96 protein-coding genes, 1 tRNA gene and 2 pseudogenes (2 of these 99 running past the window's edge) are annotated in these 115,343 nt (G+C 70.3%); 48 read left to right on the top strand and 51 right to left on the bottom strand.

What is annotated here, in order from left to right:
* From GA0115234_RS22845 to eccD, 11 genes are all read right to left on the bottom strand, one after another.
* A protein-coding gene (locus GA0115234_RS22845; protein ID WP_093544650.1) for a DoxX family protein crosses the window boundary here: on the bottom strand, window positions 1-279 show its 5' portion. The gene continues 282 nt to the left of window position 1, outside the view; 279 of the gene's 561 nt are visible here — the first part of the coding sequence; its start codon is at window positions 277-279; its stop codon lies beyond the left edge, outside the window.
* 425 nt (window positions 280-704) lie between these two features.
* A complete protein-coding gene (locus GA0115234_RS22840; RefSeq protein WP_093544647.1) occupies window positions 705-2,282 on the bottom strand; it encodes a hypothetical protein in 1,578 nt (525 codons plus the stop codon).
* 49 nt (window positions 2,283-2,331) lie between these two features.
* Window positions 2,332-16,848 carry a WXG100-like domain-containing protein gene (locus GA0115234_RS22835; protein ID WP_141718453.1) on the bottom strand — a complete coding sequence of 4,839 codons (14,517 nt, stop codon included), beginning with the start codon at window positions 16,846-16,848 and terminating at the stop codon, window positions 2,332-2,334.
* 25 nt (window positions 16,849-16,873) lie between these two features.
* Window positions 16,874-17,215, bottom strand: a complete 342-nt coding sequence (locus tag GA0115234_RS22830) for a hypothetical protein (protein WP_093544641.1) — start codon at window positions 17,213-17,215, stop codon at window positions 16,874-16,876.
* On the bottom strand, window positions 17,208-17,720 hold the full coding sequence (locus tag GA0115234_RS22825) for a YbaB/EbfC family nucleoid-associated protein (protein ID WP_161275641.1): 513 nt from the start codon (window positions 17,718-17,720) through the stop codon (window positions 17,208-17,210). The genes GA0115234_RS22830 and GA0115234_RS22825 overlap by 8 nt, the downstream gene beginning before the upstream one ends.
* The gene (locus GA0115234_RS22820; protein WP_093544635.1) at window positions 17,720-19,702 is read right to left on the bottom strand and encodes a hypothetical protein; all 1,983 of its coding nucleotides are present in this window, start codon (window positions 19,700-19,702) and stop codon (window positions 17,720-17,722) included. Before GA0115234_RS22820 ends, GA0115234_RS22825 begins: the two co-directional genes overlap by 1 nt.
* Window positions 19,703-19,740: 38 nt before the next feature.
* A complete protein-coding gene (locus GA0115234_RS22815) occupies window positions 19,741-20,193 on the bottom strand; it encodes a hypothetical protein (RefSeq protein WP_093544632.1) in 453 nt (150 codons plus the stop codon).
* Window positions 20,193-20,477 (bottom strand): WXG100 family type VII secretion target, encoded by a 285-nt coding sequence (locus GA0115234_RS22810; RefSeq protein WP_093544629.1) that lies wholly within the window; start codon window positions 20,475-20,477, stop codon window positions 20,193-20,195. The genes GA0115234_RS22815 and GA0115234_RS22810 overlap by 1 nt, the downstream gene beginning before the upstream one ends.
* Before the next feature lie 39 nt (window positions 20,478-20,516).
* Window positions 20,517-20,885: a hypothetical protein gene (locus tag GA0115234_RS22805; RefSeq protein WP_093544626.1), complete on the bottom strand. Its 369-nt coding sequence runs from the start codon at window positions 20,883-20,885 to the stop codon at window positions 20,517-20,519.
* Between the two features lie 127 nt (window positions 20,886-21,012).
* Window positions 21,013-22,509, bottom strand: coding sequence for a type VII secretion protein EccB (gene eccB / locus GA0115234_RS22800; RefSeq protein WP_093544623.1), 1,497 nt, complete (start codon window positions 22,507-22,509; stop codon window positions 21,013-21,015).
* Between the two features lie 7 nt (window positions 22,510-22,516).
* Complete coding sequence (gene eccD, locus GA0115234_RS22795) at window positions 22,517-23,899, bottom strand: type VII secretion integral membrane protein EccD (RefSeq protein WP_256088774.1); 1,383 nt, start codon at window positions 23,897-23,899, stop codon at window positions 22,517-22,519.
* A 211-nt stretch (window positions 23,900-24,110) separates the two neighbouring features.
* Here eccD and eccCa point away from each other — a divergent pair, with 211 nt between their 5' ends.
* The 4 genes from eccCa (at window position 24,111) to GA0115234_RS22775 (ending at window position 34,086) form a co-directional block, all read left to right on the top strand.
* A complete protein-coding gene (gene eccCa, locus GA0115234_RS22790) occupies window positions 24,111-28,004 on the top strand; it encodes a type VII secretion protein EccCa (protein WP_093544616.1) in 3,894 nt (1,297 codons plus the stop codon).
* Between the two features lie 156 nt (window positions 28,005-28,160).
* The gene (locus GA0115234_RS22785) at window positions 28,161-31,451 is read left to right on the top strand and encodes a right-handed parallel beta-helix repeat-containing protein (protein WP_093544613.1); all 3,291 of its coding nucleotides are present in this window, start codon (window positions 28,161-28,163) and stop codon (window positions 31,449-31,451) included.
* Window positions 31,452-31,779: 328 nt separating this feature from the next.
* Complete coding sequence (locus GA0115234_RS22780) at window positions 31,780-33,243, top strand: S8 family serine peptidase (RefSeq protein ID WP_141718452.1); 1,464 nt, start codon at window positions 31,780-31,782, stop codon at window positions 33,241-33,243.
* A 39-nt stretch (window positions 33,244-33,282) separates the two neighbouring features.
* Window positions 33,283-34,086, top strand: a complete 804-nt coding sequence (locus GA0115234_RS22775) for a methyltransferase domain-containing protein (RefSeq protein WP_093544607.1) — start codon at window positions 33,283-33,285, stop codon at window positions 34,084-34,086.
* 127 nt (window positions 34,087-34,213) lie between these two features.
* Here the strand turns inward: GA0115234_RS22775 and GA0115234_RS22770 are convergent, their stop codons facing one another.
* Window positions 34,214-34,948 carry a TioE family transcriptional regulator gene (locus GA0115234_RS22770; RefSeq protein WP_093544604.1) on the bottom strand — a complete coding sequence of 245 codons (735 nt, stop codon included), beginning with the start codon at window positions 34,946-34,948 and terminating at the stop codon, window positions 34,214-34,216.
* Between the two features lie 58 nt (window positions 34,949-35,006).
* Here GA0115234_RS22770 and GA0115234_RS22765 point away from each other — a divergent pair, with 58 nt between their 5' ends.
* Complete coding sequence (locus GA0115234_RS22765; protein ID WP_093544602.1) at window positions 35,007-36,209, top strand: erythromycin esterase family protein; 1,203 nt, start codon at window positions 35,007-35,009, stop codon at window positions 36,207-36,209.
* Between the two features lie 214 nt (window positions 36,210-36,423).
* Here GA0115234_RS22765 and GA0115234_RS22760 read toward each other — a convergent pair.
* Together GA0115234_RS22760 and GA0115234_RS22755 are read right to left on the bottom strand one after the other, a co-directional pair.
* Window positions 36,424-36,906: pseudogene (locus GA0115234_RS22760) on the bottom strand (isocitrate lyase/phosphoenolpyruvate mutase family protein); the annotation flags it as partial.
* A 151-nt stretch (window positions 36,907-37,057) separates the two neighbouring features.
* Window positions 37,058-38,254, bottom strand: a complete 1,197-nt coding sequence (locus GA0115234_RS22755) for an MFS transporter (RefSeq protein ID WP_370804546.1) — start codon at window positions 38,252-38,254, stop codon at window positions 37,058-37,060.
* A 62-nt stretch (window positions 38,255-38,316) separates the two neighbouring features.
* On the opposite strand from GA0115234_RS22755, the gene GA0115234_RS22750 reads away from it, so the two are divergent.
* Window positions 38,317-38,895, top strand: coding sequence for a CGNR zinc finger domain-containing protein (locus GA0115234_RS22750; protein ID WP_202554041.1), 579 nt, complete (start codon window positions 38,317-38,319; stop codon window positions 38,893-38,895).
* A 108-nt stretch (window positions 38,896-39,003) separates the two neighbouring features.
* Here GA0115234_RS22750 and GA0115234_RS22745 read toward each other — a convergent pair whose 3' ends face one another.
* Together GA0115234_RS22745 and GA0115234_RS22740 are read right to left on the bottom strand one after the other, a co-directional pair.
* Window positions 39,004-39,966 (bottom strand): NAD(P)H-dependent flavin oxidoreductase, encoded by a 963-nt coding sequence (locus tag GA0115234_RS22745; RefSeq protein WP_093544590.1) that lies wholly within the window; start codon window positions 39,964-39,966, stop codon window positions 39,004-39,006.
* A gap of 140 nt (window positions 39,967-40,106) precedes the next feature.
* On the bottom strand, window positions 40,107-40,748 hold the full coding sequence (locus GA0115234_RS22740; RefSeq protein ID WP_093544587.1) for a DUF5701 family protein: 642 nt from the start codon (window positions 40,746-40,748) through the stop codon (window positions 40,107-40,109).
* 330 nt (window positions 40,749-41,078) lie between these two features.
* Between GA0115234_RS22740 and GA0115234_RS22735 the strand changes: the two genes are divergently transcribed.
* Window positions 41,079-41,405 (top strand): pyridoxamine 5'-phosphate oxidase family protein, encoded by a 327-nt coding sequence (locus GA0115234_RS22735; protein ID WP_256088773.1) that lies wholly within the window; start codon window positions 41,079-41,081, stop codon window positions 41,403-41,405.
* Window positions 41,406-41,463: 58 nt separating this feature from the next.
* Here the strand turns inward: GA0115234_RS22735 and GA0115234_RS22730 are convergent, their stop codons facing one another.
* Window positions 41,464-42,030 carry an O-methyltransferase gene (locus tag GA0115234_RS22730; protein ID WP_093544584.1) on the bottom strand — a complete coding sequence of 189 codons (567 nt, stop codon included), beginning with the start codon at window positions 42,028-42,030 and terminating at the stop codon, window positions 41,464-41,466.
* 114 nt (window positions 42,031-42,144) lie between these two features.
* On the bottom strand, window positions 42,145-42,810 hold the full coding sequence (locus GA0115234_RS22725; RefSeq protein ID WP_161275640.1) for a DNA-binding response regulator: 666 nt from the start codon (window positions 42,808-42,810) through the stop codon (window positions 42,145-42,147).
* A gap of 67 nt (window positions 42,811-42,877) precedes the next feature.
* Here GA0115234_RS22725 and GA0115234_RS22720 point away from each other — a divergent pair, with 67 nt between their 5' ends.
* The 4 genes from GA0115234_RS22720 to GA0115234_RS22705 all read left to right on the top strand — a co-directional run bounded on the left by GA0115234_RS22720 (window position 42,878) and on the right by GA0115234_RS22705 (window position 47,518).
* Window positions 42,878-43,720, top strand: a complete 843-nt coding sequence (locus GA0115234_RS22720) for an oxidoreductase (RefSeq protein ID WP_093544793.1) — start codon at window positions 42,878-42,880, stop codon at window positions 43,718-43,720.
* A gap of 170 nt (window positions 43,721-43,890) precedes the next feature.
* Complete coding sequence (locus GA0115234_RS22715) at window positions 43,891-45,054, top strand: hypothetical protein (protein WP_093544581.1); 1,164 nt, start codon at window positions 43,891-43,893, stop codon at window positions 45,052-45,054.
* A gap of 91 nt (window positions 45,055-45,145) precedes the next feature.
* Window positions 45,146-45,217: transfer RNA gene (locus GA0115234_RS22710), tRNA-Arg, on the top strand.
* A gap of 3 nt (window positions 45,218-45,220) precedes the next feature.
* The gene (locus GA0115234_RS22705) at window positions 45,221-47,518 is read left to right on the top strand and encodes a hypothetical protein (RefSeq protein WP_093544578.1); all 2,298 of its coding nucleotides are present in this window, start codon (window positions 45,221-45,223) and stop codon (window positions 47,516-47,518) included.
* Window positions 47,519-47,571: 53 nt separating this feature from the next.
* Here the strand turns inward: GA0115234_RS22705 and GA0115234_RS22700 are convergent, their stop codons facing one another.
* Both GA0115234_RS22700 and GA0115234_RS22695 read right to left on the bottom strand, forming a co-directional pair.
* Entirely contained in the window at window positions 47,572-47,784 is a 213-nt protein-coding gene (locus GA0115234_RS22700; protein WP_093544575.1) for a DUF4287 domain-containing protein, read from the bottom strand.
* A gap of 97 nt (window positions 47,785-47,881) precedes the next feature.
* Window positions 47,882-48,571, bottom strand: a complete 690-nt coding sequence (locus GA0115234_RS22695; protein ID WP_093544572.1) for a DUF998 domain-containing protein — start codon at window positions 48,569-48,571, stop codon at window positions 47,882-47,884.
* Window positions 48,572-48,693: 122 nt separating this feature from the next.
* Here GA0115234_RS22695 and GA0115234_RS22690 point away from each other — a divergent pair, with 122 nt between their 5' ends.
* Window positions 48,694-49,314, top strand: a complete 621-nt coding sequence (locus GA0115234_RS22690; protein ID WP_093544569.1) for a TetR/AcrR family transcriptional regulator — start codon at window positions 48,694-48,696, stop codon at window positions 49,312-49,314.
* A gap of 139 nt (window positions 49,315-49,453) precedes the next feature.
* Window positions 49,454-49,897: an HIT family protein gene (locus GA0115234_RS22685; RefSeq protein ID WP_093544566.1), complete on the top strand. Its 444-nt coding sequence runs from the start codon at window positions 49,454-49,456 to the stop codon at window positions 49,895-49,897.
* A 171-nt stretch (window positions 49,898-50,068) separates the two neighbouring features.
* Here the strand turns inward: GA0115234_RS22685 and GA0115234_RS22680 are convergent, their stop codons facing one another.
* From GA0115234_RS22680 to GA0115234_RS22665, 4 genes are all read right to left on the bottom strand, one after another.
* Entirely contained in the window at window positions 50,069-50,410 is a 342-nt protein-coding gene (locus tag GA0115234_RS22680; RefSeq protein ID WP_093544563.1) for a DUF5713 family protein, read from the bottom strand.
* A 309-nt stretch (window positions 50,411-50,719) separates the two neighbouring features.
* Entirely contained in the window at window positions 50,720-51,124 is a 405-nt protein-coding gene (locus GA0115234_RS22675) for a hypothetical protein (protein ID WP_237541610.1), read from the bottom strand.
* Window positions 51,125-51,247: 123 nt separating this feature from the next.
* On the bottom strand, window positions 51,248-52,180 hold the full coding sequence (locus GA0115234_RS22670; RefSeq protein WP_093544560.1) for an aminoglycoside phosphotransferase family protein: 933 nt from the start codon (window positions 52,178-52,180) through the stop codon (window positions 51,248-51,250).
* Between the two features lie 100 nt (window positions 52,181-52,280).
* The gene (locus GA0115234_RS22665) at window positions 52,281-52,862 is read right to left on the bottom strand and encodes a TetR/AcrR family transcriptional regulator (RefSeq protein WP_093544558.1); all 582 of its coding nucleotides are present in this window, start codon (window positions 52,860-52,862) and stop codon (window positions 52,281-52,283) included.
* 240 nt (window positions 52,863-53,102) lie between these two features.
* On the opposite strand from GA0115234_RS22665, the gene GA0115234_RS22660 reads away from it, so the two are divergent.
* The 4 genes from GA0115234_RS22660 to GA0115234_RS22645 are packed head-to-tail and all read left to right on the top strand — an operon-like array spanning window position 53,103 to window position 57,949.
* Window positions 53,103-53,660, top strand: a complete 558-nt coding sequence (locus GA0115234_RS22660; RefSeq protein ID WP_093544555.1) for a 2Fe-2S iron-sulfur cluster-binding protein — start codon at window positions 53,103-53,105, stop codon at window positions 53,658-53,660.
* Window positions 53,657-54,649 (top strand): FAD binding domain-containing protein, encoded by a 993-nt coding sequence (locus GA0115234_RS22655; protein WP_093544552.1) that lies wholly within the window; start codon window positions 53,657-53,659, stop codon window positions 54,647-54,649. Before GA0115234_RS22660 ends, GA0115234_RS22655 begins: the two co-directional genes overlap by 4 nt.
* Complete coding sequence (locus GA0115234_RS22650) at window positions 54,646-56,808, top strand: xanthine dehydrogenase family protein molybdopterin-binding subunit (protein WP_093544549.1); 2,163 nt, start codon at window positions 54,646-54,648, stop codon at window positions 56,806-56,808. Before GA0115234_RS22655 ends, GA0115234_RS22650 begins: the two co-directional genes overlap by 4 nt.
* Entirely contained in the window at window positions 56,801-57,949 is a 1,149-nt protein-coding gene (locus GA0115234_RS22645) for an XdhC family protein (RefSeq protein WP_093544790.1), read from the top strand. Before GA0115234_RS22650 ends, GA0115234_RS22645 begins: the two co-directional genes overlap by 8 nt.
* Window positions 57,950-58,029: 80 nt before the next feature.
* Here the strand turns inward: GA0115234_RS22645 and GA0115234_RS22640 are convergent, their stop codons facing one another.
* Window positions 58,030-58,659, bottom strand: a complete 630-nt coding sequence (locus GA0115234_RS22640) for a MarC family protein (RefSeq protein WP_093544546.1) — start codon at window positions 58,657-58,659, stop codon at window positions 58,030-58,032.
* Window positions 58,660-58,905: 246 nt separating this feature from the next.
* Here GA0115234_RS22640 and GA0115234_RS22635 point away from each other — a divergent pair, with 246 nt between their 5' ends.
* Complete coding sequence (locus GA0115234_RS22635; protein WP_093544543.1) at window positions 58,906-59,346, top strand: GNAT family N-acetyltransferase; 441 nt, start codon at window positions 58,906-58,908, stop codon at window positions 59,344-59,346.
* 522 nt (window positions 59,347-59,868) lie between these two features.
* Here GA0115234_RS22635 and GA0115234_RS44385 read toward each other — a convergent pair.
* Window positions 59,869-60,708: a DUF2199 domain-containing protein gene (locus GA0115234_RS44385; protein WP_093544540.1), complete on the bottom strand. Its 840-nt coding sequence runs from the start codon at window positions 60,706-60,708 to the stop codon at window positions 59,869-59,871.
* 41 nt (window positions 60,709-60,749) lie between these two features.
* On the opposite strand from GA0115234_RS44385, the gene GA0115234_RS43535 reads away from it, so the two are divergent.
* Entirely contained in the window at window positions 60,750-61,034 is a 285-nt protein-coding gene (locus tag GA0115234_RS43535) for a MerR family DNA-binding transcriptional regulator (RefSeq protein ID WP_343335950.1), read from the top strand.
* Window positions 61,031-61,558, top strand: coding sequence for a hypothetical protein (locus tag GA0115234_RS43530; RefSeq protein WP_237541608.1), 528 nt, complete (start codon window positions 61,031-61,033; stop codon window positions 61,556-61,558). Before GA0115234_RS43535 ends, GA0115234_RS43530 begins: the two co-directional genes overlap by 4 nt.
* Before the next feature lie 132 nt (window positions 61,559-61,690).
* Here GA0115234_RS43530 and GA0115234_RS22615 read toward each other — a convergent pair whose 3' ends face one another.
* The 4 genes from GA0115234_RS22615 to arr all read right to left on the bottom strand — a co-directional run bounded on the left by GA0115234_RS22615 (window position 61,691) and on the right by arr (window position 63,891).
* Window positions 61,691-62,149: a hypothetical protein gene (locus GA0115234_RS22615; protein ID WP_093544537.1), complete on the bottom strand. Its 459-nt coding sequence runs from the start codon at window positions 62,147-62,149 to the stop codon at window positions 61,691-61,693.
* Window positions 62,150-62,702: 553 nt separating this feature from the next.
* Entirely contained in the window at window positions 62,703-63,125 is a 423-nt protein-coding gene (locus tag GA0115234_RS22610; protein WP_093544534.1) for a serine hydrolase, read from the bottom strand.
* Window positions 63,112-63,252, bottom strand: coding sequence for a serine hydrolase (locus GA0115234_RS22605; RefSeq protein WP_161275638.1), 141 nt, complete (start codon window positions 63,250-63,252; stop codon window positions 63,112-63,114). Before GA0115234_RS22605 ends, GA0115234_RS22610 begins: the two co-directional genes overlap by 14 nt.
* A gap of 228 nt (window positions 63,253-63,480) precedes the next feature.
* On the bottom strand, window positions 63,481-63,891 hold the full coding sequence (gene arr, locus GA0115234_RS22600) for an NAD(+)--rifampin ADP-ribosyltransferase (protein WP_093544787.1): 411 nt from the start codon (window positions 63,889-63,891) through the stop codon (window positions 63,481-63,483).
* A gap of 714 nt (window positions 63,892-64,605) precedes the next feature.
* Between arr and GA0115234_RS43525 the strand changes: the two genes are divergently transcribed.
* Window positions 64,606-64,752 (top strand): hypothetical protein, encoded by a 147-nt coding sequence (locus tag GA0115234_RS43525; protein WP_237541607.1) that lies wholly within the window; start codon window positions 64,606-64,608, stop codon window positions 64,750-64,752.
* Between the two features lie 1,128 nt (window positions 64,753-65,880).
* Here the strand turns inward: GA0115234_RS43525 and GA0115234_RS22580 are convergent.
* From GA0115234_RS22580 to GA0115234_RS22570, 3 genes are all read right to left on the bottom strand, one after another.
* Window positions 65,881-66,192 (bottom strand): hypothetical protein, encoded by a 312-nt coding sequence (locus GA0115234_RS22580; protein ID WP_237541606.1) that lies wholly within the window; start codon window positions 66,190-66,192, stop codon window positions 65,881-65,883.
* A gap of 372 nt (window positions 66,193-66,564) precedes the next feature.
* A complete protein-coding gene (locus GA0115234_RS22575) occupies window positions 66,565-67,239 on the bottom strand; it encodes a formylglycine-generating enzyme family protein (protein ID WP_370804545.1) in 675 nt (224 codons plus the stop codon).
* Between the two features lie 194 nt (window positions 67,240-67,433).
* The gene (locus GA0115234_RS22570) at window positions 67,434-67,889 is read right to left on the bottom strand and encodes an NUDIX hydrolase (protein ID WP_093544525.1); all 456 of its coding nucleotides are present in this window, start codon (window positions 67,887-67,889) and stop codon (window positions 67,434-67,436) included.
* 109 nt (window positions 67,890-67,998) lie between these two features.
* Here GA0115234_RS22570 and GA0115234_RS22565 point away from each other — a divergent pair, with 109 nt between their 5' ends.
* On the top strand, window positions 67,999-68,619 hold the full coding sequence (locus GA0115234_RS22565) for a hypothetical protein (RefSeq protein WP_093544522.1): 621 nt from the start codon (window positions 67,999-68,001) through the stop codon (window positions 68,617-68,619).
* Window positions 68,616-69,323 carry an NUDIX domain-containing protein gene (locus GA0115234_RS22560; RefSeq protein ID WP_093544519.1) on the top strand — a complete coding sequence of 236 codons (708 nt, stop codon included), beginning with the start codon at window positions 68,616-68,618 and terminating at the stop codon, window positions 69,321-69,323. The genes GA0115234_RS22565 and GA0115234_RS22560 overlap by 4 nt, the downstream gene beginning before the upstream one ends.
* 198 nt (window positions 69,324-69,521) lie before the next feature.
* Here the strand turns inward: GA0115234_RS22560 and GA0115234_RS22555 are convergent, their stop codons facing one another.
* Window positions 69,522-70,691 carry a S1 family peptidase gene (locus GA0115234_RS22555; RefSeq protein ID WP_093544516.1) on the bottom strand — a complete coding sequence of 390 codons (1,170 nt, stop codon included), beginning with the start codon at window positions 70,689-70,691 and terminating at the stop codon, window positions 69,522-69,524.
* A 488-nt stretch (window positions 70,692-71,179) separates the two neighbouring features.
* On the opposite strand from GA0115234_RS22555, the gene GA0115234_RS43520 reads away from it, so the two are divergent.
* Window positions 71,180-71,752, top strand: coding sequence for a nucleotidyl transferase AbiEii/AbiGii toxin family protein (locus GA0115234_RS43520; protein WP_237541605.1), 573 nt, complete (start codon window positions 71,180-71,182; stop codon window positions 71,750-71,752).
* Between the two features lie 22 nt (window positions 71,753-71,774).
* Window positions 71,775-72,290 (top strand): hypothetical protein, encoded by a 516-nt coding sequence (locus GA0115234_RS43515; protein WP_237541604.1) that lies wholly within the window; start codon window positions 71,775-71,777, stop codon window positions 72,288-72,290.
* 26 nt (window positions 72,291-72,316) lie between these two features.
* Here the strand turns inward: GA0115234_RS43515 and GA0115234_RS22545 are convergent, their stop codons facing one another.
* The 3 genes from GA0115234_RS22545 to GA0115234_RS22535 all read right to left on the bottom strand — a co-directional run bounded on the left by GA0115234_RS22545 (window position 72,317) and on the right by GA0115234_RS22535 (window position 73,906).
* Window positions 72,317-72,586, bottom strand: coding sequence for a hypothetical protein (locus GA0115234_RS22545; RefSeq protein ID WP_093544513.1), 270 nt, complete (start codon window positions 72,584-72,586; stop codon window positions 72,317-72,319).
* A 35-nt stretch (window positions 72,587-72,621) separates the two neighbouring features.
* A complete protein-coding gene (locus GA0115234_RS22540) occupies window positions 72,622-73,086 on the bottom strand; it encodes a MarR family winged helix-turn-helix transcriptional regulator (protein WP_093544784.1) in 465 nt (154 codons plus the stop codon).
* Between the two features lie 268 nt (window positions 73,087-73,354).
* Window positions 73,355-73,906 (bottom strand): GH25 family lysozyme, encoded by a 552-nt coding sequence (locus GA0115234_RS22535; RefSeq protein ID WP_093544510.1) that lies wholly within the window; start codon window positions 73,904-73,906, stop codon window positions 73,355-73,357.
* A gap of 135 nt (window positions 73,907-74,041) precedes the next feature.
* Between GA0115234_RS22535 and GA0115234_RS22530 the strand changes: the two genes are divergently transcribed.
* Window positions 74,042-74,755, top strand: coding sequence for an NADPH-dependent F420 reductase (locus GA0115234_RS22530; protein WP_093544506.1), 714 nt, complete (start codon window positions 74,042-74,044; stop codon window positions 74,753-74,755).
* 80 nt (window positions 74,756-74,835) lie between these two features.
* Here GA0115234_RS22530 and GA0115234_RS22525 read toward each other — a convergent pair whose 3' ends face one another.
* Both GA0115234_RS22525 and GA0115234_RS22520 read right to left on the bottom strand, forming a co-directional pair.
* A complete protein-coding gene (locus tag GA0115234_RS22525) occupies window positions 74,836-76,215 on the bottom strand; it encodes a radical SAM protein (protein WP_093544503.1) in 1,380 nt (459 codons plus the stop codon).
* Window positions 76,216-76,396: 181 nt separating this feature from the next.
* Window positions 76,397-77,236: a pentapeptide repeat-containing protein gene (locus GA0115234_RS22520; RefSeq protein ID WP_093544500.1), complete on the bottom strand. Its 840-nt coding sequence runs from the start codon at window positions 77,234-77,236 to the stop codon at window positions 76,397-76,399.
* A 168-nt stretch (window positions 77,237-77,404) separates the two neighbouring features.
* Between GA0115234_RS22520 and GA0115234_RS22515 the strand changes: the two genes are divergently transcribed.
* The 7 genes from GA0115234_RS22515 to GA0115234_RS22485 all read left to right on the top strand — a co-directional run bounded on the left by GA0115234_RS22515 (window position 77,405) and on the right by GA0115234_RS22485 (window position 86,394).
* A complete protein-coding gene (locus GA0115234_RS22515) occupies window positions 77,405-78,814 on the top strand; it encodes an FAD-binding oxidoreductase (protein ID WP_093544781.1) in 1,410 nt (469 codons plus the stop codon).
* Between the two features lie 120 nt (window positions 78,815-78,934).
* Window positions 78,935-79,426, top strand: a complete 492-nt coding sequence (locus GA0115234_RS22510; protein WP_093544497.1) for a hypothetical protein — start codon at window positions 78,935-78,937, stop codon at window positions 79,424-79,426.
* Window positions 79,427-79,514: 88 nt separating this feature from the next.
* Entirely contained in the window at window positions 79,515-79,742 is a 228-nt protein-coding gene (locus GA0115234_RS22505) for a hypothetical protein (protein ID WP_093544494.1), read from the top strand.
* Between the two features lie 258 nt (window positions 79,743-80,000).
* Window positions 80,001-81,167, top strand: a complete 1,167-nt coding sequence (gene rhaI / locus GA0115234_RS22500; RefSeq protein ID WP_093544490.1) for an L-rhamnose isomerase — start codon at window positions 80,001-80,003, stop codon at window positions 81,165-81,167.
* Window positions 81,168-81,232: 65 nt separating this feature from the next.
* The gene (locus tag GA0115234_RS22495) at window positions 81,233-83,278 is read left to right on the top strand and encodes a bifunctional aldolase/short-chain dehydrogenase (protein ID WP_093544487.1); all 2,046 of its coding nucleotides are present in this window, start codon (window positions 81,233-81,235) and stop codon (window positions 83,276-83,278) included.
* Between the two features lie 88 nt (window positions 83,279-83,366).
* Entirely contained in the window at window positions 83,367-84,845 is a 1,479-nt protein-coding gene (locus GA0115234_RS22490; protein ID WP_093544778.1) for a rhamnulokinase, read from the top strand.
* 85 nt (window positions 84,846-84,930) lie between these two features.
* Window positions 84,931-86,394 (top strand): L-fucose/L-arabinose isomerase family protein, encoded by a 1,464-nt coding sequence (locus GA0115234_RS22485; protein WP_093544484.1) that lies wholly within the window; start codon window positions 84,931-84,933, stop codon window positions 86,392-86,394.
* Between the two features lie 57 nt (window positions 86,395-86,451).
* Here GA0115234_RS22485 and GA0115234_RS22480 read toward each other — a convergent pair whose 3' ends face one another.
* Window positions 86,452-87,525: an enoyl-CoA hydratase/isomerase family protein gene (locus tag GA0115234_RS22480; protein ID WP_093544481.1), complete on the bottom strand. Its 1,074-nt coding sequence runs from the start codon at window positions 87,523-87,525 to the stop codon at window positions 86,452-86,454.
* 241 nt (window positions 87,526-87,766) lie between these two features.
* Between GA0115234_RS22480 and GA0115234_RS22475 the strand changes: the two genes are divergently transcribed.
* Window positions 87,767-89,896, top strand: a complete 2,130-nt coding sequence (locus GA0115234_RS22475) for a SpoIIE family protein phosphatase (RefSeq protein WP_093544478.1) — start codon at window positions 87,767-87,769, stop codon at window positions 89,894-89,896.
* A 139-nt stretch (window positions 89,897-90,035) separates the two neighbouring features.
* Here GA0115234_RS22475 and GA0115234_RS22470 read toward each other — a convergent pair whose 3' ends face one another.
* From GA0115234_RS22470 to GA0115234_RS22440, 7 genes are all read right to left on the bottom strand, one after another.
* A complete protein-coding gene (locus tag GA0115234_RS22470) occupies window positions 90,036-90,656 on the bottom strand; it encodes an LAETG motif-containing sortase-dependent surface protein (RefSeq protein WP_093544475.1) in 621 nt (206 codons plus the stop codon).
* Window positions 90,657-90,957: 301 nt separating this feature from the next.
* Complete coding sequence (locus tag GA0115234_RS22465; protein ID WP_093544472.1) at window positions 90,958-91,446, bottom strand: GNAT family N-acetyltransferase; 489 nt, start codon at window positions 91,444-91,446, stop codon at window positions 90,958-90,960.
* Window positions 91,447-91,588: 142 nt separating this feature from the next.
* A complete protein-coding gene (locus tag GA0115234_RS22460; RefSeq protein WP_093544469.1) occupies window positions 91,589-92,713 on the bottom strand; it encodes a DUF6397 family protein in 1,125 nt (374 codons plus the stop codon).
* A 154-nt stretch (window positions 92,714-92,867) separates the two neighbouring features.
* Window positions 92,868-93,281: a roadblock/LC7 domain-containing protein gene (locus GA0115234_RS22455; RefSeq protein ID WP_093544466.1), complete on the bottom strand. Its 414-nt coding sequence runs from the start codon at window positions 93,279-93,281 to the stop codon at window positions 92,868-92,870.
* Window positions 93,282-93,448: 167 nt separating this feature from the next.
* A complete protein-coding gene (locus GA0115234_RS22450) occupies window positions 93,449-93,880 on the bottom strand; it encodes an SHOCT-like domain-containing protein (RefSeq protein WP_093544463.1) in 432 nt (143 codons plus the stop codon).
* 20 nt (window positions 93,881-93,900) lie between these two features.
* Window positions 93,901-94,161, bottom strand: a complete 261-nt coding sequence (locus tag GA0115234_RS22445) for a hypothetical protein (protein WP_093544460.1) — start codon at window positions 94,159-94,161, stop codon at window positions 93,901-93,903.
* Window positions 94,158-94,547, bottom strand: coding sequence for a DUF2089 domain-containing protein (locus GA0115234_RS22440; protein ID WP_256088771.1), 390 nt, complete (start codon window positions 94,545-94,547; stop codon window positions 94,158-94,160). Before GA0115234_RS22440 ends, GA0115234_RS22445 begins: the two co-directional genes overlap by 4 nt.
* 199 nt (window positions 94,548-94,746) lie before the next feature.
* Here GA0115234_RS22440 and GA0115234_RS22435 point away from each other — a divergent pair, with 199 nt between their 5' ends.
* Both GA0115234_RS22435 and mgtA read left to right on the top strand, forming a co-directional pair.
* Window positions 94,747-95,112 (top strand): ArsR/SmtB family transcription factor, encoded by a 366-nt coding sequence (locus GA0115234_RS22435; protein ID WP_093544455.1) that lies wholly within the window; start codon window positions 94,747-94,749, stop codon window positions 95,110-95,112.
* Window positions 95,096-97,816, top strand: coding sequence for a magnesium-translocating P-type ATPase (gene mgtA, locus GA0115234_RS22430; protein WP_256088770.1), 2,721 nt, complete (start codon window positions 95,096-95,098; stop codon window positions 97,814-97,816). Before GA0115234_RS22435 ends, mgtA begins: the two co-directional genes overlap by 17 nt.
* Before the next feature lie 76 nt (window positions 97,817-97,892).
* Here mgtA and GA0115234_RS22425 read toward each other — a convergent pair whose 3' ends face one another.
* The gene (locus GA0115234_RS22425; protein ID WP_093544452.1) at window positions 97,893-99,320 is read right to left on the bottom strand and encodes an LCP family protein; all 1,428 of its coding nucleotides are present in this window, start codon (window positions 99,318-99,320) and stop codon (window positions 97,893-97,895) included.
* A gap of 255 nt (window positions 99,321-99,575) precedes the next feature.
* Here GA0115234_RS22425 and tatA point away from each other — a divergent pair, with 255 nt between their 5' ends.
* From tatA to GA0115234_RS22410, 3 genes are all read left to right on the top strand, one after another.
* Window positions 99,576-99,764 carry a Sec-independent protein translocase subunit TatA gene (tatA, locus tag GA0115234_RS22420; protein ID WP_093544449.1) on the top strand — a complete coding sequence of 63 codons (189 nt, stop codon included), beginning with the start codon at window positions 99,576-99,578 and terminating at the stop codon, window positions 99,762-99,764.
* 158 nt (window positions 99,765-99,922) lie between these two features.
* On the top strand, window positions 99,923-100,498 hold the full coding sequence (locus GA0115234_RS22415; RefSeq protein WP_093544446.1) for a TerD family protein: 576 nt from the start codon (window positions 99,923-99,925) through the stop codon (window positions 100,496-100,498).
* Window positions 100,499-100,765: 267 nt separating this feature from the next.
* Complete coding sequence (locus GA0115234_RS22410) at window positions 100,766-101,365, top strand: class I SAM-dependent methyltransferase (RefSeq protein WP_093544443.1); 600 nt, start codon at window positions 100,766-100,768, stop codon at window positions 101,363-101,365.
* Window positions 101,366-101,390: 25 nt separating this feature from the next.
* On the opposite strand, the gene GA0115234_RS22405 is transcribed toward GA0115234_RS22410, so the two are convergent.
* Window positions 101,391-102,293 (bottom strand): oxygenase MpaB family protein, encoded by a 903-nt coding sequence (locus GA0115234_RS22405; RefSeq protein WP_093544440.1) that lies wholly within the window; start codon window positions 102,291-102,293, stop codon window positions 101,391-101,393.
* A gap of 118 nt (window positions 102,294-102,411) precedes the next feature.
* On the opposite strand from GA0115234_RS22405, the gene GA0115234_RS22400 reads away from it, so the two are divergent.
* Both GA0115234_RS22400 and GA0115234_RS22395 read left to right on the top strand, forming a co-directional pair.
* Window positions 102,412-102,717, top strand: coding sequence for a hypothetical protein (locus GA0115234_RS22400; protein WP_370804544.1), 306 nt, complete (start codon window positions 102,412-102,414; stop codon window positions 102,715-102,717).
* A gap of 110 nt (window positions 102,718-102,827) precedes the next feature.
* Window positions 102,828-103,832 carry a hypothetical protein gene (locus tag GA0115234_RS22395; RefSeq protein ID WP_093544434.1) on the top strand — a complete coding sequence of 335 codons (1,005 nt, stop codon included), beginning with the start codon at window positions 102,828-102,830 and terminating at the stop codon, window positions 103,830-103,832.
* A gap of 21 nt (window positions 103,833-103,853) precedes the next feature.
* On the opposite strand, the gene GA0115234_RS22390 is transcribed toward GA0115234_RS22395, so the two are convergent.
* Both GA0115234_RS22390 and GA0115234_RS22385 read right to left on the bottom strand, forming a co-directional pair.
* Window positions 103,854-104,036 (bottom strand): hypothetical protein, encoded by a 183-nt coding sequence (locus GA0115234_RS22390; protein WP_093544432.1) that lies wholly within the window; start codon window positions 104,034-104,036, stop codon window positions 103,854-103,856.
* An 86-nt stretch (window positions 104,037-104,122) separates the two neighbouring features.
* On the bottom strand, window positions 104,123-105,217 hold the full coding sequence (locus tag GA0115234_RS22385; protein ID WP_093544429.1) for a fatty acid desaturase family protein: 1,095 nt from the start codon (window positions 105,215-105,217) through the stop codon (window positions 104,123-104,125).
* Window positions 105,218-105,510: 293 nt separating this feature from the next.
* On the opposite strand from GA0115234_RS22385, the gene GA0115234_RS22380 reads away from it, so the two are divergent.
* The 7 genes and pseudogenes from GA0115234_RS22380 to GA0115234_RS22350 form a co-directional block, all read left to right on the top strand.
* A complete protein-coding gene (locus tag GA0115234_RS22380) occupies window positions 105,511-108,405 on the top strand; it encodes a DEAD/DEAH box helicase (RefSeq protein ID WP_093544426.1) in 2,895 nt (964 codons plus the stop codon).
* Window positions 108,402-109,748, top strand: a complete 1,347-nt coding sequence (locus tag GA0115234_RS22375) for an SWIM zinc finger family protein (protein WP_093544423.1) — start codon at window positions 108,402-108,404, stop codon at window positions 109,746-109,748. Before GA0115234_RS22380 ends, GA0115234_RS22375 begins: the two co-directional genes overlap by 4 nt.
* A 279-nt stretch (window positions 109,749-110,027) precedes the next feature.
* Entirely contained in the window at window positions 110,028-111,377 is a 1,350-nt protein-coding gene (locus tag GA0115234_RS22370) for an esterase-like activity of phytase family protein (protein WP_093544420.1), read from the top strand.
* Between the two features lie 325 nt (window positions 111,378-111,702).
* On the top strand, window positions 111,703-113,190 hold the full coding sequence (locus GA0115234_RS22365; protein ID WP_093544417.1) for an APC family permease: 1,488 nt from the start codon (window positions 111,703-111,705) through the stop codon (window positions 113,188-113,190).
* Window positions 113,187-114,203 carry an acetamidase/formamidase family protein gene (locus tag GA0115234_RS22360; protein ID WP_093544414.1) on the top strand — a complete coding sequence of 339 codons (1,017 nt, stop codon included), beginning with the start codon at window positions 113,187-113,189 and terminating at the stop codon, window positions 114,201-114,203. Before GA0115234_RS22365 ends, GA0115234_RS22360 begins: the two co-directional genes overlap by 4 nt.
* A gap of 41 nt (window positions 114,204-114,244) precedes the next feature.
* Window positions 114,245-114,838: pseudogene (locus tag GA0115234_RS22355) on the top strand (N-acetylmuramoyl-L-alanine amidase).
* 66 nt (window positions 114,839-114,904) lie between these two features.
* On the top strand, window positions 114,905-115,343 hold the 5' portion of the coding sequence (locus GA0115234_RS22350) for a GAF domain-containing protein (protein ID WP_093544411.1). Its footprint extends 848 nt past the window's final position; only the first 439 of its 1,287 coding nucleotides appear in the window; it begins with the start codon at window positions 114,905-114,907; its stop codon lies beyond the right edge, outside the window.

Here is a 115,343-nt window from a genome sequence, read left to right as displayed (position 1 = left end):
GATGCCTCCGAGGAATTCGGACCCGCCACCGATCACGGCATAGAGCACTCCGGGGCGGAAGCCCAGGCTTGCGAGGTACCTGCCCGTTGCGGCAAGGCCGTCGCCACCGAATATGCCGAAGAGCTTCTGGCACCCGTGCCCGGCCAGGAGGAGGCCGAAGGTGATTCTCAGAAGGAGCAGACCGCAGTCGCCTGCGGAGACCGCGGGCGCTCCCGCTACGCGGGCACCCGGCTCCGGCTGGGGCGGGGCACGCAACTTCTCGTTGATGGTGAACTTCATGGGAGGCTCCCACTCTGCGCTGTCTGCTCCGGCGCTCCGGTGTCCCGGCACTGTGTGCCCGGGGTAGCGCGGCGCCGCCGGGAGGGTTCCGGGCCACGGAGAAGCAACTGGGCCGTCGACCTCTCGGTCGGGCCGCCGGTCGTTTACGCAAGGAATTGCGTGACGTCGGCTTGTCTTCCCATCGTTCCCCCGCTCCCGGCAGGTATCGACCCCGGGGCGGCGGAGTACGCGCGCTATCTGCGGGCACCCAGGGGCGTGGCCGCCTCTGGTACGGGGCCTCGGGTGTCGGATCTCTCGTCGGTCCAGGGCCAGGTCCAGGGCCCGGAGGCTTCGGCCTGCTGTCCTCCTGAGACAAACAGCAGGCCGAAGCCCATCCGCGCTGATCGGCCGAGGCCCGGTGATGTCCCGGCCCGAGGTGCCGGGCGTCAGCTGCAGCTCACGTAGACCGCGTCCGCCGCGTGGTGCGCGTCCGTCGAGCCGTGGGAGTTCCAGTCCTTGCCGCGGTCGTGCAGCACGACCGCCACCCGCCCCCCGTTGATCTTCACGTTCGGGGCCGCCACCCACTGTCCCTGGTGGTTGACCTGGTCGATCGTGAAGCTTGCGAGCCGCGACCCGGAGGAACTGCTCCCGGCGTGGACGGTGTAGTACGACGGGGAGCCGCCGACGTGCCGGATGTCGCTGGAGGCGGGGATGTGCACGCTGATGCGGCAGGTGCCCGAGGTGACGGAGCCGGTGCTGAAGGACCACGTCGCGTAGTTGCCCGCGTCGCTGCCGTCCCCGGACATCGGGACGGAACGGAAACGGCCGTTGCAGCCGTTGGACGAGTAGCCGCCGGTCGCGGTCGTCCACTGGTCGTCGTCGTTGGCGACCTTCGACGCGCCGTGCTCGCTGTAGGAGACGCCGGAGCCCGAGCAGTGCGGGCCCGCGTAGGCGGAGAACTGCTGGACGGCGGCGGATTTGACGCTGGTGTCCGCCGCGGCTCCCCCGCCGGCGGCCTTGGGGCCGGATCCCGACTTGGCGGGTGCCCTGTGACTCCCGGCGGGTGACGGTTTGTCGGCCGCCTTGTCCTTCCCTGCGGAGTCGGCGACGGCGTTGTTCTCCGGCGCCGGGGGCACCTTCGCGGTGGAGCCGCCCTTCGTGGCGGGTGCCTTGCCGCCAGGAGCCTTGCCACCGGCAGCCTTGCCTCCGTCCTGCTCGGCGCTGGGCACGTACCCGGACGGGGAGGTGCTCGGACCGTCGTATCCGGCGGCGGCGTTGTGGCCCTTGTTGTCCTTCGGATCGTCGCCCGAGTTGGCGCTGATGATGAAGGGAGCGGCGAGGAGGACCACTCCGCCGATCGCAGCGGCGGCGACCATGGGACGGGATATCCGGTTCGGGTTCCCCGATGCCCCGGCGGCCTCGGCGTCCGGGGCCCCGTCGCCCGAGCCGCCGGACGCGGCGGTGGCTGCGGGCCGGCCGGCCCGCAGCCAGGAGAACCGGGCGGTGGTGGCCACGGCCGGAGCGACGGTTGTGCCGACGGCAGCAGCGGCGGCGGCCATAGGCGCGGGGTCGGGCGTGGGCGTTTCCTCGGACACAGGCGCCTCGGACGCCTCCGTCTTCGCCTCGGCCTCGGCCTCCGGTGGCCTGGGCGCGCTGCTCCCCCGTAGCGCGGAGGCGACGCCCGCCGCCGTCTCGGGCTCGGCTGCGGCCTTGCCCTCCGAGGCGGCCGCGGGCTCGGACTCGGGACCGGCCCCCTCCCCCGTCACCGCCGTAACTGCGGTCTCCGCCTCCGCCTCCGCTTCTGCCCCAGCCCCAGCCCCTGCCCCTGCCTCGGGATCAGGCTTCGGCTTCTTTCCGGGCTTCTTCTCCGGCGCGGCATGCGACTCGTCCGGGTCCGCTCCGATCACGCCGTTGCTGACGGACGCCGTGGCGCGCGCCTGGCTCATCGCCGGCGCCCCGACCTCCTCCGGCCCGGTCCCGCCGACGCCGTCGGGGGTACCGCTCTGCGTCTCCGTGACTGCCACTGGTGCCACTCCTCTTCTTCGTCATCCGTAGTGCTGATGGTTGTGCCGGTCATTCGTCCAGCCCGAGCGCTTCCATGAGGCGCTCGATCTCCTCGACGAGGGTCTCGTCCTCGTTCTCCGGTGCGCGCCGCTGCGCCACCGTGTCCAGGAAGGCTCCCCTTGCCCCGGGACGGATGAGTCTGATCGCCCGTTCGATCTCCTGGCGTTCCGACCACAGGTCGTAGTCGGCCTCCGAGTCTTCGAGCAGCTCGCCCAGGAAGTTCTCGTGGCGGTCCTCCTCCGACTCCGTCGGATGGTCGCGGACGTAGGTGCGCCAGTACCCCCCGATCCGCTGGAGTGCCGCCTCCGCCGCTGCCAACTGCCCCGCCATGGTGTTGATCTGTTCGAGATCCGCCACGGACGGGACCACCGCGGGCCCGTCCTCGTCGTTGCGGCGCTCACGGAGCCAGTTGGTGAGGTCGAAGGCCGCGTTCACCTCGGCCTCACCGATCGCGGCGAACACCTCCAGCGGTGTGGCATCGAGGCCGATCCCGGCCGCGGCGTAGGTCGCGAAGACGGCCGAGGTCGCCGTCCGGGTGTTGCCGTCGGTGAAGTACTGGCTCGCCTTGATGTCCGAGGCGATACGGGCGGCCCGCTCATCGACGTCGGTGGTGGCGGCGGCTCTGACCACCGCTGTGCGGAAGGAGTCCAGCCGGGCATTGCGGGCGGCCGGGCTGTTGCCCTGGAACAGGTCGGCGTCGGCCAGTCCGGTCCGGTCCTCCCCGTCGACGGGCCGCAGCTGCTTGGCCAGTTCCAGCAAGGCGCCGGGCAGCGAGTCGTTCTGTCCGGGAAGCGGTGTGGACGCGGCCTGGCCGCTCGTGGTGGACGAGAAATGGTGTGCCCGGTCCTGTTCCTGCCCGATCGGGGCCGTGGACGAGGATCCGAGGGGCGCGGGCACGGGTGTCGTCCCCGCTTCGTGCGCGGCCCACTTCGCCACCGCGGCCGGGCCCGCTCGCCGGTCGCCGGTGAGCAGCGCGTCCAGTTCCCCGTGGGTCGCGCGGTGGTCCTCCACGTACCGCCAGAACCGCTCGATGTGCTCGGCCGTCACCGAAAGGTTCTGGAACCACGCCAGTTCACGGGGTTCGAGGCCGAGTTCCCTGAGGCGGTCGTGGACCGAGCCCGCGAGGACGGCCGGGTCTCCGCCCTGGAGGAGCAGGGCGGAGACGGTTTCTCCGCTGTCCATGCGGAGGTTCGGGATGGTGCCGAGCAGCGTGGGGTCGATCACGAGGTGGTCGGCGAGTTCGAGCACCGCGAGGGGGGCGGGTGCCATCTGGGAAACGGGGTCGGTGAACAGTGAGGACGTGTGGAACGCGTCCAGGTACCGCTGTTCCAGATGGGTCGTCAGCGAGAGGGCACCGGATTCCCTGCCCGGACCGTCGAGATAGACCCGGGCGTGGTCGGCCCGTATGCCGATGCGTTGGGCCAGGAGCGCGAGCGGTCGGGGATCCGAGCCGTCGTGGAGTGTGACGGTCGGGTCGCTCTGGCCGAGCCGCCACAGCGCCACGGCGTGCGTGATGTCCGCCAGTGTGAGCTGGTTCAGCGGCAGCCCCTGGGAGGCGGACTCCTCGGGAACCCCCGACCACCGGGCGAAGGCGGCCGACGCTCCGTCCGCCTGCGGCACGACGCCGAACTGCCGGGCCATCTCGCCGAAGTTGCCGCGCCACTGATGCCCGACCAGTTGCTCGGCCAGTTGCTCGGGAGTGAGCCCGGACGACCAGAGCGGCCGGGTGTGCTCGCCGAACACCGTCGGATCATGGATCAGTGCCGCTTCCATCACCAGCTCGAGTCGGCGCGGGTGGACGCCGAGGGTGAGGGCCTGGAGTGCGATGTCCTCGGAGATGCCCTTCGGTGTCCTGTGCTCCCAGGACGCGGCCAGGTCACCGCCGGGTCCCTCGACGAGCAGTTCTGCCACCGTGTGTCCGGTGCTCCGCAGATGTGCGGCGAGGTCCCACCAGTGCTCGACGCCGATGTTCAGCTCGCTGGTCCGCGCGGTGAGCAGTCCCGGGTCGACGCCGCCCAGCCGGGCGGCGAGCTGCCGCAGTTCGGCCGCGACGGCGCGCGGATCACCGAGTCCGCGCAGGAGCGCCGCCGCGCTGGTCACCTGGTGGTGGGGCAGGCCGAGTTCCTCTCCGAGGGCGAACAGATGCGCGGGGTGGACACCGAGCCCGGTCGCTGCCACCGCCATGTGGCCCTCCGGCCGCCACAGCGGCGGCTGCGCACCGGGGCCGTCGTCGGTGTGGATCTCGTAGTCGGCGATCTTCCACGTCCCGTCGTCGCTCTGCTCGTGGTGGATCTCCAGGCGGACGTCCGGTTCGGGGAACGCCTCCAGGACCAGTCGGCGGGAGTCCGACCGTCCGGGGACGAGGCGGCCGTGGGAGGAGTGCTGCAGCGCGGCCAGCCGCACCCGGTCGGCCGTCCAGCGCCCCCGCAGGTTCTCGGGGATCGTCAGCCGGTTTCCGGCGTTCTCGTGGAAGAGGTGGTCGGTGGCGCCGACCAGGTCCTGCTCGCTGCGCTCGCGGTCGGCGTGGGGCGCGAGTTCCTGCGCGGTGTGCAGCTGTACGAGGGCGTCGACACCGGATTCATATGTCAGTGCGCCGGGTCCGTGGAGTTCGAGTGCCGCGGAGGTCATGGCACGCCAGGCGGGTGTGTCGTTCGTACCCTCGGGCGGCTGCCACGTCCCCGGGTCGAGTATCCGCGGGGCGGAGAGGCGCAGTGCGCCGATTCCGGGGGTGAGCAGCGTGGGCAGGTCGTCCGCGCCGCCGCCGGACGCCGCCTGGTCGATCAGCGCGGCGTCGGGCCCGTTGTCCGGGCCGTCGTACTCGACCGCGAAGCGCAGGTACGTCTGGCCGAGGCCCTCGGAGTCGCCGACGAACAGCGTGGTGTTCTGCACTGTTTCGAGCAGGGGTGCCGGGCTCCGGTGGTTCGGCAGGTGCAGCACGCGGACGAGTACGGTGGTCTGTTCGCCGCCGCGGAAGAGCATCCGGTGCATCCGGTAGTGGGCGCCGTCGGCGGTGTGGAAATCGATGTCGCGTGCCTCGGCCAGCAGCTCGTGGGCTCCCGGTGCTCCGTGTCCGGGCTGGTGCCAGGACGGCCGCACCCACTGGTGCTCGCCGTCGAGTACCTGGCCGTGCATCGGGACGCCCTGGATCACGGCGTGCCACAGGTGTCCGCCCGAGGGCAGCAGCGTGAAGGCCCCGGAATCGAGGGCGTTCTGGTGACCGGAGCGGATGACGTCGTCCATGGCCCAGTTGCCCCAGTGGTCGGGGAAGAGGGTGTTGAGGTTCGTGACACCGTCGGAGACGGCGACGGCCGGACCCGGGGAGGTCAGGACGGCGCACATGCGCTGGTTCAGCCAGGACTGCAGTTCGAGGGCGTAGGCGCCGGCGCGCATGGTGTGGTTGGCGGCTGTTGTCCCGCCGAACGGTCGGTACTTCACGGCTGACGGGTTCGTGGCGTTCTCGTCGTTCTGCCCACCGATGCGCAGGTGCCCGCCGATGCCGCGGGACCGGTCGCCGAGTGTGAGGAAGTCCCACAGCCGGTGCGTGGCCAGTGGGGCTCCGCCCTTGGTGAAGGGCGTCGGGTGCGGCTCGTCGACCGGGTCGGCGAACAGGGCCGGAGCGAGGTCGTCCTGCCGGGACGACGGCTCGAAGTCGGTGATGGTGCCGTCGGCCAGGGCGTGGCCACGGATCCGCACCCCGTGGTGAACCCCCTCGAACTCACCGTCCGGACCGATGCGTTGGCGCCGCATCTGCTCGCGGTGTACGTGTTCGACCGCGGCGGCCGCCTCCTCCAGCGACCAGTGCTCGGGGAACATCATGACGGGCCGGTTCTCCCGGCCGCCCCCGGACGCGAGGTAGGTGCCGTTGGGGTTGATGTCGCCGTGCGGCGTGGGGCGGAGGCGTCCGCTGGTGCCGATGGGGGCCAGGCGGCCGGCCGCTCCGGTGGCCGGGTTGCCGCGCAGCACGCGTTCGGCGACGTCGAGCGGAAGGAGGGACGGCATGTCGTTGCGCGGGCCGGGGTTGAGCCCGGCCGTCTTCCACGCGGTCTCGATCGCCGAGCCGATCAGGCTCAGGTCGCGGGGCATCAGCCGCTGGTTGTGCAGTCGGCCGATGTTCATGCTCAGCGGGCTGATGGCGGGCTGCCCGTAGTGGTCACCGATGACCGGGCCGCCCATGAGGGCCCGGTCGATGTAGACGGGGCGCAGGGTGTTCGAGTGCTCGCGGTAGTAGTCCCACGGTCCGAGCAGATGGGTCAGCTCATGGGCGAAGACCGCGGGGCTGTCGCCGGGCAGCTTCCACTGGCGCGCTTCCATGCGGCCACCGGGTTCGAGGCTGACATCGACGAGGTGCACGCCGTTGCTGGGGCTCTTGAAGTAGCCGTCCGGGTAGCGCTCGACGGGGACGTCGGCATCGGTGAACTCCACCGTGACATGCAGCAGATCGCCGTTGGGGAGCCGGTAGCGGGGGGCGTTGAGGTAGGTGTCGACGGAACTCCGGGCGACCCGCCGGGCGGCTTCGGCGACGTGTTCCTCGCCGGGCCGGTGAATCAGCTTGATGGGGAGGGTGATCTCGGCACGGACGGAGCCGTCGGGGAGCAGCACGCGGCGCGCCCGGAAGGCACGGCTCGCGATCGGTCCGAGGTGGAAGAGGCGGCCGTACTGGTCCCAGGTCGGGGGCGTGATGTCGACGGTGCCGAGGACGAGGTTCTCGTCATGGGCGTCGGCGGTGTCGTTGGCGCGCCAGGTCTCGACGTGGGCGGCGGCCGCCGCGGCAGGCAGGTTCCGCCATGCGCGGACCGCCGAGTGCGGTGTGCTGCCGAGCGTCTGCTGGTTGACGAGATAGTGGGCGAAGGCGTCCAGCTGTTCGGTGCCGATGGGGTCGACGGTCCGGTCCGTGGCCCCCTGCGCGGCCAGCGACGGAAGGTCGGCCGTGCTGAAGCCGTGGTGCGCCAGGTCGACGCGGAAGGAGGCCACGGCCGCGTCGATCGCGTCGGGGGCTGCGGCGTGCCGGGCGAGGTGGTGTCCGAGGAGCCCGCCGAAGGGGCGCAGGACGGCGGCGTCGACTCCCAGGCCCCGGGTCAGGGCGCGGACGTCGCCGAGACCTGCGCCGTGCCCCAGGGCGGTCGCGAGATCGACGGCCTGCGGGAGGCTGTCGGCGGCGAGGAGTTCGGTGACGGCGTCGTGGAACTCGGCGGGGGCGGTCCCGCCCGCCGAGTCGGCGGTACGGGCGAGCCGGGCGAGCGCGCGGACATCGATGCCCGCGGGGAGTATGCCGAGTTGGCGGTGGGATTCGAGGTACCAGCGGGCGACCGCCTCGCGCAGCTGCTCGTCGGTGGTGTGGCCGAGGTGTCCGGGGCCGGTGTGCCAGGTCCGGAAGTCGGTGAGGTGCACGCCGGTGGCCGGTCCGGGGACGGTCCCGTGCTCGTTTCCGACGGCAAGGCCGAGGTCGTGCACGGCGGCTGCGAATCGCGCGGCGTCCTGTCGGTCCCGGAGCCGGGCGACGGCCTCGGGGTGGGTGTCGAACCAGTCGGCGAGGGACGTCTGCGGCAGGTTGTCGCCGATCTCGTCCACGAGCCCTTCGGCGTCGTGCAGGCCGTGTCGGCGCAGGAGCCGTTCCACGTGATCCGGTGACGTCCCGTAGCGGGCCGCGGCATCGCGGACCGCGCCCGAGGGTTCGTGGACGGGTTCGGCGAGCCAGTCCACGACGGCCGCGCGGATGCGGTCGGGGTCGCCGCCGCCGGCCAGTTCGGCGAGGGTGGAGCCGTGGCGGCCGAGATGGCCGTCCAGGGCGTCCCAGTGGCTGCGGTCGACGTGCAGATCCGCCAGGTGCTGATCGAACGCGACGAGCCCCATCACGGGCACGTTGAACTGCTTGCCCAGCTCGGCGAGCGGCTCGTCGACCTGGAAGGTCGCGTTGAGCACCTCGAAGATGTCCTGGGAGACGGTGCGGTCACCGGTCGGGTTGCCGGGTCCTTCTTCGTCCATCACCGCGGAAGTCTGGGACATGGACGGGGACGGTGGGGTGTCCGTCGGGACGGGGCCCGGCGTCTCTGTCACGGTCTCCGGATCCGGTGTCTCCACCACCGTCTCCACCGAAGTCGGCTCGGGCGTCTGTGTCACGGGCTCCGGCTGTGTCGGTGTCTCCGGCTCCGTCGCCGGCACCGTTCTGCGGTCGACGTACCGGTACGTCCCGTCCTTCAGGTGCAGCAGGACTCCCTGCTTCCAGGCTCCCGGCTCCGCCTTGCCGCCCTCAGGCAGGAAGGTGTGCAGCTTCCCGTTGTGCGCCACCGTCACCGGCACCCCCCACAACGCCGCCGCCAGCGCCGGATAGAGGTCGGCCGTGCCGTGGTCGGTCAGGGTCTCGCGCCCGCCGTCCCGGCCGGCGGAGATCGAGGCGAGTGCGAGTCGCTGCTGCTCCGTCAGCGCCTCCTTCATCGGCGGAATGGCGCCGCGGTCGTGGAATTCCTTCCCTGCCTCGGACTCCGGGTTGTCGACGAGGTCGGCCAGTCCCGCCTCGCGGACGTCGTCCGCGGTGAACGCGTCCGTCAGGTCGGGCGGCACCAACGTGGCCAGCTCCGTGAAGTACGGCGGAGGCGTAGACGTGCTGGGCGTCTCGGAGATGTGGGACGTCGCAGCCACGTGCGGGCGCAGCCGGTCGGCCAGCTCGCGGTGGAGTGCCGGGCCGTTCGCCTGCGGCCCGGCGTGGTGGTCGTTCTGCTTGAGCCCCTCCGCCAGGGCGTTGAAGAAGCCGTGGCCGACGTTCTCGACGTCCATCAGTGGATGGGTCGTGCCGTCGATCGTGATCGCGGTCGGGTTGTCGTCGTCGCCCACGGTCTCCGTGAACTCGTCCTCCGGCTTCGCCTTGCCGTGGTCGTGGCGGACCTCCTCGTTGAACGTGGGGGCCGTGGTCGGTGCGTTCGGGTCGCCGCGGAACATCGGGTCGGTGGATAGACGGATCCGGGCGTACTCCTCGCCTGCGGCGTTCACCTTCTTCGCCAGGTCCTCCAACTTCTGTTGGCGCTCCCGGAACTCCTTCGCGCTGTCGTCCCAGGCCTTCTTGGCCTTGGTCACGTCTTCGTCGGCGTTGCCCTCCTCATGGGATTCGGAGGTCGCGTCCGGTGCGTTCGGGTCGTACAGCGGGTCGGCCTGCCGGCGGATCCGGACGTACTCGTCCTGGGCGGCGTCGGCCCTCGTCCCCAGCGCCTTCACCTGTCGGCGCTGCTCCCAGTACTCCTTGTAGTTGTCCTCCCATGCCTTCTCGGCCTTGGTCACCGCCTTGGCCGCCTCGGCCTGCTCGGTGCTGAGCAGTTCCAGCTCCAGTTCCCGCACCCGCTCGTCGCTCAGCCAGACGAGGACCGTGGCCTCGGTCTTCCCGGACTGCAGGGCGGTCCGGGACGTGAACAGGCGGCCCACGGTGCTGTCCTTGATGTGGCGCTGCGAACCTGCCGCCAGGTGGAAGGTGGCGGGGACGGCGTACAGGTGGCCGTGTCCGGCGGGTGGCTTGAGATTGAGCCGGGTCTGTTCGGCCTGCCCGATCCGATGGGTATCACCGGCGACGGTGCCGATGCCGGCGACGGGGACACCGGGTGCGGCGGTCAGCTTGCCCGCGCCGGCCACGACTCCGGAGACGCCGGGTCCTCCGACCGAGCTGATGCCGGTCCCGTCGGACATCTCGGTTCCGGCTCCGGTCCCGGTCAGGTCGTCGAACTTCACCTGGCTGCTGACGGCGATGCGCCGGGCCTTCGAGAAGTCGAGGTGTGTGGCCAGGACGAGTGTGGTGTCGACCCCGCCGATCACGCTGTTGTCGGTGAGGGTGACGGCGTGCCGGCCGGACTGGGCGTGGCCCGAGGAGAGGGCGGAGGTGAGGGCGATGTCGTTGAGGGCGGTTTCGAGGGCGTCGGCCCCGGCGCCGCCGGACTTCACCAGGTCGCTCTCGCGCGTGGCGTGGTTCACCGCCTCCGCGATCCGGCCGTCCTCGTACGTGTGCTGCAAGGTGCGGCTGCGATCGTTGCGGTGGGCCCGGGACACGAGCAGCTTGCCGAGGTCCTGCACCTGGTCCGCGCCGATGACCTCGTGGATGTGCAGGCCACCGTCGCCCTTGCGGGCCGCCGCCTTGTTCAGGTTCGCGGTCTCCGTCAGCAGGTCGGCGGGGCTCTGGCCGCTCTTCGGGGCTTCGATCGTCATCGCGGCCTTCGGCCGCAGGCTCGTGGGTGTCGTCTGCGGTACGTCGCCGTCCCCCTCCGGCTCCAGCATCAGGTACGACTCCGACGTGGTGACGGTGGCGTTCCAGGTCGCCGGTTCGATGGCGTTGCTGCCGTCGGAGTAGGTGACGGTGACCGTGGTCTTCCACTCGGTCTCCACCACCGCCTTCGGTCCGGGGAGGGTGGTGACCTGGGTGACCACTCCCGAGACGGAATCGGCCGCGGTGACGGAGTCGTTGAAGCCGCCTCCGGCGGAGGCGGTGAGACCGCCGGAGCCGCCCGGACCGCGCACCGTCTCGCCGCCGTTGACGCCGTGCGCGTGGGAGTTCGACGAGGCGAAGGACGTCTCCTGGGAGATGCCGCGGCTCGCCCCCAGCTCGTGGTCGCCGAAGAGGGTGTCGACGACCTTGGGCGTGCCGACGCGCTCGTGGCGGACGGTGATCGCCACGTCCTTGCCCAGGATGTTCAGCTTCCGGACGTGTGCGAGCGCGGAGGTGCGGCCTCGGGACGTGAGGGTTCCCCCGGTCTGGATGGCGGACCGGGCCGAGCGGGCGGACACCATGGCGTTGATGGTGTGCCGGGTCTGTTCGGCGATACCCGCCTTCTCCAGGGACTCCCCGAGCTTCTTCAGCCCGGCGGCGTCCTGCGGGGCGTTGTGGGCGAAGGCGCCGCGGCTCGCCACGTCGAGGTCTCCCCGGCTGTGCCACTTCACATCGGGCAGGGCGCCCTCCGGTACCGGGCCCAGGCCGTCGTCGATCAGCCCGGCCTTCATCGCGTCCCGTTCCCGGAGCAGCCCGACCCAGCCGCCCGGCTTGCGGATCACCTGTGTCGAGTCGGAACGGGAGCTCCCGAAGGGGCGGCCGAAGAAGCCCAGCGGCTTGTGCCGGGCGCCGATCCGGAAGTCGGTGTCGGCGACGGCCAGGACCCAGCGGTCGTTGCCCAGCACCTGGTTGAGGTCGCGCGTCGATGTGGTGGAGGACGCGTTGCTCCGGGACCAGAACTTCTGCAGCCAGGTGTGGGACGTTCCGCCCTGACCGGTGAAATGTGCGCCGCCGACCGCCTCCAGCCCGGCGAACATGCCGGTGGTGCCGAGGGTGCCGCCCCACGAGCGGCCGCGCGTGTAGCCGAACGCCTGCTCCAGTGCGGTGTTCATCTCGGGCGACGCCGTGAACGGCGTGCCCACCGCCTTCAGGTTGTGGCGGGTCCCGGTGAGCGAGAGGGACTCGTCCCCGCCGAACAGGGTTCCCTTGTCATGCAGATTTCCGATTATATGGCCGCCCGGCGAGAACACCTGGTCGGAGAGTGCGGTGAGGGAGTGCTGCCCGAAGATCCGCCGGATCCGCTCGGACATCAGGGCCCCGGCGTCGGTCAGCCGCCACGCGCCCCCGGAGGTCTTCCCGGCGAGGTCGAGCGCCGAGTCGAGCAGTGTCCGGTCGGGGCGGGTCGAAAGGGTGACGGCTGCCAGCCCCTTGGAGGTGATCGCGTCCTGCTCCGGGCTCTCGCCGTCCGGAAGTGCGCTGGATTCCAGGCTTCCGGTGAACCTGCCCCGGTCGGCGTCCGACATCCCGCTCGCCTTCGACAGGCCGTCGGGCACGCCGAAGGTGAACGCGAGCGGATGCGAGGTGAGCTGTACGGACGTCTTCCCGTCCACGGTCTCGCCGATCCCGCCCAGCCCCGCGTGCTCGTACAGCCATTTCACCGCGCGGACGTGCGAGTCCCTGCCGTACCGGGCCAGGGCGCGCATCCCGCCCAGGGTGAGCGCCTGCATGAGGGGCTGCGGGAACGCCGAGCGCTGGATCTCGAAGGTCAGCCGGCCCGCGAAGTCGTAGTAGTCGGTGCCCGGTGTGGGTGCGAACAGGTCCTCGCGGGTGGCGGTCCCCCCGGACTTGACCTGTCGGGTGGTTCGCAGCATGCCGCGCACACCGACACCACCGGTGCCGGTGTTGATCGGTGTGCCGAGCTCGTCCTTCGCGTTCTGCCGGGCGGCGAAGGTAGCCTCCAGACCCACGCCGAAGGTGTGCGTGATCTGCTGGCCGGTGTCGAACCGCTCCCCGCCGCCGGTCGCCTCGGTCGAGGTGCGGCGCGCGCTGCCCACGTATGAAGGATCGTGGAGGTCGGCCCGTACGGTCAGGGTGTAGCCACGGTCCCTGGTGAACGTCGAGCCGAGGAGGTTGACCCGGATGCCCTCCGCGGTGGCCGCCTGGTGCATGCCTTCCCGCAGTCCCTGCTTGGAGAGCGCGGCCATCAGGGTGCGGGTGTTGTTCACGGCGTTGACGAAGGCCCTGCCGCGACGGAAGAGTCTTTTGAACCAGCTGCGGTGCTGTTCGGCGGCGGCCACCTGGGCCCGGGTCGCGAGGGGCAGGCCGGGATCGGCCTTCTTCAGGTCGTCGAGGAGTGAGTCGACGAGCTTCTGCTCAGGGGTGCGGACGTCGTTGGCCGCCGCTTCCGGGATACGGGAGTGCGTGTCGATGTGGATCTCGCCCGGCCGCCCGGGGCCGAGCATGGTCACCTTCCCGTCGTCACCGTTCCAGTAGGCGGGCTTCTCGGGGGCGTTGACTCCGACACGCAGTCCGTCCTGGTTGTCCCAGCCGGCCAGCCGCTGGGCCTCGCCGACCGGCATCCGGACCAGGCTGCCGACGGTGAACGTCTGATGCGTGCCGTCCGGCATCCGGACCGTGACCAATGATTCGCGCAGCACGAGCACCGTCCGGACGTCCTTCGGGGAACGCTCGCCGTGCTTGGCGCCGGCGGCGCCGCCGAGGTTGGCCGTGTTGCGGGAGGAATGACCGTAGCCGAATGTCAGGCCCGCCTGGATGCGCGGCGCGGCGAATGCCTCCGAGAAGCCGGTGGGGTCCGCCTGGCCGCCCACGAACAGGGAGACGTCGAGGTTGTGGTCGCGGTGGACACTGCTCTCGTTCTTCTGGGTGAACTGTCCGGTGTCACGCAGCTCGAAGTCGGTTCCGGTGTCGATCACCCAGTGGCGCTTGGGCACCGGTCGGCCGATGGTGACGGTCCCGGACACCGACCCGTCTGTCTTGTGCAGACGCAGCGGCGGCACGGGGTCGCGGCCGTCGATCTGGGTGAAGTGCTCGGCCGAGAAGTGGTCGACGACGGCCTGGTAGTTGCTGCTGCCGATCGGGGAGTCGGTGTGCTGGAGCACCCAGTCCGTCATCGCGTCGAGGTTGAAGTACGACTCGGTGTGCTCGATGCTTGCCCGTTCGCCGGACACCGCGGTGAACTTCAGCGGCACCCGGTCCTTGCGCGGGTCTGGCCGGGCGCTGGTGGTGTGCGCCTCGGGGATCCGGACGACCATGCCGTTCGGCACGGTGTGCGTGATGACGTGTGCGCCGGTGTCGGTGCCCGGCGGATCAGCGGACTCGGTGACGGGGATGTCGTGGAGGGTCAGCTCGTACCTGACCTGGGTGCCCAGCTTGACGGACGGGCCGTGGCTGCGGGTCTCGCGCTGGGACAGCAGCTGGGTGTTGAGGTTGGAATCCCGGCTGGTGGTCATTCCGGGTGTGACGGTGATCCGGCCCACCACGTTCGCCCCGATCGCGACGGAGACCGGGGCCTGGACGGTGCTCGAATCGGAGTAGGACGGGCCTTCGGTCTGCTGGGACCGTTGGACGGTGTCGAACTTGACGGGGTCGGTGGGGGCGTTCTCGTCCTCCGGAATGACCTTCCACTCGTTCTGGTCGGGAATCGCCTTGACGCGCAGTTCGCGCTTCCGGCCGTCGGCGGTGGTGACGGTGAAACGGCGGCCGTCGCCGAGGAAGGTGTGCGGCTGGTCCGCGAGGGCGAGTGCCAGTGCGTCCGGGGCGTTCAGGGTGACGCCGGCCTTGTTCGCCAGTTCTCCGGCGAGCTGTGCGGGGTCCTTGCTGCTGTGGTCCAGTTGGACGGCGAGGTGCCCGCCCACCGCGCCGTGGAAGGGGACCTGTTCGTCCGCGTCCAGGTATGTGGAGACGTCGTTGAGGAAGCCGGGGATGTGGATGGGCTTCGTCGTGCCGTCGGAGTTGGTGAGGGCGAGAGCGGGGGGTGTGGTCGGCGTGGGGTCGGTGGGAGAGCTGAGGTCGCTACTGGCGTTGTGGTTGTCGTCGTTACTGACGTTGTGGTCGTCGTCGCGAGTGACAGCCTGGTTGTCGTCGTGGTTGTGGTCGTCGTCGCGAGTGACAGCCTGGTTGTCGTCGTGGTTGTGGTCGTCGTTGTGGAGGACCTGGTCGTCGTCGGTGACCTGGATCGATTCGCTACTGAGATCGGTCTGCCCGACGGAGTCGGGGATCACCTCCGGCACGGACTCCGACGTGGACGTCGGCATCGGAGTCGGTGTCAGCGGGGCTGCCGTCTCGACCGTCTCGACGACGACGAGCCCGTCCACGGGTGTACCGAGGCTCTGAGAAGCCGTCGGTGTGGGCTTCGGGGCGCTGTAGTTGGGTGTCTCGTTACTGAAGGCGGAAGAGGAGACGTTCGATTGCGTGGGCCTTGGGACGAGAGGCGTCGGCACGGGCGCCTTCGACCCGTTCCCGGACACGGACACGGAAGGTGTGGGATTCGACACCGTCTGCGTCTGTGTCTGCGGCGTCGCCTGCTTGACCGTCTGCGCCGGTGTCTGGGCCGGGGACAGCGTCTGCGTGACCGCCAGAGTCACTTCCTGGGTCACCGTCTGCGTCTGCGTCACGACGGGCGAAGGTGCCGGAGGCACTGTCGCCTCCAGGGAGTTCGTGGACGTCGATGACACCGTGGACGTGGTGGACGCAGTCGACTCCTCTCCCGTGTTCGACTCCGGATCCGTGTTCGTCTCCGGATCCGGCCCGGTGTTGGTCTCCGTGGTCGCGCGGTCCGCCGCGCCCAGCCCGACGGGCACCGAAGCGTCGTTCGACGTGACCTTCGGTCCGTACTCGCCCGGAAGGGTGTCCAGGGTGTCGAGTTTCGAGTTGAGGCCCTTGAGGAAGTTGGCGATCGGCGAGTTGGAATGGGCAAGAAACGGATGCACGACCGTGTGCCGCATCGCGTGGCTGAACGCGTTCGGCGCGACGCCCGAGACGAACGTCTCCCAGCTCGTGGTGAACGTACCCTGCGTCATCAGGTTGTACGTACCCTCGGCCAGGTTCTGGGCCCCCGCCTCGATCACCGCCGATGTGCCGTACAGGCCCGCCGCGAAGCCGAACTTCTGCATCTTGCTCAGCGTCTCGGACATCGCCTTCGAGCTGACGGATTTCGCCACGTCCCCGGTGATGGTGTGCGACAACGTCTTGAGGGCCGCCTCGTCGACCTGACCACCGATGTTCTTCGCCAGGTCCTTGGCGATGTTCTCGGAGACCTGGTGCACAGCCGAGTCCGTCGACCAGTGCTTGTTGAGGGAGTTCGCCCAGGTCTTGCCGACGTTGCGCGCCGCGTCCCCCTCCAGCCCGTTGAACCCGTACTTGGCGAAGGCGTTCCCGACCTTGTCGACGAAGCTGTCCGAGACCAGCTTCCCGGTGCCCTTGTCGAGGTTCTTCACCAGCTCCCCGTCGACCCCGCCGAGGATGTTGCCGAGTGTGTGCGCCAGGCCCTTGTTCGCGCCCGTCTTGCCTGCCAGCGTGTCGAGGTGGTGGCCGATCTGCTCGCCCAGCCACTTCGCCCCGTCGCTGCCGACGATCTTGCCTAGCTTCTTCCCGAGCGCGCCGCCGATCGGGTTGAAGACACCGCCGAACACGCCCTGCAGTGCGCCGAATCCGAGCGCGCTCTTGGTCGCGTCCCAGTCCCAGTCCTTGCGGTTTCCCTGCCCCTTCTGGATCAGCTGAATGGCCACGTCCATCGCGGCGCCGATGGCGACACTGATGGCGGTGTGGATCAGGATGCTTCTGATCAGCGACTTGATGACAGCCTTGGCGATCATCCTGAGCGCCATCTCCGCGATCACGGTCATGGCATGGGCAACCGCGTTCAGGCCGGGGATCCAGCTCACCGCGGCCTCGAAGGCCATCTCGATCATCAGCTCGATGACCTGGGCGAGGATCATCCACTTCGCGTACTCCGCCTGGTTGGCGGTGTCCCGGGCGATCTTGGCGAGGTTCTGGGCCTGATCGGCACAGCCGTTCAGGATCGATGTGTTGCCGCCGCCCGACAGGTACTCGGCGTACTGGGCGAACTGGTCGGCCGCCTTGCCGGAGAAGTTCGCCTTGATGTAGCTCTCGGCGCCGACGAGATAGGTCTGCAGATCGTCGAAGTTGCCGACCAGTGCGTCGTAGTAGTCGGCGACCTCCCGCAGCAGGTCCTCGTTGATGGACGGCCACTTCTCGCCCGAGAAGACCAGAAGCAGCGTCTGCGCCTCGGGGGACGGGGTCAACACGGGCGCCGCCGAGTGGTGGTGCGCGTCACTGGTCCCCTCCAGCCGCCTTCCAGTCCTTGGCCAGCACGGCGGCCTGCTCCTCGGCGTCGCCGAAGAGCTTCTTCACGTCCTGCCCGGTCTGACCCAGCTGGGTGACCAGGATGTCCAGCATCTTCAGGGTGTCGGTGAGCGGCGGCATGCCCGTCTTGATCTGCTCCAGGTACTGCTTCGACGAGTCGTCCTCGCCGTTGCCGCCGCCCCGGGTGTTGAGGTCGTTGATGGTGTTGACGTTGGCATGCGCCTTGGCCAGGGCCGCGCCGAGGTTCTCGTAGTCGGCGAACCCCTTCCAGGTGGCGTCGCCCGCCTTCAGTTCGTTGCCGTCAGCCATCGCTCCTGCCTCCCCGGGGCTTGGGCGCCGCACCCAGGTTCTTCGTCATCTCCCGGATCGGGGCCAGGAGTTCCTCCATGGGTGAGCCCGCCAGCATCGAGTGGCGCATCTCGGCGCCCTTGCCACGCAGCGGCTCGAATGCCTCGCGCGCGGCCTCGGAGCCCTCGGCCTGTGCTCTGCCGATCAGCTCCGTCAGGGTCTTGCCGAGGCGGGCCGGGTCCATCCGCCGGTAGTCCTCGTTGTGGAACTTGATTTCGCGGACCTCACCCTGGATACCCACGGTGACGCTGATGGCGCGGTCCTTGGAGCGCACGGTGGAGGTGCGGGCGGCCAGCTCGCGCTGGACCGACGCGAGCTTCGCGGTGTGCTCGCGGACCTGCTGCTGCATCTCGCCGAACTGCTCCTGGAGCGTCGAGCCGAGGATCGACTCGAACTGCTCGCGGGCGGAGCGGGTGGGCTGCGCGGAGCCGTTGTTCCGGATGCCGCTGTCCTTCTGGTCCGTCATCAGCCGATCACCCCCGTCGTGGAGCACTCCTGGGTGCCCCATGTGTCCTCGTCCTCGTCCAGGTAGCTCTTGCGTTCCCGGTGCTGTTCCTGTCCCGCCGGAGCCCCTCCGCCGCCGGGCGGCGGCATCATCGGTGACTGGGACGAGGTGCGCCGCCCCGTCGCGGCCGTCTGCTCGGCAGCCTTGACGTCGGGCTCGGTGGAGGTGGTCCTGACCCGGCCGGCGCCCGGCGTGACCTCCTCGCCGGTGAGCGGGTTGCGCCGGGACTCGGAGAAGGTCCCGTCGGCGTTCCGCATCTTCAGCGTTCCGCCCTTGCCGGCGTTCCGCAGCAGTTCCTCGCTGCCGGAGCTGCGCACCTGCTCGCGGGCGCGTTGGAGCGACTGCTCGTACTGGCGCTGCTGGGCCAGCGCCTGCTTGCGCTCGGCCTCCTGCTGTGCGCGCTGCTGCTGGAACCGGCGCTCCTGGGCCTCGGCCTCTTGCTGAAGGGTGCGGCGCTGCTGCTGTTGCTGCCGCCGCAGCTCCTCCTCGGTGGTCCCCCCGGACGGCACCTTGGTCCCCGGTGGAACCTTGACGGTGCTGCCGTCGGGGTTCTTCAGTGGCAGCCCGTTCGGACCGGTGACGGTGCCGTCCTTATTGACCTTGGAGCCGGGCGGCAGGTTGTTCGCGTTGTAGGTGGTGCCGTTTCCGGTGCCGAGCTCGTCGGCCTGCTTCTTGAGGTCGTCAAGCTGCTTCTGCTGGTCCTGGGTGCCACCGGGCGGGGTGACCTGTGTGTTGGGACCGTTCTTCAGGGAATCGGCCTGCTTGTTCAGGTCGTCCGTCTGCTTCTTCAGGTCGTTCTGCTGGTCCTCGGACTGCTTCTTCAGGTCGTCCTGCTGGTCCTTCAGGTCCTGTTGCTGCTGGTCCTTCTGCTTCGTCAGCTGGTCCTGCTGGGTCTGGAACTGCTTCTCCTGGTCCTTCGCCTGCTGTTCCAGCTTCTTCTGCTCTTCTTCGAGCTGCTGCTTCGCCTTGTCGACCTCGCTGTTCCCGGATCCTGACCCCGAGTACGGGGTGATCCAGGTTGGTGCCTGGAGGTCGCGGATCTCGTCCGCGGTGCTCTGGTATGCGGTGTCGAGGTCGTTCCCCTGCTGGTGGGCCGCCGGGTCGAGCATCTGGCCGACGTGGGCGAGCCAGCCCTGTTTCGCCGTCGCCTCCATGCGGTCCCAGAACGCCTGGTCATGAGGGTCGCCGAACGCCACGTGCGTCGGGGTGTCGGTGTCACTGACCAGCATGTCGAGCGTCAGCATGAGTACTGCGACGAGCCAGAGCGGCCGGACGTGGTTCACCGGCATGGACTCCGGCGTGTTGAGCCACTTCTCGTGCGCCGCGCGCAGTTGCTCCGTGCTGGTCTGGAGCTGAGTGCGCGCCGCGTCGAGCTCCTTCGTCCAGTCGGGCTTGGTCAGCTGCCGGACGATCTGGGTCAGCTCGCCCCCTATGCCGGCCAGGATGTTCTTGAGCGACCCTGCCGCGCTGCCCTGGAACTCCGAGTCCGGGACGTCGATGCCATCGCCCAGCTTCGCCAGCTGCTGCGACCACTGGTCGAGCAACTGCTGGACACCGCGCACGGCCATGCCCGCGTCGTCGAAGCTGTGCAGCTTGATGACGTCGCTTCCGCTGTCGGTCAGGGCGGGTTCAAGGTACTGGAACGGCTCGTGGACGAACTTGTACAGCGGCGTGTCCGTGTCGTTGCTGCCGACCAGGCGGCTGAGCGTCAGACCCATCTGGATGTGACGTTCCACCTTGGTGGCCGGAGGCGTCCAGGTGAAGCTCCAGTAGAAGTCGTAGCCGTCCGGGCCGAAGTACGGATCGTAGTCCGTGGTGTTGATCGCGTGCTTCTCGAACCAGCTGTTGTAGCCGTCGCCACTGCCGCCGATGTCCATCCGGCTGGTCGGCGTGGCCGTGGTGTAGGTGGAGAGCACCGTCTCCCAGTTGTAGTCCTTGCCCACGTGCCACGATCACCCTTCTGTGTCTCTGCTGCTGTCCGCTATATCGCGGACGTGGATCCGCTGCCGCCCGGCGCGGAGCCGCCGAACTGGGACAGCGCGTCCTTGGTCACCGTGTCGAACGCGGTCTTGCTGATGTCGGAGGCGCTGTCCTCGCCGCCCTTGAGCGCGAGGTCGACCTTGCCGAGGTCGAAGTAGAGCTTCGTCATGCCGACGTTGAAGTTGTCGAGCTGTGTCTTGAGCTGGCTGCTGAACCGGGCGAACCGGTCCTGCAGCAGAGCCGCGCTCGTCACTCCCTTGCCCGAACCCGCGTAGATGCGGTCGAAGGTGGCTCCGCCGGCGGTCGTGTCGCCGGCGAAGCCGCGGAGCATCTGGACGGCGTGATTGGTCTTCAGGTCCTCTAGGAACGCGTTGATGTGCTGATCCGCGAGGCCCTGCAGATATCCCTCGGTGACCTTGTAGGTCCCGGTCCCGCCCTGTTCGCCGCCGCTCATCAGAACTGGCCGCTGCCGTTGAGGTCCGCCTCGATCTGGGCGTCGATCATCTGCTGCAGCGCCTGCGAACCCTGGCCGAACGCGTGGTTCATGTCGGCGGTGGCGGTGTCGACGTAATTCTGGAAGTCGAGCCACGCGGCGGCGGTGGCACCGGTGAACGAAGCGGCCAGGGGGGTGATCTGGTCCTTCATGTCGTTCAGCGCCTGCACCATCGAGGCGTTGGCGGCCACCATCTCCTCGATGGCCGTGTTGGCGGCGTCCTTGATGAGCTGGACATTGGGCATGGGATCGTCTCCTCAGGGATGGAAGGGCCGTGGCCGCTGTCAGTTGCTGCCGCCGCCGAGCGCGGCGTACGTGGCATCGCTCGCGTTGTGGAAGCTGCCCCCGGACTGCCACGCCTGGCCGTAGCCCTGGGCGTCCATCTCACCGGCCGTCTGGATCTTGTCCGCCGCGGTCAGGCCCTGATGGAGCTGATCGACTTTCGCCTTGATGTTGGTGTACGCCTGCATCCACTCGTTCAGCTTCGACGAGAAGATGGAGGACGAGTCGGCCACGTAGGCCAGGCGCACGTCGTCATGGATCTGCTGGACGGTGCTGCCGGCCTTGGCCATGGCGGCGACGTGGTTCTCCAACGCGGCCCGAGCCTTGTCGATGTCCTGCTGTTCGCGAGTGTAGGTACCGCCGCCGACCATGGTGGAACTCCCTCTTCGGATCGCCATGTTGCGCCACAAGCGCTCGTTAAAACAGGTCGTCAGACTATACGCACAGAGAGTACTTGTCCCGTGAAACTTTGAATTTTCTTATGCGCGCAGACCATGATCACGAACCAGTGTCGCATTGTTCACGCAATTGTTTCCTTTTCGGCGGAACCTTCCCCTCCCCTTCCGTGTCCGCCTCTACGACTCCACTCTTCGAGACCGCCGCCGGGTCCAGAACGGGACCACTCGGAAGAAGACTCAGCAATCGACCCGGAACGTCAACGGCCGCACCTTGCGAATATCCGAGTTGTTTCAGCCCAGCTGCCGTAATCGGATAGGAAACGCCCGAATCCGACACCAAATAGAGCGAGTTGCCGGTACCCGCCGACGATCGCGCCCGGACCAGCGCACCCGTCCCCGGGCGTACCCAGGTCCGGTCCACCGGAGCGCACGCCGCCATCACCCCCGGCTGCACACCGGGCGCCGAGCCGGGCACCTCGGCCGCCGGGACCAGGGCCACCGTCGTCGTGTGGCCGTCGGCCAGGGGCGTCACCCGGGCGCAGACCTGCTCCCGCGCCGGGTCGACCGGCGACACCTTCGGCGCCGAGGGGGGCAGTCCGGCCGCCAGTTGCTGCGCCGCCGAGGCGGGGGCCTGATGGGCCGCCAGGTCGGAAGGGCCGACGGGCCGTTCCTTCACCGCCCGACCGCCGTACGCCTGGTCCTGGGTGCGCGGATCGCCGTGCAGCAGGCGCTGGGCCAGGCCGGTCAGCGGTGCCAGACCGTCCGTACGCAGCACATAGTGCTGGCCCCCGGCCGAGAACAGCTGGCCGATGCGGGTGGCGCCGCCCGCCAGTCGCGGCCCCGGGCGGCCCCGGTCGGCGATCTCCGGCGGGGCGAGCGCCGGTCCGGCGTCCAGCGCCGTCAGGAACGAGGCGCTCACGGGTACGGGGCTCACGCCCGCCCAGCCCAGCGCCGCAGCCGTGCCGTGTCGGGTGTCCACACGGAAGCGGCGCCCGTTCCACACCAGTTGCTGGCCCTCTCCCGGCGCGGTGACCAGCACGCCCCGGTCGGAGCCGAGCCCGTCCCCCGATTCGGCGGGACCGCCCACGACCACGCTGGTCAGCGGCCCCGTGCCGCCCGCCGCCCCGGCCGGCTGCGCTCCCGCGCACACCGCCCACATCCCGGCGCCGGGCGCCTCTGGCAGCCCGTCCGGGGCGCCCACGATCCCGATGGGGGTGCCGCGCGGGGCGTCGGCGAGCGATGCCGCCACGGCCTGTTCGACCGTCATCCGGTCCCCGGCCACCAGCCGTGCGGACGCTTCGTTGAGCACGGGGTGGAGCGTCCCTCCGACATTCAGGTAGCGGGCGCCGGTGTCCTTGACGACGACCAGCGCCCCCGGCGTCTGCCAGGACGTCCCGCCACCCGGCTTGATCAGCCCGTACAGCACCGTCACCACGCAGGCCAGCGCCACCACGAGCGCGCCCCAGCGGACACCCCGCCAGGTCCGGGCGGTCGGGGTGTCGGGCGAGTCGGGATCGTCCCGCAGCAGGCCGCTGGAGAGCCTGCCCATCACATACAGGTGTGCCTGCACCTGGTCCTTGCGCGACTGCACCGCCATCAGCGCCTCACCCCCGGATTCCGCGCAGCGCGCCGAACACCCCGGCGAGCAGCTCCGCGAGCGGCAGAAGTACCAGCGCGCAGAAGGTGTGCAGGAGGTCGGCGCTGCGGCCCCAGTAGGGGACGAGCCGCCGTCCCGGGACCGTCCACGCGGCGATCGCGGTGACCGCGGCGATCACCGCGAAGGCGGCGGTGATCTCCAGCCGTCCCGGCAGCCCCAGGTCGATCGCGCGCAGCACGCCCGCCAGGGCCAGTCCGTACGCCCCGGGGATCGCCATCGCGAGCCGGTGCCGCACCGCGCCGACCACCCGCACGTGCAGCAACAGCAGCGTGCTCAGCACCACGGCGAGCAGCGGGGCCGTCCAACCGTCCGGGTCGGTGAGCAGTACGGTCTCGCAGGCCGCGGCCACCAGCCCGAGGGCGACGTACATCCCGGTCAGGTACCGGTCGGCCAGTTCGGCTCGCTCGCGCACCTGCTGGGCGGGGAACGGCTCGATGCCCTCCTGCAGTTCGCCCGCGTTGGACGGCAGCGGCGGCATCCGCATGCCGGCGAACCGGAAGGCCAGGCTGGGGACGAACCCGCCCGCCAGGACGACGGCGACGGCCAGCCAGCCGGCGACATGGGCGCTCGGGATCCCGGCCAGCGCGATCGCACCGGCCGCCGCGACGAACACGGCCACCGTGAACGCCCCGAGGAAGAGCGGTGCGAAGGCGCCGACCGCGGCCAAGGCGATGATCGCCGCTCCCGCGCCCGCGGCGCCCCCTGCCAGCAGCCGGGGACCGAGCAGGCTCTCGCCGTGCCCGGCGGCCGGGACGAGCGCTCCGGCGACGGCGAGGTAGGGCACGGCCAGTACGCCGAGCGCCGCCCCGGCGCCCGCGTCGCCGACCGCCCGGGAGGCGGCCAACCCGCCTGCCACCAGCAGGAGCGCGACGGCGGCGGCGGCTCCGGCGCGCCACGTCGCCGCGCCCGGCAGCAGGACGGTGATCAGCCCGGCGGCCAGTGCCGCCACGGTGAACCCGATGAGCAGACGGCGCGTCAGCTCGGGCCGCCAGGTGTCGGGGCGGGCGCGCAGGGTCTCGCCGATGCCGTCGACGAGGTCGTCGAAGTCGGCCTCCGGCAGGGTTTCGTGGCGTGCTCTCAGGTAGAGCGTCTCGCCGTCGCGCAACTCCAGGGAGGCCGGGGTGCGTTCCTCGTCGAGGGGGGCCGCGCCGAGCCGCTGGAGGCTCCAGCCGCCGTGCTCCAGGCCTTGCTCGTCGAGGTCTCCGCCGGCGTACTCGACGAGCACCGGCAGCAGATCGGCGAGCGGGACATCGGCCGGTATGCCTAGTTCGAAGGTTTTCTCCGGACTTCTGACGGTTATCCGGCAGAGCCCGGCGGTCTTGTCGCTCACGGTGCGCGATTCACTCCCGCCTGTATTTCCGATCGGGATTCGACCCGGGAACGACTGCACATTATCGTGAAGTTCGTCATGACTGTACGTTCGTCCGACCACCGATAATCGGCAGCGTGAGCCGCCTATATCGAATCGTCGACACTTCGAGTCGGGAGCCGGTTTGAGCACCGTCACTTTTCGACGGCCCCCGCGCCGGGTTGGCCCGCGCATGCCCGAGGGTGAACTGACGCTCCAGGAGCCCCCGTCCCTCCCGGATCCCCAGGGCGCCATGGGCGGCATCATCACCTATCTGCCGATGGCGTTGAGTTCGCTCGGCATGGTGCTCATCTTCATCCGCCCCGGTGACGGCAACGGCGTGCTGATGTGGGTGTCGATCGGGATGATGGCGGCCTCGGCGGTCGGCATGCTGGTCGCCCAGTTCCTCCGGGCCGCCGGGGACCGCAAGCGCAAACTGCGCGCGGAACGCCGTGACTACCTCCGCTACCTGACGACGAGTCGGCGCCGCATCCGCAAGGTGGTCGAGCAGCAGCGGCGGGCCCAGGAGTGGCGCCACCCGCTGCCGCAGGCGCTGTGGTCGGTCGCCCGCACCGGTCGCCTGTGGGAACGGCGCGCCACCCATGACGACTTCGGCGAGGTACGGATAGGGACCGGCGAGCAGCAGCTCGCCCTCACCCTCGCGCCGCTCTCCACCAAGCCGGTCGAGGACCTCGAACCGCTCTCCGCCCATGCGCTGCGCCGCTTCATCCACACCTACTCGACGGTCGGCGACCAGCCGGTGGCCGTGCGGCTGCGGTCTTTCGCGAGGGTGCTGCTCACCGCGGGGGACGAGGACCGCGCCACCTCCCGGGCGGCGGCCCGCGCGCTGGTCGCCCAACTCGCCGTGGCACACGCCCCGGAGGACCTGGCGATCGCCGTGGTGGCGGACGGTGAAGCGCTGCCGTCCTGGTCGTGGGCCAAGTGGTTGCCGCACGTCCAGCACCAGGCCGATGTCGACGGGGTGGGCTCGGCCCGGCTGGTGGCCGAGACGGTCTCCGAGCTGGAGCCGCTGCTCGGCGAGGAGTTCGCCGGCCGGCCCTCGTTCGAGCCCGGTGCGGAGCCGAGCCGCGACGAGCCGTTCACCGTCGTCATCCTGGACGCGGCATCCGTGCCCCCCGGGGCCCGGCTCGCCGAGTCCGGCTACCGCAACACCGTCGTCGTCGATGTCCGCGGCACGCTGGACGGCGCCTGCCAGGTACGCGGCACACTGCGCCTGCGCGTCGGGCCGGACGCCCTGGCGCTGCTGTCCACCGCTCCGGACGGCAAGCCCACCGAGACGGAGCTGGGCCGGCCCGACGCCCTCGGCCTGCACGCGTCCCGCGCCCTCGCCACCACCCTCGCCCCCTACCGGCTGGGCGCCGCCGCGCGGGCGGAACGCCCGCTGCAGGAGGACATGGAGCTGACGGACCTGCTCGGCATCCGTGACCTGCACGGCGCCGATCCGGCCGATCTGCACCGCTCGCGCAGCTCGGCGGAGCGGATGCGGGTCCCGATCGGCATCGGCGCGGACGGCGCGCATGTCGATCTCGACCTCAAGGAGTCGGCACAGGGCGGCATGGGCCCGCACGGCATGCTGATCGGCGCCACCGGTTCCGGCAAGTCGGAGCTGCTGCGCACCCTTGTCCTCGCGTTGGCGCTGACCCACTCCTCCGAGACGCTGAACTTCGTCCTCACCGACTTCAAGGGCGGCGCCACCTTCCTGGGTCTCGACCGGCTGCCGCACACCTCCGCCGTCATCACCAACCTGGCCGACGAGGCGGCCCTGGTCGACCGGATGAAGGACGCCCTGCACGGCGAACTCGTCCGCCGCCAGGAGCTGCTGCGCAGGGCCGGCAACTACGCCTCCGTCCGCGAGTACGAGGAGGCGCGGGCCAACGGCGCCGACCTGGACCCGCTGCCCACCCTGTTCGTGGTGGTCGACGAGTTCAGCGAACTGCTGGCGGCGCACCGCGACTTCCTCGACCTCTTCGTGATGATCGGGCGGCTCGGCCGCTCGCTCTCCGTACATCTGCTGCTGGCCTCGCAGCGCCTGGACGAGGGCCGTATCAACCAGTTGGAGGGGCACCTCTCCTATCGCATCGCGCTGCGCACCTTCTCGGCTATGGAGAGCCGGGGCGTGCTCGGCGTCCCGGATGCGTACGAGCTGCCCCCGCAGCCCGGCAGCGGCCTGCTGAAGAACGACGTCGGCGCGCTGACCCGTTTCAAGGCCGCCTATGTGTCGGGCCTGTACCGGGCCGCCCGCCCCGCGGTCCGTCGGGCGGTGGTCGCCGGGCAGGTGGTGCCGTTCGAGGCGGGCTGGGTGGCGCCCCGGGCACGGCCCGCCGCGCCGGAGACCGAGCCGGACACGGAGGAGGAGAGCACGTCGGGTCCCAGCCTGCTCACCGTCGCCGTCGACAAGCTGGAGCGCTCCGGCCCGCCCGCCCATCAGGTGTGGCTGGCCCCGCTGGACGAGCCCCCGACGCTCGACCTCCTGCTGCCCCCGCCCGGCACCCCCGGCGGGAAGTTCCTCACCGTCCCGGTCGGCGTCATCGACCGCCCCTTCGACCAGCGCCGCGACGAGCTGGTGGCCGACCTCTCCGGTGCGGGCGGCCACGTCGGCATCGCGGGCGGCCCCCAGTCCGGCAAGTCCACCCTGGTGCGCACCCTGGTCACCGCGCTCGCCCTCACCCACACCCCGCGCGACGTCCAGTTCTACTGCCTGGACTTCGGCGGCGGGACGCTCACCTCGCTCACCGGCCTGCCGCACGTCGGCGGTGTCACCGGGCGCCTCGACCCGGAGCGGATGGCCCGCACCATCGCCGAGGTCACCCAGGTCATCACCCACCGTGAGCTGCTGTTCGCCGAGCGGGGTGTGGAGTCCATGGCCGACTTCCGGCGCCGCCGCGCCGCGGGCGAGTTCCCGGACGAGGCGCACGGCGACGTCTTCCTGGTCGTGGACGGATGGAACACCATCCGCCAGGACTTCCTGGATCTCGCCTCCACCTTCAATCTGATCGCCTCACGGGGCCTCAACTTCGGAGTGCACCTGATCATCGCCTCCGGCCGCTGGATGGAGATCTCCGCCGCCCTCCGGGACCAGCTCGGTACCCGCTTCGAGCTGCGTCTCGGTGACCCCGTCGACTCGATGGTCAACATGCGGGCGGCGGCGACCGTCCCGACGGTGCCGGGCCGCGGTCTCACGGCCGACCGCATGCACTACCTGACCGCGCTCCCCCGCACCGACGGGGATCCGCGCGCCGAGAACGTCGCCGAAGGTGTCGCCGCGCTCGTCCGTGAGGTCGCCGCCGGATGGGACGGGCCTTTGGCACCCCGTGTCCGGATGCTCCCGATGAACCTCCCCGCGGCCGGACTCCCCGCACCCGACGGCGACCTGCGCGTCCCGCTCGGCCTGGAGGACCAGCGGCTCGATGTCTTCCACCACGACTTCGAGGAGCACCCGCACCTGGTGGTCGTCGGCGATGTCGAGACCGGCAAGTCCAACCTGCTCGCCCACCTCGCCGACGGCATCCGTGCCCGCTACGCCCCCGACGAGGCCCGTATCGTGCTCGTCGACTACCGGCGCGGCCTCGCCGAGGCGGTTCCCGAGTCCCACCGCCTCGGCTACGCCACCGGTGCCGGCCTGCTGGGGCAGATGATCGACGGGGTGGCGCGGGCGATGAAGGAGCGGGTCCCGGGACCCGACATCGCCCCGGCCCGGCTCAAGCTGCGCGACTGGTGGAGCGGGCCCCGGCTGTTCCTCCTCGTCGACGACCACGAGCTGGTCTCCACCGGGGGGATGACGGGCGGCGACCCGTTCGGCCCGCTCCACGAGTTCCTGGCCCAGGCGGACGAGATCGGGCTGCATCTCGTCGTGGCCCGCAGCGCGAACGGATCCGGCCGGGCGATGATGTCCGACCAGCTGCTGCGTCGCATGGTGGAAGCCAACACCCCCGTGCTGCTGATGAGCTGTCCGCCGTCGGAAGGACAGGTGGTGGCCGGAACGAAGCCGCGCGTCCTGCCCGCCGGACGGGGGCTCTACATCACCCGCCGCCGCACGGTGCAGATCCAGACGGCGCACCGGTCCTGACGGCCCGGCTCCCCGTTGCCACCTCCTTCGCCCCCGCGCCCCACCGCCCGACCCACGCGGCGGTGCCGACGATCACGGCGGGGTCCCGTGCCCGGCCCGGGTGTCCGGGCGAAGGAGCGGCAACAGGCCCACCACGACGACGCAGAAAGGAACGCCATGGCCCGCCAGACCATCGTCACGGACCCGTACGAGGGCATCACGTCGGCCCTCGTCGCCGCACGCCCGGGGGGCGTGGTCCGCCTCCGCCCCGGTCGCTACGACGAGTCCCTCGTCATCACCAAGATGGTCACCGTCATCGCCGACGATCCCGACGACCCGCCGGAGATAGCCCCCCGCTCGGGCAGCGCGGTCCAGATCGTCGCCGAGGCCGTCAAGCTCTCCGGGCTGGTCCTGCGCGGCAGTGACGAGGACGCCCCCGTCATCGATGTCCCCCGCGGCCAGGCCGCGCTGGAGAACTGCCGGGTGCACGCCGACTCCTGGACGGCTCTGCTCTCCCGCGAGCGCGGCTCCCTCGCCATGCGCGACTGCGTCATCGCCAACCCGGCGGGCGCCGGATTCGTCGACCTCTCCCCCGAGCCCAGTGTCGTCGAGGACTGCCTGTTCGAGGATCTCGGCAGCTCCGGTCTGGTGCTCGGTGACGACTCGGCACCCGCCATCCGCGACTGCATCGTCCGCGGGGCCCGTGGCAACGGCCTGCTCGCCAACGGACGCGCGGGCGGCACCGTCGAGCGCCTCACGGTCGAAGGCACCCCCAAGCCCGGGGTCGCCCTGGAGGAGCAGGCCGCCACCCGCCTCACCGACGTCCGTACCGCGGGCTGCACCATCGGCTTCCACATCTCCTCCACCGCCCAGCCCCTCCTCACCGGCTGCTGCGCCGTCGACAGCACCACCCACGGCGTACTGCTCTCCGGCTCCACCGCGCCCACGCTCAACAACGTGGAGGCCCGGGGCTCGGGCGGCAACGGCATCGTCGCGATCGAACGCGCCCGCGGCACCCTCTCCGACTGTCTGGTCGAGAACTCCCTCGCCGCCGGGATCCTGGTACGCGGCACCGCAGAACCCACCGTCCAGCGCACCCTGGTCACCGGTGGCAACGCCGAGGGCCTCCTCCTCGACGCCGACAGCGCGCCCCGCATCGACCGGGTGACGGTGCACCGGGCGGGTGGCCACGGCATCGTCCTGGCCGGCGGCAACCGGGCCAGGCTCCGCGATGTCGAGATCGTCGAGGTCGGCGGGCACGGACTGCACGCCCGGGACGAGGCCCGCGGGCGTATCGAGAGGACCTCCGTCATCGATGCCGCCCAGTGCGGCGTCCGCGTCGACGGCGCGAGCCCGGCGTTCCAGGACGTCGCCGTCCGCGGCAGCGGCGCCGCCGGCTTCGCGGCCGCCGGGAAGTGCGCCCCCGAACTCATCGACACCCTCGTCGAGGACGCCGGCGCCGACGGCATCTCGGTCATGGACGACGGAGCCGAGCTGACCGCCGTCCGGGCCCGGGTGCTGCGCAGCCGCGGCCACGGCGCGCTCATCGGCGCGGGCGCCGCCGCCGAGCTGACGGAGTGCGAGTTCACCGACGGCAGGGCCGACGGCATCCGGGTCGCCACCGAGCGCCCCGTCCGCGCCGCAGGATGCACCGTCACCGGCAACACGGGCGCCGGGGTCCGCCGCACCGTCCCTGCGGGCAGCCTCGCCGCGGACGATCTGACCAGCAACGACAACGGCGAGCCCGACGCCCTCGGCGGACGTGACGACGGCGCCGCCGCACCGGAGGCCGGCGGCACGGACGGCGGGCTGCCCGCCGGGCCGCTCGCCCAGCTCGACGAGCTCGTCGGACTGCGTGCAGTCAAGGAACAGGTCGCCACCCTCGTCAATCTCAACAAGCTGGCCCGGCGGCGCCGCGAGATGGGTCTGCCCGTTCCGGCCACCGCCCGCCATCTGGTCTTCGCCGGTCCGCCCGGCACCGGCAAGACCACGGTCGCCCGTCTCTACGGCTCGGTCCTCGCCTCGCTCGGCGTACTGCGCTCCGGGCACCTGGTGGAGGTGGCGCGCGCCGACCTCGTCGCGAAGATCGTCGGCGGCACCGCCATCAAGACCACGGAGGTCTTTGAACAGGCCCTCGGCGGCGTGCTGTTCATCGACGAGGCCTACACCCTGACCGCGGACGGCGGCAGCGGTCCCGACTTCGGCCGGGAGGCCGTCGACACACTGGTCAAGCTGATGGAGGATCACCGAGAGGACGTCGTCGTCATCGCCGCCGGTTACTCGCAGCAGATGCGGAGCTTCCTGGAGTCCAACCCGGGGCTCGGGTCCCGGTTCAGCCGCACCCTGGAGTTCGAGAACTACTCGGTGGACGAACTCCTCACCATCGTACGGCGCCAGGGCGAAGCGCACCGGTTCACGTTCCGCGAGGACACCGAGCAGGCGCTGGCCCACCACTTCGAGCAGATGCACAGGGACGAGTCGTTCGGCAACGCGCGCGCCGCCCGCAAGGTGTTCGAGGAGATGGTGGACCGCCAGGCGTTCCGTCTCGCCGAGTCCCCGGACATCACGGAGGAGGACCTCACCGTTTTCGTCCCGACGGATGTCGGCGACGAGGCGGCCCGTGCCGTCTCGGGCGAGCACGGTGCGGGCGGCGGCCGGCCCGAACGCCTCGCCGAACTGCTCGCCGAACTCGACGGCCTGATCGGCCTGGACGGCGTCAAGGCGCAGGTCCGCGATGTCGTCAATCTGGTGTCGGCGGCACGCCGCCGCAAGGCCGCCGGGCTGCCCGCCCCTGCCATCGCGCACCATCTGGTCTTCACCGGACCGCCCGGCACCGGCAAGACGTCGGTGGCCCGGCTCTACGGCGAACTCCTGGGCACGATGGGGGTGTTGCCGCGCGGTCAGCTGGTGGAGGTCTCCCGGGCCGATCTCGTCGGCCGCTACGTCGGTCACACCGCGCAGCTCACCAAGGAGACGTTCGCCAGGGCCCGGGGCGGTGTGCTGTTCATCGACGAGGCGTACACCCTCACTCCCGAGGGCGGTTCGGGCTCCGACTTCGGCCGGGAGGCCGTCGACACCCTGCTCAAACTGATGGAGGACCACCGCGACGACACGGTCGTGGTGGCGGCGGGTTACGAGGGCGAGATGGCGCGTTTCCTGGGCTCCAACCCCGGTCTGGCCTCCCGCTTCGGCCGTACCGTCACGTTCTCCTCCTACGGTGCCGACGAGCTGGTCGAGATCGTTCGCCGCCAGAGCGCCCGGGACGGCTACGAGTGCGCGCCGGCCACGCTGGAGGCGCTGCGCCGCCACTTCACCGGGGTCGACCGCGGCCCGAGCTTCGGCAACGGGCGCTATGCCCGCACCGTGCTCGAACAGATGATGACCCACCAGGCCGGGCGGCTCGCGTCCGTCCTGGACGCCGACACGGACCAGCTGCGGCTGCTTCTTCCCGAGGATGTGACGGAATGACGGACGAAGGCAGGATGACGGGGAGGCTCCAGGGCGCCGGGCGGTGCGCCACCTGCTTCGAGTCCTTCAACCCCGCCTGCCCGCGGGCGGTCCTGGACGAGGCGTCGCAGGTGGTCCCCCGGAAGGTGAGCGAGCCGGTGCGGCCCCTGACTCCTGGGCCCCGGCCCCGGACCGCCACCGGGCCCGCCGCCTCGGACGGCCCGAGACCCTCCGCCGCGCGTCCGGGTCCGCCCGCGCCGCTCCCGGACGCCCGCAGGGCGGAGCGCCCCGCCACCTCCGTCCGCGACCCGCGCCGCCCGCGAACGGACGCGTCGGCCACCCCGGCCCCTTGGCAGGGGCGCAGCGCCCCGCGCGCTACGCCCGGCATCACGCCCCCGGCCCCGGGACCCGGTACGTCGGACCGCCCGCGCACCACCACGTCCGGCGCCTCGCCGACCCGCGCACCGCGCACCGGCACCGCCGCGCCCGGCAGGGCCGAGGCACCGACCACGGAGGGGGGCGCATCCCGATGATGCAACTGCCCCACCGACCGGATCTGCTGCCCCGAGCCGATGGTGACCTGCGCGGCCTCCCGGGAGGACGGTTCCGCCCGCAGGCCGCCCGGGGACTCGCCGTCGCCCTCACCGCCGCCCTCACGGTGGCGGCACCGCTTGCGGCGGCGTCCCCCGCCTCCGCCGACCCCGCCCTGCCCCGGATCTCCGCGGCCCCGCCCCAGAACGGCGGCTGTGTCAAACCCTCCCGGCAGCATCCCGCCGACGTGCCGTGGCCGCAGCAGTACATCGCCCCGTCCCGCGCCTGGGACACCACCCGGGGCGCGGGCGCCACCGTCGCCGTCGTCGACACCGGTGTGGACGCCGTGCACAGTCCCGCGCTCGCGGGCCGTGTCACGCCCGCCTCGGCAGCCGCCGGAACCGACTGCATCGGCCACGGCACGTTCGTCGCGGGCCTGATCGCCGCCGCGCCCCGCCCCGGCACGGGATTCGCGGGGGTCGCCCCGGAGGCCCGGATCATCGCCGTCCGCGCCACCGCGTCGGACGGCACCGCCACCGCGAACAGTGTGGCCGCCGGGATCGACGCGGCCGTCGCCCGTCGTGCACGCGTCATCGACGTGCCGATCGCCCTGGCCAGAAGCAGCCCGGCGCTCGCCGCGGCGGTCCGCGACGCGGGGCTCCACGGCGCACTCGTGATCGCCCCGGCGTACGGGGCGGGCAGCACCGTCTCGCTGTCCGGGGACGCGCCCGCCCCTGCCGCCTACCCCGCCGCGCTGCCGGACGTCCTGGCCGTCGCCGCACTCGGGCCGGGCGGTGTCCCGGACCAGAAGTCGGCCCCCCGCACCGCGCCCGACCTGGCCGCGCCCGGCAACGCCGTGATGAGCGTCGGCCCCGGTGGCACGGGCAGCTTCACCGGCGACGGCGCCGAGCTGGCCACCGCCTTCGTCGCGGGTGCCGCCGCGCTCGCCGTCGCCGCGCACCCTGAACTGACGCCCTCTCAGCTGGCCGACCGGCTCGCCGCGACCGCTTATCACATCCCGGCGGACAGGGCGCTGGTCGGCGCGGGCACGGTGGACCCCGCCGCGGCGGTCACCGCCCCGGTCCCCGGTGCCACGGCCCACTCGGCATCTCGCGCCCCGGCCGACCTCCGGATGCCGCCTCCCGAGGCCCACTCCGGCCGCACCACGGCCGTCGCCGTCACCACCGCCGTCGGGGCAGCCGTCCTCATCACCGGCTTCATCGCGTTCACCCTCCCCCGGGCCCGCCGCCGGGGCTGGCGCCCAGGGGGTTCGACGCCGTAGGCAGTACGCCGTCGCATACGCCTCTGCCAGAATCGCCACATGGCTGAAAACAACGCGGATCACGGCTACCTGCTGGACAACCGGCAATCGGAGGCAGGGGTCCGCTTCGGCGCCCTCGGTGAACTGTTCGATCCGGTGACGTTCCGGCATGTCGACCAGCTCGGCATCACCAGCGGCATGCGGTGCTGGGAGGTCGGTGCGGGCTCCCCGTCCGTGCCCCTCGGGCTGGCCGAGCGGGTCGGCCCGGCGGGAGCGGTGGTCGCCACCGACATCGACGTGTCGTGGACCCGGGCCATCGACGGTGGTGTGGTCGAGGTGGTGCGGCACGACGTGGCGGCCGACCCGCCGCCGCCCGGTGGTTTCGACCTCGTCCACGCCCGGCTGGTCCTGGTACACGTCACCGATCGCGCCGAGGCGCTGCGCCGGATGGTCCAGGCGCTGCGGCCCGGCGGATGGCTGCTCCTGGAGGACGCCGACCCGGGTTTGCAGCCGCTGTTGTGTCCGGACGAGTCCGGTCCCGAGCAGCGGCTCGCGAACCGGCTGCGGTCCGGCTTCCGCGACCTGATGGCGGCGCGCGGCGCGGACCTCGCGTACGGGCGAACCCTGCCCCGGCTGTTGCGTGAGGCCGGTCTGGAGGACGTTCGGGCCGACGCGTACTTCCCGATCACCTCACCGGCCTGTGCCGTCCTCGAAGCCGCGACCGTGCGGCAGATCCGCCCCCGGCTGGTGGCGGCAGGGCTTGCCACCGAGGAGGAGATCGACCGCCACCTGACGAACGTTGCCACGGGGCGGCTCGATCTCGCCACCGCCCCCATGATCTCCGCGTGGGGACGCCGCCCGTAGCCCTCCCCCATCGCCTCTCACGCACACGCGTCGTCCGGCCGAGCCGCGGGCCGCGCAGCGCAGCAGCCCTGAACGGGCCCGCCCGTTGCCCACCTCAGGGTCTCCGCCACGCACGACGGCCGACGCCTCATCCGCGCTCGCGGAGATACGCCTCCAGCTCGGCGGCCCCGGCCAGCATCGCGCGTCCTCGGGCGGACAGCCGGCCACTCCAGTCGCGCAGGGCGGACTCCAGTGGCTCCAGGCCTCCGGCCGCCCGCACCTGTGCGATCAGCGGGGCGATCCGCTCCAGCGGATAGCCGCCCCGCCTGAGCTGGTGGGCCAGTTGGGCATCCCGTACGTCGGCCTCGTCGTAGACGCGGTATCCGGTCCGCGGGTCGCGGCACGGGCTCACCAGGCCCGCGCGCTCCCATGCGCGCAGCGTCGCGGGCCGGATCCCGAGCCTCCTCGCCAACGGCCCGATGAATGTGCCGTCCCGCCCGGACACCGCCGGGTCGGGGTCGGGCACCGGCGTGGGCGTCAAGTCACGGAGGGCGTTCTCCACGGCCCGGAGGGTCCGGCGGTCGTCGAGGAGTTGGGCGTGACTCTCGTCGATGAGGCGGAACGCCTCCTCGGTCGCGCCCTCGTGCACCGCCCGCATGATCGATGTCGCCGTCCGGTGCCCGTGGCCGGGCAGCAGGGCGAGGAACGCGCGCAGGGCCTGTGCGTGCAGGGGGGTGTAGGTGCGGTAGCCGTGGTGTGTGCGGGCGGCGGCCGGAAGGATGCCGTCCGCCTCGTAGTTCCTGATCGCCTGCGTGGACAGACCGGACCCGCGCGCCAGATCGACCGGCCGGAGTCTCACACCGTTTTGAAGGTTCTGTGCCATGGCCCTGCTGATATCGTGGAAAAGTTTCAACCGAGAGTTCAACGATAGCGTTGAATGCATGGCAACTGACATCAGAGACACCGCCCATGCCGTCGAGTCCAGCGCTGTCATGGGGCTGCTCCCGGCCCGGCCGCGACTGCTCGCCCTGGGCGAGCCCACCCACGGCGAGGACGCTCTGCTCGACGTGCGCAACGAACTCTTCCGCCAACTCGTCGAGCAGGAGGGCTACGGGACCATCGCGATCGAGAGCGACTGCATGATGGGCCTGGTCGTCGACGACTACGTCACCGGGGGCACGGGCACCCTCGACGACGTCATGGAGCGCGGATTCAGCCATGGGTGGGGCGCGTCCGCGGCCAATCGTGAACTCGTGCGTTGGATACGGGCGTACAACGTCGACCGGCCCGTGTCCGAGCGGCTCCGCTTCGCCGGGTTCGACGGCCCGCTGGAGATCACCGGCGCCGCGAGTCCACGGCTGGCCCTCACCGCACTGCACGGCTACCTCGCGGCCCGGGTGGAGGCGGATCTGCTCCCCTGCTCCGCGGACACGCTCGACCGGCTGCTCGGCACGGACGACCAGTGGACCGAGCCCGCCGCGATGATGGACCCGTCCCGGTCCGTGGGGCAGTCGGCCGCGGCCAGGGAGTTGCGGCTGCTCGCCGACGATCTGGTGGCACTGCTCGACACACGGACGCCACAGCTGTTCACGGCGGCCTCGCGTGACGACTGGGACCGGGCGTGCCTGTACGGGCGTACCGCCACCGGCCTGCTGCGCTACCACTCCTCGATGGCCGACACCTCGCCGAGCCGCCTGACGCGCCTGGTGAGCCTGCGGGATTCGATGATGGCCGGCAACCTCCTCGCCCTCGCCGAGCGGGGCCCCGCACTGCTCCACGCCCACAACGGCCATCTCCAGCGGGCCAAGAGCACGATGCGGATGGGCAGCCTTCCGGTGGAGTGGTGGAGCGCGGGCGCGATCGTGAGCGCGCATCTGGGCGAGGAGTACGCCTTCCTGGCCACGGCACTCGGCACGATCCCGCACCAGGGCGTGGAAGCCCCCGCCCCGGACACCGTGGAAGGGCTCCTGTACGCGCTCCCGGAGGACCGCTGCCTCGTCGACGCCCGCCGGTTGGCGACGGCCCTGCCCGACACACAGCCGGCACCCCGGGTCTCCCCCTACTTCGGCTACTCCCCGCTCGATCCGGCCCACCTGACCGGAATCGACGGAATCGTGTTCGTCAAGGACATCCCGCCGGGCTAGGCCGTCTCGTCCGGATCACCGGGCGGACCAGGGAAAGAACCGGCCGGCCGAAGCCGAGTTCGGATTCGGCTTCGGCTTCGGCTTCGGCTTCGGCTTCGGCTTGCTCGGACGAGCTCACTCACAGAGCAGTTCGCCAGTGCAGCAGTTCTTCGGCCATCGTCGTGGTCAGGCCGCGTGCGGGATCTCGGCCGAGAGCGGCGAGCCAGTGACCGTGGGTGTCCGGGTCACCGAGCCCGAACAGGAAGGTGTCGATACGGGCGTTGACGAACAGGTCGGCGCCTGCACGGTCGGCGGCCTGCCGGGCCCCGGCCAGCCGCGTCGCCAGTTCGGTCGGGGTCCGGGTGCCGTCCTCGATATTGATGCCGACGGCGCCCGCCGCGATCACCCCGGCGACGGTCTCGGCGACTTCGGCGGCGTCGCTGCCGAGCCCGCCCTCGATGTCGGCGGTGACGGGAACCTCGACGGCAGCGACGATTCGGGCGATCAGCTTCAGCGCGGGGCCGCGGGTGAGGACGTCGCCGTCCGGAGCGCCGAGCGACCAGGCGACGCCGGCGCTGGTGGTGGCGATCGCGGAAGCACCCGCGGCCTCGATGACGCGGGCGCTCGCGGCATCCCAGGTGTTGGCGAGCGCGAGGGGTGCGGTTGGGGTGTGCAGGGAGCGGAAGAGGCCGGCCTGATCCGGCTGTGTCATAAACATGGACGGAGTGAAACATTGGCCACCACCCACCGTCCGGCAAGAATCCGACATGGACGTGGACCCGGATTCGGCCGGGCCATCGGGCTGCCGTGCCGGGATACGCGACGGGCCGGTGGAGTCTCTGTGGCAGGCGGTCAGGGGCCGGCCCCGTTCATCGGGCCGAGGTACGGCTCTCGGACGAGTTGACGGCGGGCGAAGGGACCGCGAAGTATGCCAGTGCGGCAAAGGCCGCCACACTCGCCGCGAGAATCAACGTGCCGGGAAGGGACCAGTTCGCGAGCGGACCGGCGACCGATGCTCCCAGGGCGAATCCGGTGATCTTCAAGCTGGCGCCGGTGGTGAAGATCTGGCCTCGCAGGTGTTCCGGGGCCTCGCGGTGGCGGATTGCGAACAAGGCGGCCAGTTGGGGTCCTTCACCGATTCCGATCATCAGCGCCGCCACGACGAGCGCGGCCGGCCGACCGGAGGCGGCCAGGGCCAATGCGCCGGCCTGGACCAGAGCACCGGCCCAGATGACTGTGTCGGGCGCGATCGAGCGTGGGAACCGCGCCAGTACGGCGTTGGCCGCCAGGGCGGAGACCGCCGCGCAGGAGAGCAGCATCGCCCCACGGCCCGCGCCGCCCAGGACACGCTCGCCGAGGAGCGCGATGCACGCTGTCAGCATGCCTTGAGCCGCACAGCACACGGCCGAGCTCAGGGTCGCTCGGGCGAGAGACCGTCTCCTGACGATGACCCGTGCACCGGCAGCCAGCTCGCTGAACACCGAGGTCGCCCGAGGACCACGCCCCGGGCGGGGACGGGCGGGCAGCATCCACGCGGCGGGCAGCGCCAGGCCGATGAGCCCCGCGGAGACCACCACCGCCGTCGGCGCCGCCAGCGCCTCCGCCACACCGCCGGCGAGAGCCGGACCGGCCAGACTCGCCACGCCGAACGTCATGGCATCGAGCGCGTTCGCCCGGGGCAGACGGTCGCCCGGCACCACCCGGGGCAGCTGCGCCGTCCAGCCGCCCGACAAGGCCGGCCCCAGCAGCCCGGTCAGCACCGCGATCAGGACGGTGACGGCGAACGGCAGGCGGTCGAGCCCCACGAGGATCATCCCCAGACCGGCCGCGTACAGGACGAGGGCCCCGGCCAGCAGGCGTCCGGGCCGTCCCGCTCTGTCGAGGAGCACCCCGAGCACCGGCCCTCCGACCGCGGCGGAGATCGTGATGCCCGCGAGCAGCGCCGACGCATCGGTGGCCGACCCTGCCATCGCGAATCCAGCCAGCATCAGCGCCGGTCCCGACATCTCGTCTCCGGCGCGTGCTGCCACCGCTCCGGCGAGATAGAAGCGGAGTGGGTAACGCATTCTCATGCACGAGAAGTTACGGAAGTAACTCAAACATCAGCAAGATGCGTTACATTGCGCGAATGTCCTCTCCTGTCGACGACTGGTCCACCCGGCACTCCGTGCTGACCACGGCTCGGCGGACCGCCGCCCTGATCAACGCACTCGACGGCGACCGCCCCGACCCGGCCGAGGTCGCCCATGTGATTCGCTCCTACGGTGAGGCGGACCCCATCGACCTCACCGCAGACGACATCGCCGGGATGCGCACCGCAGCGGCCCTCCTCCGGGAGGTCTTCGCCGCAGAGAGCGCCGACGGTGCCGCCGTCGCCCTCAATCGCCTCCTGCGGCAACACACCGGACCGCTCCGTCTGACTTCACACGCGGGCGACACCCCTTGGCATCCCCATCTCGACCAGGACGACGACGCCCCCTGGGACGAGTGGCTCCTCGCCTCGTCCTGCATGGCCCTGACCGTCCTCGTCTGGGATCGCCAGCGTCCGCCCGGCAGGGTCTGTTCGTCGCCCAGCTGCCGGACCGTCTTCATCACCCAGGGCAGCGGCCCGGAGCGCCGCTACTGCTCACGCCGATGCGCGACCCGCGAACGGGTCGCGGCGCACCGGCGTGCCCGTTCCACCGTGCGGCCGGGTGAAGCCGGATAGCCCCCGGGCCGTGTCCGTAACGTCCCGTGGCGCTGCTCGGTCGCGGGCGACGCGGGGGCCATCGTCCGGCTGCACGGCGGCGGTTGGGGTGCTCCTGCGGTGCCTCTGTCAGGGCCTTCCCGCGCGGGCCAGGGCGTTCTCGGCCTGGGTGGCCAGCGCGGCGACGAGATCGGCGGCGGGTGGCAGGTCGTTGACGAGATCGACGCCCTCACCGGCCCACACAGGCAGCGGGGGCACAACGCCTCGCGCCACATCGGTCTGGTAGGCGGCTCGGGCCTCCGGGTCCGCGGCGAGTTCCGCCTCCCTTCCCCGCCAACGGTCGAGGTAGGGATGGCCGAGGGTGCGAGCGGTGTACTTCGTCGTCGGCCATCGGGCTCCCCTGGCGATGTCGAGGACGGCGTTGCGTTCCGTGTCCTGCGCGCGCCCGCGGACGATCGCCTCGGTGATCGCGGCATCGGCCAGGGACTCGGACGTGGCCTGGAATCGGGTGCCGATGAGCGCACCGGCGGCCCCGAGCACCAGGGCCGCGGCCACGCCGCGACCATCGGCGATCCCACCGGCCGCCAACACCGCCACCGGTGCCACCAGATCCACCACCACCGGCACGAACGGCAAGGTGGCCCTGCCGCGCCGGGCCCCGTGTCCGCCGCTCTCCGTCCCTTGCGCGACGATGACGTCGGCGCCCAGGTCCACCGCCCTCCGGGCCTCCTCCAGATCGGTGACCTGGACGATCACCGCCGCGTCGGCTGCGCGGATTCGCTCGACGAACGGGCCCGGGTCCCCGAAGGAGAGCATCACGGCTCGCGGACCGTACTCCAAGGCCTGCTCGACCGCGCCGACACCGGCCGCCCAGCTCAGGAACCCCACTCCCCACGGCCGCCCGCTGCCGGCCACGATGGGCAACTCCCGTGCCAGCCAGTCCTCATCGCCCTGTCCGGCTCCCAGCAAACCCAGTCCGCCGCCGAGGGAGACCGCCGCGGCGAGCGCGCCACCCGCCGATCCACCCATGGGCGCCAACGCGATCGGGTGCCGCACACCGAACATTTCCGTGAACGCCGTCGACAATGCCATGTCCGCCGTCTTCCTTTCCGCCCGTGCTCTCCGCCCGTGCTCCGGAACACCGGCCCGTGACCCGATCGAGCCGGGGCCTGCTCGCGAGATGACGCCACTTTCTGCTGTGGCCCGCCACGCGAAGGTGATCGCGAGGGTGATCAGGCCGCGATCCGGCTGGCAGCCGAAGCAAAGCCGAGCCACGTGTGTCGGTTGCCCGCCCAGCACCAGCCCACCTTCGGCGCGTTGCGGTTCTCCCGACCGTCCCGCCCGGTCCCATTGCTGATCCACAGCGCCGGGGTTCGCGCGTCGAGCGTACCGTTGTCCTTCCGCAGCCGGGAGCCGATGGTCATGAAGCAGCGGCCCCGCTCCAGGGTCTCCGGCTGCTGGAGTACCCAGTGGATCCCTTCGGCCAGGAGCAACGGGGTGCGGCCTTCTTCAGCGATCGCGGGCAGCGCCTCGTCGGGGCTCCAGTTCGCCATGTGGTCGCCCCGGTCGAGACCCTCCACCACATAGACCGGCTCGTCGGGTACGGCCATGGTCTCGATGGGCGAGAACTGATCGATGTCGGGCATGTCCACCACGACGAACCCCGGCTTTCCCTGGTGCCGGAGCAGAGGCGCGAGAGCCGACGCCGGAACCCGATCCGGGCGGACCACGAGAAGGCCGGCACGAGCCCTGGTCCCCGCAGCGAAGGAGCGCAGCTCGGCAGACCGGAGACCACCGAGTTCATGCACTCCGAGCTGGATCAGTCGCTCTGCTTGGTCAGTGATCGAGGGAAGAATGTGCGCTGCGGTTGGCATGCGGCTCCATGAGACGTCGAAGCAGGGCGAGTTGAACGTGCCCGTTCATAACGCGGCAGATCCCGGAATCGTTCCGCGTCGCCCTGCCCCATGCCCGTCATCACAGGCTCCCCTGCCCGCGTGATCCCCATCCGGCCTGCGGACTCGTCCCCCGATGCGGCTCGGGCAGTCCTCTCCTCGGCACTCGGACCTAGGTCATTGGTCCGGCTCGCCGCCCGATGCACTTCAGCACAACTGCTGCTCGAATGAACGCATGGGCCATCTTGCAGATCTTCCGGGACCGGACGTCCGCACACGGTTGGAGACGGAGAAAAACGTCTGGCTGTCACCGTGCGACCTGACGGCTCCACTCATGTGACACCCGTCTGGTTCGTCTACGCGGACGCCAAGTGGTGGATCGGTACGGATCACAGATCCGTCAAGGTCAGGAACGTCCAGGCCGAGCCACGCGTCTCCCTGGCCCTGGAGGACGGCCGGTTCCCCGTCGTCACCGAGGGAGACGTGTCACTGATCCACGACGGGTTCCCCGCTGAGGTCGTGACCGCGTTCAAGGAGAAGTACGAGTGGGATCTCACCACCCCCGCTCGTCCGGGAGGCAGATCCGTGCTGTTGGAGGTGCGCGTACGTCGTTGGCTGCCGGCCGGTACGGCGCAGTGACTGCGAACAGGGCCGCCTCGCGCCCGCGGAAGCGGCGGCCCGCTCCAGACGACGCCCCCTAGCATCGACGTGCCGCAACAACCGCTGAACTACCTGGTGTTGTGAGTACTTCAGTGGCTTCCAGGTCCGGATGAGTGAGGTAGAAAAGACGGAGCTCATCCACTTCGCCCTCGAACCGAGGCGGCCAGTCGGGCGAGGGAGTGAAGTCGTCCAGGATGAGAAGGCCCCCGGAGGCGAGCAGGTCGACGACCCGCTGCGGGTCGTCGCGCTTGCCCCCGCCGTCGCAGAAGAAGACATCGAAGGGGCTGTGCTCTTCAAGCAGCCGCCAGTCCCCCGTAAGAACGCTGACCCGTTCGTCGTCCGCGAAGACACCTGCCGCTCGGCGGGCCAGCTCCTCGTCGCGCTCCACGGTGACCAGGCGTGCAGCGCCGCCGAGGCCGCTGTGCAGCCATGCGGTGCCCACCCCCGAGCCGGTGCCGCTCTCCGCGATGACCCCGTGAGGCTTGGCAGCAGCGGCCAGCCCGAGCAGCCTGCCCACTTCGGGGATGCAGCTCTTCTTGAATCCCGCCTCGGAGGCAATACGCTCCGCGGCCACCACCCGAGGCGGAACGACACGTTCTGTCATGGTCGCGCCTCTCTCGCATCGTGCATCATGAACATGACGCTATCCGTCGGCAGGGTCGGTTGCACAGCCGGGATCCTCAGGTGCTCGGGCCGCTCGGAGCGGGGACCATCACCGTCAGTGGGGTAGGCCCAGCTCCCCCGCACGCAGCCCCGCCTGGAAGCGTGAGCCGGCCTCCAGTGTGTCCATCAGCTCGGCCACGCGCCGTCGGTAGGTGCGGAGCGAGACGCCCAGCCGTTTGGCCGCCGATTCATCGGTGAGTCCCGAACCGAGGGCTTTGAGGACCGTGCGGCCGTCGGCATCGAGATGGGGAACGTCACGGCGCAGATAGGTGTCGAGGTCGGCCGACTCGTCCCAGACGGCTGTGAACAACGAGTGGACGCCGTCGATCAGGACCTGCGACGTCGTCACCGTGTACTCACGACCGGTGGGGGTCTCCCGGCCGGCCAGGATCATCACCCGCCGGTCGATGATGATGGTCTCGTGCGCCAGCGGCGAGCTGCTGATCCGTACGAGCGCCCCCTCGCTCTGCACCAGGCGCAGATGCGCGCGGGCCTCCTCCTCGGCCAGCGCCACCGGGCTGAGCAGCTTGCGCGTGGTGAATCCGGCAAGCTCCCTCGCCCGCATCCGGTGCTGGATCGCCGCCCTGGCTTCCGGCCGCGACCAGGTCCTGAGGTCCCTGGCAGCACACAGGAACTCGGTGTTCGCGGACTCGAAGAGATGACCGGCGCGCTCGATCAGCTCTGCGTCCCCTTGGACTGAAAACACGGGTTCGTTCCGCACCCCTCCAGTCTGGCAGCAAGCTGCCGCGCGCTCGCCGGCCATGGTGGTGCCGGGCACCATGAATCTCATGACGATCAAGACCTTCTCCCTCGGCGGAGACCTGACCATCAACCGGCTCGGCTTCGGCGCCATGCGCCTGGCGATGGGCACCTTCGACGGCCCGGCGCGGGCCCCGGAGACCGGCATCGCCGTGCTCCGGCGCGCCGCGGAACTGGGCGTGAACCACATCGACACCGCCGGTTTCTACGGCAGAGGAGAGGTGTGGGCCAACGAACTGATCCGTACGGCGCTGGCCCCCTACCGTGACGACCTGGTCATCGCGACGAAGGTCGGACCCCTGCTCCAGCCCGATGGTGTGCCGAGCGGGCAGGCGACACCTGATCAGCTGCGCGGCCTGGTGGAGTCGGATCTGCGCTCCCTCGGACTGGACCGGCTGGACCTGGTCTACCTGCGCGTGGGCGGGATGACCAGGCCGGGTGGCGAGTCGATCGCCGAACGGTTCGCGGTTCTGGCCGAGCTCCGGGCGGAGGGGCTGATCCGGCACCTGGGTGTCAGTAGTGTCGACGCCGCCCAGTTCGCCGAGGCCCGCGCGATCGCGCCCGTGGCGGCGGTGCAGAACCAGCACGCCGACGACCCGGGGCTGCTCGCGGAGTGTGAGGGGGCGGGTATCGCGTACGTGCCGTACTTCCCGCTCGGTGGTGGCGGAGACCCGCTCGACACCGAACGGCTCGGCAAGGTCGCGGCACGCCTGGGTGCGACCACCGCGCAGGTGCAGATCGCCTCGCTGCTGGCGGCGTCGCCGTCGATGCTGGTGATTCCCGGCACCGGCTCGCTCGATCACCTGGAGGAGAACCTCGCGGCCGCCGATCTGGTGCTCGGCGACGAGGATCTGTCCGCGCTCCGAGGCTGACCGCCCGGCTCCGCCGGCCGGTCGCCTTCGGCGCCCCTCCCCCCCACTCACGCCGTCCGCGCCGTTGTCCGGGCAACTCGACGTACAGCCGTGATCCGTACGTGATCAGCGCCTCGTAACCTCCATGGCCAGGGGATTCACGGGGTGAGCGGTCGATTCGGGGGCAGCACATGACATACCGGCGCGTGGCGATACCGGCACTGGTGGGAGGGCTCCTTCTCACGGCACTTCTGTGGTGGGCGGGGGCGAGTGCCCAGGCGCTCCATCTGCCAGGTACCACCGATGTGCTCGGTGGCCGGGCCGCCGCCGAACTGGAACGCTGGCTCACCCCCTGGTCGTACGACCCTCCGGCCTCGGTCCGGTTCGGCATCGGGGTGTCCGGCGGGATCGGGGACCCGGCCGGAGCGGACGGCACCCGCTATCTCTCCCTGTACACAACAGCGCTGCAGATCCGGTTCGCCGCGGTCTTCGCCTTCTTCGTGCCGGTGGCGATGCTCCTGATCCGCAGACTGCCGCCGGTGCACGGCCGGATGCCGGCCACGCTGCTCGCGGTGTGGGCCTGGGGTCTGGTGGCCGGGACCCTGGCCGTGACCGTCTCCGCGCCGTGGCTGATCGCCTCGCAGGGGCGCGGCAGTTACCGTTTCCTGCCCCAGCTGGCGGGCGTGATCTCCTCCGGGCGGCAGGTCCTGGTGGTGGCCGCGCTGGTCGCGGCGGTGAGTACGGTGCTCATCGCGCGGATCTCCGTCAAGGGAGCCGGTCCGCTGCCGCAGGAGGCGGTCCCGGCGCGCGCCGCCCGTCTGTCCGCCACCGCCGGGACCGTGGTGATCGCGCTGTCCCTGGTGGTCCTCTCGTACCAGCCGGTCGCCGCCGCCCTCCAGAGAGTCTCCCCGGGCGTCGGGCTGCTGGCCGAACCGGGCGATCTCCTGCGCCAGTGGCTGCTGCTCGGCGCCTGGTCGGGCCCCGCGGGCGCGCCCATCGGCGACTGGCTCCTGTACCGGGCCGCCGATGTGCTGTTGCTCGCCGTGGTCTGGTGGGCGCTGCGGCGGCTGCCCGTACTGCTCACCCGGACCAGCGTCCCGGCGATGGCGGCGGGCGCGGTCTGCGCGACGGTCCTCGGGCTGCTGGCGAGTCAGGTGCTGCGGGTGGCGACGGACGGCACGGGCCTGCGCTGGGGGCTGGAGTCGTTGTTCTCCACCATCGGTGGCGGTGTCCCGGCCGCCCTGACCTGTGGGCTGGTGGCGGGGGTCGTGGCCGCTGTGACGCTGCGGGTGGCCATGGACCGCACGGAGAGGGTCGACGCCCTGGGCCCGGGCCAGGGTTCCACCGGACCGTGATGCGGTCGTCGGGTGCCGATGAAGCGGGGGCACAATCCCTCGTCAAATGCGCTTGCACGGGCTTCGGAGGGGCGCCTAGCCTCATCTCCATCGACGTGTAGCTCAGTAGGAGAGCACCGGGCTCCGGACCCGGAGGGCGCAGGGGCGGAACCTGCCACGTCGGCTTATGAACGACGACGCTGAGCAGCAGCACTCCGCAGGGGCCGGGGACTTGCCGGCCTATCCCCAGGCCATGCGGGCCCAGGCTTTCCGGACCTGGCTGACCCATGGTGAGGCCGACACCCGCAACCGCGCCGCGAGCCGTGTCGGCCGCTGGCAGGCAGTGCTCTCCGGCATGGCCGAGAGGCGCCTGACCATCGGTTCACGCACCCCGGTGGCGGATCTGCCCGCCTGGGTGACTCCGGAGGTCGTACGCGGCGGGTTCGCCACCTCCGCCGCGAGCGCCGAGGGCCCGCTGCAACCGTACGAGCGGGAAGCCGCGTCCCTGGCGGGCGTACCCGCCGAGCGCCGGGCGCTGTTCGCGTACTGCCTCACCGAACCGGGCCTGGCACGGCTCTACGCGCTGCTCGACAGCGGGCGCTACGAGTTCGCCGTGCCCGAAGAAGCCGCGCTGCTGTTCGTGGCGTGGCTGGTGCGGGCCGGGGACGTAGCCGGTGCGCTGGAACTGGTCGAGATCCTCGAACCGTGGGCCGACCGGCTGCGCTTCACACCGCGGCCGTCCGATCTGCCCACGCCGGACGTGCAGGCGGTCCATCGCCGCACGGTCGGCGACGTCGGCGCTTCCCTGTCCGCCCGGCGACCCCACTCCGCGGTGGAGACCCAGCGCGAGGCCCTCTCCGTCTGGCAGCCCTTCGGGGACGAACTGCTGACTCACTGGCTGGAGACGGCCGGGACCGGGCGCGTGCTGGACCGCGTGCCCGACGACACCTGGCAGGAGCGCGGTGCGATGCTCCTGCGGCGCTACCGGGACCTCGCCGCGGCCCACACCCGCTGCACCAAGCACCGCGACCCGAAGGAGAACCTGGGCATCCTGCGCGGTGCCCTGGAGGAAGCGGTCGCCGGCCGGCCGCTGGACGCCCGTCGGCTCGGGCTGCTGCGGCACGCGGTGGAATCCATGGTCCGACGACGTGGCCGTCCCGGCTCCGGGCAGCACAGCGAGTTGCGCGCCCGTCAGGCGGTGCAGGCGGCCCGGCCCTCACACCACGCGCTCGCCCAACTCGTCCTGCGTCGGCTCTCCGGTCTCCCACAGCAGACCGGCGCGGCGGATCTGGCACCGCTGGTCGCGGATGTCTCGGCCCGCGAGGCCGCGGAGACGGGGCTGCCCGAGGGTGCGGTGGTCCCGGTGACGGTGCGACGCGTCGTCGAGGCCGCGCTGAGTGCTCCGATCGGGACGCTCGTGGAGCGCGGTGTGGTGCCCTCGGCCGAGGTCCTGGCCGAGCTGGTGCCGCAACTGGTCGCGGCAACCACTTCGCAGGAGTACCGGGACCAGGCACTGCGCTCCCTGGTGGCCGCGCACTACCGGGCGTTCCGCAACCGCCGTTCGTTGCTCCTGCTCCACCTCGCCCGGCAGGTGCGGACCGAGGAACTGCCCTGGATACGCGCGGTGTCCGGGTACCGCGTCGACGATCAAGGACAGGAGGCTGCGCTCACCGCGCTGCGTCAGCTCGGCGAACTGGCCGTACAGGCTTTTCCCGGCACGCTCCTGCCCAACCCGCTGGTCCGCGAGCTCGGTGTACTCGCTCGACAGGCCGAGGCCGGCGCACCGTTCGTCGAAGAGCTGGCCTCGGACATTTTCATGGGGACCTTCACGCCGAAGTTTCTCGCGGCGGCGCGGGTCGCCGCGGAAGTGCTCGGCGGAACGCTCTACGAGCGCTACTACGCCATCGACTACGCGGCGGTCCGCAACCTCGCGCTCACCGAGGCGAGCGAGTCCCTGCGCGGTACCCACCGGGCGCGCACCTCGCCGGAATTCGCGAAACTGTGCGCCGCACGGGCCGACGAGCCGGGAACCAGGAGCTGGTCCGTGGCGGCCAACGGCAAGGTGATCGAGCAGGCCCAGATCCTCACGACCCACAACCTGGCCACCCTGGTCGGCTGGATCGGTATCGCTCCGGAACCCGGATGGGGAGACCTGGCCCGGCGTTGTTTCGCCACCGTGTGCCTGCTGACTGCCCGGATACACGGCAACCCACGGCCGCTCTCCACCATCAAGGACGCGGCGTACGCATGGCGTCAGATGGTGTTCCACCTGTCGCTCTGCGATCCTGCGGAACAGGCCCGGGTGATCTCCCGGCTCGGCGAGGAGACGGCCCGCCATCCGGAACACGTCTCGGCCCGGCTCGCTCCAGCCCTGATCGGCCTGCGCCAGGCCGCGGCCGGTGGTTCCCCGGACACGGGTGGGGGACGCCGCTTCCTGGGCTGGACCACCGAACCCCACTGGCTTCGCCCGGCTCCCCGTGCCTGACGTGGCGCGTCCGGTGTCTCCGGATCCTCTGGGCTACCGGCCACGAGGACGGTTCACTTGCCGCTGTCTTCCGCGAGGGTGTGCGCGACGAGAGCGTTGGCGTGGCCATGGCCGAGGCCGTGCTCGGTCTTGAGCCAGGAGACGAGTTCCATGTGCTTGGTGAGAGGTGAGGACCGGATGAGATCCTTCCACTCCGTGATCGGGCGTCCGTACTTCTTCTCGATCGAGGGGAAGTAACTGACAGGGCCCTTGACCGGTTCAGTCATGTCGCAATGTCCCGTTCTGTTCGCACGTGCTGCTCGCACGTGATGATCTTGGATGGTTGCTGCGTTCCCGCCCGGCCCGCAAGCCGCGGGGGCTCGCCTACGGCTGGGCCGTCGGCGCGTCGGCGAGCAGCCGGGCCGACAGTACGGTGAGCCAGAGAAGGCCGAGTCCGGCTCCGATCGTGAAGGCCAGGACAGCGGCGGAGGAGCCCGCGAAACCGGCGAGGACTCCCACCGGCACGAGACGGCAGGCAATGGCCCAGCCGCGCCGTCGCCGAGCGACGAACAGCCGGACCAGCACGAAGGACGCGGCACAGAACGCAAGGTAGCCCACCATCCCGCTGAGCATGTGAACGGCACCATGCGCACTCAGCGAGGCGGTCGCCCCCTCCGGAGTGCCGGCCGGAAACCCGGCGCCAGGATCAGCGGTGAACACCCCGGCGAGCAGGAACGAGGCCCCGAACACGCCGACCAGGCGCGGGGCCCAGACCCCACCGGGAGCGTCGCGCAGCGCCTGGCGCATCCCGATCGCGGCAGCGATGGTCAGCACCCCCGTGAGCAAGAAGCCGGTCACCTGGATCCAGCCCAGGTCGCCGAGGCTGAGCTGGCTGATTGCGTTGCGGGTGAAGTCGAAGCCCTCGCGGGCAAAGCCCTGGATCACGCCCACGCCCAGGAACAGCGGGCCCGCCGCGATACCGGCAGCCAGCAGGGCCCGCGTCGTCCGCCGGGCCGAGGCAGTGGAGTTGTCCACGATCGGGCCGGTGATCGGGGCGTTGGTCGTCTGAGTCATGGAAGTCCCCCTCGAATTGCACACCAGAACAGAACTAGACGGTTCAGTACCGCTTGGAACTGGACGGTACAGTACCCGTGAATGAACTGGACTGTCCAGTACTGTCAGGTCAGGGAGGCAACATGGAAACGAACGAGCAGGGCCGATCGGCACGGAAGCGCCAGGCGATCATGGAGGCCGCAACCGGGGTGTTCATGGAGAAGGGCTACTCCGGCACGAGCATGGACGACATCGCGAAGCTGGCGGCCGTATCCAAGCAGACCGTCTACAAGCACTTCTCCGACAAGGAGAAGCTGTTCTCCGAGATCGTCCTGGCCACCACCGACCGCCTCGACGGCATGATCGGCCTGGTGGCCGACGTCCCGTCCGACGCCGACACACTGGACGAGAACCTGACCCGCCTCGCCCGGCAGTTCCTCACCGCTCTCACACAGCCACAGGTGCTCCAGTTGCGGCGCCTGGTCATCGCCAACGCGGACATCTTCCCCGAACTCGGCGCGGCCTGGTACGAGCAGGGTTTCGAGCGAGTCCTGGCGACCTTGGCGGCCACGTTCCAGCGCCTGGCCGAGGACGGTCTGCTCCGGATCGACGAACCGCTCCTGGCCGCCCACCACTTCTCCGGCCTGCTGATGTGGATCCCGGTGAACCAGGCGATGTTCCACGGCGGTCCCCAGCACACCCAGGCCGATCTCGACCACTACGCCACTGCCGGCGTCCGCACTTTCCTCGCCGCATACCGCTGAACCGCCGCGCCCGTCCTTGCCGGCCAGTGGTCAGCCACCTGCCCGACCCTGGCCGTCCAGGACGGCTGACCGTATGCTCCGGCATCAACCGCACACAGGGGTCGTACACACCCCTGACGTGGGAACTAGGAGACAGCTCATGGCGAGTGACGGATGTATCTTCTGCGCGATAGTGCGCGGTGAGGCTGCTGCAAGCGTCGTCCATGAGGACGAGTCGGTGATCGCCTTCATGGATCTCCGTCCCGTCAATCCAGGCCATGTGTTGGTCGTTCCCAAGACGCACGCGGTTGGGCTGGAGGACCTTCAGGAGGACATCGGCGTCCGGGTCTGGACGGCGGCACACCGCCTCGGACGGGCACTGCGCCGCTCAGGGCTGCGATGCGAGGGCGTCAACCTGCTCCTCGCGGATGGCGAAGCAGCCTTCCAAGAGGTCTTCCATGTGCACCTCCATGTCATCCCCCGCTTCGCAGGTGATGCCTTCCGCATCGGCGCCGACTGGCGCGTCGACGAACGAGAACAACTCGACAGGGCATCCGCTGCGATCCGCGGTGGTCTCGCCGCACTGGATACCTTGCGACATTGACACCCGTCCGGCGATGGACACTGTCAATCGCCGCTTGTCGATTGACAGTTGAGAGGAAGCGGGCTCGTGGTCGGACCGCTCCAGCCGAGTCCGCAGCCGTAGGGTCCCCGCCGATGGCGGTACCACCTCCGCGGAACGCCAACGGCGCCTGCCCCGGCCCTCCCACCACACTCACCATTCCCTGGCAGCGATCAGCTCCTCCGGATCCGCGTCCGAGAATCCGTACGCCGACGCCACGAACCAGAAGTCCTCGCCTATCTCCTCTCGCGCTACGGTCTCGATCTCGCTCCCCGCCGCCTCGAACTCGGCCTCCAGCACGTTGAACTGCTCGGTCGCGACCTCCGTGAGTACGTACAGAGCCGAAAGATCCGCAGGCTGCTCCGCCTCGATCCGTTCGCACAGGCTCAGCAGGATTGCCTTGCCCTTGTCGAGAACGTGATCCGGAAAGTACTCGTCCGCGTACAACTGCTCCAGGAAGACATGCTCGGCGACCTGGTGGTTCATGATCGGCACGGTGCCCCATCTCTTTTGAAGAGCCCAACGCACCGATCATGCACCACACCACTGACAACCCCGCCCCGAGATCCGGGACCGGGTCTCCGCACCCACGTCCCCGAGGTCACAGCCCGTCGGATCCGTGGCAGGTGACACCCGCCCTCACTGCGAGTCGGCGCCCGCACCCCCAGGACGAGCCGGTCCCCGCTCGACGGCATGCTCACCCAAGAAGGCGCCCGCGTGGGCGGCGGCCTCTTCCCTCGTTGCGAGGTACGAGGCGCCGTCGGCCTCACCATGTGTCCCGTCGGCTCCCGTCCCAGTCCAGCGTCAGCCACCTGATGACGGATCCGGGAACAATTCGGCACTTCCGCCGCACAGTTCGATGCGGCTCGGCTCCGCCTCCGCCGGGGTGGACCTGTCGAGGGCGTCAGGCCATTTCTTGCGCGCGCCCTGCCGGGTGATTCCCCAGGCAGCACCCAATTGCTCGTAGCTCGCACCGTAGGACCCAGCAGTCCCTGCCGCGATTGCCGTCAACCGCTTGACCTCCGCGTCCACCACCTTCCAAGCGGTGAGGACCGAGAGAGTCACGTCGACGGGGTCTGCATCCCACATGCGCTCCACGGGAAGCCCGGTCACCCTCGCGCGCATGGCCGATGCCAGTGGATCGAGGGCATCGAGGAGGGCCTTGTCGAGGGCCGTCTGTTCCTCATGAGTGATCTCAGGCAGCATCATGCCGACAACTTCAGTTACCAAGTCCGAGCATGACAACTAGCGTTACCACAGCCATTCCGGGTACTGTCCCTGCCGCCTGCCAGTCGTACCGAGCGGTCCGCGATGTGGATCCGGACGGAGGCGCTACGCACGTTCGGCGAGCAACTCCGCCACGGAGTCCATGAGTTGTGTGAGCCGGTCCAATTGCGGCCCTCCGCGCGCCCTGCGGAATCCATGACGGCGCCCCCAGAACGCGGCCCGGACCGCATGCAACTGGGCCCAACGCCTGGCGCGTTCGGGATCGATTTCGGCCGCCTCGGCGAAGACGTGAAGGGTGCGGTGCAGCGCCCTCCGCAGGTCGCCCGATTCGAGGAGCACCGGCGCCAGTGTCTTGAGCAGCAGACCGCCGTCGTACGCGGGGTCTCCGGCGTACCCCTTGGGATCGACGGCCAGCCACGGCTCGCGGTCGGCGCGCAGGATGTTGCGAGCATGCAGGTCGCCGTGGATGAGGGTGTCCGGCTGATCGTGGCCCAGCTCCCGGACTGTCGCCACAGCGGCGTCCACCGCGTATCGGGGCAGTGCGTGCGACAACTCCTCTGCTTCCCACAGAAGTCGAGCTTCCCAGTCGTCCGCCTGTTCGCGGAGTCGCGGCAGTCCGGGCGGGGCAGGGACGGCCAGCCGACGGCTGAGCCGCCCTGCGACCCTCACCAGCTCGTCGCCCTCTTCGGCCTCCGCCAGGGTCGACGGCCGGGCCCGTTCCAGCAGCATCGCGAAGTGTGCGTCGTCGCGCTCGTACAGCAGCACGGCTCCGTGTCCGCCCCAGGCCGTGAACGCGTCCGGCTCATGGACGTTCCCTGGATGGGGAAAGGACACCTTCATCACGGCCGCCCCCTCCCCCGGCCGCCGCACCGGAACGATGACGCCGACGCCCCCGTGCATGGCCTCGCCGTCCGGTACGCATGCCCAGCGCCCCAACAGCTCCTCCACGATCCCGGGGAGTTCGGCCAGCCAATCCGCACCGGGCCGGCCCTCACGCTCGATCGTGGTCCGCGCGAACGCCTCTGGTACTTCGATCATCTACGCACCATACGCACCAGCCCAATGAGGCGGCAGGGAATGCCGGAACACACTGGTCGCCCTCGGCCCGGTGGTTGGGTGCACTCGTCGTACGTCGCGCCTACGGCCCGCCGGGGGCACCTGCCCGCAGGCCGTCCATCACCAGGTCCAGCAGGCGCTTCGCGCGCGGTTGCCAGTCACTGTGCGGGTCGATCTGCCAGAGCCCGGCGATGGCCAGCACGAAGTCGTCGGGGGTCAGCCCCGGCCGGATGGTGCCGGCCTCCTCGTTCGCGTTCAGCAGCAGTGCGACCGCCCGGGTCACCGGTCCGTGCCCCAACCGGGCCAGACTGCCGTGCGTGACGGCGGACTTGCGCAGCGCGTCCGCCAGACCCGCCTTGGCCATGGCGTACTGGGCGAGGCGGTCCATCCACTCCCTCAGGGCCCGATCGGGCGCCCGGGTCCGGAGCAGCTGGTCCGCGGCGTCGGCCACCTGCTGCATCTCGTGGCGATAGACCTCCAGGACGAGGGCCTCGCGGTTGGGGAAGTTGCGGTAGAACGTCCCCTGCCCGACGCCTGCCTTCTTCGCGATCGTGCTCAGCGGGACGTCCGCCGTCCGTGTCAGCTCGGCCAGCGCGACGTCCAGGATGCGCTCACGATTGCGCTGCGCGTCCGGGCGCAGCGGCACGCCCTTCTCGTCCCGCACGCATCCTCCTCCCGGAAGCACGGCCGAGTCCGTCCTTGCTGAGCGGACAGCTGTCCGCTAGGTTCGACAGATAAGTGGACAGTCGTCCGCTTGGGTTCACCATAGCGGTAGATCCCGCCGGTGCGTCACCTGCGCCCACCCACAATGGTTCGTCTCTCCTCCCAATGCCCTCTCCCTCCCGGAACATTCACCGGGATCGTCTTGTTCGACGCGCATAAGCAATGCGAAAGAAGGCTGACCATGACCCCATCGACGTCCAGTGCCATCACTCTGAACATCAATGGCGAGAAATACTTACTGCCCGTCGACCATCGCACCACCCTGCTCGACGCCCTCCGCGAGCATCTCGACCTGACCGGTTCCAAGAAGGGCTGCGACCAGGGCCAATGCGGCGCCTGCACGGTGCTGGTCGATGGACGGCGGGCGCTTTCCTGCCTCCAGCTCGCGGTCGCGGCCGAGGGGCGCGTGATCACCACCATCGAAGGCGTGGCCGATGGTGATCGGCTCCATCCGGTGCAGCAGGCCTTTCTCGACCTCGACGGCTTCCAGTGCGGCTACTGCACACCCGGGCAGATCTGTTCGGCCATCGCGGTTATCGAGGAACACGCGGCGGGCTGGCCGAGCGCCGCGACCGACGACCTCCGGCCCGACGCGGGCGTGCCCGCGCTCGGCGCCGAGGAGATCCGCGAGCGCATGAGCGGCAATCTGTGCCGCTGCGGCGCCTATGTGTCGATCGTGCAGGCAGTCGCGCGAGCGGCGGAAGCGGCCGGATCCGAGGACAAGGAGGCAGTGGCGTGAGGGAATTCGGCTACGAACGCGCCGTCGACGTCGCCGAGGCCGTCGCGCTGCTCGGTTCCGATCCGGAAGCCCGCTTCCTCGGCGGCGGCACGAACCTGGTCGATCTGATGAAGGCCGGCGTCGAGCGGCCCGCGCTGCTGGTCGATGTACGCGAACTACCGCTCGACCAGGTCGATTTCACCCCGGGCGACGGACTGCGCATCGGTGCGACCGTCACCAACAGCGATCTCGCGGCCCACCCGGACGTACGGCGCCACTACCCGGCGTTGGCGCAGGCCGTCCTGGCCGGTGCGTCGGGGCAGTTGCGCAACATGGCCACGGTCGGCGGAAATCTGCTCCAGCGCACCCGGTGCGGCTACTTCACCGACATCACCAAAGCGTGCAACAAACGTTCCCCCGGCAGCGGTTGCCCCGCCATCGACGGCGAACACCACAACCATGCGATCCTCGACGCCTCCGAGCACTGCATCGCCGTCCACGCCTCGGACATGGCGGTCGCGCTCGCCGCCTTCGACGCCGTGATCTCGTACCGGACGGCCGACGAGCCGGGCGAATCGCCGATCACCGGGTTCTACCCGCCCGTGGGCGACACGCCGCACATCGAGACCACTCTGCCACCCGGCGCGCTGATCACCGGCGTCACGCTGCCGCCCGCCCCGGTCGCCGTCCACTCGCGGTTCCGGAAGGTGCGCGAGCGCGCCTCGTACGCGTTCGCGATCGGCTCGATCGCCGCCGCACTCGACGTACGGGACGGTGTCGTACGCGATGTGCGTCTGGCGCTCGGGGCCGTCGCGTCGAAGCCCTGGCGGGCCCGTGCGGCCGAGCGGGCGCTGATCGGCGGACCTGCGAGCGCCGAGGCCTTCGCCACCGCGGCGGAGGCCGAACTGGCCGCGGCCGAGGCCCTTCCCGAGAACGGCTACAAGGTGACACTGATGCGCAACCTCATCGTGGCCGTGCTGACCGAACTCACCGAGGAGGTCTCCCGATGACCACGACGACCAGGGGCGCCGCCGTGACAGGGGCCGTCGGCTCCGCCCACACCCGCGTCGAGGGCCGTGACAAGGTCACCGGGGCGGCCCGTTTCAGCGGAGAGGTTCCGTTCGCCGAACTGACCCATGGCTGGCTGGTGTTGTCGACCGTGGCCCGTGGCCGGATCCGCTCCGTGGAGGACGGCCCCGTCCTGGCCATGCCCGGCGTGCTCACCGTGCTCCACCACGAGAACGCGCCACGTGTCGACATCGACTACATGGGCATGCTGGGCCGGCCGAACCCGATCCTCGGGATCTTCCAGCACGACCGCGTGCCCTTCGCGGGCTGGCCCGTGGCGCTGGTGGTGGCCGAGACGTCCGAGCAGGCCAGGGAGGCCGCCGAGGCGCTGGTGGTGCGGTACGACGAGGAACCGCACGACGTCGCCTTCCGCGCCGGACGTCCGGATGCCTACACGCCACAGGACTCCCCGTTGGTCCAGGCCGAGACGGAAAAGGGCGATCTGGAGGCTCAGCTCGCCGCTTCCGCCGTGGTCCTGGAGGCGGAGTACACCACTCCGGAGGAGCATCACAACCCGATGGAGCCGCATGCGGCGACGGCCCGCTGGGAGGGGGGCCGGCTCGATGTCATCGACTCCAACCAGGGCAGCACCTGGGTGGCGGGCGAACTGGCACAGCTCTTCTCGCTCGACCCGGCCTCCGTGCGGGTGCGGTCCGAGCACGTCGGAGGCGCCTTCGGATCGAAGGGCCTGAGCCCGCACCAAGTGGCGGCCGTGATGGCCACGACCGTTCTCCAGCGCCCGGTCCGGGTCGTGCTGACTCGCCGCCAGATGTTCTCCCTCATCGGCTACCGCAGCCCCACGGCGCAGCGGATCCGGCTCGGTGCCGACGCGGACGGCCGGCTGCGTGCCCTCGATCACCAGGCACAGAGTCTGACGTCGACCGTGTACGAGTTCGTCGAATCGAGCGCCGTGCTGGGGCGTGTGATGTACGACGCCGACGCACATCACACCCTTCACCGGCTCGTACGCCTCGACGTACCGACCCCGACGTGGATGCGCGCGCCGGGCGAGGCGCCGGGGTCCTTCGCTCTCGAATCGGCCCTCGACGAGCTGGCCGAGAAGTGCGGCATGGACCCGATCGCGCTGCGCGTACGGAATGAACCCGGGACGGCTCCCGTGTCCGGGCTGCCGTTCAGCAGCCGCAATGTGCTGGCCTGTTACGAGGAGGGGGCGCGCAGGTTCGGCTGGGCGGGCCGGGACCCCCGTCCGGGTCTGCGCCGTGAAGGGCGCTGGCTGCTCGGGACGGGCATGGCGGCTGCCACGTACCCCTCGGGGGTCGGGCCGTCCACCGCGGCCGTGACGGCCGAACCCGACGGGACCTTCACCGTCCGGATCAACGCGGCGGACGTCGGAACCGGTGCCCGGACCGCGATGGCCCTGGTCGCCGCGGACGCGCTGGAGGTGGAGGCGGACCGCGTCCGGGTGCGCATCGGGGACAGCGACCTCGGCCCGGCGATGATCGCCGGAGGGTCGATGGGGACACGTTCCTGGGGGTGGGCCGTGACGATCGCGGCGAACGAACTGCGGGAGCTCCTGGCCCTGGGAGACGGCATTCCGCCGGAGGGGATCACCGCCCGGTCGAACACGGCCGAGGCCATCGGCGCCCTCGCGCAGCAGGAACGTCACTCCTTCGGAGCGCAGTTCGCCGAGGTCGCGGTGGACGAGGACACCGGTGAAGTGCGTGTGCGACGGCTGCTCGGCATCTTCGCCGCGGGCACCATCGTCAACCCGCTCACCGCCCGCAGCCAGCTGGTCGGCGGAATGACCTGGGGGCTGTCCATGGCGCTGCACGAGGAGGCGGTCAGGGACCAGGCCTCGGGCGGCCACGTCGGCGCCGACCTCGTCGGCTATCACTACGCCGCGCACGCCGACGTGCCGGTCATCGAGGCCGACTGGGTGGACGACCCGGTCCCCGGCGACCCGGTCGGGATCAAGGGCATCGGCGAGATCGGCATCGTGGGCGTGGCCGCCGCGATCGCCAACGCGGTGTGGCACGCGACCGGCGTACGCCATCGGAACCTGCCGATCCGTCCGGACCGTGTCCTGCGCGCGGCGGACGAGGCCCGGCGGCGGGCGGCGGGAGGGGCCCGGGGTGCTTGACATCGCCGAGGACCTGAGCCGGTGGTTCGAGGAGGGCCGGGATTTCGCGGTCGCCACCGTGGTGGCCGTCAGCGGCAGCGCGCCGCGCGGTCCCGGCGCCGCCCTGGCCGTCTCGGGTGACGGCACCGCCATCGGCTCCGTCTCCGGCGGCTGCGTGGAAGGCGCGGTGTACGACCTGTGCGTGCAGGCCCTCCAGGACGGGCGGACGGTGCGCGAACGGTTCGGATACGACGACGAGGACGCCTTCGCGGTGGGGCTCACCTGCGGTGGTGTCATCGAGGTCCTGGTCACACCGGTGCGTGCGGACGCGCCGGTGTTCCGGGCCGGGGTGGCGGCCGCGGTCCGAGGGGAGCCGGCGGCCCTCGCCCGGGTGGCCCGGGGCCCGGCGGAACTGCTCGGCCGGGCCCTGCTCGTACACCCCGACGGGTCGTGCGAGGGTGGACTCGACGGGGCTCCGGAACTGGATCGGACAGCGGCGGCGGAGGCCCACGCGATGCTGGACACCGGTCGCACGGGCACGGTCGAGATCGCGGAGGACGGGTCGCGCTGTCCGGGCGGCGTGACGCTCTTCGTGGAGTCGAGGATGCCGCCGCCCCGGATGATCGTCTTCGGTGCCGTGGACTTCGCCACGGCACTCGTACGGGCGGGAAAGTTCCTCGGCTACCACGTGACCGTGTGCGACGCCCGGCCGGTCTTCGCCACCCGCGTCCGCTTCCCCGAGGCGGACGAGCTCGTGGTCGACTGGCCGCACCGGTACCTCCGACGCACGGCGACCGACGGACGAACCGTCCTGTGCGTGCTGACCCATGACGTCAAATTCGATGTACCGCTCCTGGAGACGGCCCTGCGGCTGCCGGTCGCCTTCGTCGGCGCGATGGGTTCGCGCCGCACCCACGAGGACCGCGATCGCCGCCTTCGTGAAGTCGGGCTCAGCAGCCGTGAGTTGTCCCGTCTGCGCTCTCCGATCGGCCTCGATCTCGGGGCCCGTACCCCGGAGGAGACCGCACTGTCCATCGCGGCGGAGATCGTCGCGGCGCACCGTGGTGGCACGGGCGCACCACTGACCGGCTCGGGCACCCCCATCCACCATGAAGCGAAGGGAAGGGAAGCGGGCGGCACACACTCCCGAACGGCCGCGTGACCCGTCAAGGCCGAACGCCTGAGGGGCTGCGGGGCTGAGCGATCTGAGGCTGGGCGGACGCAGGGTTGGGAGAGCCCCTCTCAGCGGCCGTGTTCGCTCAGCCTCACGCCGAGTTCCGCCAGTCCGTCGAGGACCAGGTCGATACTGACTGCTGCGAGCAGAAGCCCCAGAAGCCGCCCGAGCAGCTCGAACGTCGCATGGTGTGTGGCGCGGAGCACGCGTTCCAGGAGCAGGATGCAGACGAGATCGAGGAGAATCACGGCCACATACGCACCGGCGACCGTGGAGCGCCAGGACCAGGACGCACGCGCGGTGGCCTCGATGAGCAGTGCGGTCATGGCCAGCGGACTGACGACGAACGGCACCAGCAGTTCGCGCAGACCGCTGGTCACGTCGGGGGTTTCCTCGCTCAGCGCGTCCACTCCGGTCGGGATCCCCAGGACGAGGCCGACAGCGTAGAGGAAGAAGATGATGCCGCCGGCCAGCAGGAGCGCGGGCGTGCTGATGTGGAACAGGTCCAGGAGCACGGGGGCCGTCAAGCTGACCACCAGACCGATGAAGATCGCCGCGCCGCAGGACAGCAGGGCGATGGTACGGAGTTGGCGAGGCGGGTGCAGTTTCGCGAGGTGGGCGAAGGAGAGCAGAACCTTGGGCGGCCCGACGACCGAGACGAAGGTGATCAGAGCAGCGGAGAAGGTGAGCGCGTTCACCTGCGAAATCTAGGCTGCTGGGACGGGCTTCACGCGTCAGGCGAGGCCGGTCTCCCCCGGATCCGGCGCAAAGAACCACGGCGCCGGGGCTCATGTCCTGCCCTGGCCTTTCCTGGCCTGTCAGGGCCTGGCCTGTCAGGGCCTACGGGAAGGTCTTCCTGACGACGATGCCGTGCCATCGACGCCGGCGTGCTCTCGACGCACACACGGTTGACGCTTCGGCATGGGCTCGGCTTCTCTTCTGCGATGCCTGACATTCGCATCGAACAGCCGGACGGGGAAATCGCGTTCAAGGACTGGCAGTATGTCCACAATACGATCATCCCTACCCATGTCCTGTCCCTGGACGACGTTCGGGACCGCGCCCGGCGGCACCACCTGGAAGTCGCCTATCTCGGTGACGTCCTCGTGGGTTCCAGCACGGTACGCCCGCCCACGGACGAGACGTCGGCGGCCACGGTGATCGCCCGGGTCCTGGCCGAACACCGCGGGCAGGGATTCGGCGAGGAACTCTACGCGCGCGGGCTGAATCGGGCACGGACGCTCGGGGCCGAGGTGGTCGAGACCGTGGTCCTGTCCTCCAACGAGGACGGTCTGCGGTTCGCGCGGAAGCACGGATTCGTCGAGACCGAGCGCTACCTATTGCCCGGAGAGACCGTCCCCTGGATCGACTTGCGGCTCTCCTGACCCGACCCGCCCGAGTCTCGAAGACCCGGGTGCCGGAGCGGTCGGCGGGGAGCCTTCGGCCGATCGTCATCGAGATCCACCCGAGGCACGCGGACTTCGCCACGCATGTCGGCGCGTTCGCCATGCTCGCGGTCCTCGTACTGCATTCGGGTCGGCCCGGTGCTGGCCACCTACCGGCCCCGACCGGGTCCGCCCGCACCCTGTCCGCGTGGTCGGTCAGCAGCAGCGCCGTCATCACGGCCATGACCGTTCTGTGGGGTCCGCTTGCCGCCATGACCAGCCCCAGGACCACGTTCGCCGCCGCCGGAGTGCTTCTCCTGGCCGCCCCGGCCCTCCCCTCGCGCCGCGAGAAGTCTCCTTTCAACAAAATCGCCGATGCCTGAGTCCACCGCAGCAACCGATCGCGCCCAAGGCCAGGCGGGCCCTCCCGGGTGCTCCTTCCGGATCAGAACGGATCAGGATGGATCAGCCCAGGCGAGGGAACGCCACACCTGCTGGGCCCAGGCGAGGTCCGCGGGGTCTTCATGGGTGCAGAACACACCGGCGGCGGTGCCCGGGGCAGGCACCGTGAAGCCGTAGAACTCGTGCCGTTCCCGGCCGTGGTCGTCCGGGGTCAGCCAGAAGGCGTGACGGAGGCCGCCGGACAGACGCTCGATGAGCCGCTGCGCGGGAACGTTGTCCGGGGCACCGGCAAGCAGTTACGGAGAGGAAGCCCTCCGGCGTACGTCCTGGGGTGTCGTCCGTGAACACTGTCACGGCGGCACTGCGGTCCGGCCCGGCGAACTGGTCCGCCCCGTCGACAAACCGGGCGGTGAGACCCGCGCTGCGCACGACGGACCAGTGGTCCCCGAGGCCGGTCCGTACGTCGACGGGGAGCTGGTGCGGGAAGCGGCTGAGGACCTGGTCCCGGTCCCAGGTGTCCGCCAGGACGCGGGCGGCCACCGGATCATGGCCCATGACGAGGTAGGGCAGTTCTTCGGGATCTGCGACCCGAGCGGTGAACTCGGCACCCAGCAGGTCGTCGCCCCAGGGACGAATCCTGTGGGCGAGCCTTCCCCTGAAGACGAGATCCGCGTATCCCTGGTCCTCCCACAGGTCGTGGGCCTTCCGGAGCACGTCGTCGTCGACCTCCAGCCAGACACCCAGGACGAGTTCCGTCGCGTGCGTCAGCCCAACCGGCAACAGGCACCGGATGAAGGAGCCGACACCGTCAACCCGGAGCAGCGCGGAGGGACCGAGCCGGTGCCGGGCCTCCTCGGGCGCGGTGAGGGCGGCGTCGGGCAGCTTGAAACCGATGTCGATGCGCCGCTCGTCCGTAAGGGAGTCGCCGCAGCAGGAACAGGAAGGCAGGTGGCCGGTCACGCCATCAGCCTAGGAAACGGCCGCACCGTCCCATCGCCCGGGTGCCCTGGCGGCGGCCACTCGTACCTGTCCGGCCGCCCGTGACCCCGGAGACGTGGAAGGTCGGAACGCTCGCCGAGGCGAGTGAGCCGACTGTTCGTACTTTGCATCACTGGGTCCGGATCGGGCTGCTCAGCCCATCCAGGCGTACCGCCGCCGGACACCGCGAGTACGGCGAGCAGGACGTGATCCGCCTGTATCAGGTACTCGCGCCGCGCCGTCTCGGGCTGGGCTGGAGACCATCGCCACGTGCCTGGACGTCGGAGTCGACCCCGAACGGCTCGTGAGCGAGTACCTGGCCGACGTCGAAGCCTCCCTCGCATTCCTGGAAACCCTGAGGCAACGCCTGGCCCACATCCACAACGAGTTCGTCTCCGATCGGGCACTGGACATCTCCGCGTTGATCAGCGTGCTCCGGACGATGGGCAGCGCGGGCCCGGCGAGCGAGCAGGCGCTGTGGCGCCACCTCGGCAACGACCAGATACGGACTCTGCGTGACCGGGCGGCGGCGCTGGGCCCTGCCACGCACTACCTGCTGGAGGTCGAGTGGCCGGAGCCGTACAGGAGGGCCGAGGCGCTGCGTACCACCGGGGCGGAGCCGACGGTACCCCTGGTGAGGAAGCTGGTGGAGCACATGGACGGGCTGAGTTCCCTGTTCACCGGGGTGACAGCGGCATCTCGGCTGCGGTGCGGTCCGCCTGGACGCACGAGGCGGCCGCTATGTCCGGCGACCCGACGGGCTCCGGCCGCCCAGCGCGAGTGGGCCCGGAGTGTGTGCACAGAGCCGTTGCCCGAGCCAGCCCTCGTGTGAGGCATCGCGGGGGGGCCGTGGCTCCGGCGGAGTTCACGGCGGTACGGCCGGCCCGTGCCACCCGTCCCGGAGCGGGTGGCACGGGCCGGCCACACTGCCGTCCCGGCCAGTGCCCGGTGCTCGGCGGCCGGATCAGAACACGAACGGTCCGGGCGACTGGGCAGAGGTCGCGTTGCAGGTCGCGGTGATTCCCAGGACCACGACCTTGAGCGACTTCGCCTCCAGGCTGTCTCCCGAGGCGACGGTCCCCTTGAGCGGCCCTGTCGACACAGGGCTTCCGGCGGGGATGGCAGGGTTGGAGCTACCGGTGAACGTCACCGATCCAGCGCCGTTGTTGGTGAGCGTGAGCGTGGACTTCACCGAGTTCGCCCCGACGCTGATCGGTGCCGTGATGGCGGATGTCGAGAGGTTGATGGTCGCGCTCGTGCCGGCCTGGGTGGCGGTGAGAGTCGCGCTGCCCGAGCCATAGACGCCGCAGTCGAAGGAAATGGTGGCGGTGGTGGGGGCGACCGCCTCGGCCGTGGGTGCCAGCGCGAGTGCGCCTGCGGCGAGGGCGGAACAGATGGCGATTCGCCGAATGCCGTACCTCATGGTGGTTGCCTTTCATGTGGGGGGACTGCCGACGTGCCGAGTCGACGTGACACGCCGGAGCACAGAATTCCCTGACATATCGTCAGGGATGTTGCTTCCCATTGAGGCACGACCCCCTTGAAGCAACAAGGCACATCACCATGATTCTTGACATGCTACGGCCAATTCTGGTCACTGCCTGAGCTTCCCTCCCCTCGTCTCGCCGGATGTGCGGGACTCCAGGAGGGCCGCGCGAGGAACAGTGGTCTTCCCCCACGGGCCGGGTCGTCGACAGGGCGGACCGAAGGTATTGGCGTCGGTCCGCGACCGGAGAACACTGACCCCGCCGTTTCATGTGGGCCGAGGCGGCTGCGTTGGTCATCTACTGCTGGAGGGTGGGGCGGTACCGTCGTCTGGGCGTGGTGGAGTCCCAGCACAATGGCCGGGTTCTCCAAGGCCTTCGGATCGTGGGTCAGCAGATGCCGACGTACAGGTAGACGCGCTCGGCCTCGCACGAGCGAATCTACTCAGTTCGCGAGGTGTTGGGGGTTGGCGTCCGGCGCCAGCAGGCTCCTCACGCCCCTCCCTCCCGAAGCGCGGTGGCGGCCAGTGCGGTGGCAGTACCGATGGCTCCGATGATCGCGAAGTCGTCCGAGCCCGGCAGGGATCGGGTGAAGATGGCGGCGGCGTATCGGCGGCCGTCGGGATGGGAGATCACACCGATCTCGTTGCGGACCACGCCGGCCAGGCTGCCGCTCTTGGCCGCGACCCACACGGGCGACCGAAAGCCGCTCGCGATCCCGTGTCGGGTCAACTGCTGGGCCATCACAGCGCGCACCCGTTCGCATGCTGCTGTCGGCCCCGCTTGGTCAGTCCAGATCAACCGCAGTAAGTTGACCATGTCGCGCGGGGCGGTGCGGGTCCCCTGCAAAGGGTCCAAGGCGTGAGAGGCGAGGAGTTGCTCGTCAGCCCACACCAACTCGCTACAGCAGCGCATCGGTGGCGTGGTTGTCGCTGATAGTGAGCATCAACATGACCATGTCCCGCCACGAGAGCACCGCATCGTCCTCGAACAGCGAGATGCCAACCGGGTCGGGAGTCCGGTCGGCGGCACGCATTGTCACGCGCCCACGCATTCGACCCGTCCGAAAACCGCCTTGATGTCGTCCGTCACGGCACCAATTCTGTCAGCACCATTTTTCCCCCGCCCTCTGGTCACGCCCACACCAAGGCGGGAGCCTCCTCGGAGCAGCGAGCGGTTCCATGACCCACCCCAGCCGACCACCTGACGGTTGTGCACGTTCATCTGTGCCCAGCTGAGCACTTCAACATGTACGCGGACAAAGACCGAGCTAGTTGATGATTTCGGCGCGGTCATCCAGACGGATTGCGGCCAGCCGGTCTCGCCACATCTGGAGAGCTTCGGGTGTCTGTCGCGTCCAGTCGGTGACCTCGCCAACGATCCGCAGCGGGTCCCTGCTGCGATAGGAGCGGGTGGGATTGCCGGGGAACTTTCTGTCGGTGACGTTGGGATCGTTCTCGAACTCCCCGGTCGGTTCAACGACATACACGCGCGGGGCCCCGTCACCGGCGGCGAGTTCGGCGGCGAGTCCCGCACCGTCGCGCAACGCGGTGAAGTAGATGTGGTTCATCACTATTTCGGGCCGGTAGTTGGAACGGAAACCGGCGGTGAGCTGATCTCCAACCTGCAGCTTGGCCTTCGTGCCGTGAAAGAACGGCCCCTCATCCAACACCTCGTTCATCATCACAGGTTATCAAATCAAACTGTCGTGACGGCGAGCCATCCAGGACGGCTCGAACACCGTGATCACACCAACCACAGTGAGATCATCCAACCTTGGTCAGCAGTCACGGGATAGCCTCTGACCTCGATCCTTCTGATGGGCCGTCGACGAAGTCGGCGGCCCGTTTCGTTGCCCATGACCGAAACAGGGCAGGCCAAGAGTTCGGGTGTCGTCTTGAGTAAATGCCGGTTTCCACTGCGCCGAGTAGAAATGACACTGCTCCCAGAGGGGAAGCTGCTGATCAGCCAGGGTTCGGCGGGAGTGCGAGCGTTCGAGGGCGTCTGTGAACTCGCGGGTCCAGGGCCAGTGGCAGGCAGCTGAGCGAGGGCCGGACGGGCGGCCGCGATGTGCCCGACGGCCGGGGTCGAGCCCGCGTTCCTAGGTCTCAACAGGACGGCGATGGGTTCGCCGATTCCTCCCGGAAGCGGACACGGAGATGGGAGCCGATAGGCTTCTTCACCTGGAAGACTCTTTTGGTCTCAGCGGGAAAGAATCTAGCCAAAGTCCTCATTTTTGCTGGTCAGAGGCAATTTCTACTCTTTGATCGCCTGCCGGTCAGCCCGCTTCATGAAAGCACGAGACTCATGCCTGCCCGGTGGATCGTCATGTCATACCGATCCCCTACTCCGAGGCGGCCACTATCGGATACCTCAGCTCCTCAGGGAGGAACCAGTGACACCGCATTCCCTCGCGTTCTACATGGGCGTGATCACGTCCGGAACGGTTCTTGGTGCCAAGCCGACGGACACTCCCGATCGGGTCACCTCGATCCTGGGCTCCGACTTTGCCGAGAACTCCTTCGACGACCAGAGCATGTGACGCGACTACGGGATGGTCGAGTTCTTCTGGTGCCGGGAATCACGCGACCACGCCTGGACGGGGCACCACTTCACCTTGCAGGTGCATCGGCTTTCCATGGGCGGCAACACTGTCAACAGGGTGCTTCGTGAGCGGTACGGCCGTTTCGGCCGCCGGCTTCGCTTCGACAGACTTGAGCGAGTGCTGACCACACGCGGCGTGCACCTGGAGGGCGTCCCGAATCCCAACGCGCCGGCCTACACCCTGCACTCGCAACCTGCCTCCCAGGTGTCCGTCTTGGTATTCCGGTCCGCTGAGAGGGGCTCACGCCAGCGCGACAGTGAACGCATAGGTGACGTGCACACCGTCTCATCGTCGATGACTGCCGAGCAAGTGGCCTGGTACAGGTCGCGCTACGGCGACCAGAATGCCTAGGCGTTCCGTCCTCAGAGGGGGTGTGCGATTCCTTGATCAGTATCCTCATAGGATCAAGAAGGCTCTGCTCTCGCTGTTCACTGCATTGGCCCGTTTCGTCATGCCGCCCTCCTCGCCCGGCTACTCGGGCGGCAAGGAAGCATCCCTCACCGGATGTTGATTGCGTCCCTGCTGGCCGGGTGGCCGGGTGGCCGGGTGGCCGGGTGGCCGGGTGGCCGACAGTGTTCGTCGGCTGGTCCCTCTCGCAACTCGCGCAGCCGAGCCTGTTTCCCGACTCGTCGCCCTGCTACGGCACGCGCAGCGCTCCTGTCACTCGGCATTGCCCGCCCGGCTCGTACTGTCCGCACGCAGACGGGGAGTTGCGGACGGTCAATGAGACGAACGCCAAGATCGTGTTCTGGACCGCCGCCAACACCACCCTGACGGCGGCGACTGCCGCCGCCTTGCACGGCGTCGTCAACGAACTTGACGGCGCTCGCCACGTCAGGGGCGCCCTGAGCCTCGGCCACCCTTGTGATCGGGCAGACGGGTGCTGCCAACGGGTTCCGGCTCTCCGTCACTTGGAGGCCGAGCCGAGTGCCGGGCCACTTGATCCGGTCATGCGGATCGGGCACGAACCCAGCGGCGGATCGAGGCGACGGTGACGCCGACTGGGCGGTGCTGGCAGGACGGAGATGCTGCCGGGACGTGCGTGCAAGGTCCACCGAACAGGCCCTACTCCGGCCACACGACCCACCCGTCCACGACCTGGAGCACTTCCGGCACCGGGTCTTCGTAGAACCTCAAGTAGCCGAGCGAAACGGCGCCTTCCACCAGCGTGTGGGTGTCGTGCGCCCGCGCAGCGAGCCAGCGGAGCAATTCGCCGGTCTGGTCGAATTCGTCCGGGTGGATTTCCTGCCGGGAGGTCAGCGCCCAGCCGTTCCGGGGCAGGTGTGCGCGGTCGGCCAACGCAGAGCAGAGGACGCCGCCCACACGCCGGGCCGCGCCACGACCGGCCAGCAGTGGACAAGGATCGTCCTCGACCACGAGGCCCCGACTCTCCCTCCGTCACGAACGGGAACCCCGTCACGATGGACAGCCGCTCCGGCTGCGGACCGATTCCCAGATGCCAGCGCAGTTCGTCGAGCTCCTGCTCGGAGAGCTCGTCCCGCAGATCGACGGATATCGCCAGTTCGTACACCTCACTCACGTCCCGCACCCTACAGAGACGGACCGACGCTCCGGTCCGGGGCCGGGCCTCCCTCGAAGTGCTCCTGACGGACTGGCTCGACCGGATCGAGCCCGTGCACACTCCCGGCAGCCCCTGAGAAGTCCCGCCTTCGGGAACCGGCGAGGAAGGGAGGTGCGGGAGAGCCGGGGAATACCCGTGAGCGCAGCTGGGTCGGCGCGGTGACAACCTCACACCATGTCGCGCCACCGGCTCACCCCGTTCGGGCCCGCCGGAATCCCAGGTCGTCGATACGGAAGGTGGGATGGCTCGTGCGCCGGCACGATGCCCGGCAACCTCCGGGGTGGGTCGAATCCGCCACCGCCGCGGAATACGCGGTACGGGCCGTAAACCTCGGGGTCATAGAGGTCCCAGCACCACTCCCACACGTTGCCGATCATGTCGTGCAGTCCCCATGCGTTGGGCATCCTGGTCGCGACATCATGCACTTCATCGCCGGAATTCCCGCGGTGCCAGGCGATCTCTTCCAGGTCCCCGTAGCGGTCGCCGGAGGTCCCGGCCCTGCACGCGTACTCCCACTCCGCCTCGGACGGGAGTCGGTAGCCGTCGGCCTGCCAGTCGCACACCACGTCCGGCCCGTCGGAGTCGTCGCCCCTCGCATAGCAGGGCTGGAGTCCCGTTTCCCACGAGAACAGATCGCAGAACCGGGCAGCCTCGTTCCAGGAGATCTCGGTCACCGGCGTACGCGGACCGGCCGGACTCCCGGGTGCACTCGCCCCGCACCGCGTGGTACAGCTCGCGGGTCGCCGGTACGACGCCAGCCGGAAGGCGCCGACGTCCACCTTCCAGTCCGTCCTTGTGCCCTCGTCGCGCAGGACGATCTCCCTGCCGGGGATGCTCCGCATGGTCTCGGCGCTCACCTGGCGAAGTACGGACTCCGCGCTCATCCCAGCTCCTCGTATACGCCGGCGCATCAAGTCCGTGCGCCGGACCGGCAGTCTCGGGGGTGAGTGATCCCTGCCGCTGCCTCTTGGGTGAGTGACGATACGGACGGGAGCGTCGCGGCGGCGCGGAGCGGAATTCCGGACGCCCCGCCACATCACCCGGCGGCGGACCTGGTGGTCCAGAGAGGATCGATGTGGCCCAGCCAGGCGTCCTGTTCGTCCGCCAGCGGTTGCCTCAGGGGAAGCGGGAGGAAGCGGCAGGCGAAGGCGAGGCCGGCATCGTCGCCGTCGCCTCGGACCCGGTGCTCCCAGAAATCAGGGGTGTCGGCCGGTGCTCGGACGAAGAAGAAGGCGGTCCTGCGCGGCTGTCCGGTCTCGGGATGCGGCTTGTCCTCCACGGCGATCTTCCGCACCACGGTGGCTGCCGACAGCCCGGTCTCCTCCGTGACCTCCCGTAGCACAGCCTGTTCGAGTTCCTCGTCCGGTCCGACTCCACCGGCGGGCACCTGGGTGCCGGCCGCCGGCATTCCGATGTGGTCGAACACCAACAGTTCGGGTACGGCGCCCTGCCGGATCACGTATGCGGCAACACGGAGTCTGGGTCGAGTCATACCTGCATTGTCCGTTGTCGGCGCCTAGCAGTGCGCGGATCGGGCCCCTCGGGTCCGTGGATCACCGGCCCCCGCCCCCGTGGTTCTCGCCTCCTGGAAGAATGGTGAGGTGACGAGCACAGAGGAACTCTTGCGGGAACAGGACGCACTGCGTTCCGCGGCGGATGCGGTCGGCGCCGATCTGCGCCTGGACGAACTGCTGTCCGCGGTCGGCCGGCCCGTGCGGGTGGGGAGTTACGCCCTGGGGCTGATGGTCCGCCGCGACCTGGACGTCACAGTGATCTGCCCGAAGCTCGACCCGCGGACCCTGGAGGCCGTCGCCGGGATCGGCGCGCGGCTGGCGCAGCACCAGCGGGTGCGCCAGGTCCGGTTCCGCGACGACACCGGAGAGTGGAACACCGACCCGGACTACCCCGACGGGCTCTATCTCGGTGTGGACTGCCGTTCGGCGCGAGGCCAGGACTGGAACCTGGACATCTGGTTCGTCGACGAACCCGACCGCCAACCCGACCTCGCCCATCTTGAGGCGCTGCCTGCGCGCCTCGCTCCCGACACCCGCGCGGCGATCCTCGGCATCAAGCAGGCGTGGGCGGACCGCGCCGAGTACGGCAGCTCCGTGAAGAGCGTCGACGTCTATCGCTCGGTCCTGGACGGCGACGTCCGCGCCCCCGAGCAGTTCGACGAGTGGCGTGTCCATTCCCTCAACAGTCAGGCTGGTCCTCTCGGATGAACGACGCTCCCGTTCTGCTGGACGTCCGGTTCGACGATGCCGGCCTTGTCCTGAGCGGAGCGCCCGATGAGGAGGGGGTCTACTACCTCCCTCGCCAGGGGCGGGCATCGGACACTTCACGGTGCTCGCTCTCCCTGGCCGAGGCGCTGCACGCGCGGATCCGGCCGGTCGGAACTGCCGAGACGGTTTTGCGGAGTTGGGCGACGGACGGGCCGGCCCCCGGAGTGGCTGCCTGGGTCGATCCAACGGCCGCTGAACCGGTACGGGTCCGGGCCGGAGCGGTGGTGATCCGTGACGAACGCATGCTCCTCATCGGCTTCGAGGAGGACGGGCAGCCGTACTACGAGATTCCGGGCGGCGGGGTCGAGGACGGCGAGACACCGCACGCTGCGGTGATCCGTGAGCTGCGGGAGGAGTCCGGTCTGCACGGCGAAGTGGTCGCGGAGGTGGCCCGCGTCTGGAAGGACGATCGCCGCGAGCACTACTTCCTCGTACGGGCCGAAGGCGAGATCGGTGCCCGTGCGGAACTCGACAACCATGGTGGGACGCCCACGTGGATTCCGGTCACCCAGCTGCCCACCACCCCGGTGTGGCCGCGGCGACTGGCCTGGCGCCTTGCCCACTGGCATGCGACAGGCCTGCCGGCCCGGCCTGCCGAACTCGCCGACAGCATCAACGACCTTCAGGCCCGCTGCACTTGGTGACTGCCTTGTGGGCTCCCTTCCTACGATGCGTGCACACGCCGGGCGCCGGCCCCGGTCCTCGCCATGACGGCGGCCCGGCCTTCCGCGTACCCGTGCCTCGCACGGAGGGCCTGCCGCGGCCGAGCGAGAGCGCTCGTGTCGCGACAGGCCCCGCGCGGTGGGCATCGGGCGTACCGGGCCGGCAGACCCCGCGTGCCGTCAGGCCGTGTGCAGTGTCAGCCCGTACCGGTTCAGGATCTCGTTGATCGGCTGGTGCCAGGTCTCCCCGCCGCTGGTGCAGTTGCCCCAGCCGCCCGACGTGACGCCCTGGGCCTGGTCGCCGCTGATGAACGAGCCTCCCGAATCCCCGGGCTCGGCGCAGACGCTCGTCTTGGTCATCTGATAGACGGCCCCCTGGCTGTAGTTCACGGTCTCGTTCGTGGCCAGCACGTTGCCGCAGTGCCAGTGGCTGGTGGAGCCGGAGCGGCATATCGAGGCGCCGATGGGCGCCGCTGCGGAGCCCCGCACCAGCTGGTCCGAAATGGTGCCCCAGCCGAGGACCACGGGCACGGTCCACCAGCCGTTGCCCACGCTGACCCAGGCGTAGTCGTCACCGGGGAAGGACGACCCCTGGAAGTTGCCGATGGCCGAACCGTCCCAGCCGCTGACCCCGGCACCCGCCTGTCCGCAATGTCCCGCCGTGACGAAGCCGCCGTACACGGAGAAGCCGATGGAGCACCGGACGTTGCCCGTGTAGTAGGGATCGCCGCCCACGGTTCCGGCGGCGAAGGTCCTGGGCGCCTCGGGGGTCTGGTTCACCACTACCGGGCCCGACTTGCGGGCCCGCTCGACGAATGCGCGGACATCGTTGTCACCCTCTGCCGAGGCGACGACATCGACGACGACCCGGTTGGCCTCCGGGTCGACGTGCCAGCTGCTGACACCGTCCGGCGCGGTCATCCTGTCGATCCGCGCCTTGGCCGCGTCGAGCTGCCGTGCGCTGTGGCGGACGACCCGAACGGACACCCCGGACGCGCGTACGTCGTCCGCCTTCCGGCCGTCGGTGACAGCCACGGTGAGCCTGCTCGTCACCGGATCGAACCAGGAGCCGGCGTAGGACGATCCTGCGGCCTTCTGCGCCGTGCCCTGTGCGGCGGTTGCCGTCTTCTCCGCGGCCAGCCTCGCCCTGGCCTGGCTCTCCGTGAGGCCGAAGTCCCTCTGCATGGCGGAGAGCAGTCCCGTGGAGGCCGGTGCGTCATCGGCCGCGGATCGGGGTGTCGAGGAGGCCTGGTCCGCCGCGGCGGCGGAGGCCGGTCCGGAGGCGAGGCCCACGGTCGCCCAGGCTCCGACGACCAGCGCGGCAGCCAGACTCGTACGCAGCGTGTTCATGCATCTCAAGGCAATGGCCCTTCTGTTGTTCCGGCATTGTGGGGGAGGAACAGCAGGCGTCCGGGAGCTCTCACCTGAGAGCGCTCTCAGAGTGTGCCGCAACGGACTGTAACGCAGTGTGTCTATCAGGTCCATGCCAATGGACGTTTCCCCTCCGCCCCGAGGGGCGGTCTCCTCCCGACGCCCCCGCCCCGTTCCGGCCGTCCCGCGTACAGCACGGACACCTATGCTCGCGCCGGCCCGACGCCTCACCTCCGCCACGGGTCCCGCGAACAGCAGCAACCCCTCCCGCAGGAGCCTCACCATGACATCTTCCGCCGACGAATCCGCCTCCTGGACCAGACCCTGGCAGGGGCCGCCGCGCGTCCCCCATACGGCCCTCGACGAGGACACAAGGCGCGCATCGAGCCTTCCGGCCACCCTGCTTCCCGCACCGGACGGGATGAACCACCCTTTGGTCTTCGAGCCCGCCCTCAAGCACTTCGCCCATGCCTACCCGGGCAGGCGAGCCGCACTTCGGTGCCGGCGAGGAAGCGACGGGACGGGCCTGGCACCGGGCGCGGCGTACCGTACTGGACACGGTGCACGCGACCGTCGCGGACGGCCCGTGGGGTGACCACCTGGTGCTGCGTGGCAGCGTGTTGATGGCGACCTGGTTCGGGGAGGCCGCCCGTGACCCGGGCGATCTGGATTTCCTCGTCGTGCCCTGGGACTGGGCCCTGGACGACCCCCGGCTCTCCGGCCTCTTCGAGCAGATCGCCCGGGACGCGGCAGCGGCCGCCGACCGGGGCTCCGTACGGATCGACGCGGCGGGCATGGTCACGGAGGACATCTGGACGTACGAGCGCGTTCCGGGCCGACGGATGCTCCTGCCGTGGACGGCGGACGGGGTGCCCGGCGGCGCCGTTCAGCTCGATGTGGTGTTCAACGAGATCCTTCCCTCCGCCGCCGCACTCACCGAACTCCAACCGCTGGGCGACGGACCGGGCTGCCGAGTGCAGGCCGTCTCCCCCGAACTCTCCCTGGCCTGGAAGCTGCTGTGGCTGGCCACCGACCTGTAACCGCAGGGCAAGGATCTGTACGATGCCGTGCTGCTCGCGGAACGCACGGTGTTACGAGTTGGTGCGGGAGGCGTTCGTCCTCGGTGGGACCGAGCGTCTGCGGCCCATCGGCCCCTGGATGGTGGACGAGATGGCCGTACAGGCCGGCTGGGAGCACTTCACCGCCGAACACCCGTGGGTCACGGAGAGCGCGGAAGGGTATGGCGGACGTCTCGCGCGGGCGCTGGCACCGCTGCTGGAGACGGAGATCCCGACCGAGGGGGCGGCCAGGTACCAGCAGTGGGCCCGGTGGCTGCAACCGCTGGTGGAGTCCACGCGCACGACGGCCCCGGGGCACCCCGCCGCCGCGCTCGGGCAGCTGGCCGACGGTGGCCGGGACGGACTGAAAGCGGCCGTCGTGGTCGTACGGGAGATCGTGGGGGCCGGGAGTCACGGTCTGGCGGACACACTCGCCGACGTCCTCTCCCATGAGGGGAGTTGGCAGCACTGGCGGGACCATCCCGAGGCGTGCGCCCGGGTCCTGGACGAGTTGCGCTGAACAACTCCCCAGGTTCCCGCTCCGGTTCAGCCCGCCCGGCTGATCGCGCTGCGGAGCATGGCGACCGTGGTCGCGGCGGCGGCGCGCTCCGCGTCGTCCTCCGTCGCACGCACACGTTCCTCCAGGAGGACCACGGCGGCCTGGAGGACGCCCACGCGTACCGGAACGCTCTGCATCGCCGTGAGCACGGCCGCCGCCTGTTCGGCCGGGGTGGCCGTGGCGGCCTGCGGAATGAGGGTGGTGATGCCGCGCCCGAGCGCGCGGTCGCGAGGCGGCTGAGCCGCGGCTGTGGTCACCCGAGAAGTGTGCCGCACGGGACTCGGGGAATGGGTCAGCGACCTGGCTGCGCCGGCCCGGGACCATGCTGGACATGAGCGTGAACACGTCTCAGCAGTGCCGCCAGTTGGGCTTGTTCCGGACCGGTCAGGGGTGCGAGCAGGGTCTCCTGGGCCGCCAGCGCCTCGGCCTGGAGCTCCTTGAGCGCCGCGCGGCCGGCCGGGGTGGGCGTGACGGTCACCCGGCGGCGGTCGCCGGTGTCCCTGGCCCGGTCGACGAAACCGGCCACCGAGAGATCGTCCACGATCTTGACGACGTCACTCCGGTCGATCTTGAGCCGCGACGCCAGCTCCCGTTGGACGTGGGGGCCGAAGTCGACGAGCGCCGAGAGCACGGCCATGTGCCACAGCCGCAGTTTCCGGTCGGCCAGTCGCGCCGCCAGCGTGCTCCGCGCCGCCTTGCCGGTCCTGGACATCAGATACGTCGTGAGTCCCAGAAGGCTGGGCGGGGTCTCGCTCATCGAGATCATCCTAGGCCCGCACCCATCGCGGGCTTTCACCTACCGATCGGGCGCGTCGTGGATGCCCGGCACCCACGCCCCTGGTGAGCGGCTCGCCGGCCGGCCCCCGGCACCTCGTCGGCCGGCCCGTCGACACTCCGGGGGGCGGGGCGCGGTGCTCCGCACCGCGTGCACCACGCCCCACCCCCATCGCCTTCGTCCGGTCAGGCCCGTGCCCCTGCCCGCGCGCCGGGACCCGGCCCTCGGCCCCACCGCCCCGGCGCGGTGTCTATCCCCGGGCCCAGGCGACCATGGCGCTCCGCGACGAGAAGGCGGCGACGTCCTTGTCGAGCGGCTGGTCGGTGTACTGGTGGATCCGCCAGGTGGCCTTGATCCTGGGCTTCCCCGCAGTCACGTAGTCGGCGATCCACAGACCGTCCCCCGCGTACGAGGTGGTGTCGTAATTCAGCCAGAAGTAGCGATTGCAGTACAGCAGAACCTTGTAATGGGGCCGCAGACGCTTGACCTCGCGGATGAAGTGGTCCTTCTCGGCGTTGCTGGCCCTTTCGCCTTCGCCGTTCTGCTCCCAGTCCACGGCAAGCAGATCACCTGCCTTCTCCGGAGTCCTGCTCAGAAAATACTCGGCCTGGGCGTTGATGTTCCCCGGCCAGAGAAAATGATAAAAGCCGACCACGCAGTCCGCGTCCCGCGCACGCTTCACCTGCTCCGCCAGATTCGGATTGGTGTACGAACGCCCTTCGGTTGCCTTGATGAAGACGAAGTCCAGTCCGTCCGTATCGAAGGACGCCTGATGGGAGCTGACATCGACGCCATGCAACATGGGCACCGCCTTAAAGTGGGCTATGTGATTCCGTTCTCTATCCGTACGTGCCCGCCGTCGCCCGTTCCCATCCTCAGGGTGAACGGGCGAATCGCTTTTCCATCGACAGGAATACGGGCCGGCGACGGGTAGTTGATGAACCGTCGAGATCACATCACGCACCGCAAGAGCCATCGGAAGGTCGGGTCCATGAAGATCGGCATCATCGGAGCAGGCAACATCGGCGGGAACCTCACCCGGCGCCTCACCGCGCTGGGCCACGACGTCTCCGTCGCCAACTCGCGCGGTCCGCAGACCCTCGCCGCGCTCGCGGAGGAGACCGGGGCCACCGCGGTCACGGCCGCGGAGGCGGCCCGGGGGGCCCAGGTCGTCGTCGTCACCGTCCCCCTCAAGGCCGTCCCCGATCTGCCGGCCGGCCTGATCGACGGGGCCGCGGAAGGGGTCGCGGTCATCGACACGGGCAACTACTACCCGCAGCAGCGGGACGGCCGCATCGCGGCGATCGAGGACGGCAAGCCCGAGAGCCGGTGGACCGAGGAGCAGATCGGTCATCCGGTGATCAAGGCGTTCAACGGGACGTACGCACAGGACATCCTGTCCAACGGCCTCCCCAAGGGCAGCCCCGGCCGCCAGGCGCTGCCGGTGGCCGGTGACGACGCGGCGGCCAAGCAGGTCGTGCTCGACCTCATCGACGAGCTGGGGTTCGACACCGTGGACGCGGGAGGCCTCGACCAGTCGTGGCGTCAGCAGCCCGGCACACCCGTCTACGGCCATCAGGGTGACGCGGACGCCGTCACCAAGGCGCTCGCCGAAGCGTCTCCCGAGCGTACGGCCGAGTGGCGCGCCTGACCGTCCCGGCGCCGGGGGACCGGCGGGGTCGCACCCGCCGGTCCCCCGGTGTCCCTCTCCGAGGCCCCGCTCACGGTCCGTCAGTCCGAGCGTGTGGCGTCCGCGTCGTCCGGACGGGCCGGAAGGCTGTCCATGAACGAGCTGACGGAGAAGACAGCACGTCCGGGTCCCGGCGGGCCGTAACCGGGGGGCGAGCTGAGCCCGTACTCCTCCATGGTCGCGCGGTAGGCCTCCAGCAGGCGGATGTGGTATTCGAGCGGCGCTCCGTCCGGGTTGGTCTTCCCGAGCGGGGTGGTGGGCTCCGGGCACCAGGTGGTGAACCGCGGGGTGATGCCGTGCGACATGAAGAACCGCAGCCCCTCGGTGGTCGAGGCGATCGCTTCGTCCACCGTGGTGAAACCGAAGGGCTCGGCCATCTCCACGCCCGCCACGAAGTTGGGGATCACATTGCGGGCACCGAAGACCTCGGCGGAGTCCAGGATGCGGCGGTGCCATTCGTCACGGCCCACGTAGCGTTCCTTGCCCGGACAGTAGAGCTCGAACAGCCGGCGGTCCCACACCTCGTAGTTGGGGTGGTAGATCTGCACGCCGTAGTCGTGGAACCGCTGCACGTCGGCCTTGGGCAGGGCCTGGGCGACGACCTTGCCGATCCAGCGGCCGGGGAATCGTTCCTCGATGGCCTTGGCGTACTGCCCGTAGAAATCAGCCTCGTCGCGACCGCCGATGTGGGAGGTGATGGCCCCGCCGGTGAGGGTGTAGGCGGTGGAGGTCTTCGCCGTGTCGTACTTGTCGATGATGGCGAGCGCCTCCAGGACCTCCTCGACCGGCTTCACCCCTGTGTACGGACGGCCCGCCGCCTTGTGCTGGCGCCAGTTGTGGTTGATGTCGCAGTACTGGCACTCCTCCTTCGCGCCGAAGTACTGGCAGACCCGGAAGACGGTCAGATAGACGAGGTAGCCCCACTGAATGGTGGGCGCCACCTCCATCACGGACTTGCCGTTCTCCAGCGTGTGCCGGTAGTAGTCCGGCATGGGCGGCAGCCCCACGTCGGAGATCCGGCGGCCGTCGAGGTACAGCCCGAGGACGCCGTCCTCGTCGGCGGCGACACGGTACGGGGAGGCGGGGTTGACCCGGACCGACACGACGGTTCTGCGCAGGTCGTACGGACCGCCGGTGAGGACGATCTCCTCCGGCGGACGGCGGAGTGCGGCCGCGCCCAGCTCGGGGAGGGTGCCGTGGTCGAACGAGAAGATGAAGTAGGACTTCGGCTTGACGTCACCGCCCTCGTTGTCGCTGAGCGCGGACTCGTCGAACGCCACGCCGCCGCGCAGCAGGTCCTCCTTGATGACGGCTTCCCGGGGGACGTGCGGGAACTGCTCCATGAGGCGCTCGACGAGACGGGTGCGGTTCCCGTCCGGGCGGCTCGGTACGGTGCGGCTGCGGTCGGTGCTGCTGGGCATGTACGGGACTCCTCGGTCCGGTCGTCTGCGGCGTTCCGGGTACGCCACACCGTGCAACGAACCGGACACGTCCACAGTGCCCCGGTCCACCGGCCGGATCGTCCCGGTGCGGCGCGGATGGTCCTCGGCCGTCGGCGGCGTGGTCCGGGTCGTCGGTCGGTGGCCGCCTGCCGGCCGGGCTTCACCGGTCCCAGTGCGCGGGGCGGCGAAGTGACGGCGGGAGCTTCGTCGCCGCGTTGCCCCTGGCGGCGTTGAGCTGGGCCTGGGTGAGGAAGAGGCTTCCGGTGAGGTCCGCGCCGGACAGGTCCGCGTCCCGGAAGTCGGCACCTGTCAGGTCGGCCAGGCGCAGATCGGCACCGGTGAGGTCCGCCGCGATCAGGTACGCGCCGCGCAGATCGACTCCCCTCAGGTCGGCGCCCTTGAGCCTGGCTCCTATGAGGTCGGCGCCGCGATGGTCGCGCTTCTTCCTGCGGGGCGCCGTCGCCCGGACGAGTTCGCTGGTGCGGAGCAGCAGCTCGGCCACGATGTCGCGGTGCCCTGCCACGTCCAGGTCCAAGAACGCGTCCGCCGGAAGGTGGGTGAGGCGTTCCGTCTCTTCGAGGGTGCGCCGGATCTCGCCGTGGAGGGGGCGCGCCGGTTCCAGGGACAGCGCTTCCGTGAGGTACCAGAGGAGTTCATGGAGCTGCCGCATGACCGGGAACACCTGGAACATCTGCCGGGCGGTCCGCGGGGCACCGCGCCAGTCCTGTCCGTCGAAGGTCTCGCGGGAGACCTTCTGGCCCGCCCCGAAGCAGTCGTACACGGTGCAGCCGGGGAAACCCCGTGTCCGCAGTTCGGTGTGGATGCCGCAGCGGAAGTCCTCCTGGAGGTTGCCGCAGGGCTTTCCGGCGTCCTTGTCGATCGCGAAGTCCGCGGACCGGGTCAGGGTCAGTGCCACGCAGCACAGCCCGAAGCAGCTCGCGCAGTCGGCGCGCAGCGCGGCACGGTCGCTGCGGTCGGGGCCTTGGACGTTGTCGGGCACGGTACGTGGATCCTCCGGGTACGGAGCTGTCGGACGGTCGACCTTATCGGGATCCGTCACCCGTTCGCGTCAATATTAATGATCACCTGTTCAGGGGCCCCGGTCCGGGCCCGCGCTCCGCGCGTGATGATGATGGGCAGTACATCTATATAGGAGGTGGCCACGACCGTGGCGAACCCAGCAGTCGACGACATCCCTGCTCGGCGGGTCCTCACCGATCCGGCCGGCCTTGCCCGGTACCAGCACGACGAGGCCGAGTGGGCCCCGTACGGAACGCCCCTGGCCGTGGTGCGCCCGCAGAGCACCGACGAGGTCCGGGAGGTGGTCCGGCACTGCCTGGCGCACCGCGTCCCGCTGGTTCCGCGCGGCGCGGGCACCGGCCTGTCGGGAGGTGCGAACGCTGTGGACGGGGCGATCGTCCTGTCCTTCGAGGACATGAACCGCATCGTCCGCATCGACGCGGCGGAGCGGCTCGCCGTCGTCCAGCCGGGAGTGGTCAACGACGATCTGCGGGCGGCCGCCGCGGAGCACGGGCTCTGGTATCCGCCGGATCCGGCGAGTTCGCCCTGGTCGACGATCGGCGGGAACGTCGCGACGAACGCCGGAGGCATGTGCTGCGTCAAGTACGGCGTGACGCGGGACTACGTCCTCGGTCTCGAAGTGGTCAATGGGCTCGGCGAGGTCGTCTCGCTCGGCCGACGAACCGCGAAGGGCGTGGCGGGGTACGACCTGGCCGGGCTGATGGTCGGCTCCGAGGGCACCCTCGGTGTGATCACGGAGATCACGGTGCGGCTGCGTCCGGCGCGGCCGCAGGAGCGGACCGTGGCGGGGTATTTCTCCTCGGTGGTCGATGCGGGCGAGGCGGTGAGCGCCGTGACCGCTTCGGGCGTGATCCCCTCGGCGCTCGAACTGGTCGACCGTCACTGCCTGGCCGCCGTCGATGCCTGGAAGAAGATGGGGCTCTCCGCCGACGCGGACGTGGTGCTGCTCGGCCGGGTCGACACGCCGGGGGCGGAGGGCGACGCCGAGGCCGAGCTGGTGCGCGAGTGTTTCGAGCGGGCGGGCGCCACCTGGGCCGCGGTCTCCACGGACCAGCAGGAGGCCGATGCGCTGTTCCAGGCGCGCCGACTGGCCTATCCGGCGCTGGAGCGGCTCGGTCCGGTCCTGACCGAGGATGTGTGCGTGCCGCGCACGGCAGTGCCCGAGATGCTGGCCCGGATCGAGAGGACGGCGGCCCGGCACGACATTCTGGTGGCCAACATCGCGCATGCCGGAGACGGGAACCTGCACCCGCTCATCATCACCGCACCCGGCGACGAAGCCGCGCGCGCCCGCGCCCAGTTGGCCTTCGAGGACATCCTCGACGATGCGATCGCCCTCGGCGGCACGGTGACGGGCGAACACGGCGTGGGGCTGCTGAAGATGCGCGGCATGAACAAGGAACTGGGTGCCGCGGTGCTGGGCATGCATCACGCGGTGAAGGCGGCGCTGGACCCGCACGGCATCCTCAACCCGGGCAAGGTGCTCGACGGGGGCGGATCGACGCCCACCGTCGAAGGGAACGCTCCACAGGGGTGACCGGGCGCATGGGGCGCGACGGCATCGGCGGCCAAGGACGGCCGGTGCACCGCGACCGGGCCGCTGTCAGTGGCTCGACGCACACTGGCAGGAGTGCAGGACAGGCGAAGGGGGACGCTGATGGACACCGAGCACGGGAGCGGGTTCGTACCGGCGACCGGTGACGGCCCGATGGCTCCGGCGCCGGACGGAAAGCGCTCCGCTTCCGTACGGACGGCGTTCGAGGGAATGCTGCAGATCCGTCGGCTGACTAACACCGGACACGCCGACCCGCAGGGCGTACCCGCGCCGTGGGAGAGGCACCGGCCGATTCGGGCGGTCGCCATCGCCCTGGAGTCATCGGGTCTGGCCCCTTCGGCCGTCGACGGATCGGGCCTGCGTACGGCGGCTGGCTACCGCTTGGGGCAGGGCGAGTCGCCGGGTGGCGTCCGTGTGGAGTGGCTGGGGCCGCCCGGCAGCGGCGCCGCCCATGCGGAGGAGGCCGAGCTGGCCCGATGTGCGTCCGTGCTGCGGGAGTTGGGCTGGACGGTACTGCTGTACCGCGGAGCGCGCCGTCGAAGATTTCTGGAGGTCGAACCCCCGGCCGGTGCACGAGGGCCGAACGACGGGTAGCAGGTGCCCGCGCGAGGTCGTCGCCCGGCGTTGTCAGACCCATGGGGGATGCTGGTGGGTCCGACACCTCTGACCGGGAGATGCTCAGATGCGCAATGACGAACTCGCCGCGGCCCAGGCGTACGTCCGACTGCTGGAGGCCACCCGTGCCGCGCTCGCCGAGCCGGACGACGGCCCGTTGTACGTGCCGTTGCTCGCCTCTCCGATCGCAGAGGCCGACGGCGCACTGCGGCGCGCCGGCCTCTGCGGCAACGAGTCCCGGTTCTTCGACCTCGTGAGCTCGCTGCGCCCCAGCATGTCCGGCACCGGCCACTGAGCGGAGCCGCCGAACGGCATCGCGGCCGCAGTGGCGGCCCCGCGCCGTCCCTCTTCACCCCGTCGCCCTCATGCGCCACCATGTTCCGGACGATGCGGGGGCGCGGGCAACCATGCGATGAATTGATTCAAGACGGCGATCCGACCCCACCAGCTCCTTGACTGGCAGCCCGGCAAAACCTAGCGTACGGCGCAGATGAAACGATTCACACATCCGAACGGTCTCCGGTCACTGGATGACTCTGCTCACGAGGTGTTCATGTCTGATGTGTCAGCCGTCAAGGCAGCTCTGAAGTCCCAGGTCATCGAGACGCCGTCGTGGGGGTACGGGAACTCCGGGACGCGATTCAAGGTGTTCGCGCAACCGGGTGTGCCGCGCGACCCGTTCGAGAAGCTGGAGGACGCGGCGCAGGTGCACGCGTTCACGGGCGTGGCACCGAAGGTGTCGCTGCACATTCCGTGGGACAAGGTCGAGGACTATGCCGCGCTGACCCGGCACGCCGAGGCTCTCGGGCTGCGGATCGGGGCGATCAACTCGAACGTCTTCCAGGACGACGACTACAAGCTCGGTTCGGTCACCCACCCCGATCCGAAGGTGCGCCGCAAGGCCACCGACCATCTGCTGGAGTGCGTCGACATCATGGACGAGACCGGGTCCCCCGATCTCAAGCTCTGGTTCTCCGACGGCACGAACTACCCGGGACAGGACGACATCACCGCCCGTCAGGACCGGCTGGCAGAGGCGCTGGCCGAGGTGTACGGGCGGCTGGCCGACGATCAGCGCATGCTGCTGGAGTACAAGCTCTTCGAGCCCGCGTTCTACGCGACCGATGTGCCCGACTGGGGTACGGCGTACGCGCACTGTCTGATTCTCGGTCCGAAGGCCCAGGTGGTCGTGGACACCGGGCACCACGCACCGGGCACCAACATCGAGTTCATCGTGGCCAGTCTGTTGCGCGCCGGAAAGCTCGGCGCGTTCGACTTCAACTCCCGGTTCTACGCGGACGACGATCTGATGGCCGGGGCCGCCGACCCGTTCCAGCTGTTCCGGATCATGCACGAGGTGGTCAGGAACGGCGGTCTGCGGCCCGAGACGAACGTCAACTTCATGCTCGACCAGTGTCACAACATCGAGGCGAAGATCCCCGCCGTGATCAGGTCGGTCGCCAATGTGCAGGAAGCGACCGCCAAGGCGCTGCTGGTCGACATGGCGGCGCTGAGTGCCGCGCAGCGGTCCGGCGATGTGCTGGCGGCGAACGCCGCCCTGATGGACGCGTACAACACCGACGTGCGTCCGCTGCTGGCCGAGGTGCGTGAGGAACTCGGCCTGGCCAGGGACCCGTTCGCCGCGTATCTGGCCTCGGGCAACCAGGAGCGGATCGCCACCGCCCGGGTCGGTGGCGAGCAGGCCGGCTGGGGCGCCTGAGCCCCGCCCTCTCCCCCGCACGACCACCGGCCGGTTCAGACGGACCCCTACCACGAAGGAATCCCATGACCTCCGCGACGCACGCCGAAGTCGCCGCACTCCTGGCACGCGCCCACCGGATCGGCGCCGACGCCCGGAACACCAACTACGCCGGTGGCAACACCTCGGTCAAGGCCACCGGCACCGACCCGGTCACCGGCGGCGACACCGAACTGCTGTGGGTCAAGGGTTCGGGTGGTGACCTCGGCACGCTGACCGAGGCCGGGCTCGCCGTACTGCGCCTGGACCGGGTGCGCGCGCTCAAGGACGTGTACCCGGGCGTGGAGCGCGAGGACGAGATGGTGCCGGCCTTCGACCACTGCCTCCACGGCAAGGGCGGTGCGGCCCCGTCCATCGACACGGCGATGCATGCCCTGGTCGAGGCCGCTCATGTCGACCATCTGCATCCGGACTCGGGGATCGCGCTGGCGTGTGCGGCCGACGGGGAGAAACTGACCGCGGAGTGCTTCGGCGACAAGGTGGCCTGGGTGGGCTGGCGCAGGCCGGGGTTCCAGCTCGGTCTGGACATCGCCGCGGTCAAGGAGGCCAGCCCGCGGGCCGTCGGGGTGATCCTCGGCGGCCATGGCATCACGGCCTGGGGCGAGACGTCCGAGGAGTGCGAGCACAACGCTCTCTGGATGATCCGTACCGCCGAGGCCTTCCTCCATGAACGGGGCAGGGCCGAACCGTTCGGCCCCGCATGGGCGGGCCGGGAGCCGCTGCCCGAGGAGCGGCGCCGGGAGCGTGCGGCCGCGCTCGCCCCGCTGATCCGGAGCCTGGCCTCCACCGACCGCCCTCAGGTGGGCCACTTCACCGACACGGAGCCGGTGCTGGACTTCCTCGCCCGCACCGGACATCCGCGGCTTGCCTCCCTGGGCACCTCCTGCCCGGACCATTTCCTCCGTACCAAGGTCAGGCCGTTGGTGCTCGATCTGCGCGCGGATGCCCCGTTGGACGAGGCGGCGGCGCGGCTCAGGGAACTGCACGGAGAATACCGGGAGGCGTATCGCGCGTACTACGAGCGCCATGCCTCCCCCGACTCCCCCGCGATGCGCGGCGCGGATCCGGCTATCGTGCTGGTGCCCGGGGTCGGCATGTTCTCCTTCGGCAAGGACAAGCAGACGGCCCGGGTCGCCGGGGAGTTCTACCTCAATGCCATCCATGTGATGCGTGGCGCCGAGGCCGTCTCGTCCTACGCACCGATCGAGGAGTCCGAGAAGTTCCGGATCGAGTACTGGGAGCTGGAGGAGGCCAAGCTGCGCCGGATGCCGAGGCCGAAACCGCTGGCCACCCGGGTGGCGCTGGTCACCGGTGCGGGGTCCGGCATCGGCAGGGCCGTCGCACAGCGGCTGGCCGCGGAGGGCGCCTGTGTCGTCGTCGCGGACATCGACGCGGAGAACGCCGCCTCGGTGGCGCAGGAACTCGGCGGCTCCGACAAGGCTGTCGCCGTGACGGTCGATGTGACCAGTGAGGAGCAGATCGTCGGCGCGTTCCGGGCAGCCGTGCTGGCGTTCGGCGGTGTGGATCTCGTCGTGAACAATGCGGGGATCTCCATCTCGAAGCCGCTGCTCGAAACGACGGCCCGGGACTGGGATCTTCAGCACGACATCATGGCGCGCGGCTCGTTCCTGGTCTCGCGCGAGGCCGCCCGGGTGATGAGTGCACAGAACCTCGGTGGTGACATCGTCTACATCACGTCGAAGAACGCTGTGTTCGCGGGCCCGAACAACATCGCCTACTCGGCCACCAAGGCCGACCAGGCCCACCAGGTGCGGCTGCTCGCTGCCGAGCTGGGCGAGCACGGCATCCGGGTCAACGGCATCAACCCGGACGGTGTGGTGCGCGGTTCGGGGATCTTCGCGGGCGGCTGGGGCGCCCAGCGAGCGGCGACGTACGGGATCGAGGAGGAGAAGCTCGGCGAGTTCTACGCCCAGCGGACCCTCCTCAAGCGCGAGGTGCTCCCGGAGCACGTGGCCAACGCCGTGTTCGCGCTGACCGGCGGGGACCTCACGCACACGACGGGGCTTCATGTTCCTGTCGATGCCGGTGTGGCGGCGGCTTTCCTCCGATGACCCGCTTTCCGGCGCCGGCCCCGGGTCCCGCGACGCCGCGCGTACCCGAGATGTCCTGGTCTTCCGCGGTCTCCCGGATGAGGGTTCCATGTCCCTGACGTCACGAAGCGAGGCCGTCTTCGCCGCCGTGGATCTCGGTGCCACCAGCGGCCGGTTGATCACCGGCCTGGCCGGGCCGGAGCGGCTCGTACTGACCGAAGCGCATCGATTCGCCAATACGCCGGTCCGGTTGCCGGACGGACTGCGGTGGGACGTGCTCGCTCTGTACCAGGGGATGCTGGACGGAATGCGAGCGGCTGCACGCAATGGTCCGATCGCCTCGGTCGGCATCGACACCTGGGCGGTCGACTACGGGCTCCTGGACGCGGACGGAGGCCTGCTCGGGCTGCCGTTCCACTACCGGGACGACCGGAACGGAAAGGCGGTGGAGCGGGTGCTGGCCGAGTGCGGGGCGCGGGAGCTGTATGCCGTCAGCGGCTTGCAGCATCTGCCGTTCAACACCGTGTTCCAGCTCGCCGCGCACCGTGCGAGTGCCCAGTGGGGTGCCGCGCGGACGGTGCTGCTGATCCCCGATCTGCTGACGCACTGGCTGACCGGCGTGGTAGGTGCGGAGATTACCAATGCGTCGACGACGGGGCTGTTCGACGCGTCGGCCGGCGGCTGGTCCGACGCGCTGATCGCCCGGCTGGGTCTGGAGCGTTCCTGGTTTCCGCCGTTGCGTGAGCCGGGTGATCCGGCGGGGACGCTGCTGCCGCACGTCGCCGAGTACACGGGCCTGCCAGCCGGGACGCCGGTGACGACCGTCGCCTCGCACGACACGGCGTCGGCGGTCGCCGCGGTCCCCGCGACCGGGCCCGGGTTCGCCTATGTGTCCTGCGGTACGTGGTCGTTGGCGGGGCTCGAACTGTCGGCTCCGGTGCTGACGGAGGAGTCCCGCGCGGCGAACTTCACCAATGAGCGCGGGGTGGACGGCACCGTCCGCTATCTCCGCAACATCATGGGGATGTGGCTGCTGGAGGAGTGCCGCCGGACCTGGGACGCGCGGGGCGAGGCTTCGGGCCTGGACGTGCTGCTCGCGGAGGCGGCCCGTGCCCGGCCGTTCGCGGCGTTGATCGATCCCGACGACGAGGCGTTCCTCGCGCCGGGTGACATGCCGTCGCGTATCGACGCCCAGCTCGTGAGCAGCGGGCAGGTGCCGCCCGACAGTCCCGGCGGCTATGTCCGATGTGTGCTGGAGAGCCTGGCGCTGGCCCATCGCAGGACATTACGGGAGGCAGCGGGCCTTGCCGGGCGGGAGCCGGACCGAGTCCATGTCGTCGGCGGGGGTTCGCGCAACGAGCTCCTGTGCCAGTGGACGGCGGACGCCACGGGGCTGCCCGTCACGGCCGGTCCGGCCGAGGCGACCGCGCTCGGCAACATCCTGGTGCAGGCACGCGCCCATGGGCTGGTGGGCGACCTCGCGGACATGCGGCGCCTGGTGGCACGGACCCAGGGACTGCGCCACTACACCCCGCAGGGGGACCAGCGGGCCTGGGACCGGGCTGCCGCGCGGCTGGAACGGACCTGAGCTCGTACGGCCCTGCCCTCGGCAGGGAGACCGGGCGCCCCACCAGGCGACTCGGGCCCTCGACGGAACCGGAGGAAGGAAAGTCATGACTGATGTATCCCCCGCCGTGCTCGACGGTGTACTCGCCCGCACCACGCGCCGCCGTACCCGTGTCGGTCTGGTGTCCGGCGGACTCGGTGCGTACTGGCCGCAGTTCCCGGGGCTGCTCGACCGGTTGCGGGAGTCGGCCCGCTCGGTGACCGGGCGGTTCGAGGAGATGGGCTGCGAGGTCGTCGACGCCGGTTTCATCTCCGATCCTCAGGAGGCCGCGAAGGCCGCGGAACGGCTGCGGACGGCCGACTGCGACCTCGTCGTGACGTTTCTGACGACCTATCTCACCGCGTCGATGGTGCTGCCGATCGCCCAGCGCACGCATGCTCCGGTGCTGGTCATCGACCTCCAGCCGACCGAGGCGATGGACCATCCGGACACCGACACGGGCAAGTGGCTGGCGTACTGCGGACAGTGTCCGCTGCCGGAGGTGGCCAATGTGTTCCGGCGCGGCGGGATCCCCTTCCGCTCCGTCTCGGGCCACCTGGGCGACGAGAACGCCTGGAACCGGATCCGCCGCTGGATCCGTGCCGCTCAGGTGTGTGGCGCGCTGCGCCACGGCCGGCACGGCCTGATGGGTCATCTCTACCCCGGCATGCTCGACGTCTCCACCGACATGACGCTCGTCTCCACTCAGTTCGGGGGGCATGTCGAAGTCCTGGAATTCGACGACCTGCGGGTCCGGGTCGCCGCCGTGACGGACGGCGCGGCGGCCGACCGCGTCGCGCTCGCACGTACGGTCTTCACTCTCGATGCCTCCGTCGACGAGGACGACCTCGCCTGGGCGGCGCGGGTCTCGGTCGGACTGGACCGGCTCGTCGAGGACTTCGCGCTCGACAGCCTCGCCTATTACCACCGCGGCCTGGAGGGCGAGGTGCACGAGCGACTCGGCGCCGGCATGATCCTCGGTGCGTCGCTGCTGACCGCGCGTGGCATCCCGATGGCCGGTGAGTACGAACTGCGCACCAGCCTCGCCATGCTGATCGCCGACACCCTCGGCGCCGGCGGCTCCTTCACCGAACTCCAGGCCCTCGATTTCCGCGACCGGGTCGTCGAGATGGGCCACGACGGCCCCGCTCACCTGGCCATCAGCGCCAAGGATCCACTGCTGCGGGGGCTGGGGGTCTACCACGGCAAGCGGGGCTGGGGCGTGAGCGTGGAATTCGACGTCCGACACGGCCCGGTCACCACGTTCGGCATCGGGCAGGAGGCCGACGGCACCTTCACCTTCATCGCCTCCGAGGGCGAGGTCGTCCCGGGACCGCTGCTGGAGATCGGCAACACCACGTCCCGGGTCGACTTCGGCTTCGACCCCGGCGAGTGGACCGATGCCTGGTCCTCGACCGGCGTCGGTCACCACTGGACGCTGTGCACCGGCCATCGCGCCAAGGACCTCAAGGCCGCGGCCGACCTGCTCGGGGTCCCCTTCCGCGTGGTCGACGGACCGAACGACCTGTGAGTCCCGTACGCGGACCCGCACTCCGCCGCGGTCCGTCCCGGTCCGGCTCCCTCCGCTTCAGTCCGTCGCCCCGGGAGTGGCGGCCAGACCGAGTTCACGGGCGCCCAGTGGGGCGAAGAAGAGCGCCACGTCGGCCTCGGTGACCTCGGCGAGGGACGCCGGGCTCCACCGGGGGTCGCGGTCCTTGTCGATGATCTGGGCACGCACGCCTTCCACCAGATCCGGCCTGGTGAAGGCGGTGCACGAGGTCCGGTACTCCTGGTCGAGCACGGCCTCCAGACTGCCGAGCCCGCGTGCCCCGCGGAGCGCGGCGAGGGTCACCTTCAGCGCGGTGGGCGATTTGCCGAGGATGGCTTCGGCGGCCTCCTTGGCGGCGGGGACGCCACTGCGGTCGAGCCGTTCGATGATCTCCTCCACCGTATCCGCCCGGTAGCAGGAGTCGATCCACTCACGGTGCGCGGCCAGTTCACCCTGCGGTGCGGGTGAGGCGTACCGCCGCACCGTCTCCTCGATCTCGGCACCCGTACCGCAGTCGGCGAGGTCCTCGGTGAGGCCGGCGAGGCGCTGCGACGGTACGAAATGGTCGGCGAGCCCGCACAGCAGCGCATCGGCGGCGCCGACCGCGTCCGCGGTGAGTGCCAGATGGATGCCGAGCTCACCGGGCGCCGCACCGAGCAGATGGGTGCCACCGACGTCCGGAACGAATCCGATGCCGGTCTCGGGCATGGCGATGCGGGAGCGTTCGGTGACGACGCGGATGTCGCCGTGGGCGGAGATACCGACACCGCCGCCCATCACGATGCCGTCCATGATCGCGACGTAGGGCTTGGGGAATCGGGCGATACGGGCATTGAGCCGGTACTCGTCGCGCCAGAAGTCCAACGATGTACCGCCGCCGGCTCGGGCGTCGTCATGGATCGTCCGGATATCGCCGCCCGCGCAGAGACCGCGCTCTCCCGCCCCGGTGATCAGGACCGCGGTGATGGAGTCGTCGCGCTCCGCGTCGGCGAGTGCCGCGCCGACGCGCACGACCATGGCGTGATTCAGCGCGTTCAGGGCGCGTGGACGGTTGAGGACGATGTGCCGGACTCGTCCCTCGGTGTGCAGCAGAACGGGATCCTCGTGGTTCATGTATGCGCTCCGGTCAGCCCCTGTGCCGTATCGACCGCCGTTCGCGGACGATCTTCCGCCGCCATTGTCCGGGGCGCGGTCCGTAGCGGGACGGCAGGGGTCCGAGTGCGACCGGTCCGGCTTTCCGGCCGGAATGCGCCGGGTCTCCGCTGTGGCAACCTGCCGGAACCGGTTCGACAATTGAGTGACCCGGTTCGGGCCATGTCGTCCGCAGCCCCGCCCGGCGACCTCCGGAGCAGGAATGACCGATCACGACCAGCAACCGAGCACTTCCGTCCCGCCACGCCTGCTGATCGACAGAACACCGAACGGCGAGAGTTCCACGGCCCAGCGACTTGCCATGAACCGGACGGGCAGCTTCGAGTGGAACGTGGAGGCCGGGACACTCGACATGGACGACGCCGGGCTGCTGGTGTTCGGCCTGGACCCGCAGACCTTCGATTCACGGCTGGAAACCCTGCTGGAACGGCTCGAACCGTCGGAACGCACCCGTCTCGACATGGCGATCGACGAGGCGATCAAGACCGGACGCAGTTCGTACAGCGTGCATTTCCTGGTGCCGACGGCCGACGGCCGGGACCAGTGGACCCACATCCAGGCGCGCATACTGCGCAGCGACGACGGCCAGGTGCAGCGGGTCATCGGGGTGGTGCAGGACGCCACCGCGGAGGTCACCCATTCGGCCTTCGTGCTCGACCTGGAGAAACGGCGACAAAGGCAGACGAGCATCGTTGAACGCACAACCAGCGCGCTGTCACATGCGGTGACCGTCGATGATGTGACCGCCGCGCTCACCGGGCCTGGAGCGCTGGCCCGGCTCGGGGCGGACGGCCTCTCGCTCGGTCTGGTCGAGAACACCACGCTGAGCGTCGCTCTGAGCGGCGATTCATTGGAGGCGATCGACGCGCTCGGGGACGCGGGGCTGGACCGGCGGTTCCCGCTGGCGGACACCGTTCTCAGCGGTCGGCCCAGGTTCCTGACCTCGGTCTCGGCCCTCGTCCAGCGCTACCCCGTACTGGCCCCCTGTGCCGACCGGCTGAGATTCCGGGCCGCCGCCTATCTGCCCCTCGTCGCCCAGGCGCGTTCCCTCGGCACACTGGCCCTCTTCTACCGCGACAACACGTCCTTCAACGCGGATGAGCGCAATCTGTGCCTGGGGCTGGCCGCCATCGTGGCGCAGTCCCTGCAACGCGCGAAACTCTTCGACGAGGAGCGTGAATTCGCCACCGGTCTCCAGTCGGCGATGCTGCCGCGGCGCATCCAGGAGATCGAGGGCGGAGAAATCGCTGTGCGCTACCACGCCGCCTGGAGCGGACGCCAGGTCGGCGGCGACTGGTACGACGTGATCGCACTGCCCAAGAACCGGTTCGGGATCGTGGTCGGTGACGTGCAGGGGCACGATACGCACGCTGCCGCCATCATGGGTCAGTTGCGCATCGCACTGCGTGCGTACGCGGGCGAGGGGCACCCTCCTTCGACGGTGCTGGCCCGTGCCTCACGCTTCCTGGCCGAACTGGACACGGACCGCTTCGCGACCTGTACGTACGCCCAGGTCGATCTCGCTTCGGGGACCCTGCGCGTGGTCCGGGCCGGGCATTTCGGCCCGCTGATCCGGCATATGGACGGCCGGGTCGGCAGCCCTCATGTGCGGGGCGGTCTGCCCCTGGGTATCTCGACGGACTTCGAGGACGAGGAGTTCCCGGAGACCCGGCTGGACCTGGTGCCGGGCGAGACTCTCGTCCTGTACACCGATGGACTGGTGGAGGAGCCGGGGGCCGACATCGACACGGGCGTGCAGGCGCTGATCACCGAGGTGGGTGCCGGGCCTGCGAGCGCCCAGGCCCTGGCCGACCATCTGTCGGACCGGCTCTGGGAGCGTTGGGGGTCGGGGGACGACGTGGCCCTTCTGGTCCTCCGGCGCAGCCCGGACCCCGGTTCGCCCAGGGCCCCCCGGTTGCACCAGTACATCCACCAGGCGGATCCGGAGGGGCTGTCCGACGCCCGCACCATCGTGCGCCAGGCCCTGACCGACTGGGACATGGCCGAACTCGCGGACGACGCCGAGCTGGTGACCGGCGAGCTGCTGGTGAACGTACTGCTGCACACGGAAGGCGGCGCGGTGCTCACTCTGGAGGTGCTGCCGGAACCCGTACGGCGGGTCCGGCTGTCCGTGCAGGACCGCTCCAGCGCCTGGCCGCGGCGTCGCAGTCCGGGCGAAACGGCGACCTCGGGGCGGGGTCTGCTGCTGCTGGATGCCGTCGCCGTGCGCTGGGGCATCGAACCCCGCGGCGAGGGCAAGGCGGTGTGGTGCGAGATCGGCCCCTCGCTGTCGCCGCCGGACGCTCCCCCGTCGAACACAAGTCGGTTATGACGACTGGCCCGAGGACACAGCGGCCCGCGCGGGAGACGGCAGTCCGGAGAGAGATGCCGCCCCACGCACCGGGCGTGGGGCGGCACGTCTCGACCGGTGGTCCTGGCACAGTCCTGCGTCAGGACCACCGGTTCCTTCGTCAGTGCTGCGCGGTACGACGCTTGCGCACGGACCACATGATGCCGCCGCCCGCCAGTAGTACGGCCACTGCGGCTCCGGCGATGATCGGGGTGGCGGACGAGGAACCCGTCTCGGCCAGGTCGGGCGAGCTGGGGCTCGGGGAGGCCGCGGCGGGCGCGGACTTCGAAGGAGCCTCACTGGGCGTGGCGCTCGCGGTGGGCGCCGACGTCGACGGAGCCGGGGACGGCGTGCCCTCGGACGGCGAGGGCGGCGGGGTGGCGCCCTCGCACACGGGCGCCGTCTTGGTCTCGTCGCGCGAGAAGTTGTCGCCGTCACCGGCCTTGACGACGAGGTGGACCGACACCTCCTTGTCGTGGGCAGGCAGCTCAAGCTTCTTGTGGAACTCCCGGCCGAAGGTCTCGGTGGACAGGAGGTCCTTGCCGTCGACGGTGACGGTCACCTGGTTGGTGACGTTGCCGTTGTAGGCGGTCAGGTCAAGGCTCACCTCGGAACAGGTCACGGCCCAGGTGGGAGTGTGAGCTGCGGCCGGGCCGGCGGTAAGCACCGCGCCGGTCAGGCCGACGACCGCAGCGGCCGCGAGCGTTCCCGCAGCGCGCAACGATCTCCTGGGTATGGTCATTGATTCTTCCTCCGCATTTGTTTCATCGCCCGAATGGCGGTGGGGCGCAGAGTACTGCCCCGGCCGGCACCGTGCGCACCCGCCCCAGTGAGCACCTGGCACACCAACTACTCACACATCACCACCAGTTCGGACATGACGGACATGGCACGGAGGATGGCACCATGAGGTCGGCGGCACGGAACACCGGCCGCTGAAACGGCCGGCGCACAGCGTGACGGAGAATCCGGCAACGGGATTGTCAGCACCGCCGCCTATGCCCATGCCCATGTCGGCGTCGGCGTCGGCGTCGGCGTCGGCGTCAAAGGCGACGGTGCATGATGTGCAGGCCGACAAACCCCTGTTCCGGATGGTTGAACCCTTCCGGCAACGTTCCCAGGATCTCGAAGCCGAGCGAACGGTAGAGCCCGACGGCGTGGATGTTCGTCTCCACGACAGCGTTGAACTGCATCGCTCTGAGCCCCGCCGCTCGAGCCCATTCCAAGGTGTGCTCGCACAGGGCCCGACCGACCCCCTGCCCCGAGTGCTTGGGGTCGACCATGTAACTGGCGCCGGCGATGTGCGAGCCATTGCCCATGTGGTTGTTGTTCATCTTGGCCGTACCGAGGATCGTCCCGTGGCCATCGACCGCGACAACCGTACGGTTGGGTGGCTCCAGGAGCCACCAGGATCGGGCATCGGCCTCACCGAGATCGAGTGGGTAGGTGAAGGTCTCGCCCGCGGCAACGATTTCGTGGAAGAACGGCCAGATGGTGGGCCAGTCCTCGGTGGTGGCTTCCCTGATCAGCATGGGGGCCAGAATGCCGGTGCCGTCCTTCCCGCGCGAGTTCTTTATCCACCCGCGACTCCCTCCCGTCCCGGACCCCTCCCGCCCCAAGCCCTCTGTCCGCCGGGCCGCCGCCCAACGGTCGTGGCCGTCGGCATCCGCCTCGTCATGTGTCGTACGGTGCGCGCCCCCGCCCAGGTCGCTGACGGCCCGTGACCTTGGATACGCGCCTGCGCAGGCCGATGCGGGCGAGCAGCCCGAGTGCGGGTTCCGCCACGCCTGTCGGGACATGGACGGAGTCGGGCCCCGAGCCGTACCGAGACCCGACGACGAGGACGGGCACCGCGGCATGGTCAGGCACCGGAACGGAAACAGACGCCGGGTCCGGAGCTGAGTCCGCCGGAACGGACCCGGCGTCGGCGCGGACGTCCGGTTCGGGTGCGCGCCCGTCCCCCGGGGGCTCGAACTCACGCCATTCGCCGCCCGGGCTCGGAGCCGGTCGGGTCTCCCTGGCGTTGTCCAACTCCATGATCAGGCTCACCCGCCGCCACAGCATCTCGTCCGGTTCGTCGGCCCGCATCAGGTGCGCCATGGTCTCTCGCGCCAAGGGCGGCCCTGTCGGTCCGAAGGCCGGTTCGGGCCGGATCCTGGCGAGGTACGCGCGGTCGTACGGATCGTCGATCACCTCCGCCAACTGCACCGGGTCCAGTGTCTCCGCGAGCACGGCCGCGCGGGCCCAGGGATCCTCCGTCAGGCTCAGCAGCCGTTCGACCCGCCGCGAGCGCCAGTTACGCGCACGGCAATCGGTTCCTCCTTCCAGCCGACCGAGCAGCCAGGCCGGGCTCCTGCCCACGAGGAGCCGGGACTCCCGGGCGGCGAACCCCGCGAGCTCGTCGGCGAGATAGAGCCAGACGATCGCGCGGTACCGGTTGAGGTAGAACGTGATCGGCGTGAAGCATCCCGCACGGGCGAGCCTGGTGAAGCGGTCCGGGCTGATCCCGAGCTGCTGTGCCCCCTTCGCCGTCCCGACCGTGCGCACCCTTGCCCGCAAAGCCTCCGGGAACCCCTCTTGCGCCCGGAGCCGGTCGAGCTCGTCGTGTCCGACCCGCGGCCTTCCGCCGTCCTGTCGCACGATCAGGCGGATCAGCCCCAGATGCACCGCGATCGCGAACTCGCCGCGCTTCAGATGGAGTTCCTGTGCCGCCGTGCCCACCGCCATCGTGTCGGCGGTGGTCGTGCTCACCACCTTCACACCGGCGGCCTCCGCGCACACGTCTTCAGAAACAGTCATGACGCTCTCCCCACGAGATTCGATTACTCTCTGTGAGCACCGTAACTCGGAAGAGATTCCGCCCGCTCGGCCTGTGGATAACTTGACCGGTCGGCCAGGACGTGGGCGACCGGACCCGATCGGACTGGACGCAGCCGACCCGGACACCGACGGCTCAGACGCCGTCGGCCCCTTCGTCCGCCCCCTGCCGTGCGGCGACACCCAGATGCTCGCCGACCCTGTTGACGAGCAGCGTCATCTCGTAGGCGACCTGGCCGACATCGGCCTCGGCCTCGCTGAGCACGCACAGACAGCTGCCGTCCCCGGCCGCCGTCACGAAGAGGAGCGCCTCGTCGAACTCGACCATGGTCTGACGGGCCTTCCCGGCCCGGAAGTGGCGTCCCGACCCGCGGGCCAGGCTGTGGAGCCCGGACGAGACCGCGGCAAGATGCTCGGCGTCCTCGCGGGCCAGCCCCGTACTCGCCCCCGTCACCAGCCCGTCGTTCGACAGCACCAGTGCGTGCCGTATGTGCTCGACCCTGCTCGTGAGGTCGTCAAGGAGCCAGTCGAGTCCCCTGTCCAGCGCCATTTCCCCGCTCCTCCCCGCTCATACGTTCCCCGTGCCCCGTTGGCATAAGCCTTGCGCACCGGTCACGCAGGGGCAAGCATTCCTCGGTCATGTGGCTTGGTCCGGACCCCGGCGCCGGCCGGCCCGCCCGCACGGTGCGGGCGGGCCGGCCGGTGCCGGGACGGGTGTCACTCGCAGAACACCCGCACCTGCCCGTCGGGGTCGTCCACGTCGACGGTGACATCGTCGAGCTGCTCGATGAACTCCTCGATGTGCTGCGGCTTGAGCTCGGCGAGGTCGATCGGCACCCCGGACCTGCTCAGCCCTGCGTTGATCCTGGCGAGCGCCTGCGGCGGGACGAGGCTCGCGAGCCGGACCCCGGCACGCGGCAACTGCAACGGGATCTGGACGTCGACCCTGCTCGCCCCGTCGGCGCCGGGGCCGTCCGCCGCGTTCACCACCACACGCAGGTACTTGGGGCGGGGCTTCGGGCGGGGCGCGGCCGTCTGCGGCGACTCGGACCGTTCTCGTTCGAGGGCCCCGATCAGCCGCTCCGCCTCATCCGCAGTGATCTTGCCGTTGGCCAGCAGGTCCAGGATCTTGCGGCGCTGCTCGTTCATCGTCCTTCTTCCCCTCTGAGTCATCTGACGCTTATCAGCCAGGCCGTGCGGCCCTGCTCGATCTCGATACGGGTGCCGGGCAGTGCACACAGCAGTTGCCCCGTGCCGCGCACAGCGCCCACCGGGCTCACACGGGTGACGAGGCATGCGACCAGCCCGACCGGCACGGCGAGCAGCAGGAGCGGTGAGAGCACCAGCAGAACCGGGAGGACCGGGACGTACAACCGCCGTCGACGGGCGTCGGGACGGCACCGGCCCACAGTCACCAGCTGCGGAATCATCGGGTCCGCTCCAGCTCGGCCAGCGCTTCCTGGGCGCTGATCTCCCCCCGTTGCAGGCGGTCGATGACGTCGGCGCTGGTGGGCGGGGGGGCGGTGTCGACGAAGTCGAGCTGTTCGGCGATCCGTTTCAGCCGGGACTTGATCGTCGGGTAGCTCACCCCGAAGATCCGCTCCATCTCCTTGATCGAACCGTGCGCCCGTACGAACGCGGCGACGAACACCTGGTCGTCGGCTCCGAGCTGCGCCAGCTGCGGCGGATCGAACCGGCCTTCGACCGCGATGCCGCTGTCGGCGAGGCGGACCCGTTCGACCACGAACGGCCGCCCCTGCGTCAGATCCGTCAGCTCCTGCCAGTCCACTCTCGACTCCCCTGCGTTCGGCGACACGCTCACCATTCATTTGTACCTTGAGTTTTTGAATGTTCCAACTCATGAATCTTGATTTCTCTTATTTGATCTTCAATGATCTGGAAGGCGGAGAGGAGTAAGCAGGGTCTTGACCTGGTCGAGCACGCCCACGAGACGGACGCCTACACTGAGTGCTTCGAGTGCGGGGAATCGGGCCACGCGGACAGGGAGAGCAAGAGTGTCGACAGCTGCCGACGGCGGTATCGAGGATCCGCCCGCGGAGGTACTGGCGGAGGCCGCAGCGGCCTTCGGCCTGCTGGCGACGCCTGCCCGGCTGCACATCGTGTGGGCCCTGTCCCAGGGCGAGAGCGATGTGACCGGACTCGCGGACCGGGTCGGCGGCACCCTTCCTTCGGTGAGCCAGCATCTGACGAAACTCAAACTGGCAGGTCTCGTCCGGTCCCGGCGCGAAGGCCGCCGACAGGTGTATCTGGTCGACGACCCCGATGTGGTGACCGTCGTCCGGCTGATGGTCGGCCAGCTCACGGAGCGTGCCGGACACGCGCCCGCACGCGCCTCACGTCTCCGTGGGCTCGGTGCCTGAGAGCAGTGCCGCCGCAGGTCCCGGCAGCACCGACCCCGACGCGCCGTCCGCCGTCGTCGTCCCGATGGCGGGCGCGGCCGTCGACCGGGGCGCCGCTCCCGGTGTCGACCACCCCCGCACCGGGGATGCCGCACCGACCTCCCTCCAGGTGCTCCGGTCGCTGGACAGCGGACCCCGGGGACTGCTGGAGGAGCAGGCCGGGGAACGACTGACGCGGTTCGGCGAGAACACCCTTCCGGCCTGGCGGCCGGTCTCCTGGCCCCGTCGTTTCCTGCGCAGTCTGCGGGATCCCTTCACCTCGGTGCTGCTGTGTCTGGGCCTGGTCTCGGCGGCGGTGGCCTCATGGGGCACGGCGTCCGTGACGCTGGTGCTCGTGGTCGTCAGCTGTCTGTTGCGCTCGGCGGAGGAGCACCGGGCTGACCGGTCCACGGCCGCGCTGCGGGCACTGGTGGCGACCACCGCGACGGTGCTGCGCCGGGCGGACCCGGACGCCGCACCGCAGGCCCGCGAGTTGCCGGTCGAGGAGCTGGTGCCGGGCGATGTGGTCCGGCTCGCTCCGGGCGATCTCGTACCTGCCGATGTGCGGCTGCTGCGGGCCAGCGGCCTGACCGTCCATCAGTCGGCGCTCACCGGCGAGTCGGCGCCGGTCGCCAAGCATCCCGTCGATACGCCGTCACGGCCCCTCGCCACCGACGCCGTGTGCGGCGACGTGGAAGGGCTGTTCACCCGGCCCGAGCTGTGTTTCCAGGGCAGCAGCGTGGCGTCGGGCAGCGGTACGGCAGTGGTGACGGCGACGGGTGCGGAGACCCGGTTCGCCGCCGCGTACGACGGTTCGGCGCGCCGCCGCGGCGCAAGCGCCTTCGACCGTTCGGTGCACGGAATCTCATGGACGCTGATCCGCTTCATGCTGCTCACCCCGCCCCTGGTGCTCATGGCCAACGCGGCGCTGCGCGGCCGGGGCCTGGAGACGCTGCCGTTCGCCGTCGCGGTGGCCGTCGGGCTGACTCCGGAAATGCTGCCGGTGATCGTCACGACGGCGCTGGCCAGAGGCGCCTCGCTGCTGGCCAGGGACCATGGGGTCATCGTCAAACGGCTGCCCGCGCTGCATGATCTCGGTGCGATCGATGTGCTGTGCGTGGACAAGACCGGAACCCTCACGCAGGACCGTCCGGTCGTCGAGCATTCACTGAACGCCTCGGGCCGGTCCGATCCCGAGGCGCTCCACTGGGCCGCGGTCAACGCCCTGTGGACGCTGCAGCTCGCCGATCTGCCCGCGCCCGACGCACTCGACGAAGCGGTGCTGGACGCGGCCGAGGAGCAGGACGAGGCGTTGTCCGCGTACGACGGTGTCGCCGCGCTGCCGTTCGATCCGGTACGCCGTGTCGCCACCGCGGTCGTCCGCCGTCCCGGGAGGCTCGGCGTCCACACGCTCGTGACCAAGGGGGCCGTCGAGGCGGTGCTCGAACGGTGCGCGCTGGACGAGCCGGAACGGATCCGGCTGAGCGCATTCGCCGCGCGGGAGACCACGAACGGTCTGCGGCTGCTCGCCGTGGCCCGTACCGAGCGGCCGGCCCGGACGCGTGCCTACACGGCCGCCGACGAAAGGGGGCTGGCGTTCCTCGGCTTCGTCGCACTGCGGGACGCGCTCACACCGAGCGCCGCCGATGCGCTGGACGCGCTGCGGGACCGGGGCGTCGCCGTCAAGGTGCTCACCGGTGACGATCCGGGCACCGTCGCCCGCGCCTGCCGCGACCTCGGCCTCGATCCGGGCGAGGTCATGTCGGCGGAGCGGATCGACGCACTGTCGGACCAGGCGCTCGCGGAGGCCGCCGGCCGGACCACGGTCTTCGCCCGCTGCACACCGGAGCACAAGGCACGAATCGTTTCCGCACTGCGCACCGCCGGGCGGACCACCGGGTTCCTCGGGGACGGGGTCAACGACCTGCCGGCGATGCACGCCGCGGACATCGGCATCTGCCCGCGCAACGCCGTCGATGTGACGCGCGAGACCGCGGACGTGGTGCTCGCCGAGAAGGACCTCGCGGCCATCGACGACGCGATCACCGCAGGTCGGCTCAGCAGCGGGAACATCGCCACGTATCTGCGCATCACGCTGTCGTCGAACCTCGGCAATGTCATCGCGATGCTCGCGGCGGGCCTGATGCTGCCGTTCCTGCCGATGCTTCCCGCACAGGTCCTGGTGCAGAACCTGTGCTTCGACGTGGCGCAGCTCGCCTTCGCCTTCGACCGGCCGGCCGCCGAGGTGCTGCGGTGGCCCACGGTGCTGCGTCCGCGCGACTTCCTCCGCTTCATCACAGGTTTCGGTCTGCTGAACGCCACCGCCGACCTGGCGACTTTCGCGGTGCTGGCCTTCGCCCTGCACGGTTCCGCGACATCCGGCGGACAGGAGGCCTTCCACTCGGGATGGTTCACCGAGAACCTGCTCACCCAGGCCCTGGTGATGCTGCTCCTCCGCACGGGCGGGCAGGCGGCCGGCGGTCGCAGCGGCGGTCCCCTGCGGGTGGCCGCCTGTGGTCTCTCGGTGGTCGGCCTGCTGCTGCCGCTCACTCCGCTCGGTGCGCTGCTGGGTATGAGTGTGCTGCCACCGCTCTACTACCTGTTGCTGGCTACGGTGCTGGCCCTGTACGCATACGGACTGCGGGCGGCGCGCACCCGCTACGAGCGGAAGTGGAGCCAGTCGTGATCCCGTCCCCCGGCGTCGCGATTCCGGACCGCCGGGGCACCGCGCCGAGAGCGGTGTCCCCGCGTCCTGTGGCCGGTCAGCCGTACGACAGGTCCGCACACGGGTCGTCGTCGGCCGACCTGGCCTCGTCGGCGACCGTGGACGGAACAGCGGAACGGGTCGGTGCCCCGGCGGCTGCCGACGGGTTCTGGGCGTAGGAACTGCCCACGATCACCTGGATTCCGGCCGCACCGGACTCGGTCGTCCGGGCTCCGGCGAAGAGCCGTGCGGTGGTCTCCGCCTGCTCCCGCAGGCCGGGCCCGTACTCGATGACGGTCGAGGCGTAGTCCTGGCTGCTCGCCGTGGCCGTGTTCGTGACGGTGAAGTCGCGGGAGCGCAGGAGGTCGGCCGCCTGGGCGGCGAGCCCCCTGACCGTGGTTCCGTTGTAGACGGCGACGGTGATCCCCTTGCCGGAGACCGGGGCGTCCGCGTGGCCGCCGTCCTTCCTGTCGTCGTTCTCCGACGACTTGCCCGACCCCTTGCCACTGGCGTCCTTGCCGTCGACCGTGCGGTTGGCCTTCAACGAGGCCCAGAGCGCGTCGGCGTCGGGTTCGACGATCGCGACACGTGCGCCCTCGTAACGCCAGGGAACGGTCACGAACTTGGTGTTGTGCAGGTCGATCCGCTTCATCGACAGGGCGAACGACAGCAGCCGGTCGGCCGATCCGAGTCCGGGGTCGACGGTCATCGCATCGGTGGCCGCATTGGCCAGGGGCAGCAGCGTCGTGGGGTTCAGCCCCTGGGACTTGACCTTCTTGATGAGGGCGGCCACGAATGCCTGCTGCCGCTTGATACGCCCTATGTCCGAGCCGTCACCGATGCCGTGCCGCAGCCGGACGTAGTCGAGTGCCCGCTGCCCGGAAACGGTCTGCGGGCCCTTCGTGAAGATCCTGGCCCCTCGGGTGGGCCGCTTCGGGCTGAGGTCGCGCTGGTAGATCTCCTGGGGCAGGCACACCGGCACGCCGCCGACGGCCGAGGTCAGCGCGGAGAATCCGGCGAAGTCGATGACGACGGTGTGGTCCACGCGCAGACCGGTGAGATTCTCCACGGTGTTCTGGGTGCAGGCCGGGTTTCCCTCGGCGGTCTCCCCCACCGAGAACGCGCTGTTGAACATCACGTCGTGCTGCGGAGCGGTCCACTTGCCGTCGGGTCCCTTGCAGGCCGGTATGTCGACCAGCGCGTCGCGCGGAATGGACACGGCGACCGCGTGTTCCTGGTCTCCGTACACATGGAGGAGGAACGCGGTGTCGGAGCGCCCCACCGCGCCCGTGCCTCCGCCGAGTTTGCCGTTCTCGCCCGAGCGCGAGTCCGATCCGATGACCAGGACGTTCTGACCCTCCGAGGAACCCGGCGGCCGATCGCCGGAGATCCCGTCCGCGCTGAAGGTGTCGATACTGCCGCCGAGTTTGAGATAGCCCCACCCCACGCCGGCGACCAGCAGCACGAGGAACGACAGCCCGAACATGGCTGTCCGCCGCAGGCGCGCTCCCCTGCCCCTGCCCGCTCCCGCTGTTCGGCTTCCCGTCATCGGCCACCCCGTCCATCCGGTTTCCATGGGGCAGGACGTGCTCCGCCACCCCAGGGTTGTACAGTTGCGCAATGTAGCAAGCATTGATGTCCGAGCGGATCATCCGACCTGCCCATAGTCAGCCTGCAACACCGGTCGTGGGCGCCGAGCTAAAACACCGGTCAAAGCACCGAAAGGAAGGGTGGGACGCACATGTTGCGCAACGGTCTCGAACCCTGGCACCTGTTGATCGTGGCGGTCGTGGTGATCGCACTGGTCGCCTCGAAGAAACTGCCGGACACGGCCCGAGCCCTGGGCAAATCCATGCGGATCCTGAAGAGTGAGGCGAAGGCCATGAAGGACACCGACGCACAGGAGCCCTGTACCGACCCGCAGTCCTAGGACCCGGCGCACCAAGGTACGGCACGCCCCGCGGAGGTTCACTTCAGGGCTTGCGCAAGCATGGGAACCATGGTCACGACTCCGTCGTTGGCCTGGTGACGGCCTAACCAGTGCCGCTCACCGAATCGCTGGACCACTGGATCAATGGAGGATGTTTCATGGGTGTGACCCTGGCCAAGGGCGGCAACGTCTCCTTGTCGAAGGAGGCACCCGGCCTGACCGCAGTGACGGTCGGCCTGGGCTGGGACGTACGGACGACGACGGGCGCGGACCACGACCTGGACGCGAGCGCCCTGCTGTGCTCGGACGCGGGCAAGGTCCTCTCCGACCTGCACTTCGTCTTCTACAACAACCTGACGAGCCCGGACGGTTCGGTCCAGCACACCGGCGACAACCTGACCGGTGAGGGCGAGGGCGACGACGAGTCCATCAATGTGGACCTGTCGACGGTCCCGTCGGACGTGGCCAAGATCGTCTTTCCGGTCTCCATTCATGACGCGCAGAGCCGGGGACAGAGCTTCGGCCAGGTCCGCAACGCGTTCATCCGCGTGGTGAACCGGGCGAACGGCGTCGAGCTGGCCCGTTACGACCTCAGCGAGGACGCCTCGACGGAGACCGCCATGGTCTTCGGCGAGCTGTACCGGCACGGTGCGGAGTGGAAGTTCCGCGCGGTCGGCCAGGGGTATGCCTCTGGGCTGGCGGGAATCGCGTCGGACTACGGCGTCAACGTCTGACCGGGTAGGACCGCACGTATCACGGGCTCGGGCCCCTTCACTCCCTCCGGTCCGTCGGAGCGGGGAGTCGGGGCCCGGACGGCCCGCGGAGTCCCGGCCGGACCAATCCATGTCACCGCCGCGACGGCGGCGGTGTGCTCCGTGACGGGTCATAGCCTCGCTCACCGATCCATGACGGGTCGTAGCCTCGCTCACCGAATGGTCGCCCTCCACTCCCTTACGTTTCGCCCTGTATCGCTCCTTCGGCGACTGAGCGATCATGTCCGTATGGCCGATGATCACACACGCGTCCAGGAGTTCTTCACCGCGCGAGCTTCGGACTGGGACACCCGCTTCCCGGACGACGCGCCCGCTTTCGACGCCGCCGCGCGCTCCCTCTCGTTGCACCCCGGGGACGCGGTGCTCGACGCCGGCTGCGGAACGGGACGGGCGCTTCCCGCCCTGCGGGCGGCCGTCGGACCGCAGGGCACGGTCCTGGGTGTGGACCTGACGCCGGCGATGCTGGCGTCGGCGGTGCGGGCGGGGCGCGACCACGAGGGGACACTGCTCCTCGCCGATGTCGCCCGCCTCCCCCTGAGATCAGGGGCGTTGGACGCGGTGTTCGGGTCCGGGCTGATCTCCCATCTGTCGCACCCCGGTCCCGATCTGGCGGAACTGGCACGGGTGGTACGACCGGGCGGGCGGCTGGCGCTCTTCCACCCCATCGGGCGGGCCGCCCTCGCGGCACGCCACGGCCGCCGGATCACGGACGACGATCTGCGGGCCGAGCACAATCTCAGCCCCTTGCTGGCACGTTCGGGCTGGCGGCTCGATACGTACACCGATGAGGACGACGGCTACCTCGCCCTGGCCGTACGGACGCCGTGACCTGCCCGCCCCGGTCCGCCCGCGCTCACTCCACCGGAGCGTCGGAACTCCGGTGGTGCGGGACCGGACAGCCGCCGACGCCCGGGACCGGGAACGTCCCCAGCGCGGAGACCTCGTAGCCGCCCGGGTAGCCCTTGATCTCCGGGTTCTGCCGGGCGTAGTGCGGAGCGGAACGCGGCGGCAGGAGCCGCACCGCGCGGGCCCTCAGCCGCAGGGCGCCGTGCGTGAGGTCACGGGTGGCGCGGCCGGGGCGTTCGTAGCGGAATGCCCGCAGCAGGGAATCGTCGAGCAGCGCGAGAGCGACCTTGCGCGCGACGGGGGCCAGGGGACGCGGATACCAGGAACCCATCAGGTCCAGGGTGGCGTCGGAGACACGGCGTCCCCCTTCGTCCCAGCCGAAGTGCTCCGCCTCGTAGGTGTCGAGGGTGTGCTCGAAATCCTCGTACGTCCGGGGCAATTCCTTGATGCCCATGTGGGCGCCCAGGGCCCGGTAGTAGGCGGCGCATGCGCGCAGTTCGTGACTGGAGAGCCGGCGCCAGCCGTAGCTGTCGATCCAGCGCTTCGGGGTCACGACGAAGGTGCAGAGCACGTAACGCATGTCGTCATTGCTGATGTCGTAGCTGCGGTGCATCTGGTTGATGCGACGGAGGGCCGTACGCCCCGAGTCGCTCTCGAAGCCGTGCTCCAGGACGGTGTCGAGAAGCAGCGCCGTGTCGTCGTAGCGCTTCTGGGAACGGTCCGTCAGTTCAGCGGTCTGCGCGAGGAGCCGGCCGATGCTGGGTACGGCATAGGTGCGGTAGAGGGCCAGTTCGAGAGCGCGGGCGATGTCCCAGGGGAACTCGTAGGTCGCCATGAGCCGATAAATTCGGAGGAAGTCCCGTTCCGGATCCAGGCGCCGGATCTCCTTCAGCCGGTCGTACCGCTTCACCTCACTGCCCCCTTGTATCGGCCGGAGGTCCAACTCTACGTCGACGGGGAACACCACACATGGATACCAGCACGTCACGCACTCACACTCCCCCGGGAAGGCGGTCCCCGTGATCGACATCATCGGCAGCCTCCGCAAGGCCGTCACCCCCGACCGCAAGGGGGCCCGATCCGCAGCGCCCGCCAAGGAGGACCGCCACAGGCAGCACAATCTCTTCGAGGCGGCCGCCGCCTTCGTCTCGGCCTCCGTGGAGGAGGACCAGGCGCGGATCGACGAAGCGAGCGGCTGGGTGTCGCCCGAGGCGCTCTCCTTCGGTGTCAGCGAGCTGGCCTGCCGGGCCGTCATCGCGCTGGCCCGCGAGCGCGGCGAGTCCCCGCAGACAGTGGCGCGTACGCTGCTCGGCCTCCCGCCGACTGAGGGGTGACGTTCGCCGTACCACGGACCTGCCGCCCCTCCTTGTCAGGGCCTCGACGAGTGGGTTACTCACTCGTTAAGGTGCGCCGACGGACAACGACGACGGACGAGGAGGGTGCTGTGGCTGCGCCGAACGACACGGTCGCCGAGGACGACGCGCTGTATGTGCTGACCGCGGTGCTGCTGACCCCGGCACAGTTCCCGACCGTCCTCGGTGACGACTACCCGGCCGCGTGTGCGGCGCTCGCCGTCGAACCGTACGCCGAGGGGTACGGGCTCGTCCTCGGCCAGGACGGCACCGGTGCGCGGTGGACCGTCGTCGTCGATGACGTGTCGCTGGTCGCCGTCGCGATCGCGGCCTGGGACTGCGGCATGGAGTACGACCTCTCCCCCGACGACCGTTCGATGGTCTGTGCGCTGCCCGGCTGGCCGCTCCCGGTGGCGGTCGCCGCTCCGGGCGTGGCCGCGCCGCACGATCCGTTGCCGGATCCGGATGACGAGGGCACCGCTCCGGCACCGCTGTCACCGCCCGACACGGAGTCGTGGGGACCGGCCCAGCGGCGCATGGGAGCGGACGAGATAGCCCACCGGTGGGCCGCTTGGCGCGAGCAGATCGACGACGAGACGGCCTTCACCACCCCGGCGGGTTCGGACGGCGCGGGGACCGGGGGCGAGCCGGACGGTCAGGGGACCGGCCCCAGAGCCGAGGCCGTCTCCGGAGCCGGGCCCCGGGCTGAACCTGAACCTCACCCTGAAGTAGAGGTTGAGGTCGACGTCGAGACCGGGCCTGTGGCCACCGACGGGGGCGAGGCCGACACAGCCTCCGGGAGGGAGGCCGCGGACGCGCCGTCCGGGGCGCACCCCGGCGTACGGCGCGCGCTCGCAGAGGCTCAGGCCTACGTCGACACCCCGCCGCCACCCGGCCGTGTCCGGTCCTCCTTCGCCACGGGCGACGCGCGGATGCTGCGCGTCGACGGCCCCGGCTGGTCCCTGGTCGCCAGGACCGACGACATCGCGTTCGTCCTGCTGGACGAGGAGCCGGGCGAGGTGCTGCCGGTCGGGCGGGGCGCAGCTCTGCCCGGCCTCCTGACGGCTCTGGACGCGCTCGCGGTACGACCGGCCTGACCCCTTCTTCTCAGCGGCTTCTCAGCGGCCTATTTCCTTGCGGGTGATCCTGCGGAGCCTGCGTCGCTGGCCGGGGTCCAGCATCAGATAGGCGATCGCCGGAACTCCGACCAGGACCAGCAACGACAGCCAGAAACCGATGAACGGCATCAGGATGACCGCTACGACCACTCCCCCGATGGCGATCTTCGCGCTGTTCGACATCGTCCGTGCCTCCTTCGCGGCCCGAGGCCGCATCTGCTGTGAGAACGCATGTGCGCGTGCATCGGTTCCAGCGGGCCCGCGGGGGCTCACCTCAGGGGCTCGCCGACCTCGTGCATGTGCTGGAGCGCCTGTCGGTAGGACTCGATCAGCCCGGTCTCCGCGTACGGCATGCCCAGCGCCTGGCAGTGGGCGCGCACCATGGGCTGCGCCAGGCGCAGGTGGGGGCGGGGCATGCTCGGGAAGAGGTGGTGCTCGATCTGGTAGTTGAGCCCGCCGAGGAACCAGTCGGTGAGGACGCCGCCGCGTACGTTGCGCGAGGTGAGGACCTGACGCTGGAGGTGGCCCCAGCGATCGCCGTCGGGGTCCGGCATCTCCATGCCCTTGTGGTTCGGCGCGAAGGCCATGCCCAGATGGAGCCCGAACAGCGCATGGTGGACGAGCGCGAAGATGATGGCCCTGCCCGGGGACAGGACGGTGAGCAGCAGCGCCGCGTAGAGGCCCAGGTGCATGACCAGGAGCAGTGCCGAGAGCACGCGTTCCCGGGCGGGCTGCTGTCGCAGGTACTGGAAGCCGGAGATCTTCAGGGCGATGCCTTCGAGGAGCAGCATCGGGAAGAAGAGGCGGGCCTGGTTGCGGGTGAGCCAGCGGGCGAAGCCCTCGCGCTGGGCCGCCTGCTTCTGCGTCCAGACGAGCGCGCCCACACCGACGTCCGGGTCCTTGTCGATGTGGTTGGGGTTGGCGTGGTGGCGGACGTGCTTGTCGTTCCACCATGCCTCGTTCATGCCGAGGAGCAGGTTGGCGTGGACCAGGCCGATGGCCCGGCTCGTCCTGCGGTCGCCGGTTATCTGCGCGTGTCCGGCGTCGTGGCCGACGAACGCGGTGCGTGACCAGAAGACCGCCAGCGGCAGCGCGAGCAGCAGGGTCCACCAGGTGTTGCCGAGCAGGAACATGCCGGTGATCACGGCGCCCAGCGCGATCAGGTTGGCGGCGATGCCGGCCGTGTACCACCCGGTCCGCCGCTCCAGCAGTCCCTGCCCCTTCACCGCCCGCAGCAGGGGCGCGAAATCGCTTCCCTGGGCCTGGGCGGTTCCGGTGCCGAGGGCACCTGTGGTACTTCTCGCTCCAGCACTTCCCGCACTGTCACGGGCGCCTTCCGCTGCGGTGGCTGTGGCCTGGGGCATGACGTCTCCGGTCTATGAAAAGCTGCGCCGACCTGTAGAAACGTACGGTCGGCGCGGGTCCGGAACCATGGCGCCACCACCCCGGGTCTCCGGGGGTAAACCCCCTGCCCCGAGGGGGGTGCTGCCTCCACCCCGGGGATACGGACACGTCTCCCGGCCGTCGAGCGGCCGGGACTCTCGACGGTCCGAATGTGACCTGAATCACCGGCATTCCACTCACGTCGGGTGACGTCCGTGGGGTACCCTCGGCGACCCGACCCCCACTAGTCAAATTTGAGGAATTCGGCATCGCTGTGCACAGACTCCCTGCGGCAACGCTCTCCGAGATCTCCGCACTCTCCGCCTGCTCCGTGGTCTTCCTGCCCGGGGACCCTTCCCGTACCGGCCGGGTCGCCTTCTGGCACCCGGACGGCAGCGGCCCGCCCGACGGCCCCGGTTCCATGGCGGAGCTGACCGTCGTCGGCGCCGACGCGCATGCGTACGCCGTACCGGCACGGTGGCTTCCGGTCCGCGACGCGCTGCCGGTGCTGACGCGCGCGCGGGCCTCGGCGCATGCCTCCGGCGCGGCCGCGTTCTGGGGTACGGCCGCTCTTCTCGCCCTCCAGTTCGCCGCCCGGGGGCTCCTGCTGCCGGGGCTCAGCGGCACGGATCACGATGCCTGGCGGGCCGGCCCTCTGACCGCCGAGGACCAGTCACGGATCCGGACGCTCGCCGCCTCGATGCCGCCCCTGGCCCACGCGGTGCCGCTCCCCGGAACCGCGCAGCCGGTGCTGCTGCCCGAGCCCGAGTGGCTGCTGCGCGCGTTCCTCGACGCGGTGGTGGACGGTCTTCCCCGCACCCCCGCCGCGGCGTTCGCCGGTGGCGGACCGGCCTTCACCGCGGACGAACCACAGCGGCTGCCCGGCCTCCGGTCCTGGGCCACCGATGTCTCGGCCGGCCACGACGCGGGCGTCCGGCTCTCGCTCCGGGTGGAGGCGTCCGGCCTCGCCGCGCCCGAGGAGGGCGACGAAGGCTCCGCCGGTCCCTCCTTCCGGGCCGTCCTGCAGATCCACAGCGTCAACGATCCGACGCTGGTCGCCGATGCCGCCGAGGTCTGGGCGGGGGATGCGCGCACCGCCGCGGCCTTCGGGCCCCGCGCCCGGATGGACGCGCTGCTGGCACTGCGCCGCGCCGCCCGCGCCTGGCCTCCCCTGTCTCCGCTGCTCTCCGCCGCGGTGCCCCACTTCGTGGAGCCGGCCGACGACGAGCTCGCCGAGCTCCTCGGCCCCGCCGGAGGGGCCCTGGCCGCGACCGGTGTCCAGGTGCACTGGCCCAAGGAGCTGGCCCGCACGCTCACCGCACGCGCCGTGATCGGACCGCCGGACGACGAGGGCGGCGAGGAGCGGGACGCGCCGGGACGCGGCGGTTCGGAGGCGCCGTCGCTCCTGTCCGCGGACGCGCTGCTGACGTTCAACTGGTGGTTCGCGCTCGGTGATCAGAAGCTCAGCCGTGCCGAGCTGGACCGTCTCGCCGAGGCGAACCGGCCGGTGGTACGGCTGCGGGACCAGTGGGTGCTGATCGATCCCGAGGAGGCCCGGCGGGCCCGCGAGACCCAGGACCGCAAGGTCACGCCGATCGACGCGCTCGGCGCGGTCCTGACCGGTTCCACCGAGGTCGACGGCCACCGGGTCGAGGTCCGGGCCACCGGCTGGCTGGAGCGGTTGCGCCGCCGGGTGGCCGATCCGGAGGGCGCCGGTCAGCAGGGCGAGCCGCAGCCGATCGGCCCGCCCGCGGCCCTGGCGGCCACCTTGCGCGACTACCAGCTGCGCGGTCTGAACTGGCTGCACACCATGACCTCGCTCGGTCTCGGCGGCTGTCTCGCCGACGACATGGGGCTCGGCAAGACCATCACTCTGATCGCTCTGCATCTGCACCGCCGTAGCATCGAATCGGCCGCCGGGCCGACGCTGGTGGTCTGCCCGACGTCACTCATGGGGAACTGGCAGCGGGAGATCGAGAAGTTCGCGCCGGGGACGCCGGTACGCCGTTTCCACGGCGGATCACGCAGTCTTGCCGACCTGTCGGATGGCGAGTTCGTCCTGACCACGTACGGCACCATGCGGCTCGACGCGGCGAAGCTCGGAGAGATCCGCTGGGGCATGGTGGTCGCCGACGAGGCGCAGCACGTGAAGAATCCTTATTCGGCGACGGCCAAGCAGCTTCGGACGATTGGCGCACAGGCCCGCGTGGCGCTCACCGGAACCCCGGTGGAGAACAACCTCTCCGAGCTGTGGGCGATCCTCGACTGGACGACGCCCGGACTGCTGGGACGGCTCGGCACTTTCCGCACCCGCTACGCACGGACCGCGGAGGGCGGCGACCCGGCGGCCGCCGAGCGGCTCGCCGCGCTGGTGCGGCCGTTCCTGCTGCGACGGCGCAAGTCCGACCCGGGCATCGCGCCGGAGCTCCCGCCGAAGACCGAGACGGACCGTACGGTGTCTCTGACGGCCGAACAGACGGGTCTGTACGAAGCGGTGGTGCGCGAGACGCTGGCCGCGATCGCCGACGCCGACGGCTTCGCCCGGCGGGGTCTCGTCGTCAAGCTGCTGACGGCGCTGAAGCAGATCTGCAACCACCCGGCACAGTACCTCAAGGAGAACGAGCCGCGGATCGCGGACCGTTCGGGAAAGCTGGAGCTGCTGGACGAGTTGCTCGACACGATCCTGGCGGAGGAGGCGAGCGTGCTGGTGTTCACCCAGTACGTGCAGATGGCCCGGCTCCTCGAACGGCATCTGGCGGCGCGCGGGGTCCGTACGCAGTTCCTGCACGGCGGTACGCCCGTCGCGGAACGCGAGGCGATGGTCAACCGATTCCAGGCGGGCGAGGCCCCGGTGTTCCTGCTGTCGCTGAAGGCGGCCGGCACCGGCCTCAACCTCACCCGGGCCGGCCATGTCGTGCACTTCGACCGCTGGTGGAACCCCGCGGTCGAGGCACAGGCCACCGACCGCGCGTACCGGATCGGGCAGACCCAGCCGGTGCAGGTGCACCGGCTGATCGCCGAGGGCACCATCGAGGACCGGATCGCCGACATGCTGGCCCGCAAGCAGGGGCTCGCGGACGCGGTGCTCGGCTCCGGCGAGGCGGCGCTGACCGAACTGACCGATGCGGAACTGACCGATCTGGTCGAGCTGCGAGGGGGCACCCGATGAGTGACGGACACGACGGCGAGTACGAGAGCGACGGAGGCCGTGTGCCTGCCCCCGGGCAGGAGCGGACCTTCGCCGCACTGCCGCCCGCGCAGGGCCGCGGCTTCGCCCGCACCTGGTGGGGCCAGGCATGGCTGAAGGCGTTGGAGGACACCGCGCTGGACGGCCAGCAGCTCAAGAAGGGACGCAGGTTCGCCCGCGAGGGCCGGGTCGGTGCGGTCTCCGTACGGCCCGGCCGGATCACCGCGATGGTCCGGGACGGGGTCTCGTCCACGTACCGCAGCGATGTACTGCTCCAGGAGTTGAGCGAGGCGGACTGGGAGCAGTTCCTCGGCATGGCCGTCGAACGGGCCGGGCACATCGCGGCGCTGCTGGACCGCGAGATGCCGCCGCATCTGGTGGAGGACGCGGCGGCGGCCGGGGTGGAGCTGCTGCCCGGGATCGGCGATCTGGACCCGGAGTGCACCTGTGACGCATGGGACCACTGCCCGCACACCGCCGCGCTGTGCTACCAGGTGGCCCGGCTGCTGGACCAGGACCCGTTCGTGCTGCTGCTGATGCGGGGGCGCGGTGAGCGGCGGCTCCTGGACGAGCTCCAGGTCCGCATCGCGGCCCGCGCCGAGGGGCACGGGCCCGTCGGCCCGGCCGACCCCGCCGCCGGGGCCGCGTCCGCGCAGGCCGACGACGGAGGTGTGCGGGCGGACGAGGCGTTCGCGGCGCGGGACATACTGCCCCCGTTGCCCGCTCCTGCCCCGCTCCCCGCGGAGCCCGGCCCCGCGCCGTCGTTGGACACGGAGACCGAACCGCAGGCCGGGGTCGACCCGGCCGCTCTGGAGATGCTGGCGACGGACGCCGCGGCGCGCGCCCACCGGATGCTGGCCGAGGCGCTCTCCCCCGGCCATGAACGGCAGCCGCCGCCGGTCGGGCTGACGCCGCAGCAGGACGCCGTGCGGCTGGTCGCGGAGGCCCGGCCCCCGTCCTGGATCGTGAAGCGGCTGGCCGCCGGCTCGGAGCGGCGACAGGTCGAGCTCGATGCGGCGGTGCGGGCGTGGCGGTACGGCGGGGCGGCCGCGCTCGCCGTGCTCGAAGAGGAGTGGACACCCGGTCCCGAGGAGCTGGCCAGGGCGCGGGCCCGGCTCGCCGGGGCGTGGGAGGAGAGCGAGCGGCCCCGACTGCGGGCGGCGGGCAATCGCTGGACGGCGGCGGTTGGTGACGTGCAGCTCCGCTACGGCCGGGACGGGCGCTGGTGGCCGTACCGCAAGGAGAGCGGGCGCTGGGTCCCGGCCGGTCCGGCGGACGACGATCCGGCGGCCGCGCTGGGCGGTTTCGACGTGGCGGACGACTGAGGGCCCGTTCGCAGGGCCCCCGACCCGGCGGCCGGCCAGTTCGTACGCCTCCCGGGCGGACGGCCGGGCGCCGGTTCGCACGGGTCTCAAACGAACGGCCGGGCGCCGGTTCGTACCGTCCCCGGGGCGATCGACGACGGGCGGAGGGCGGCCGTGAGCCTCCGCCGCCCCTGTCCGTCGTCGCGTTCTGTCCGTGCGTTCAACTGGATGTCACCATGCGTTGAGGGCGAGGACGGAACCTGACGGCCGTAAAGCGCTGTTCGTGCCCCAGGAGGCCCCATGTCCCCGCGTGTTGTCCGTCGTTCTCTTGCCATCGGCCTGCCGCTCGCCCTGCTCGGCACGGTGTGCGTGGCCGGAACGGCGACCGGCGCCCAGGACCGGCACCAGCGTCCGGAGCGTACGGCGCGGGTCACCGGGACGGCGGTGCTCGGTGACATTCCGCTGGCCCGTTTCAGCAACGGGCTGCTGCCGGGGACGGTCGCGGACGACCGGGGGGTGGCACTGGGCGGCATCGGCAGCGACATCTATCCCGCGGGCCGCCGGGGCGAGTTCTGGACGGTCACCGACCGGGGGCCCAACGGACAGATCAAGATCGACGGGAAGAAGCGGCGCACCTTCCCCGTCCCCGGCTTCGACCCGGCGATCGTCAAGGTACGGGTCAGCGGGAAGCACATCCGGGTACTGAAGGCCATCCCGATCACCACCCGGTCCGGTGCCGCGGTCACCGGTCTGCCGAACCAGCGGGACCGCGACGAGGCCCCGTACACCTACGACGCGAAGACGCCATTGGAGTACAACCCGAACGGCCTGGACACCGAAGGCATCGTCCGCGCCGCCGACGGCAGCTTCTGGCTCGTCGACGAGTACGGCCCCTCCCTGGTGCATGTCTCGGCCCGCGGCCGGATCCTGACCCGCTACGTACCGCGGGGACTCGGGCTGACGGGCGCCGACTACCCGGTGGTCGAGGCGCTGCCGGGCGTGCTCCTGCACCGGAAGATCAACCGCGGTTTCGAGGGCCTGGCCCTCCTCCCCGGCGGCGATCTGGTGCTCGCGGTCCAGAGCCCGCTCTCGCTGCCCGACCAGGACGCGGGCGAAGCTTCGCGCAATGTGCGCCTGCTGCGCTTCTCGACGAAGAAGCGCGCGGTCACCGCGGAGTACGCCTACCGGTTCGACGCGGTGGATGTCGTGGACCCGGGCGAGGACGACACCTCCGAGCTGAAGGTCTCCTCGGTCGTCGCGATCGGCGGGAACGATCTGCTGGTCGAGGAACGCACGGACAGGGCGGCGCGACTGCACCGGGTGACGCTCCCGCACGGCTCGGGAATCCTGGGCTCGGCGTGGGACGACGCGACGACGTCTCCCTCGTACGAGGAACTCACCGACCCTTCGGCGTCGGGCGTACCGGTGCTCCGCAAGAGTCTGGTCGTCGACCTGGGCAAGGTCGCGGGCGTGCCCGGGAAGGTCGAAGGGGTGGCGGTGACCGGCCGCGACACGCTCGCCCTCATCAACGACAACGACTTCGGGATGACCGACGGGGCCGAGGCCTTCGACGCGAACGGCCGCCTGATCGACAGCGGCATCGAGACATCCGTGACACAGCTGAGGCTGCCGCGCCCGCTGCGCGGCTGACCCCGGGCGCCGCGCCCGCTCATGGGCGCCGTGCCTCGTCCCGGTCCTCGGCGGGGAGTACCCGTCGAGGACCGGGGACCTCTCTTCACCCGGTCCGTCCGGTGCTTCACCACCCCACGGAGCACTCACCGGGGCCGTTGAGCCCGGATGCCCGCCGCCGAGCCGGGACCGCCGTACATTCCGGTGAACTCCCCCGTCCACAGTGGCCGTTTCGCCCCGGCCGTCTTCCGCCACCCGCGCGGCGCCCGTACGGTAGGGCGCGCGAGAGACTCGGCCGCACACCGGACAACGCCTTCCGGTCATCGGACGCGGAGGGAGCCACGGGATGTCGGGGGATTCGGGCAGCGGACTGTTACGCGATGCCATCGGGCTGCGCGAAGTCCTCTTCCAGAGCGTCACGGCGATGGCGCCCGCCGCGGCCATCGCCGCGTCGATCCCCGCAGGGGCCGCGTTCGCGGGCGGAAGCCTGCCGCTCTCCGTGGTGGTGGCCCTCGTCGCCTGCCTCTTCACCGCCTCGTGCGTCGCCGAACTGGCCCGTCGGCTGCCGGCCGCCGGTTCCGTCGCCACCTACTCCGCGCAGGGGCTGCATCCGGCCATCGGGTTCCTCGTCGGCTGGGGCTATGTCTTCGTCGAGGCGCTGGTGCCCGCGTTGCTGCTGCTCCAGTTGGGCTTCACGACCGCGGGCACACTGCACCAGGAGTGGTCGTCCTACCCGGCGGAGCTGTGGTGGCCGTGGTCGCTGCTGGGCGCGGTGATCATCGCACTGGCCGGGTACTTCGGCGTACGGGCCTCCGCCCGGTTCGGCACCGTGCTCGGCATCTTCGAGGTGCTCGTCTTCGTCGTCTTCGCGGTGCTGCTCATCGGCCGGGCCGGGGCGGACAACACCCTTTCGGTGTTCGGCACTTCGCATACCGCCGACGGGTACGGCGGCGTCAGCGGGATCTTCGCCGGCTCGGTCTACACCGTGCTCGCCTTCGCGGGCTTCGAGGCGGCGGCGCCGCTCGCCGAGGAGACGAAGAACCCCCGGCGCACGATGCGGCGCGCTGTGCTCGGCGCGGCGCTCTCCATCGGTCTGGTGTACGTCCTGACCACCTATGCGATGTCGGTGTACTTCGGGCCCGACAGATTCGCCGGATTCGGTGCATCGGGGGCCGCGTCCTGGGAAGGGGTGGCCCGTGCCTCGTTCGGGCTGTTCTGGGTGCTGCTCTTCCTCGCCGTGGTCAATTCGACCGTGGCCAACGCGAACGCGTGTGCCAATGTGTCGACCCGGACGGCGTTCGCCCTCGGCCGCATCGGTGTGTTCCCACAGGCCTTCGCGAGGCTCCATCCACGGCGCCGCTCCCCCGTCACCGGGGTGGCCGTGCAGTTCGTGATCGCGGTCGGCGCGGCGCTCGGGCTGGGTTTCGCCTACGACCCGGTGACCGCGTTCGTCCTGCTGGCCACCGTGATCGTCACAGTGATCATCGGTGTCTACATCATCGTGAACCTGTCCTGCGCCGGATACTTCCTGCGCAGGCGTCGCGATGCCTTCAACCCCGTGCTCCATCTCCTGTTCCCGGTGCTGGGCATCGCGGCATTCGTCCCCGCGCTGCTGACGGCCGCCGGAATCCCGGCCTTCGACTTCGTCTCCGGACTCAGTGCGCCCGTGTCGTACGCCGGTCCGGTCGTCGGTGTCTGGATGCTGATCGGGATCGTTGTCCTGGCGGTGCTGCTGCGCAGGCATCCGAAGCGAGTGGCGCAGACCGGACGAATCCATCTGGACGACATCCCGGAACCCGCCGGAGACCCGGAGACAGGAGCAGTACCGCGATGAACGACCCCCGCATCCTGACCGTCCGTCCCAAGGAGGGCGAGTACGCCTGGACCTTCGGCGGAGCGGCTCCGGTCGCCCGGATCGAGCCGGGAACGTTCCTCGACGTGTACACGGAGGACTGCTTCGCCGGGAAGGTCCGCTCCGAGAAGGACCTGGTCTCCCAGGTCTGCGAGTTCCCCTTCCTCAACCCGCAGACCGGCCCCTTCCATGTCGTGGGCGCGGAACCCGGTGACACCGTCGCGGTGCACTTCGTGTCCATCGAGCCGGCCAGGGACCGGGCCGCTTCGACGACCGTTCCGCTCTTCGGGGCACTCACCTCCACCCATGCCACCGCTTCGCTGCAGGCCCCGCTGCCCGAGGTGGTGTGGATGTGGCAGCTCGACCGGGCGCGCCGCACCTGTCTGTTCAGCGCCCGGGACAGCGACATCCAGGTGGAGCTGCCGATGGACCCGATGCACGGCACGGTCGGGGTAGCTCCGGCCAATCTGGAGGTGCGGTCCGCGCTGGTGCCCGACGCGCACGGCGGGAACATGGACACGCCCGAGATGCGGGCGGGCGTCACCTGCTTCCTGGGCGTCAACGTCGAGGGCGCACTGCTGAGTCTGGGGGACGGCCATGCCCGCCAGGGCGAGGGCGAGACGTGTGGGGTCGCCGTGGAGTGTGCGATGAACACGGTGGTGCTGGTCGAGCTGCTGAAGGGGGTCGCCACCCCGTGGCCACGCATCGAGTCCGACACCCATCTGATGTCCACCGGCTCGGCGCGCCCGCTCGAAGACGCCTTCCGGATCTCCCAGCTGGACCTGGTGCAGTGGCTGGCGCGCGACTACGGCCTCTCCGAGCTCGACGCCTACCAGCTGGTCAGCCAGGCCGGTGAGGCTCCGCTGGCCAATGTGTGCGACACCAACTACACCTGCGTGGCGAAGATCCGCAAGGAATGGCTGCCGTCCGGCGATCCCCATCGCGGGCTCCACCGCCATCTGCGGGAGACTGCCACACTGCTGTCCAGCCCCTGACCACCCACCACCTCACCCCCTCTCCCCCCACAGGAGTGTTCATGCACCGCAGAAGGATTCTCCAGGGTGTCGCCGCGACGGCCGCCGCCGCTCTGATCCCGGCTTCCACCCGCGCCATGGCCGCCACGACCGCGGGCGACACCGACTATCCGCTCGCCCACTGGAATCCGGCCTCCACCTCCAACTACACGGCGTCGAGCCGCCCTTCGGCCTATCCGGTCCAGTAGGTGATCATCCACGTCACCCAGGAGACGTATCCGAACACGATCGGAATCTTCCAGAATCCGGCGAAGCAGGTCTCCGCGCACTATCTGGTGCGCTCCGCGGACGGCTACGTCGCCCAGTGCGTCCGGGAGAAGGACATCGCCTGGCACGCGGGCAATTGGGACTACAACACGCGCAGCATCGGCATCGAGCACGAGGGCTGGGTGGACCAGCCCTCCTACTTCACCGACGCCATGTACGAGAAGTCGGCGCTACTGATCGCTTCGGTGTGCGACCGCTACGACATCCCGAAGGACCGCGCGCACATCCTCGCCCACGCCCAGGTCCCCGGCACCGACCACACCGATCCCGGTCCGCAGTGGGACTGGGTGCGCTACATCCGCCTGGTCAATCTGTACTCGGGGAACTGACCCTGGCCCGCCCCGGCCGGTCCCTCCTGTGCGCCACGGTTGTCGCAACGGCGGGCCGCGACGACGATGGGGTGGTCGCCATGCCCCTGGACGGAGGGTGAGTTGAGGGATCCCTGGGTGGCGCTGGCAGCCGGCACGGACCCCGGTGAGCGGATCAGTCAACTGCGCCGCGCACATGAGGCGTTCACCACGGCGGGCAGGCTGGAGCAGCCGGTGCGGCCGGTCGTCGGCGAGTCGTGGCGGCGCTCGGCGCGGGCCAGGGTCAGCCCGGACGGTGCGGCTCTGGTCGAGCTGGGTTCCGACGACCTGGGCCCGTACCGGGACGGCCATCCCCTGGCCCCCGTTATGCCGGTGATCCGTGAGCTGATGGGTGCCTACGCGACGGACGGGGAGCACCTGCTCGCGGTGTGCGACGCGCACGGCAGGCTGCTGTGGGTCGAGGGGCCCGCGGTGATCCGGCGGGCCGCAGGCCGGATGAATTTCGTGGAGGGCGCCCGCTGGGCCG

Source organism: Streptomyces sp. DvalAA-43, from assembly GCF_900091725.1.
GTDB lineage: Bacteria > Actinomycetota > Actinomycetes > Streptomycetales > Streptomycetaceae > Streptomyces > Streptomyces pulveraceus.
Note: the sequence above shows the minus strand (reverse complement) of the source record. Positions and strands in the feature narration are given on the sequence as shown.

Bases quoted from the DNA above. Each gene is read 5' to 3' on its own strand.
- GA0115234_RS22830 (WP_093544641.1), bottom strand. From the start codon at position 17,215: ATGGCTGACGGCAACGAACTGAAGGCGGGCGACGCCACCTGGAAGGGG.
- GA0115234_RS22825 (WP_161275641.1), bottom strand. From the start codon at position 17,720: ATGACGGACCAGAAGGACAGCGGCATCCGGAACAACGGCTCCGCGCAG.
- GA0115234_RS22815 (WP_093544632.1), bottom strand. From the start codon at position 20,193: ATGAGCGGCGGCGAACAGGGCGGGACCGGGACCTACAAGGTCACCGAG.
- GA0115234_RS22810 (WP_093544629.1), bottom strand. From the start codon at position 20,477: ATGCCCAATGTCCAGCTCATCAAGGACGCCGCCAACACGGCCATCGAG.
- GA0115234_RS22805 (WP_093544626.1), bottom strand. From the start codon at position 20,885: ATGGTCGGCGGCGGTACCTACACTCGCGAACAGCAGGACATCGACAAG.
- eccB (WP_093544623.1), bottom strand. From the start codon at position 22,509: ATGGCGGTGCAGTCGCGCAAGGACCAGGTGCAGGCACACCTGTATGTG.
- eccCa (WP_093544616.1), top strand. From the start codon at position 24,111: ATGCCCGAGGGTGAACTGACGCTCCAGGAGCCCCCGTCCCTCCCGGAT.
- GA0115234_RS22785 (WP_093544613.1), top strand. From the start codon at position 28,161: ATGGCCCGCCAGACCATCGTCACGGACCCGTACGAGGGCATCACGTCG.
- GA0115234_RS22775 (WP_093544607.1), top strand. From the start codon at position 33,283: ATGGCTGAAAACAACGCGGATCACGGCTACCTGCTGGACAACCGGCAA.
- GA0115234_RS22770 (WP_093544604.1), bottom strand. From the start codon at position 34,948: ATGGCACAGAACCTTCAAAACGGTGTGAGACTCCGGCCGGTCGATCTG.
- GA0115234_RS22765 (WP_093544602.1), top strand. From the start codon at position 35,007: ATGGCAACTGACATCAGAGACACCGCCCATGCCGTCGAGTCCAGCGCT.
- GA0115234_RS22755 (WP_370804546.1), bottom strand. From the start codon at position 38,254: ATGCGTTACCCACTCCGCTTCTATCTCGCCGGAGCGGTGGCAGCACGC.
- GA0115234_RS22750 (WP_202554041.1), top strand. From the start codon at position 38,317: ATGTCCTCTCCTGTCGACGACTGGTCCACCCGGCACTCCGTGCTGACC.
- GA0115234_RS22745 (WP_093544590.1), bottom strand. From the start codon at position 39,966: ATGGCATTGTCGACGGCGTTCACGGAAATGTTCGGTGTGCGGCACCCG.
- GA0115234_RS22740 (WP_093544587.1), bottom strand. From the start codon at position 40,748: ATGCCAACCGCAGCGCACATTCTTCCCTCGATCACTGACCAAGCAGAG.
- GA0115234_RS22730 (WP_093544584.1), bottom strand. From the start codon at position 42,030: ATGACAGAACGTGTCGTTCCGCCTCGGGTGGTGGCCGCGGAGCGTATT.
- GA0115234_RS22720 (WP_093544793.1), top strand. From the start codon at position 42,878: ATGACGATCAAGACCTTCTCCCTCGGCGGAGACCTGACCATCAACCGG.
- GA0115234_RS22715 (WP_093544581.1), top strand. From the start codon at position 43,891: ATGACATACCGGCGCGTGGCGATACCGGCACTGGTGGGAGGGCTCCTT.
- GA0115234_RS22705 (WP_093544578.1), top strand. From the start codon at position 45,221: ATGAACGACGACGCTGAGCAGCAGCACTCCGCAGGGGCCGGGGACTTG.
- GA0115234_RS22700 (WP_093544575.1), bottom strand. From the start codon at position 47,784: ATGACTGAACCGGTCAAGGGCCCTGTCAGTTACTTCCCCTCGATCGAG.
- GA0115234_RS22695 (WP_093544572.1), bottom strand. From the start codon at position 48,571: ATGACTCAGACGACCAACGCCCCGATCACCGGCCCGATCGTGGACAAC.
- GA0115234_RS22690 (WP_093544569.1), top strand. From the start codon at position 48,694: ATGGAAACGAACGAGCAGGGCCGATCGGCACGGAAGCGCCAGGCGATC.
- GA0115234_RS22685 (WP_093544566.1), top strand. From the start codon at position 49,454: ATGGCGAGTGACGGATGTATCTTCTGCGCGATAGTGCGCGGTGAGGCT.
- GA0115234_RS22675 (WP_237541610.1), bottom strand. From the start codon at position 51,124: ATGATGCTGCCTGAGATCACTCATGAGGAACAGACGGCCCTCGACAAG.
- GA0115234_RS22670 (WP_093544560.1), bottom strand. From the start codon at position 52,180: ATGATCGAAGTACCAGAGGCGTTCGCGCGGACCACGATCGAGCGTGAG.
- GA0115234_RS22660 (WP_093544555.1), top strand. From the start codon at position 53,103: ATGACCCCATCGACGTCCAGTGCCATCACTCTGAACATCAATGGCGAG.
- GA0115234_RS22650 (WP_093544549.1), top strand. From the start codon at position 54,646: ATGACCACGACGACCAGGGGCGCCGCCGTGACAGGGGCCGTCGGCTCC.
- GA0115234_RS22635 (WP_093544543.1), top strand. From the start codon at position 58,906: ATGCCTGACATTCGCATCGAACAGCCGGACGGGGAAATCGCGTTCAAG.
- GA0115234_RS22615 (WP_093544537.1), bottom strand. From the start codon at position 62,149: ATGAGGTACGGCATTCGGCGAATCGCCATCTGTTCCGCCCTCGCCGCA.
- GA0115234_RS22610 (WP_093544534.1), bottom strand. From the start codon at position 63,125: ATGCGCTGCTGTAGCGAGTTGGTGTGGGCTGACGAGCAACTCCTCGCC.
- arr (WP_093544787.1), bottom strand. From the start codon at position 63,891: ATGAACGAGGTGTTGGATGAGGGGCCGTTCTTTCACGGCACGAAGGCC.
- GA0115234_RS22575 (WP_370804545.1), bottom strand. From the start codon at position 67,239: ATGCGGAGCATCCCCGGCAGGGAGATCGTCCTGCGCGACGAGGGCACA.
- GA0115234_RS22570 (WP_093544525.1), bottom strand. From the start codon at position 67,889: ATGACTCGACCCAGACTCCGTGTTGCCGCATACGTGATCCGGCAGGGC.
- GA0115234_RS22560 (WP_093544519.1), top strand. From the start codon at position 68,616: ATGAACGACGCTCCCGTTCTGCTGGACGTCCGGTTCGACGATGCCGGC.
- GA0115234_RS22555 (WP_093544516.1), bottom strand. From the start codon at position 70,691: ATGAACACGCTGCGTACGAGTCTGGCTGCCGCGCTGGTCGTCGGAGCC.
- GA0115234_RS43520 (WP_237541605.1), top strand. From the start codon at position 71,180: ATGCCTACCCGGGCAGGCGAGCCGCACTTCGGTGCCGGCGAGGAAGCG.
- GA0115234_RS43515 (WP_237541604.1), top strand. From the start codon at position 71,775: ATGCCGTGCTGCTCGCGGAACGCACGGTGTTACGAGTTGGTGCGGGAG.
- GA0115234_RS22540 (WP_093544784.1), bottom strand. From the start codon at position 73,086: ATGAGCGAGACCCCGCCCAGCCTTCTGGGACTCACGACGTATCTGATG.
- GA0115234_RS22535 (WP_093544510.1), bottom strand. From the start codon at position 73,906: ATGTTGCATGGCGTCGATGTCAGCTCCCATCAGGCGTCCTTCGATACG.
- GA0115234_RS22530 (WP_093544506.1), top strand. From the start codon at position 74,042: ATGAACCGTCGAGATCACATCACGCACCGCAAGAGCCATCGGAAGGTC.
- GA0115234_RS22525 (WP_093544503.1), bottom strand. From the start codon at position 76,215: ATGCCCAGCAGCACCGACCGCAGCCGCACCGTACCGAGCCGCCCGGAC.
- GA0115234_RS22510 (WP_093544497.1), top strand. From the start codon at position 78,935: ATGGACACCGAGCACGGGAGCGGGTTCGTACCGGCGACCGGTGACGGC.
- GA0115234_RS22505 (WP_093544494.1), top strand. From the start codon at position 79,515: ATGCGCAATGACGAACTCGCCGCGGCCCAGGCGTACGTCCGACTGCTG.
- rhaI (WP_093544490.1), top strand. From the start codon at position 80,001: ATGTCTGATGTGTCAGCCGTCAAGGCAGCTCTGAAGTCCCAGGTCATC.
- GA0115234_RS22495 (WP_093544487.1), top strand. From the start codon at position 81,233: ATGACCTCCGCGACGCACGCCGAAGTCGCCGCACTCCTGGCACGCGCC.
- GA0115234_RS22490 (WP_093544778.1), top strand. From the start codon at position 83,367: ATGTCCCTGACGTCACGAAGCGAGGCCGTCTTCGCCGCCGTGGATCTC.
- GA0115234_RS22485 (WP_093544484.1), top strand. From the start codon at position 84,931: ATGACTGATGTATCCCCCGCCGTGCTCGACGGTGTACTCGCCCGCACC.
- GA0115234_RS22480 (WP_093544481.1), bottom strand. From the start codon at position 87,525: ATGAACCACGAGGATCCCGTTCTGCTGCACACCGAGGGACGAGTCCGG.
- GA0115234_RS22475 (WP_093544478.1), top strand. From the start codon at position 87,767: ATGACCGATCACGACCAGCAACCGAGCACTTCCGTCCCGCCACGCCTG.
- GA0115234_RS22470 (WP_093544475.1), bottom strand. From the start codon at position 90,656: ATGACCATACCCAGGAGATCGTTGCGCGCTGCGGGAACGCTCGCGGCC.
- GA0115234_RS22465 (WP_093544472.1), bottom strand. From the start codon at position 91,446: ATGCTGATCAGGGAAGCCACCACCGAGGACTGGCCCACCATCTGGCCG.
- GA0115234_RS22460 (WP_093544469.1), bottom strand. From the start codon at position 92,713: ATGACTGTTTCTGAAGACGTGTGCGCGGAGGCCGCCGGTGTGAAGGTG.
- GA0115234_RS22455 (WP_093544466.1), bottom strand. From the start codon at position 93,281: ATGGCGCTGGACAGGGGACTCGACTGGCTCCTTGACGACCTCACGAGC.
- GA0115234_RS22450 (WP_093544463.1), bottom strand. From the start codon at position 93,880: ATGAACGAGCAGCGCCGCAAGATCCTGGACCTGCTGGCCAACGGCAAG.
- GA0115234_RS22445 (WP_093544460.1), bottom strand. From the start codon at position 94,161: ATGATTCCGCAGCTGGTGACTGTGGGCCGGTGCCGTCCCGACGCCCGT.
- GA0115234_RS22425 (WP_093544452.1), bottom strand. From the start codon at position 99,320: ATGTTCGGGCTGTCGTTCCTCGTGCTGCTGGTCGCCGGCGTGGGGTGG.
- tatA (WP_093544449.1), top strand. From the start codon at position 99,576: ATGTTGCGCAACGGTCTCGAACCCTGGCACCTGTTGATCGTGGCGGTC.
- GA0115234_RS22415 (WP_093544446.1), top strand. From the start codon at position 99,923: ATGGGTGTGACCCTGGCCAAGGGCGGCAACGTCTCCTTGTCGAAGGAG.
- GA0115234_RS22410 (WP_093544443.1), top strand. From the start codon at position 100,766: ATGGCCGATGATCACACACGCGTCCAGGAGTTCTTCACCGCGCGAGCT.
- GA0115234_RS22390 (WP_093544432.1), bottom strand. From the start codon at position 104,036: ATGTCGAACAGCGCGAAGATCGCCATCGGGGGAGTGGTCGTAGCGGTC.
- GA0115234_RS22385 (WP_093544429.1), bottom strand. From the start codon at position 105,217: ATGCCCCAGGCCACAGCCACCGCAGCGGAAGGCGCCCGTGACAGTGCG.
- GA0115234_RS22375 (WP_093544423.1), top strand. From the start codon at position 108,402: ATGAGTGACGGACACGACGGCGAGTACGAGAGCGACGGAGGCCGTGTG.
- GA0115234_RS22370 (WP_093544420.1), top strand. From the start codon at position 110,028: ATGTCCCCGCGTGTTGTCCGTCGTTCTCTTGCCATCGGCCTGCCGCTC.
- GA0115234_RS22365 (WP_093544417.1), top strand. From the start codon at position 111,703: ATGTCGGGGGATTCGGGCAGCGGACTGTTACGCGATGCCATCGGGCTG.
- GA0115234_RS22360 (WP_093544414.1), top strand. From the start codon at position 113,187: ATGAACGACCCCCGCATCCTGACCGTCCGTCCCAAGGAGGGCGAGTAC.